The sequence below is a fragment of the Mongoliimonas terrestris genome, from assembly GCF_001927285.1.
Classification (GTDB): domain Bacteria; phylum Pseudomonadota; class Alphaproteobacteria; order Rhizobiales; family Pleomorphomonadaceae; genus Chthonobacter; species Chthonobacter terrestris.
Window position 1 is genome coordinate 285,636 of record NZ_MSIG01000002.1, and the last position, 112,395, is coordinate 398,030.

Here is a 112,395-nt window from a genome sequence, read left to right on the forward strand (position 1 = left end):
CCGCCCGCGACGCCCATGGCGGTCTGCGCTGCGCCGGCCAGGAAGCCGCCGCCGCCCATGCCGCCACCCATGCCCGGCCGCATGCTCTGCATGCCGCCGCCCATCGTGCCCATCCCGGCGCGCGCGCCCGTCGTCGGCACCCGGCCGGACATGGCGCCGCCCGCCGCCCGCGGCGCCGGCGGCCGCGCGCCCCAAAGGCCGCCGAAGCCGCCGCGGCTCTCCGGCTCCGGCGCGGAGGACGCCTCCAGCTCCTCGATGCGCCGCTGCGCCTCCATCAGCGCCTGCTCCTGCATGACGATCGTCTGGGCCATGTAGTAGGGCGCGCCCGGCTGGGCGGAGATCCGGTCGTGGATGAAACGCTCGGCTTCCGGGTCGCGCGGCGGCGCCTGCCGCTCCACCGCTTCCAGCTTGCCGAACAGATCACGGATGACGGAACGCTCGTCCTGGTTCATGCCTTGGCCTCCTAGACGGGACGCGTCAGGACGGCGCCCCGGGTAACGGACGGCGTCGCTGCACCGTCCTTTCCATCATCTACGAAGGAGCCGGCCGTCATCATCCCGTCGCATCCGGGAAATCACGGATCCGCCGCCGGTGCCCTCCCCCCGATGCCTCCTCTTGACGCATCGAGGTCCGAGGCATAGGGTCACCTCATGCCTAGCCCCTCGATGCATGCCGACGACGCCGCAAGGCGGGAGCCGAAGTCCGCGCCCGACCTGTCCAGCCGCGCCTATTGGAACGGCACCATCAAGATGAGCCTTTCCAAGTTCTTCATCCTCAGGGTGCTGCACGACCGTCCCATGCACGGCTACGACATCGCCCGCACGGTGGAGCGCACCACGAACGGCTGCTGCTCGCCGTCGGAGGGCACCATCTACCCGGTGCTCCGCGAGTTCGAGGAAGGCGGCTATGTCACCTTCGCGGCCGAGGTCGTCGCCGGCCGCGAACGCAAGGTCTACACCCTCACCGAGAAGGGCAGGGACGCGCTTCGGGTCGCCATCGACGCCTGGATGGAGATCACCGACGCGCTCGTCGCCGCCGACCGGGTGATCCCCCGCCCCGACGGCGCGGCCTCCTGCTGCGACTGACTCGCCTTCGCCCCGACCGCCCCCGCTCCTGCCCGTCTCGACGCCCGCCCCTTCCGGAGGATCCTGGTGCCCCACCCCTCGGCCGACCCTTGCGCGGCGCCCATCCTCCTTCGACACGGGTCGCTCGCCGACCGGAGCGGCGCCCTCCCCGCGGCGCGCCGTCCATGATGGCCGCGCTCCGCCAAGGCCCCCTGCCGCCCGCCGCCCTGGTGGCCATTCTCGGCACCACCCAGGTGATCGGCTACGGCACGCTCTACTACGCCTTCGCCATCCTGGCGGAGGACATCGCGGCGAGCTTCGCCTGGCCGGTGTCGTGGATCTACGGCGCCTTCTCCGTGGCGCTGCTCGTCGGCGGCTTCGCGGCGCCGCCGGTCGGCCGGGCGCTCGACCGCCACGGCGCGCCGGCCGTGATGACGGTCGGGTCGGCGGCGGCGGCGCTCGCCCTGGCGGCCACGGCCTTCGCGCCCTCCCCGCTCCTCTTTGCGGCCGGCCTGATCCTGGTCGAGGTCGCCGCCACCCTCATCCTCTACGACGCTGCCTTCACGGCGCTCGTCCAGGCGTGCGGCACGGGCGCGCGCAGCCGCATCACCCACCTCACCCTGATCGCCGGCTTCGCCTCCACGCTGTTCTGGCCGCTCACGTCCTTTCTCCACACGGAGGCCGACTGGCGGACGGTGCTTCTCATCTTCGCCGGCCTGAACCTCTTCGTCGCCCTGCCGCTGCACGCCCTGATGGCCGTCGCCGGCCGCCGGTCCGCCATCGAGCAGCCTACCGCCTCGGCCGCCCCGGCCCTCCCGCGCGACCCGCCCATGCCCCCGGCGATCGCCAAGCGCGTCTTTCTCCTCGTCACCGTCGGCTTCGCGCTCTCCGGCTTCCTCCTCTCGGCCCTCCTCGCCCAAATGGTGCCTGCGCTCACCGCCCTCGGGCTCGGCACCTCGGCGCTCGTCGTCTCCACCCTGTTCGGCCCGGCGCAGGTGCTCGTGCGCTTCGTCAACATGGTGTTCGGCGTCCGCCGCCATCCCCTGGCGGTGACGCTGTTCGGCATGAGCATGCTTCCGGCCGCCGTGCTCATCCTCGCCGCCTCGGCCCCGGCCGTCGCCGGCGCTGCGGTGTTCGCCATCCTCCTCGGCTTCGGATCCGGCCTGAAGAGCATCGTGCAGGGCACCCTCCCCCTCGCCCTTTTCGGCGGCGCGTCCTACGGGGCGCGGCTCGGCCGCATGGCGCTGGTGCGCCAGTTCCTCGCCGCCGCGGCGCCCTTCCTGTTCGCCTGGCACCTGGAGGTGCAGGGTCCGACGCCCGCCCTCCTCACCCTGGCGCTCGTCGGCCTCCTCGGCGTCGCCGCCTTCCTGGAGATCGCCCGCATCCGCCGGGCCCTCCACGCCGCTCCGGCGGCGCTTACCGCAGAACCCCATGCCTGAAGGAGCCCTCGCCATGCGCGGCACCGACCTTCCCGACCACGACGTCTTCCCCGCCCTCGACGCGCGCTTCCTCGCCCCCGTCGACCCGGATCTCTACGCCCCCGCCGACGGCGCCCGCCATCCGCCGCGCATCCTCCTCCTCTACGGGAGCCTGCGCGAGCGCTCCTACAGCCGCCTCCTCGCCTACGAGGCCGCCCGCCTTCTGGAGCGCTTCGGCTGCGAGACCCGCATCTACGACCCCACGGGCCTGCCGCTGCCGGACGGCGCCCCCGCCGACCACCCGAAGGTGGCGGAACTTCGGGCGCTCAGCGAATGGTCCGAGGGCCAAGTCTGGGTCAGCCCGGAGCGGCACGGCGCCATCACGGGCATCATGAAGGCGCAGATCGACTGGATCCCGCTCGCCATCGGCGCCATCCGCCCCACCCAGGGCCGCACCCTCGCGGTCTGCCAGGTCTCCGGCGGCTCCCAGTCGTTCAACGCGGTGAACACCCTTCGCCTGCTCGGCCGCTGGATGCGCATGGTCACCGTCCCCAACCAGTCGTCCGTGCCGAAGGCGTTCCAGGAGTTCGACGAGGCCGGCCGCATGAAGCCCGGTCCGCTCTACGAGCGCGTGGTCGACGTGATGGAGGAACTGGTGAAGTTCACCTACCTCGTCCGCGACCGCTCCGACCGCCTCACCAGCCGCTACAGCGAGCGGCGCGAGGCCGGCCTCAAGGCGGAAAGCATCGCCACCACCCTCGCCGCCAAGGCGGTCGCGAACGACTGATACCGAGCGGGTGCCAGCCGGTCCGCCATCCGTCGAAGCCTTCTCCGATCAGGTTGCATCACCGGATCGATGAGAGAATGCTCCACCCTCTCGAATCGGAAGCGGTCGGAGGACCGCCGGGCCAGGCGCGCCGGGGAGACGGGATATGGCGGAGGAACGGAACGGCCCGGCCGGCGGGATCGTCAAGGCGGCCGCGCTCACCGCCCTCGCCATGGTGGCCTTCGCGGCCAACTCCCTCCTCGCCCGCGCAGCCCTCGTGGACGGCGCCATCGACCCGTGGCGCTACACGGTCGTCCGGCTCGTCTCCGGCGCGCTCATGCTTCTCGCCCTCCTCGCCTGGCGCGACCGGCGCGCCGCCGCCGCCCGCGCGGGCGGCTGGCTCTCTGGCCTCGCGCTCTTCGTCTACGCCGTCGCCTTCTCGGTCGCCTACATCCGGATCGGCGCGGCGCTCGGCGCCGTCGTGCTCTTCGCCGTGGTCCAGATCAGCATGGTGACCTGGGGCATGGTCCAGCGGCAGGGCCCGACCCTCCGCGAGGCGGCGGGCCTTGCCGTCGCCTTCGCGGCCTTCGTCTACCTGGTCTCCCCCGGCCTTGCCGCGCCCGATCCGGTCGGCACGGCGCTCATGGCCGCCTCCGGGATCGCCTGGGCGGCCTATTCGCTCCGGGCGCGGGGCGTTGCCGATCCGCTCGGCGCGACGGCCGGCAACTTCTGGCGCGCCGCCCTCCTCGGCCTGCCGCTCCTCGCCGCCTCCGGCGCGTCCGCCATGACGGCGACGGGCTTCGCCCTCGCCGTCGTCTCCGGCGCCATCACCTCCGGCGTCGGCTATGCGGTGTGGTACGCGGCCCTCCCCCATCTCACCCCCACCAAGGCGGCCGTGGTCCAGCTCACCGTTCCGGTGATCGCCGCCTTCGGCGCGGTGACGCTTCTCGACGAACCGCTCACCGTCCGCCTCGTGTTGGCGACCACGGCCATTCTCGCCGGCGTCGCGCTCACCATTTCGGCACCCGCCCGGCCGACCCCGGTCAAGGATCGCCCGTCCACGCGATCGTGATGGGCGCCCGGCGGCCGGGTCTGGCATTTTTCCTGAGGACGAGCGCGGGCGCCGGCGGTGTAACGGACCGCCCAACGCCGCGAACACCGTGGGGGAGCGCGACGGTGCGGAACGAAGACGCGTTGGCCACCCTGATGCGGCAGGCCCTTGAGGGCGACAAGGCCGCCTATCGGGATTTTCTCGCCCGTGCGGCGGTGGACATCCGCGCGATGGCCCGGCGCCGCCTGCCGGCCTCCGCGCAGGCGGACCTGGAGGATGTGGTGCAGGAAACCCTGCTGGCGATCCACGCCAAGCGTCACACGTGGCGGCCGGACCGGCCGATCGGTCCATGGCTCGCCGCCATCGCCCGCTACAAGGCGATCGACGCCATCCGCCGCCGCGGCGCCCGCCCGGCGGAGGATATCGCCGACTACGAGCACCTCATCGCCGCGCCCGAGGTCGAGACCGTGTCGGCGCACGACGTCCAGACCGTGCTCGACGCCCTGCCGCCGGGCCAGCGCTCGGTGGTGAGCGCCATCACCTTGGAAGGCCGGTCCATTCGCGAGACGGCGACCGGGTTCGGGATGAGCGAAGTCGCCGTTCGGGTGGCGCTCCATCGGGGCCTTGCCGCCATCCGCAGCCGCATGGGACGCACCACATGAACACCGACGACCTGATCGCCAGCCTTGCCGACGACGCCGCGCCGGCCCTGCCTCGCCCCGCTCGCCTGCTCGGCCTCGCGCTCGTGGCGGCGGTCGCGGCGACCGCGGTGGTCTTTGCCCTTCTCCTCGGCTCCGTGCGCGCGGAGGTGACCAACCTCAACGGCGATGCGCGCCTGGCGCTGAAGTTTGCCGTCACCCTCGCCCTGGTCGGGTCCGCCTTCGTGCTCCTGGCGACCCTCGCTCATCCGGAGCGTCCCCGCCCGCGTGCGTTTGCGATTCTCGGCGTTCCGCTCGCGCTTCTTCTCGGCGGCGTCCTGTTGGAAGTCGCGGCTCTTCCCGCCGCCGAAATCGGGCCGGCCCTCGTCGGGTCCAACAGCCTCGCCTGCCTCGTCTATGTGCCGCTGCTCGGCGCACTCCCGCTCGCGGTCCTCCTGACGGCCCTTCGCCGCGCGGCGCCGACGCGGCCGGCCCTTGCAGGTCTAGCTGCCGGCCTTCTCGCGGGTGGCATCGCGGCCACCGCCTATGGCACCTACTGCCCGGACGACAGCCCCCTCTTCGTCGCCACCTGGTACGGCCTCTCCGTCGGCCTGCTCGCGCTCGCCGGCGCCGCCGCCGGACAGCGGATCCTGCGCTGGTAGCTCCCCGCCCGCGCGCACCTCTCCGCACACGCGGCGATCACGCGCTTGTGCCCGTAACGGCCGCCGCGCATCCGCCGAATGACGGAGGACCCGTCCGACAGGACGGGCCGCTCCCCTTCGATGAGCCCGGAGAGATCCTTCATGACCACCCGCCGCGCCCTTCTCGCCGCCGCCGTTGCGGCCGTCGCCCTCCTCGGCGTCGCCCGTCCCGGCCCCGCCCTCGCCGAGACCGCGACGCCCTTCACCACCGCCGCCTTCGACGCCGCCAAGGCCGAGGGCAAGTCCATCCTGGTGGAGATCAGCGCCCCCTGGTGCCCCACCTGCAAGGCGCAGAAGCCCATCCTGGCCGACATCAAGGGCAGGCCGGACTTCGGCCCGCTCGTCATCATGGAAGTGGACTTCGACAGCCAGAAGGACGTGGTGCGCGCCCTCGGCGCCCAGATGCAGAGCACGCTGATCGCCTTCAAGGGCACCACGGAAACGGGCCGATCCGTCGGCGACACCGATCCGGCCTCCATCGAAGCCCTCGCCCGCTCCGCGCTCTGAGGTTCGCCCGTCATGATCGGCTTCGCCTTCCTCGCCGGCGTCCTCTCCATCCTGTCGCCCTGCGTGCTGCCGGTGCTGCCGATCGTGCTCGGGGCGGCGGTGTCTGAGCACCGCCTCGGCCCGGTGGCGCTTGCCACCGGCCTTGCGCTCTCCTTCACGGCGATCGGCCTCTTCGTCGCCACTGTGGGCTTCGCCATCGGGCTCGACGCCGGGGTGTTCCGCACCGTCTCGGCCATCCTCTTGATCGGCCTCGGCCTCGCGCTCCTGGTGCCGGCCGCGCAGGTGCGCCTCGCCGCCGCCGCCGGCCCCATGGGCGACTGGACGGAGCGCCACCTCGGCGGCTTCTCCACCAGCGGCCTCGGCGGCCAGTTCGGCGTCGGTCTGCTGCTCGGCGCGGTGTGGAGCCCGTGCGTCGGCCCGACGCTCGGCGCCGCGTCCATCATGGCCGCGCGGGGGGAGAACCTCTGGGCGGTGGCCGCCACCATGCTGGTGTTCGGCATCGGCGCCGGCCTGCCGCTCGTCGGCCTCGGCTACCTGTCGCGCGAGCGGCTGATGCGGCTTCGCGGCCGCATGCTCTCGGCCGGGTCGGGCGCCAAGTCCATCCTCGGCGCGCTCCTCCTCGTCGCCGGCGCCCTCATCCTCTCCGGATGGGACAAGCGCCTGGAGACCATCCTGGTGGATATGAGCCCGGAGTGGCTGACCCGCCTTACCACCAGCTTCTGAGCCAAACAGCTCCGGCCGCCGCCCTTTCATGAAAGCGCGGCCGGAGACCCTGCCCCCTCACGCCGCCTTCAGCCTGCCGCGCACCAGGTCCGTCACCACGCCCTTCATCCGATAGACGAGGGCGACCGGCAGCGGGTCGGCCCGGCGGCAGAAGGCGAGCTTGCGTACATATCCGTGCACCGTCCAGGTGGACCAGGTGTTCACGGCGAAATAGGCCACGTCGCCCGGATTGAGGGTCCGGCTCGTTCCGGCCTCGTCGGTCACCGTCACCGAGCCTTCCAGGATCAGCACCGTCTCCTCCCAGCCGAAATGCCAGCGGAAGGCGCCGTCCGTGCAGTCCCACACGCAGGTGGACGCCGCGCCGTCGAGGCTGCGCGACTGCACGCCGCTGCGGGCGAACGGGGCGCCCGCCACCACGTGCGCCGGGTTGATCGGCGCCGGCTGCAGGTCGATGGCCTCGAGCGCGCTCGCCACCACCGGTTCCGTCTCCGTCCGCCGCGCCATCAGGGCGCCGGCCAGCAGTCCGATCAGGATCTTCACGCGCTTTCCTCCACCCGCGTCACACCAGTGCGCGCAACCCTAGGGACAGGGCCGTCAGGAAGACGTGAAGCCGATGCGGACAATTCAAACCATCGGCCAATTCGCTCAGAGCCCGTGGTCGACGAGGAAGGTGGTGAGGGCGTGCGTCACCGCGATCGGCCGCTCCAGGCTGGCGAGATGCCCGCACACCGGCATCACCGCCAGCCGCGCGCCGGGGATCTGGTCCACCATCTCCTCGGCCATCTCGCGCGGTGTGATCGCATCCCCGTCGCCGACGATCACCAGCGTCGGGCAGGCGATCCGCGGCAGCCCGCCACGTGCGTCCGGACGGCCCATGATGGCCCGCTGCTGCCGCGCGAAGACCTCCGCCCCGGTTTCCTCGGCCATCGCCCGGACGGTTTCGGTCAGGGCCGCGTCCTCCAGCCGGCTTGGATGGAGCAGCATCGGGATCTGCAGGTCCGGGATCTCGGCGAACCGCCCGGCCTCCGCGATGGCGATCTGCCGGGTCCGCCGCTCGCTCGCCTCCGGCGTGTCGGCGCGGGCGCTCGTGTCCATCAGCACCAGGCCGCGCACCCGCTCCGGGGCCGCGCGCATCACCGAGAGCGCCACGTAGCCGCCCATGGAAAGTCCCGCCAGCACAAATCGCTCCGGCGCCATCGCCAGAAGTGTCGCGGCGATGTCATCGATCGTCTCCGCCTCTCGATGATTCGCCACCAGGACGGGTCTTTCGCCTTCCATGGCCTTGATCTGGTGGTCGAAGAGCGTTCCGGTACAGTTGAGGCCGGGTACGAAGATCACCGGATCAGCCATGTGACACACTCCGAATCTGTTCAGCCGGTTCACCAGACGGGTGAGAAGTCGGACGAAAACGCATGAAAACCGGCGGAAACGATTGACATCACCCGGTTCGTCCCTATTTTCAGGGTCCGATTGAAGATACGCAACTTCATGCGTGAGCCATCACGTTTTCTGAACGCGCGGCTGTTACCGATCGAACCCGATACCCCTTCGACACCGTCACGGTTGGAACGCACCTACAACATGTCATTTTCCGAACTCGGCCTTAGCGACAAGGTTCTGGCCGCCGTCGAGGCGGCTGGCTACACGACGCCTACCCCGATCCAGGCCGAGGCCATCCCCCACGCCGTCTCCGGACGTGACGTCATCGGCATCGCCCAGACGGGCACCGGCAAGACGGCGTCCTTCGTGCTGCCCATGATGACGCTCCTTGAAAAGGGGCGCGCCCGGGCGCGCATGCCGCGGACGCTCATCCTGGAGCCGACGCGCGAGCTCGCCGCCCAGGTGGAGGAGAACTTCGTCAAGTACGGGGTGAACCAGAAGCTGACCGTGGCGCTCCTCATCGGCGGCGTCTCCTTCGACGAGCAGGATCGCAAGCTCGACCGCGGCGTCGACGTGCTGATCGCCACCCCGGGCCGCCTGCTCGACCACTTCGAGCGCGGCAAGCTGCTCCTCAACGGCGTCGAGATCCTCGTCATCGACGAGGCGGACCGCATGCTCGACATGGGGTTCATTCCGGACATCGAGCGCATCCTGAAGCTCATCACCAAGAAGCATCAGACGCTCTTCTTCTCCGCCACGATGCCGCCGGAGATCCAGCGGCTGACGGAGAGCTTCCTCACCAATCCCGTCCGCATCGAGGTCGCCAAGCCGGCCACCACGGCCAAGACGGTGGCCCAGCGTCTGATCGCGTCCGGCTACGAGGCGCACGAGAAGCGCCAGGTGCTGCGCGACCTGATCGCCGACGCCAAGGACCTGAAGAACGCCATCGTCTTCTGCAATCGCAAGAAGGACGTGGCGGTGCTGTTCCGCAGCCTGGAGAAGCACGGCTTCAACGTCGGCGCCCTCCATGGCGACATGGACCAGCGGGCCCGCATGGCGACCCTCGACGCCTTCAAGAAGGGCACGCTCACCCTTCTGGTCGCCTCCGACGTCGCCGCCCGCGGCCTCGACATTCCGGACGTCAGCCACGTCTACAACTTCGACGTCCCGATCCACGCGGAGGACTATGTCCACCGCATCGGCCGCACCGGCCGGGCCGGACGTTCCGGCACCGCCATCACCCTGGTGACGCCGGACGACATCAAGTACCTCTCCGCCATCGAGAAGCTCACCGGCGACGACGTGGAGTGGATCGGCGAGAAGGTCCAGGCCGACCCGGACTCGCGCCGCCGTCGGCGGGCCGCCTCCGCGTCGCCGTCCCGCGGGGACCGTTCCGAGCGGGGTGATCGTCCCGAGCGCAGCAATCGATCCGACCGCCCTGACCGGAGCGACGACGCCCGTCCGAGCGCCCGCGTCAGCCGCAGCCGGCCCGACCGTCCGCGTGCGGCCGAGGACGGCGCCGAGCGCGCCCCCCGCGCCGCCGCCGAGGACCGTCCCGAGCGGGCACCGCGCGTGCGCGCCGAGCGGACCGAGCGTCCGGAGGCTCCGGTCGAGCGTGAAGCCGCGCCCGTCGAGGCCCGTGCCCCGCGCGAGCCCCGGCGCGATGCGGCGCCTCGCCCGGCCGATCCGCGCCCGCCCCGTCGGGAGGAGCGTCCCGCGCCCCCGCGCGGCGGCGATCGGAACGGCCGACCGCGCCGCGATCACGACGACGGCCCGACCGTCATCGGCCTCGGCGACCACGTTCCGGCCTTCCTGCTGCGTCCGGTGCGGACGGTCAAGCAGGCAAGCTGACGCGTTTTTTATGCGCACTGTCGCGGCTTGATTGCAGCTTATGTTCGTAGATCGGCGGGGTTTCAGACCCCGCCGTTTCATTTTGGGGCAGTGGCCACGTCCCCAGATAGATGCCGCCGGCAGTCTTCACCAGTAAGCTGCAGTTTTGCGCAAATCCGGATCCGGATTAACCACGTATTCACATAGCTGAACTAACATCTATGACGAACACGGGCATCGCGGGGCGAGAATGTCGCAGCGGGAAGAATTCCAGCGGACCATCGGCTACGGAGAGGCTGCCATCGGCCAGCTCCGGCGGAACGAGATTCCGGCCTACCCGCGCAACTACGAGCTCTGGTACACCTATTGTGCCGGGTTCAATCATGCCCTCAACAAGGCGGTGAACGACATCCTCCGCGCGCGGGGTCATATCAACACCGACGAAGTGCATGAGATATACAGCCAGTTCCTGGCCCCGTCGCGGCTCGGCGATCGGATCGAGGAGGTCGGCAGCCGGCTGTCCGACGAGATCAACGAGGTCGTGGGCGCCGTCGAACAGACCATTTCGGCCAACGCGCGTTATTGCGAGAGCCTGAGCGAGTCCACCTCCGAGCTCCTGTCGACCACCGATCAGAAGCGCGTCCTCTCCATCGTCCAGAACCTGATCACCTCCACCCGCTCGTCGGAGGCCACCAACCGCCTCCTGGAGGCGCAGCTCGCCGACAGCCGCAAGCAGATCGCCGACCTGCAGGAAAGCCTGGACGCCATCCGGTTCGAGAGCCTGACCGACGAGCTGACCACGCTCGCCAACCGCAAGCACTTCGACCAGTCGATCGAGCGCGCCGTCGCCAACTCGCGCGACAGCGACGAGACCTTCTCGCTGCTGATCACCGACATCGACCATTTCAAGACCTTCAACGACACCTACGGCCACCAGACCGGCGACCAGGTGCTGCGTCTCGTCGGCCTTGCCGTGAAGCAGAACGTGAAGGGCCAGGATATCGCCTGCCGCTACGGCGGCGAGGAGTTCGCCATCATCCTGCCGCGCACCGGTCTCGACCACGCGCGCACCGTGGCGGACCACATCCGCATCGCCGTCATGTCGAAGGAACTGGTCAAGCGCTCGACGGGCGAGAACCTCGGCTACATCACCATTTCGATCGGCGTCTCCACCTGGAAACCCTCCGACACCGTCGCCTCGGTGATCGAGCGCGCCGACGCGTCGCTCTATCTCGCCAAGCGCAACGGCCGCAACCGGGTCTGCACCGAGCGCGACCTCGCCGTCATGGAGCGGCGGAAGGAGACCGGGCGCGGCGCGGCCTGACCGTCCCGCCCGCCTTTTTCTTCACCGCCCCGCGCCGCGCCGCCGCGAACGCACCCTCGGCAAACGCCGCGAAGGTCTCAGGCTCGTCATAGAGCCGCTCCGGCGCCCGCCAATAGCTGGTGATCGTGCGCGCGCCGTCCTTGGTCCCGTAGCTGAACGGCGCCGATCCCTCCGCCTCGAAGTCCGCCCGGTTGCCGTCGTCCACCTTGAGATAGAGCGTGTCGTCCGCCACGAGCGCCACCATCAGGCCGTCGCGGAAGAGGCCGTGCCCGCCGAACATACGCTTGCGCGTCACGCCGCCGACAGGTCCGAACAGCTCGTCGAGCAGATCCAGGAAGCTGCCGTCCGCCATCGCCATGCCCCTCCGTCGTAAGGTGCGCACCAGCCGGACGGCGCCGCGCCGAGGCCGGCCCGCGGGCGCCCCCCGCCCACTCTCCCTCGACCTACCGGGCCGCGTCGAGCCCCATCTGCCAGAAGGCCGCCTCCAGGCGCGAAGCCTGGGCGAAGAGATCCGCCAGCCGCTCGAACCGTGTCGCCGGCAGGTCCTCACCCGCCAGCCGGTCAAGCGTCGCCACCGCCCCCTCCGCCACCACCCGATAGGCCTCGCCCGCATACTCGGCGATCCAGAAGGCATAAGGGTTGGCCGGATCGAGCGTCCCCGGCAGCGCCGCCAGCCGCTCGGCGATCACGCTGTAACCGATCACGCATGGGCTCAGCGCCACGTGGAGGTCCAAGAGGTCGCCGGTGAGACCCGCGTCGATCACGAACCGCGTATAGGCGGTCGTCGGAATGTCCTCCGGCGTCGCCGCCATGGCCTCCCGCGTCAGCCCCCAGCCGGCGCAGGTGCGTACATGCAGATCCATCTCAAGTTCAAGAATGGCCTTCAACCCATTGAGCCCATACTGCATCTCGTCCAGCGAGCGGCTCTTGAACACCGCCAGCGCATAGGCTCGTGCGAACTGGATGAGGAAGAGATAGTCCTGCACCAGATAATGCCGAAACGCCCCCTCGGGCAGCGTCCCCGCCGCCAGCTGCTCCACGAACGCATGGTGCGTATACGCCCGCCACGGCTCCGGCCGCGCCGCGACGAGACGGGAGAGCAGGGTGGACTGGGTCATGAGGTCTCCGGGGTTGCGATGGGGTCAGCCCGACCGGGCATAGCAACGCCAGCCGCTAAAGCGCAAGGACCGCGCCGCCGCCGGCGCCCGCTCCAGAATGGCGACTCCATCCCCACCCCCGCGCCATCGTCATGGTCCGCTTCCGGCGAACCATCCACGCATTCACGCCGTCCGCCGTCGATCCTCCCCGCCCGCCCAAAGCGTGGGTGGTCCGCCTTCGCGGACCATGACGATGGAGGGGTTCAGGCACACTGACCGCTGCTGGGGATGGTGATGGTGATGGTGATGGTGATGGTCTCCGGTGCGAGCCAAGACAAAAGCCGGGGTTCGAACCGCACCGGCTCCGAGGAAGGCACAACCTCCCCCACCCCCGCGTGACCGTCATGGTCCGCTTCAGGCGGACCATCCACGCATTCACCCCGTCCGCCGTCGATCCTCCACGCCCGCCCAAAGCGTGGGTGGTCCGCCTGCGCGGACGATGACGATGGGGGCACACCCCGTCACCCGCCAGCGCCCCCGCCATAAGCCCCTCACCCCGCCGACATCTCCGCCGCCACGAGGCTCACGCTTTCGCCGCAGCCGCAGGCGCTCACCTGGTTGGGGTTCAGGAACGTGAATCCGGTCTTCAGCGTCGTCCGCTCGAAGTCCATCTGGGTGCCGAGCAGAAACAGCACCGCCTTCGGATCCACGAACACCGTCACGCCATGGGCGTCCACCCGCTCGTCGCCGGGGCGGGTGTCGGTGGCCAGTTCCATGGTGTAGCTCATGCCGGCGCAGCCGCCGTTCTTGACGCCGACGCGCACGCCGAGCGCCGGGGTATCGGCGTTGTCCAGAATTTCGCGGACGCGATCGGCGGCCGCTTCCGTCACCGTCATCACGTCCAGCTTGCGTCTTGCGGTAGCCATGCTCGGGTCTCCTGAAACACATCCGGTTCAAGGCCGGACGGATCTTATCCCAAGAAGGATCAATAGAAATTCAAGGCGACCTGCGCCTCTTCGCTCATCCGGTCGGGCGTCCACGGCGGATCGAACACCATGGTCACCGCCACCCCGCTGACGCCGTTCACCGTGGCGACCGCATTCTCCACCCAGCCCGGCATCTCGCCGGCGACCGGACAGGCCGGTGCCGTCAGCGTCATGTCGATCTTCACGAACCGGTCATCGTCGATGTCGATCCGGTAGACGAGCCCGAGTTCGTAGATGTCCGCCGGGATCTCCGGGTCGTACACCGTCTTCAGCGCCGCGATGATGTCGTCCGTCAGACGGTCGATCTCCTCGGGCGGGATGGCCGCGCCGGCCCCGGTGGCGGGCTTGTTGGGCCCCGCCTCGTCCGTGGTCGCCTCGGCGGCTTTCATGCTGGTCGCTGCCATGTCGTCCATCGTGGTCTCTCACCCGAACAGAGTTTCGGCCTTCCGCAGCGCTTCCACCAGTTTATCCACCTCGCCCACGGTGTTGTACAGCCCGAAGGATGCTCGACAGGTGGAGGTGACGCCGTAGCGTTGCAAGAGCGGCATGGCGCAATGGGTTCCGGCCCGGACGGCGACGCCCGAACGGTCGATGATCGTCGCCACGTCGTGGGCGTGGGCGCCCTTCATTTCGAAGGCCACGATGGCGCCCTTCTCCTTCGTGGTCCCGAAGATGCGGATGGAGTTCATGGCGCCGAGCTGCTCCATCGCGTAGTCGCGTAGGCGATTCTCGTGCGCCAGGATGGCCTCCCGGCCGATCCCCTCCATGTAGCGGAGCGCCGCCCCGAGCCCGATCGCCTGCACGATCGGCGGCGTGCCCGCCTCGAAGCGGTGCGGCGGCTCGTTGTAGGTGACGAAGTCCTCCGTCACGTCGCGGATCATCTCGCCGCCGCCCATGAAGGGCGGCATGGCCTCCAGCAGCGCCTTCTTGCCGTAGAGCACGCCGATGCCGGTCGGCCCGTAGACCTTGTGGCCGGTGAGGACGAAGAAGTCCGCGTCCAGCGCCTGCACGTCCACCGGCAGGTGCACCGCGCTCTGGCTGCCGTCCACCATCACCACCGCGCCCGCCGCATGGGCGATGCGCGCCACCTCGGCGATCGGCACCACCGTGCCGGTCACGTTCGACATGTGGGTGATGGCCACCACCTTGGTGCGCGGCGTGACGAGCTTCTCGAACGCCTCCAGGTCGAACGTGCCGTCCTCCAGCACCGGCGCCCACTTGATGACGACGCCGTTGCGTTCCCGGTGGAAGTTCCACGGCACGATGTTGGAGTGGTGCTCCAGGATGGAGAGGATCACCTCGTCGCCGGGCTTCAGGTTCGCCCCGCCCCAGCTCGCCGCCACCAGGTTGATGGCCTCCGTGGACGAGCGGGTGAAGATGATCTGGTCCACCGACGGCGCGTTCAGGAAGCCGCGCACGATCTCCCGCGCCTCCTCATAGGCCTCGGTGGCGGCGTTCGACAGATAGTGCAGGCCCCGGTGCACGTTGGCGTATTCCGACGTGTAGGCCTTCATCATCCGGTCCAGCACCGCCTGCGGCTTCTGCGCCGAGGCGCCGTTGTCGAGGTAGACGAGCGGCTTGCCATAGACCGTGGTGGCGAGAATCGGAAAATCGCGCCGGATCGCCTCGACGTCATAGGGAGCGGCTAGAGGGGCGTGCATGGATCGGTCTCGCCTTCTTGTGTTCGTCGAAAGGGGTCCGCGTCCGGCGGATGCGCCGTCACCCCCCTCTCCCTCTCTCCCCCTGAAGGGGGGAGAGGGCATGTTGCGGGTGTCGATGAGGTGGTGCGATCCGGCCAGCCGGCTCACGACCGAACCACCATCAGGCCCTCTCTCCCCTTGAGGGAGAGAGTGGGAGAGAGGGGTGAACCACCGACGTCAACCAGCACACCACCCAACTCCACCGCCTCTCACCCCACCCGTTTCCCCAGCCACGCCTCGATGCGGTGGATCAGCATCTCGCGCACCGCCTCGTTGTGCACCTCGTCGATCGCCTCGCCGAGATAGGCGATGATCAGAAGCTTCTCCGCCTCCGTCTTCGAGATGCCGCGCGCCAGCATGTAGAACAGGAGGTCGTCGTCGAGCGCGCCGCAGGTGGCGCCGTGGCCGCACTGCACGTCGTCGGCGAAGATCTCCAGCTCCGGCTTGGCGTAGGCCTCGGCGCCGTCCGACAGGAGCAGCGAGGCCGTCATCATGCGGGCGTCGGTCTTCTGGGCGTGGGCCGGCACGTTGATGCGGCCCTGGAACACGCTCTTCGCCTCGTCGTCGACGACGGCCTTGTACAGCTCGCGGCTCTCGCAGCCCTCCGCGTCGTGGGTCACCACCAGCGTGGTGTCCGCATGGCGGCGGCCGGAGAGCAGCGTCGCGCCCCGGAAGGCGCCGGTCGCGGCCGCGCCGGTGAAGCGGGCGAACACCTGGGCGCGGGCGAGCCCGGCGCCGAGGGCGGCGTTGAAGGTCTCGAACCGGGCGTTGGCGCCGATCGACACGGTCAGCGTCGTCAGGCTCACCGCCTCGAACGGCTCCAGCTGCAGGCGGATGTGGTCCACCGCGGCGCCGTCGCCCACCACCATCATGGTGACGATGTTGCTCTGGTGCGCCGCCGCCGATGTCGACTCCACGGTCTCGATCACCGTCGCCGTCGCGCCCGCGCCCACCATCACCAGGTTGCGCACGGCGGTGGCGGCGGCGGTCTCACCGTCGGTCACGTGGGCGATCTCGATCGGCCGCTCCAGCCGCACGCCGTCGGCGATGGTCACCACCACGCCGTCGCTCATGAAGGCGGTGTTGACCGCCAGCGCCACGTTGTCGGCCGCTTCGGCGATCGGCTCCAGCGCCGCCAGCACGGCCGCGTCCGCATGGGTCAGCGCGTCGGCAAGGCTGCGGACACTGACGCCCGGCTCAAGCCCGGCGAGGTCGGAGAGATCCGCCAGCACCCGGCCGTTCGCCACCACGATGCGGCGGGCGCCGTCGCCCGGCACCGCCGGCGGCAGCGCCTGGACTCTGCCGTGGTCCGGCGCGCCGGCCGGGGCCGCGATGGTGCGCAGGTTGGCCCGAAGGTCAGTGTACTTCCAGGCCTCCACCCGCCGGTGCGGAAGGCCAACCTTCTCGAACGCCGCGAAGGCTCCGTCGCGAAGGCTCGCGACGGCGGGGGCGCCCGGCAGGGACGCCTTCTCGGCCGGGTAGCGCTTCAGCAGCGTCTCCTCGGCGGGGGTGCGCAGAACGGTGGTGGTGCCCATGGGGTCGCTCGTCTCCATGCTCACGCCGCGTCCTGCACGAAGCCGGCGTAGCCGTTCTTCTCCAGCTCCAGCGCCAGCTCCTTGCCGCCCGAGGCGACGATACGGCCGTCGGAGAGCACGTGCACGAAGTCCGGCACGATATAGTTGAGGAGCCGCTGGTAGTGGGTGATCACCACGAAACTGCGCTCCGGCGAGCGCAGCGCGTTCACGCCGTCCGACACCACCTTCAGCGCGTCGATGTCGAGGCCGGAATCCGTCTCGTCCAGGATGGCGATGGACGGCTGCAGGAGCGCCATCTGCATCACCTCGTTGCGCTTCTTCTCGCCGCCGGAGAAGCCAACGTTGACCGGCCGCTTCAGCATCTCGGTGGAGATGTTGAGCTTGGCCGACGTCTCCTTGATCACGCGCATGAAGTCCGGCGTGGAGATCTCGCCCTCGCCCCGGGCCTTGCGGTGCGCATTGAGCGCGGCGCGCAGGAAGGTCATGGAGGCAACGCCCGGGATCTCGATCGGGTACTGGAAGGCCAGGAACAGGCCCGCCGTGGCGCGCTCGTTCGGCTCCATCTCCAGGATGTTCACGCCGTTGAGAAGCACCTCGCCCTCGGTCACCTCGTAGTCGTCCTTGCCGGCGAGGATGTAGGAGAGCGTCGACTTGCCGGCCCCGTTCGGGCCCATGATGGCGTGGATCTCGCCCGCGTTCACCGTCAGGTCGAGGCCCTTCAGGATCTCGCGGTCGCCGATGCGCGCGTGCAGGTTCTTGATCTGGAGCATCTGTCTACCTTTTCGTTCCGGTGGCCTCGACGCCGCTGCGGAGGCCCGTTGTTGCACTGAAACTGAAATCCGTCCCCTCGGGGGAAGGTGGCGGCGAAGCCGCCGGAAGGGGTCGTGTTGCCCGGCACCGGGAGCGCCGTCCTGAAACGGCGCACCCGATCTTCTCCCTCAAAGGGAGAGCGCCGGCCGAACCGCCGTCACCCCACGCTGCCTTCCAGGCTGATGCCGATCAGCTTCTGCGTCTCGACCATGAACTCCATCGGCAGCTGCTGCAGCACGTCCCGCACGAAGCCGTTGACGATGAGGGCGATCGCCTCCTCCTCGTCGAGGCCGCGCGACAGGCAGTAGAACATCTGGTCGTCGGAGATCTTCGACGTGGTCGCCTCGTGCTCCACCACCGCCGACGACGTCTTGGTCTCGATGTAGGGCACCGTGTGCGCGCCGCACTGGTTGCCGATCAGGAGCGAGTCGCAGTTGGTGAAGTTGCGCGCGCCGGTCGCCTTGCGGCCGATCTGCACGAGGCCGCGGTAGGTGTTGTCCGACTTGCCGGCCGCGATGCCCTTGGAGATGATCTTCGACGTGGTGTTCTTGCCGAGGTGGATCATCTTCGTGCCCGAATCCACCTGCTGCTTCCCGTTGGAGATGGCGATCGAGTAGAACTCGCCGCGGGAATTGTCGCCGCGCAGGATGCAGCTCGGGTACTTCCAGGTGATGGCCGAGCCGGTCTCCACCTGGGTCCAGGAGATCTTGGAGTTGCGGCCGCGGCAGTCGCCGCGCTTCGTCACGAAGTTGTAGATGCCGCCCTTGCCCTCCGCATCGCCCGGATACCAGTTCTGGACAGTGGAGTACTTGATCTCCGCGTCGTCGAGCGCGACGAGCTCCACCACCGCGGCGTGCAGCTGGTTCTCGTCCCGGCTCGGGGCGGTGCAGCCCTCCAGATAGGAAACGTAGCTGCCCTCGTCGGCGATGATCAGCGTGCGCTCGAACTGGCCTGTGTTCTTCTCGTTGATCCGGAAATAGGTCGACAGCTCCATCGGGCAGCGCACGCCCTTCGGGATGTAGACGAACGACCCGTCGGAGAAGACGGCGCTGTTCAACGTCGCATAATAGTTGTCCGTGGTCGGCACCACCGAGCCCAAGTACTTCCTCACCAGCTCCGGGTGCTCGCGCACCGCCTCGGAAATGGCGCAGAAGATGACCCCGTGCTTGGCCAGTTCCTTCTTGAACGTGGTCACCACGGACACGCTGTCGAACACCGCGTCCACCGCCACGCGCGGCTTGTCGGCCCCCTCGACGCCGGCGAGCAGCTCCTGCTCGCGCAGCGGAATGCCGAGCTTCTCGTAGGTGCGCAGCAGCTCCGGGTCGACCTCGTCCAGGCTCTTCGGCCCGGCGGTCTTCTTCGGCGCGGAATAATAGTGCAGGTCCTGGAAATCGATCGGCGGATAGTCCACCCGCGCCCAGGTCGGCTCCGTCATGGTCTGCCAGCGGCGGAACGCCTCCAGGCGCCACGAGGTCAGCCAGTCCGGCTCGTTCTTCTTGGCGGAGATGTAGCGGACGATATCCTCGTTGAGGCCCTTCGGCGCCAGTTCGGACTCGATCTCGGTGAAGAAGCCGTACTTGTACTTGTCGACGTCGATCGCCGACACCTGTTCGATGGTTTCCTGCACTGCGGGCATTGGGTCACTCCATCCGGCGCGGTTTCAAGGACCGTGGGATTTCACTGTCATATAGGCGGTCAAGCGGCTCTCGACCCCCTTCGTTTCGTCAGGTCTGCGTGGACCTTTTTGAACACCTCGGCGAACCTTGCGACGTCCGCGTCGGTCGTCGCCGGCCCGATGCTGATACGCAGGGCGCACCGCGCGAGATCGGTCGGCACCCCCATGGCGAGGAGCACGGCGCTCGCCGCCACCTTGCCGCTGGAGCAGGCCGAACCGGACGAGAGCGCCACGCCCGCAAGGTCGAAGGCGATCAGCGCCGTCTCCGCCGAAAGGCCCGGCACCGCGACCGCGAGGGTGTTCGGCAGCCTGGCCGCGCCCGCCCCGAAGACCACCGCCTCCGGCGCGGTGTCGAGCACCGCCGCCTCGATGCGGTCGCGTCGTTCGGCGACCGCCGCCATCGCCTTCAGATCGTGCGCCGCCTCCGTCGCCGCAACCCCGAAGCCCTCGATCCCCCACGTGTTTTCGGTTCCGGCGCGGGCTTGGCCCTCCTGGCCGCCCCCGGTCAGGAGCGGCGGTACCGCCACCAGATCGTTCGCCCGCACGATGGCGCCGATGCCCTGCGGCCCGCCGATCTTGTGGGCCGACAGCGTCAGCACGTCCGCCCCGAGCGCCCCCGCGTCCACCGGGATCCGCCCCACCGCCTGCACCGCGTCCGTGTGCAGCATGGCGCCGTGCCCGTGGGCGATCCGCGCCGCCTCGGCGACCGGCTGGATCACGCCGGTCTCGTTGTTGGCGAGCATCAGCGAGACGAGCGCCCGCCGCCCATCCGCCGCCAACGCCGCAAGCCGCCCGTCGAGCGCGCCGAGATCGACCACGCCGTCGCGGTCCACCGGCACGGTCTCCACGGCGTCCGCCGGGAACCGTCCCCCGCGCGCCACCGCCGGGTGCTCCACCGCCGACACCAGCAGCCGATCGAACGCCAGCGGCCTGCCCCCGTGGAACCACTGCGGCGATAGCACCGTCACGGCGCTCTCCGTGCCGCCCGACGTGAAGGTGACGCCGCGCGGGTTGGCCCCGACGAGCGCCGCCACCGACCGGCGCGCGGCCTCCACCGCGGCGCGCGCCCGGCGCCCCTCCTCGTGCACCGAGGAGGCATTGCCGGTGCGGCCGAGGCTGTCCGACAGGCGCGCCACGACGCTCGCCCGCATGGGCGCGCCGGCGTTCCAGTCCAGATAGACCCGATCCGTCATCCCGTGTCCCGGCCGCCCGGCGGCCTGTTGTCGTGTTCACCACCCGCCGCGAACGCCCCGAGCCATTCTCCCGAAGCGATTTTCCCGAAGCGATTTTTCTTGACGCCGGACCGTCGGACGGTCCAGTGCATTCGCCAGACTGAGTGGGTGCCGACGCGCTGCAGTTTCGAATTGTTCTAAAGAGGTTTTAAAGCCGGCCCGGTCCTGCGTCAAGGACGCGGGTACGCGTTTGCCCTTAACAGTGGACAATTCGAGAGCCGCCGCGGCCGATCGGCCCCTTCCCCCCAGGTTGAGAAGAGAGTCCGAAGAGACCGATGCCAGAAGTCATCTTCAACGGCCCGGCCGGCCGCATCGAAGGCCGCTTCCAGCCGGCCAAGGGGCGCAACGCCCCCATCGCCATGATCCTGCACCCGCACCCGCAGTTCGGCGGGACCATGAACAACCAGGTCGCCTACCGGTTGTTCTACATGTTCAAGGAGCGCGGCTTCGCGGTGCTGCGCTTCAACTTCCGCGGCGTCGGTCGCAGCCAGGGCGCCTTCGACCACGGCGCCGGCGAACTCTCCGACGCCGCCTCCGCGCTCGACTGGGTGCAGACCGTCCATCCGGACGCCCGCTCCTGCTGGGTGGCCGGCTTCTCCTTCGGCGCCTGGATCGGCATGCAACTCCTGATGCGCCGCCCCGAGATCGAGGGCTTCATCTCCATCGCGCCCCCGGCCAACCTGCACGACTTCTCCTTCCTTGCCCCCTGCCCGTCGTCCGGCCTCATCGTCCACGGCGACGTGGACAAGGTGGTGCCCACCAAGGACGTGCAGACCCTGGTGGACAAGCTGAAGATGCAGAAGGGCATCATCATCGAGCAGCGCACCATCGAGGGCGCCAACCACTTCTTCGACCAGAAGGTGGACGAGCTCATCGGCACCTGCGGCGACTACCTCGACCGCCGCCTCGCCATGGCCGAAGCCGGCTGAAGCCGCGAGGCTGGCTGAAGAGCGCAGGGTCGCCTTGATGACGGCGGCCCCGGCCGGGGAGGCCGCCGCGCGTGTTCGCTCCCCCTCCTCCCTCTCCCCCGATCGTCACCCCGGCGAAAGCCGGGGCCCAACCGTCCGCCGCATCACCCGCACCGGCGCAGACGCCGCACCGTCGGCTGGATCCCGGCGTCCGCCGGGATGACGGCCTGAAGGACAAGCGTCGCCGCACCCTCCGCCGGCGATCCTTGGCCGAGCCCTCAGCCGGCCCTCCCCGACCGACCACCCGCCACCCATCCCCCCAACCTCCCCGATCGTCATGGTCCGGTTCATCCGGACCACCCACGCATTCCCGCTTCCCCTCACCCCGCCACCACGCCCCCCACCGTCGCCACCGGCACCCCCGTCGTCCCCGGATAGCTCCCCGGCAACCCCCTCAAGCAACGCACCGCCAGATACCCGAAGGCCTGCGCCTCCACGAAGTCCCCCGCCATCCCCACGCTGTCCGCGGTCGCCACCGCCGCCCCCGTCCTCGCCGCGAGCATCGTCATCAGCGTCGCGTTCCGCGCCCCGCCCCCGGCCACCACCACGGACCGCACCGGCTCCGCCGCCGCCGCCAGCCCCGCCGCCACCGTGGCGGCCGTCACTGCCGTCAGTGTCGCAACACGGTCGGCGAAGGAAAGCGCCGCCAGCTCCGCCTCCGCCAGCCCGTGAAACGCCATCCTGTCCAGTGACTTCGGCGGCGCCGCCGCGAAGAACGGATGCGCGAGAAACATTCCAACGATCGCTTCATTCACAACGCCCTCGGCGGCGATGCTGCCACCCTGGTCGAACCGGGCGCCGGTCTCCCGTCCCACGCAGTCGTCGATCAGCGCGTTGCCCGGCCCGGTGTCGAACGCCAGCATCTCGCCCGCCCCGTCGATCAGCGTCACATTCGCGACGCCCCCCACGTTAAGGATGGCCGCCGGCCGGCCGAGCCCCGCGCGCTCCGCCAACGCCCGGTGGTAGACCGGCACCAGCGGCGCCCCCTGCCCGCCCGCCGCCACGTCGGCCGCGCGGAAGTCGTACACCACCGGCAGCCCCGAGGCCGCCGCGAGGGCCGGCCCGTCGCCGATCTGCACCGTCAGCCGGCGCTCCGGCGCGTGGAACACCGTCTGGCCGTGGAAGCCGATCACCGCCGGCGCGATCCCCTCGGCGGCCGCGACCGCCACGAGGTTGGCCACCGCCGCGGCATGCGCTGCTGTCACGATCCGCTCGGCCTCCCCCACCCGGCCCGGCCGGTCGTCCCGCCGCGCGATCGTCGCCCCATCCTGCAGCGCCGCCCGCAGCACTGCCCGTTCCGCGTCCGTGTAGGCGCGGAACAGCGTCGGCCCGAAATCCTCCACCGTCTCCCCGTCGGTTAGGATCAGCGCGGCGTCCACACCGTCGAGCGACGTTCCGCTCATCAGGCCGAGCGCCCAGCGGCTTGCGGCGTCTCTCATCGGCGGATCCTTAAGTGCGTGTCACGGCGGCGATTGTCTGCTAGAGACCTGCGGCGATCGCCCGAGGCTGGGCGGATCATCCTTAAGGAAAGGTATCATGGGCGGCTTCAAGTCGGACTTTCTCCGCGTGCTCGACGAGCGCGGCTTCATCCACCAGATCTCGGACCCGGCGGGTCTCGACGAGAAGTGCCTGAAGGGTCCGATCACCGCCTATGTGGGCTATGACGCCACCGCCACGAGCCTCCACATCGGCAACCTGATCAGCGTCACCATGCTGCACTGGCTGCAGGAGACCGGCCATCGGCCGATCACGCTCATGGGCGGCGGCACCTCGCTCGTCGGCGATCCGTCCTTCCGCGACGACCAGCGCAAGCTGCTGACCCCGGCGCAGATCGACGAGAACATCGCCGGCATCAAGAAGATCTTCGGCCGCATCCTGCGCTACGGCGACGGTGCGACCGACGCCCTGATGGTCAACAACGCCGACTGGCTGACCAAGCTCAACTACCTGGAGTTCCTCCGCGACGTCGGCCGCCACTTCTCCGTCAACCGCATGCTCGCCTTCGACAGCGTCAAGCTCCGGCTCGACCGGGAGCAGTCGCTGTCCTTCCTGGAATTCAACTACATGGTCCTCCAGGGCTACGATTTCACGGTGCTCAACAAGGACTTCGACTGCATCCTGCAGATGGGCGGCTCCGACCAGTGGGGCAACATCGTCAACGGCATCGACCTCGGCCACCGGCTCGGCAACGAGCAGCTGTTCGCCCTGACGACGCCGCTCCTCACCACGTCGTCCGGCGCCAAGATGGGCAAGTCGGCGAACGGCGCGGTGTGGCTGAACGGCGACCTCTTCAGCCCCTACGACTTCTGGCAGTACTGGCGGAACACCGAGGACGCCGACGTCGTCCGCTTCCTGAAGATCTTCACCCGCCTGCCGCTGGATGAGATCGCCCGGCTCGGCGCCCTCGGCGGGTCGGAGATCAACGAGGCCAAGAAGGTGCTCGCAACGGAAGCGACCGCCGTCGTCCACGGCCGCGAGGCGGCCGAGGCCGCCGCCGAGACCGCCCGCCGCACCTTCGAGGAAGGTGCTCTCCCGGCCAGCCTGCCGACCGTGGAGATCCCCGCCGGCGAACTCGACGCCGGGGTCGGCGTGCTCGCCGCCTTCGTCAAGGCCGGCCTTGCCGCCTCCAACGGCGAGGCGCGCCGCGCCGCGGAGGGCGGCGGCCTCAAGGTCAACGACGAGACCCTGACGGACGTGAAGCGCACCCTCACCACCGGCGACGTCAACGACGCCGGCGTTATCAAGCTGTCGCTCGGCAAGAAGAAGCACATCCTCCTGAAGCCGGTCTGACCGGCCCGGACCAGAGCCGACCGGGCCGCCGGCGACACGCCGTCGGCGCTCCGGTCAGGGCGCCGTGTAGCCTGCCGCCCGCACCACCAGCCGGAAGGCGGCGGGGTCCTCGGTGAACATCAGGCCGGCCGGCTTCTCGGAGTTCTGCGGCAGATAGTCGACCGTGGTGGAGGCTTCCTCCACCACGGTTTCCCCGTCCCGCAACTCCCCCACCACGTCCACCGCGGCCGCCGGCGACTGGCCGTCGTTCAGCACCAGCACCTGCACGTGGTGGCCGGCCTTCGCCGGGAGGGTCGACACCACCCGCACCGAAAGGTCCGGCGGGGCGCCGGAGCCGGTCAGCCCGTCGTGCGCCAGATAGCCGATCACGCCGGCCAGGATGGCCGCGCCCAGCGCCGCCACGGCCCACTCCACGGGCGACGTGCCCGTCACCACGCGCTCGGCCCCCTCCTCCCGCCGCCCCGCATTCTCGTTGTCGTCGTTTCCAGCGCTCATAGGATCAGCCTCGCGGCGGCGGCGCCGATGGCGCCCGGAAAGGAGAGGACGAGAGCGGTGGAGAGGATCTCCTCCAGAGACACCCCGTCGGTGCGGCCGAACGTCCACAGGATGGCGAGCGAGACGAGGAAGACGAGCGCGTAGCCCGCCACCGTGTAGCGGGCGAACACGCTGAGGAAGCCCTCCCCCGGCGCCGGCCGCTCGGTGCCGCCGAACTCGAAGCCGTAGACGAAGCCGTGCATCAGCGCGATGGAGAAGCCCGCCAGCATCAGCTCCTGGGTGGCGCTCAGCCGGTAGGCGATCAGCACCACCTCCTCCGTCGGGGCGACGCTGAACGACAGGAAGAGCGCGCCCACCACCATCAGGAAGAGCTCGCCGCCATAGGTCGGCTCCGGCTGGCGCCGCGCGTCCTTGCCGCCGCCCAACTGGTTCTGCGCCAGCATGGCGCCGATCGAGGCCGGCACGATCTGCACGGCCACCTTGCCGATCAGCTCCCGCAGCCCCATGCCGGGCTCCAGTTCGCCCAGGAAGCCGAGCACCGCCACCACCGTCACGGCCGCGACCGCGATCGCCACCAGCGCGTCCGCGATGTCGTCGGAGAGCGCCGCGGTCTTGCGGAAGCCCTCGAACCGGGAAAGGCGCACCAGGAGCGGCACGGTCACCGCCAACAGGAGCGCCATCCGCAGCGGCTCCATCACGAAGCCGAACTGCCACATCTCCATCGTCATCAGGATGGGGAGCGCGAAGATCAGCGCCCCGCCGAACGCCCGTCCCAGCCCGACGAGGAAGGTCCGCGTCTTCGGCTGCTGCACGGTCAGTTCGCCGACGCGGTTCGCCGCATCCATCGCAGAGGCGCGCATCACCGCCTTCATGAACCACTTCCCCCCGGCAACGGCGCGGCCCGCCCCACGCTGCCGGCACCTGCCTCCCGGAACGCAACGGAGGCTTTGCCGGTTTCCAGCATCAGACCTGCCAATGGTCATGAGGGCCGTGAAGCCGGCGGCACGGCGATGGGTCGTTATCGACACGAGGCTTGGAACAACTCTGCTTCTGCCCGGTTCGGCTGAGGCGACAGCTTTACAACATCGAAAAGCCCAGCCGGGAGCGACCACGTGGCAAAAGTGCTGATTACAGGTGGACAGGGTTTTATCGGCCGGTATCTAGCCCAGGAGCTTCTTGAACACGGTTACGAGGTTCGCGTGCTCGACAGCCTCGTCGAGCAGGTCCACGGCCCCGCCGCTGCGAGCGCGCCGGACAGCGTGGACTTCATCGAAGGCGACGTCCGCGACAAGGACACCGTCCGCCGCGCGCTGAAGGACGTCTCCGGCGTCATCCACCTCGCCGCCGAGGTGGGCGTCGGACAGTCCATGTACGAGATCGAGCGCTACGTCTCCGGCAACGACGTCGGGACCGCCGTCCTCCTGGAAGCCCTGATCGAGCAGCCGGTCGGCAAGATCGTCGTCGCCTCCTCCATGAGCGTCTACGGCGAAGGCCGCTACGCCACGCCGGACGGCGGCCTCGTCGACCGGGCGCGGCGCAGCCCGTCGCGGGTCAAGGCCGGCCTCTTCGACCTCGTCACCGACACCGACCAGCCGCTCCTGCCGGTCCCGACCGACGAGATGAAGCCGGTCGACCTCGCCTCCATCTACGCGCTCACCAAGTACGCCCAGGAGCGCATGGTGCTGATCTTCGGCGAGGCCTACGGCGTCGACGCCGTGGCGCTCCGCCTCTTCAACGTGTTCGGCGCCGGCCAGGCGCTCTCCAACCCCTACACCGGGGTCCTCGCCAACTTCGCCTCGCGCCTGATGAACGGCCAGCCGCCGATGATCTTCGAGGACGGCGAGCAGCGCCGCGACTTCGTCCACGTCAAGGACGTCGCCCGCGCCTTCCGCCTCGCCTACGAGCAGCCGCGCGCCGCCGGCCACGTGATCAACGTCGGCTCCGGCCGCGCCTACCGGGTGGCCTATGTGGCGTCGCTCGTCGCGGAGGCCCTCGGCGTGCCGCACCTGAAGCCCGACATCCTGATGAAGGCGCGCACCGGCGACATCCGCAACTGCTTCGCCGACATCGCCAAGGCCCGCGACCTCCTCGGTTTCGAGCCGCGCTACGCCCTGGAGGACTCGCTCGGCGAGTTCGCCGCCTGGGTCAAGGCCGAGGAGGCCAAGGATCGCGGCGCCGAGATGCGCTCGCAGCTCGAAGCGCGGGGCCTCGTGTCATGACGGCGGCGCCCGGCTCGAGCGGCCCGGTGGCCGTCGTCGGGGGAGCGGGGTTCATCGGCTCCAACCTGGCGGACTCCTATCTCTCCGAGGGCCACACGGTGATCGTGGCCGACAATCTCAGCCGGCCCGGCGTCGGCCGCAACCTCGCCTGGCTGCAGGCCCGGCACGGCGAGCGCCTGCGCTTCACCGACGTGGACGTGCGCGACGCCGCGGCGCTTGCCGCCGTGCTCCGGCCGGCACGGGCGGTCTTCCACCTCGCCGCACAGGTGGCGGTGACGACGAGCCTCGACGATCCCCGCTCCGACTTCGACGTCAACGCCGCCGGCACGCTCAACGTGCTGGAGGCAGTGCGCGCGGCGGGCGGCCGGGCGCCGGTGATCTTCGCTTCCACCAACAAGGTCTACGGCGGCCTCCACGACGTCGCCATGGAGAGCGACGGCGAGCGCCACCGCCCGTCGGACCCGACGCTCGCCGCCCGTGGCCTGCCGGAGACCCGCGGTCTCGACTTCCATACGCCCTACGGCTGCTCCAAGGGCGTCGCCGACCAGTACGTGCTCGACTACGCCCGCTCCTTCGGCCTGAAAACCGCCGTCCTTCGCATGAGCTGCATCTACGGGCCGCGCCAGTTCGGCACCGAGGACCAGGGCTGGGTCGCGCACTTCCTCATCAAGGCCCTCGCCGGCGAACCCATCACGGTGTTCGGCGACGGCCGCCAGGTGCGCGACGTGCTGCACGTGGCCGACGCGGTCGCCGCCTACCGCCGCCTCCTGGAGCGGATCGACGAGGTCTCCGGCACCGCCTTCAACCTCGGCGGCGGCCCGCGGAACGCGGTCAGCCTCCGCGACGTGCTCGCCGAGATCCGCGCCCTCACCGGCCGCGAGGTGCCGCTCGCCTACGAGACCTGGCGGACCGGCGACCAGCTCTGGTTCGTCGCCGACACCGGCCTTCTGGAGCGCACCATCGGCTGGACCCAGACGATCGGCTGGCGCGACGGGCTCGCCGATCTCGCCCGCTGGCTGGCCGAAAGCGGCACGGCCGCCGCCCCCGCGGGCCGGCCGGATCCGGCGCCCGCGTTTCGGAGACTGATGGCATGAAGGTCGCCCTGGTCAATCCCGCCTGGAGCTACGAAGGCAGCATCTACTTCGGCTGCCGCCACCCGCACCTGCCCCTGGAACTCGGCTACGCCAAGGCCCTCCTGGAGAAGGCCGGCCATCAGGTGCTGATGGTCGACGGCCAGCTCCAGGGCGCCGACAACGGCGCGCTCGCCGACGAGGTGGCGGCCTTCGGGCCCGCCATGACGGTGGTGACCACCGCGCCCACCTATCTCTTCTGGCGCTGCGCCCAGCCCGAGCTCCGCGTGCCAGCCGACTTCCTCGGCCGTCTCGCCGGGCGCGGCGGGCGCACCGTGGCGGTCGGGCCGCACGGCTCGTCCACCCCGGCACCGACCCTCCGCAAGCTCGGCGTCGACGTGGTCGTGCGCGGCGAGTGCGAGGAGATCGTCGCGGCCCTCGCCGACGCGCCCGACTGGACCGCAGTCCCGTCCACCGCGCACCTCCGCGACGGCCACCTGGTCACCGTCGGCCCTGTCCACGCCAGCCACTTCACCGACCATCCGCCGCTCGTCTGGCCGGAAGCCTGGATCCGCGCCCACCAGCACCACCACCACCGCTTCGACGCGGTGCAGACCGGCTTCGGCGCCGAGGTGGAGGCCTCGCGCGGCTGCCCCTACACCTGCACCTTCTGCGCCAAGATCGACTTCCGCGACAAGTACCGCCGCCGCGACGTGGACCTGGTGCTCGCCGAGATCGACGGGCTGATCGCAAAGGGCGTCGGCTACGTCTATTTCGTCGACGAGATCTTCCTGCCGCAGAAGCCGCTCCTGGAAGGGCTCGTGGAGCGCAAGCTGGAGTTCGGCATCCAGACCCGCATCGACCTCTGGAAGCCCGACCTCCTGGAGCTCCTCGGCCGCGCCGGCTGCGTCTCCATCGAGGCCGGCGTGGAAAGCCTCACCGTGGAGGGCCGCGAGCTCCTCGCCAAGCGCTGCCGCCTCACCACCGAGGAGCTCGCCGACCTCCTCATCGAGGCCCGCCGCCACGTGCCCTTCGTCCAGGCCAACCTCATCGGCATGGAGGCCGACGAGGCCGAGATGGTGGCCGCCTGGCGCAAGCGCCTGATCGACGCCGGCGTCTGGGCCAACGAGCCGGTGCCGCTCTACCCCTACCCGTCGTCGCCCACCTACCGCCAGCTCTGGGGCGAGCCGGACGACGAGGCCTGGGAGCGGGCGCACGCCCACTACCTCAAGGCCTTCGCGGCCTTCAGCGACATCCAGGAGGAGCGGCCCCTGCCGCTGCCGGAGTTGGAGGGCGCATGCTGTCCGGGTCACTGAGCGAACCCTCGGCCGCCGCGCCGCGCCGGGTGATGATGACCGTCGACGCGGTCGGCGGCGTCTGGCGCTACGCGGTCGACGCCGCCCGCGGCCTCAACGCCCGCGGCATCTCCGTGGTGCTGGTCGGCCTCGGCCCGGCCCCCACCGCCGGCCAGCGTGGCGAGGCCGAGGCGCTGGCGGACACGCGCCTCGTCTGGCTCGACCAGCCGCTCGACTGGATGGTGCAGACCGAGACCGCCCTCGACCGCCTCGGCGACGCGCTGTCGGCCCTTGCCCGCGATCACGCCGCCGACGTGGTGCACCTCAACGTGCCGTCCCAGGCGGCCGGCCTTTCGGTCGACGTGCCGATCGTCGCCGTCAGCCACTCCTGCGTCGCCACCTGGTGGCGCGCCGTTCGCGGCGGCGACCTGCCGCGCGGCTGGGCCTGGCAGAAGGCCCGCACCGGCGCCGGGCTTCACGCCGCCGACGCCGTGCTCGCCCCGTCGCGCAGCCACGCCGACGCCGTGGAGGCCGTCTACGGCCCCGTCCCCACCCTCACCGTCGTGCCGAACGCCGTCGTGCCCGTCCCCGGGGCGGCGCCCGCCGAGCGCGACCCGGTGGTGTTCGCCGCCGGTCGCTGGTGGGACGAGGGCAAGAACGGCCGCACCCTCGACGCCGCCGCCGCCATGACCCGCTGGCCGGTCCACATGGCCGGCAGCCTGGACGGCCCCAACGGCGAGGACATCGCCCTTGCCCACGCGGTCGCCCTCGGCGAGCAACCCGGCGCCGCCGTGCGTGCCGCCGTGCGCCGCGCCGCCGTGGTGGCGAGCCCGTCGCTCTACGAGCCGTTCGGCCTCTCGGTGCTGGAAGCCGCGCTCGAAGGCGCCGCCCTCGTCCTCTCCGACATCCAAACCTACCGGGAGATCTGGGACGGCGCCGCCCTCTTCGCCACCCGCGACGACCCCGCCGCCTTCGCGGTTGCGCTCAACCGGCTCGCCGACGATCCGGCCCTTCGCGCCCTCCTCGGCGCCCGCGCCCGGTCGATCGCCCTCCGCTACCTGCCCGACCGTCAGGCCGACACCCTCGCCGCCCTCTACGGCGGCCTCGCCGCGCGCCGATCCGCGCCGCCGACCCCCGCGTCGAAAGCCCATCCGGCCGACGCCCCCTCAGTGAACGACCGTCTCGCGCTTGCCGCGGAGTGACCATGAATTTCGTCTTCTACACCCACTCCCTCGTCTCCGACTGGAACCACGGCAACGCCCATTTCGTGCGCGGCGTGATCTCCGATCTCGTCGCCCGCGGCCACCAGGTGATCGCCCTGGAGCCGGAGGACGGCTGGAGCCGCCAGAACCTCATGGCCGACCAGGGCGAGGCCGCCGTCGCCGCCTTCTACCGCGACTTCCCCGACCTCCTCTCCGTCTCCTACGGCCCCGACTTCGACCACGAGGCCGTGCTCGGGGACGCCGACGTGGTGGTGGTCCACGAGTGGACCGACCCCGCCCTCGTCGCCCGCGTCGGCCGGGCGCGCGCGGCAGGCGGCGCCTTCACCCTCCTCTTCCACGACACCCACCACCGGGCCGTCTCGGCGGCGGGCGACATCGCCGGCATGGACCTTGAGCACTACGACGCCGTCCTCGCCTTCGGCGAGACGCTGCGCGAGCGCTACCTGAAGGCCGGCTGGGGCCGCGCCGTCCACGTCTGGCACGAGGCCGCCGACACCCGCCGCTTCAAGCCGCAGACCGAGATGGAGCGTGACGGCGATCTCGTCTGGATCGGCAACTGGGGTGACGACGAGCGCACCGCCGAGATCCACGGCTTCCTCATCGAACCGGTCCGCCGGCTCGGCCTCAAGGCCACCGTGCGCGGCGTCCGCTACCCCGACGCCGCTCTCGCCACCTTGAAGGACGCCGGCATCGCCTACGGCGGCTGGCTCCCCAACGCCCGGGTGCCGGCGGTGTTCGCGCGCCATTCCGTCACCGTGCACATCCCCCGCCGCCCCTACGTGGAGAGCCTGCCCGGCATCCCGACCATCCGCATGTTCGAGGCGCTCGCCTGCGGCATCCCCCTCGTCTCCGCCCCCTGGGACGACGCGGAGGGCCTGTTCCGGCCGGGCGACGACTTCCTCTTCGCCCGGACCGGCGACGAGATGGCCGACCGCCTCCGCGACGTCCTCCACGACAACGACCTCGCCGCCCACCTCGCCACCTGCGGGCTGGAGCGCATCGAGAGCCGCCACACCTGCCGCCACCGGGTGGACGAGCTTCTCGCCGTGCTCGCCACCTGCGGCCCCGACCGCGTGCGGTCCCTGACCACGGCCAAGGAGGCCGCCTGAATGCCAGCGCCCATCACCGTCGCCTTCTACGGCTCCAGCCTCGTGTCGTCCTACTGGAACGGGGCGGCCACCTACTATCGCGGGCTGATCCGGGCGCTCGCCAGCCGCGGCTATGACGTCACCTTCTTTGAGCCGGACGTCTACGACCGGCAGCAGAACCGCGACATCGACCCGCCCGACTGGTGCAAGGTCGTGGTCTATGACGGCACCGAGGCGGCCATGCGCGCGGCCGCCGCCAAGGCCGGCGCCTTCGACGTGGTGGTGAAGGCCTCCGGCGTCGGCTTCCTGGACGACGCCCTCCTCGACGCGGTCATCGCCGCCGCGTCGCCCACCGCCGTCCGCCTCTTCTGGGACGTGGACGCCCCCGCGACCCTCGCCGAGGTCAACGCCGCCGAGGGGCACCCGCTGAAGGCCGCCCTCCGCCACCTCGACATGGTGATGACCTACGGCGGCGGCGATCCGGTGGTCGACGCCTACACGGCCATCGGCGCCCGCGCCTGTATCCCGATCTACAACGCCCTCGACCCGGCCACCCACCATCCTGTGCCGCCCGAGCCGCGCTTCAAGGCCGACCTCACCTTCCTCGGCAACCGCCTGCCGGACCGGGAGGCCCGCGTGGAGGCCTTCTTCCTAAAGCCGGCCGAGAGCCTCTGGCGCCAGACCTTCCTCCTCGGCGGCGCCGGCTGGGGCGACCGCAGCCTGCCGCCGAACGTGAAGTGGATCGGCCACGTGGCGACCGCCGACCACAACGCCCTCAACGTCAGCGCCAAGGCCGTGCTCAACATCAACCGGGATTCCATGGCCGCCACCGGCTTCTCGCCGCCGACCCGCGTGTTCGAGGCCGCCGGCGCCGGCGCCTGCCTGATCACCGACCACTGGACCGGCATCGAGATGTTCCTCGCCCCCGGCGAGGAGGTGCTCGTCGCCCGCGACGGCCAGGAGGTCGCCGAGATCGTCGCCGGCCTGACGCCGGAGCGCTCCCGCGCCATCGGCGAAGCGGCCCTTGCCCGCGTGCTCGCCGCCCACACCTACGACCGCCGCGCCGAGACGGTCGACCGGATCCTCCGCGACCGGCTCGCCGCCAAGCGGTCCGGAGTGGCCGCATGACGGAGCGACCCCTCGACATCGTGGTGCTGGGGCTGTCGCTCTCCTCCTCCTGGGGCAACGGGCACGCCACCACCTACCGGGCGCTCCTGAAGGGCCTCGACCGGCTCGGCCACCGGGTGCTCTTCCTGGAGCGGGACGTGCCCTGGTACCGGGAGCACCGCGACCTCCCCGACCCCGCCTTCTGCCGCCTCGCCTTCTATGACGCCGTCGCCGATCTTGCCGCCGTCCACGGCGAGGCGATCCGCCGAGCCGACGCGGTGATCGTCGGCTCCTACGTGCCGGACGGCATCGCGGTCATCGACCAGGTGCGCCAGATCGCCGAGGGGCCGGTCGGCTTCTACGACATCGACACGCCCGTCACGCTCGCCGCCCTGGAGCGGGGGGAGGACGGCTATATCGCCCGCCGGCAGATCCCGGACCTCGACGTCTACTTCTCCTTCACCGGCGGCCCCACCCTCCGCCGCCTTGAGAGCGTCTTCGGCGCCCGCCGCGCGGAAGCCCTCTACTGCTCGGCGGAAGAGACCCAGTACCGGCCGACCGGCGAGCCCATCCGGTGGGACCTCGGCTACCTCGGCACCTACAGCGCGGACCGCCAGCCGACGCTGGAGCGCCTGCTGATCGAGCCGGCCCGGCGCCTGCCGCATCTGCGCTTCGTCGTCGCCGGCCCGCAGTATCCGGCCGATATCCGCTGGCCCGCCAACGTGGAGCGGATCGACCATCTCGGCCCCGCCGACCACCCGTCCTTCTACAGCCGCCAGCGCTGGACCCTCAACGTCACCCGCGCCGACATGATCGCCGCCGGCTGGTCGCCGAGCGTGCGCCTGTTCGAGGCCGGCGCTTGCGGCACGCCCCTCGTCAGTGACGCCTGGCCCGGCCTCACCGAGCTCCTGCCCGACGGAGAGGCCATCGTCATCGCCCGCTCCACCGACGACGTGGTCGCGCTCCTCGGCACCCCGGACGAGGCCCGCCGCCGCCGCATCGCCGAGGCCGGCCGCGCCCGCGTCCTTGCCGGCCACACCGGCACCGCCCGGGCGGAGGCCTTCGCCGCCGTCCTCTCCGACCTCCGCGGCCCGGCCGCCGCCCCCGCCCCGTCGGCGCGCAGCCGCGCCTTCTGTTGAAAACCAAGCCGGACAAGAACAACCGACCGCCGCCCGCGTTCACCAGAACCGCCCGTCAGCCGCGGTGGCCACTGATCAGAGAGGGAACGATGACCGTTCATTCCGCCAAGGACACTGCCGGACCCACCGCCCTCGTCGCCGGGGGCGCAGGCTTCCTCGGTTCGCACCTCTGCGAGGCGCTCGTCCGCAAGGGCTGGCGCGTGATCGCCCTCGACAACCTGCAGACCGGCTCCGCCTCCAACCTGGCGCGCCTCGCCCGGGAGCCCCGCTTCTCCTTCATCGAGCACGACGTCTGCGATCCGCTGCCGTCCGACGTCATGGCCGACCGGGTGTTCAACCTCGCCTGCGCGGCCTCGCCGCCGCGCTACCAGGCAGACCCGATCCACACCATGATGACCAGCGTCAACGGCACCCGCCACCTCCTCGACGTGGCGGCGCGGAGCGGCGGCGTCTTCGTCCAGGCCTCAACCAGCGAGGTCTACGGCGACCCGGAGCAGCACCCCCAGCGCGAGGACTACTGGGGCAACGTCAACACCACCGGCCCGCGCGCCTGCTACGACGAGGGCAAGCGCGCCGCCGAGGCCCTCTGCTTCGACTATCTGCGCCTCGGCCGCGCCGACGTGCGCGTCGCCCGCATCTTCAACACCTACGGCCCGCGCATGCAGCCGGACGACGGCCGCATCGTCAGCAACCTGATCTGCCAGGCCCTCTCCGGCCAGCCGCTCACCATCTACGGCACCGGCGAGCAGACCCGCAGCTTCTGCTACGTGTCCGACATGGTGGAAGGCCTCTGGCGCCTCTCCGACGTCGCCGACAACCCGGGCGGCCCGGTCAACCTCGGCAATCCGGGCGAGTTCACCATCAACGCCCTCGCCGCCATGGTGACCGCCATGACCCGCGCCGGCTCCACCGTCGTGCACCAGCCCCTGCCCGTCGACGACCCGCGCCGCCGCCGCCCGGACATCGGCCGCGCTGAGGCCCTCCTTGGCTGGACGCCCAAGGTGCAGCTCGCCAAGGGCCTGCCGCCGACCATCGCCTGGTTCGACAAGCTCCTCGCCCCCGCCAACCCCGCGCCCGCCGCCCTTCCGCCCAAGCGCCCCCGCGCCGGCCGCCTCCCCGCCCTCGCCGTCGCCCCCGCCGCCAAGGCGTGAGCGCCTCCCACGGAGAGCAGCGACCACCTCCCACGGAGAATCCGGAAAGCCGCCGAAGCCCTTGGGGCTCAGGCGGCTTTCGCCGTTTCACCCGCCGCCCTCACCCCAGCTCGAAGATCTTCCGGAAAATCCCCGGTGCGATGATGGAGAGCGGGTTCACGGTGAGGTTCGGGTCGTGGATCGGCCCGTTCAGCCGGAAGGTCACGCCGAAGAGCCCGGCCCGGCCACCCGCGAACAGGGTCTGGCCGAGGATGGGGATGCGGCCGATCAGGCTGTCGAGTTCGCCCGCCGGCAGGTAGGAGCCGGCGAGCCGCAGCGTGTCGCGCCGGAAGTCCACGTCGCCTTGCAGCGTCAGGCCGGCCGTGTCGGCCCGCACGATGCCGTCGGCGATGACGAGCCGGCCGGCGCCAAGTTCCAGATCGAGCAGCAGCCGCTCGATCTCCGCCGTCGAAAACCCCGCCGTCGGCCCCTGCGTCGCCGCGGTGGAGAGCCTTGCGAGCGCCGGCTCCTCCACGATCCGCCAGCGGCTGCCGTCAACCCGCGCGCGCACCACGCCGGCCCGGTCGATGGTACCGGCCACCCGCGCCCGGCCGCCGAACACGCGCGGATAGAGGTCGAGGAAACGCAGGAGCCGCCCCACCTCGCCGGCCTCGATCTGGATCTGCCGCACCGCCCCCGCCGGCGTCACCGTCGCCGAGGCGGTGCCGCCGCCCGCCGTCTGGGCGGCGAACGACATCGCCGTCGTCACTCCGCCCTCGATGCGGCTTGCGATGTTGACGCCCGCCAGCTCCTCTTCGCCGAAGCCCAGCACCGTGCCGACGCCGATGTCGAGTTCGATGGACTTGCCCACCGGCCCGCCGTCGTCCTCCGCCGCCTTCATCTGGCGGGTGATCAGCCCGCGCGCGTCGAAGCGCGAGCCGGTGATCTTCGCCGCGATGAACTCGCCCTTGCGCGAAAGACTGACGGCCAGCCGGTCGCTCCGCGCCAGCCGCACCACCGGCAGGTCGCCGGAGACGAGGCCGCCCGCCTTGTCCAGCACCAGCGCGCCCTCGATGCGCGCGTCGCCCATCTCGATCGCGATGTCGTCGATCCGCGTCCGGCCCTCGGTCTCGCGAATGATGAAGCGCGCGGTGCCCGGCACGCCCTTGGCCTTGCGAAAGCCGACCGGCGCGAAGCTGATGTCGGCGCGGGCGAGGTCCACCGTGGCGCGCTTGACCGTGGTGCCGTCGGCCAGCGCCTCGTCCATCAGGGACACGGTCACCGGCCCGCGCACCGCCCGGCCGAGGTCGATGCCGAGCGTCCGCCGCTCCTTGTCGCCGAGCACCAGCTTCACCGCCGACGAGCCGCCTCCGCCGCCGGCGAGCGGCCGCACGATGTCCACCTCCGCCGCCACTCCATCCACCTTGGCGGTGCCGGAGACCGTCGCCGCGCCCTCCGCGATGGCGATGGTGATGGCGCCGTCGCTGATCGCCCGGCCCTCGATCGGCACCTTGGAGGCGAGCCCTTCGAGCACGATCTCGCCGCCGTAGGTCACGAGGTCCGCCGGCACGTCCTTCACCAGCGGCAGGTCCACCCGGATGCGCGCCCGCGCCTGGCCGGAGACGTCCCCCGGCCCCGCCGGCAGGTCCACCCCGTCGGAGAGCGGCAGCACCTCCCAGAGCGCCACCGCCGCCGCCGCGTCGCCCGCAAGGTCGATGGATATCTCCCCGTCCGGCGGGTCCTTGGCGACCGTCGGGATGGCGAAGGTCGCGCCCGCGATGGCGAGCGTGCGGCCGTCGCCGATGTCGACGACGCCGCGCTCCATCGCCACCTCGAACCGGTCGTCCACCAGCCGCCCGGTGCCGAACGCCTGGCGGATCACCGGCCCGCCGTCGTCGAGCGGGCGGAACGCCAGGTCCTCGAACCGGAACGACACCGCCGCCGAGGCCGCGTCGCCGGTCGCATGGTCGATGCTGTCGTCGGAGACCGCCAGATCCACGGTCGCGTCCCGGATGGTGCCGGCGATCACGTGCTCGTGCACCCAGTTGCGCGCCTCGTGCACCACCACCGGCGGCCAGATGGTCTTCAGCGTGTCCACCGACATGGACGGGAACACGCCCGAGAGCGCGCCGAAGAGATGCCCGTCGCTCTCCGTCAGCCGCATGGCGGCGGCGAACGTGGTGCCCTCGCCCTCGGCCCGGAAGGTGTCCACCACGAAGGTGCGGTCGGCCGGATCGTAGCTGCCCTCCAGGAGCCCCAGCGCCCGGTCGCGCGTGGTCTCCCGGTCCTTGGCCACCACGTTGAAGCGGAACGGCCAGGCCGTCGCGTCCGGCGGCGGCATGCCCACCACGCCGCTGATCACCGCGTGGGCGCTCGGCAGCACGATCGGCGAGGGATCCACCACCACCGACCGGTCCTCCGGCCGCCAGCGCACCGCAAGCCGGCTGCGGTCGAGCACCAGCGCCCCGGTCGCCTCGCCGGCCCGGATCGGCCCGACGGTGAGTTCGCCCTCTCCTTCCACGATCCGCCCGGTCGCCGAGAAGCCGATCCGCCCCTTGAAGGCCGCCGGACCGGTCGGCCCGCCCGCCGCCGCCACGTCCCCAGGCTCCACTTCACCGCCCCCCGGCAGGGCCGTGGCCGCCAGCGCGGCCGGATCCGCCGCCGCGGCTGCTGCCGCCGGCGCGACCGGAGCCGCCGCCATGGCGCCGAGATCGCGGAGGTCGAAGCCCTCCGTCTCCAGGTGCACCAGGCGCACGGTGTCGCCCTCCCCCGGCCCCACCGTCGCCGAAACCGTCCACGGCCCGTTGACGCCCGCCCCGGCGAGGCGCGCGGTCAGCCGGTCGTCCGCCAGCCGCTCCGCCGTCACCGCCGCCTCGTCGAGCACCGTCGCCCGTCGGCCGTCGTCGGTGCGCCGGCGCAGCGTCAGCGCACCCACGTCGAGCGAGGACAGCCGGGCCGCCCGCAACCCCTCGTCCAGGGACGCGACCAGATCCGGCAGCGTCGGCATCGGACCGCCGGCCGCCGCCGTCTCGATGAACACATGGTCGGAAGTCACGTGGGTGATGTGCCGTTCCAGCCCGAGGAGCGTGCCCCAGGAGGTGAGGAATTCCAGCGTGTCGAGCGATCCGTTCGCGTCGGGCCGGTCGATCACCACGTCGCGCAGGTGCACCACCGGGCGGAAGTCCTCGCCGAGCCCGAGCCCGACCACGCCCACCGACACGCGCACGTCGTCGCCGGCGGCGGCCGCCATGGCGGCGGCGATCCGGTCGGTGCCGATCTCGGTGAAGAGCGGACCGGAGAGGAGCCGGCCGACCAGCGCCGTCGCGCCGACCACCAAAAGGAGCGCGGCGACGAGCACGATCCGCCAGCGTTTCCGACGCGGCAGGAGGGTCCGGCGGTCGGTGCGGGCGGCGGGCATCGGTCCCGTGTCACGTGGCGTCGCTTCGTCCGTCACCCTCACCTCTGAATGCCGCTGTCCGCGTTTCCGGCGACCACCGTCTCCCCGCCGCGCCGCTTCGGTCCCAGGCGAACGCCGCCGCGCGGCCGCTCGATCCCGTCGGTCCCCTTGCCGCCGGTCCGACCGTCGGCCCCCGCGGCCGTTGCGCCCGTCCGACCGGATCCAGCCGGAACCTTGTTGCGTAAACCGCCCGCCCGATGCCAGATGCGCATCCAGCCAGAACCCCGACGATCTTCCGTCTCGAATCACCCATCCATGCGCGAGGACCGCGATGACCGTGACGCTTTCCGAAGGCAGCCCCGCACCGGACTTCTCCCTGCCCGTCGACGGCGGCGGGACGATCACCCTCTCGGCCCTGAAAGGCAAGCCGGCGGTGGTCTATTTCTATCCGAAAGACGATACGTCGGGCTGCACCAAGGAGGCGATCGGTTTTTCGTGCCTCATGCCCGACTTCGAGAAGGCCGGCGTCACGGTGATCGGCATCTCGCCGGATTCGGTGAAGAGCCACGAGAAGTTCCGCGCCAAGCACGACCTCGCCATCACGCTCGCCGCCGACGAGGAGCGCGCCGCCATCGAGGCGTTCGGCGTCTGGGTGGAGAAGTCCATGTACGGCAAGGCCTACATGGGCGTCGACCGCTCCACCTTCCTGATCGCCCCCGACGGCACCATCGCCAAGGTCTGGCGCAAGGTGAAGGTGCCCGGCCACGCCGAAGAGGTCCTGAAGGCCGCCCAAGCGCTCGCCTGACCGCGCTCGCCTGCCCCCGCTCGCCTGAGCCGCCCTGGCCTGACCAGCCCCGCCCCAGCGCCCACGCCCGCAGGCGAAAATCCCGAGCGCGGCTCACCCTCCGCGCTCACCCCACCATGAGACCGCCATGACCGATCGCTCCCTGGTGCCGCTCCTCTCCGAGACCGAAGGCGCCGATCTCGACGCCGCCGCCCTCGGCGACACCCTCTACGAGCGGTCGCGATCCATCGTGGCGACGCCCGACCTCGCCCTCAAGGTCTCGATCGCCTACCGCACCGCGCGCGATTGGTTCGGCCGCCGCCTCGCCCGCGGCTCGGCCCGCGTCGCCGGCCCGATGCCGTCCCGCCCCGGCCGGCCGGACCGGCCCCTGCTCGTCGCCCCCCGCGACATGCCGCGCCGGTCGCGCGGCGGCGCCGGGTCCGGCAAGGTCGCTCTCGTGCACAGCCTCGCCCACATCGAGCTCAACGCGGTCGACCTCACCTGGGACCTCATCGGCCGCTTCATCGACGAGCCGATGCCCCGCTCCTTCTTCGACGACTGGGTCCAGGTCGGCCTGGAAGAGGCCAAGCACTTCGCCCTCCTCGACCGCCGCCTGAAGGAACTCGACGCCGCCTACGGCGACCTCCCCGCTCACGACGGCCTCTGGCAGGCGGCCGAGGCCACCGGCCACGACCTCACCGCCCGCCTCGCCGTCATCCCGCTGGTGCTGGAGGCGCGTGGCCTCGACGTGACGCCCACCATGGGCGAAAAGGTGCGCCAGACCGGCGACCACGCCACCGCCGCCATCCTGGACGTGATCTACCGCGACGAGCGCCGCCACGTGGCCTTCGGCGCCAAGTGGTTCCGCTTCCTCTGCGACCGCCAGCGCCGCGCCCCCGAGCCCGCCTTCCACGACCTCGTGCGCGCCTGCTTCCGCGGCGCCCTGAAGCCCCCCTTCAACGACCGCGCCCGCTCCGAAGCCGGCCTCACCCCCGGCTTCTACAAGCCCCTCGCAAGTCTTATCGGATGATGACCGGCTCTCAGGTCACGGCGATACGGGCGCATAAACCTTCATTAACCCTAAGGCTTTCTAATCACTCCGATGCCCCATGCCCGGGACACGCCTGTCGGAGACGCATACCCATGGCGAAACAGCGCGCCCATGATCGCTATCGCGCCCAGCCCGCTGTCCGGCGCATCGTCGTCGTCAAGGGCGACGACGCGCACTCCTATACGATCCGACCGTGGCTCGCGGCGCTCTTCTCCGGGTTCGGCATTCTCATCGCTCTCGGCTTCATCGGCTCCACCGCCTATCTGGCGTTTCGCGACAACCTGATCAGCGCGTCCGTGTCCCGCAACGCCGACCTGCAGCAGGCCTACGAGGACCGGATCGCCAGCCTGCGGTCCGAGATCGACAAGATCGCCAGCCGCCAGCTCCTGGAGCAGGTGGCCTATGACGACAAGGTGGAGCGCCTCCTGTCGGCCCAGCGCGCGCTCGACGACCGCCAGCGTGCCGTCTCCGGTCTGATCGAGCAGGCGCGCTCGTCCGGCCTCCTCGCCGGCGCCGACGCCAAGGGCGACCAGCGCGCCGACCTCGGTGCGCCCGCCGACGGTGCCGCCGCCTATGCGCCGGATCCGGCGGAGGCCATAGACCGCAGCTTCGCCGCCCTCACCGGCACGCCGGACGGCGACGGCGGGGAGCGTGACACCCGGCCCGACCTGAAGCGCATGGCCGAGGACCTCGCCCGCATGAACGCCGAGCAGACCTCCGCCGTGGTGGCCATCCGCACCGCCGCTCTCGCCCGGGCCGACAAGGTGGAGCGCATCGTCAAGAAGCTCGGCGTCACCCTGAAGCCGCCCGCCGATGCGCCGCGCGCGGCGTCCGACGCGGATGCCGTCGGCGGCCCCTATATCCCGATCAACGGCCCGGAAGCCCTCGCCGCCGCCATGGAGGACGCCGCCGCCGCCTTCGGCCGCCTGCAGCACCTCAAGTCGGCGGTGGACCTCCTGCCGGTGGTGGAGCCCCTCGCCGGCGCGGCCGTCACGTCGAACTTCGGCTCGCGGTCCGATCCCTTCCTCGGCTCGTCGGCCTTCCACGCCGGCATCGACTTCCGCGCCCCAACCGGCCGCCCGGTGACGGCCACCGCCGCCGGCCGGGTGATCAACGCCGGCCGCAACGGCGGCTACGGCAATCTCATCGAGATCGACCACGGCAAGGGCCTCACCACCCGCTACGCCCACCTCTCCCGCATCGACGTGAAGGTCGGCGAGAGGGTCGCGCGCGGGCAGGTGGTCGGCCGGGTCGGCTCCACCGGCCGGTCCACCGGTCCGCATCTCCACTACGAGACCCGCGTCGACGGCACCGCCGTGAACCCTCTCGCCTACCTGAAGGCCGGGCGGGAAATCCGGTCACTGCTCAACTGAAGGTAAGACTGGCACACAATCTCCGATTGTTTCCACATCTAATTATTCTCTTCACGTATCTTCTCTATCGTCATTTTTAACATTTCATGCCTAGAAGGGAGTCGTCGCGTTCCCACTCGGGGGTCTGCCCAGCATGCTCCTCAACACCGCAGCCGAAACCAACCCGTCGGCCGCCGTCATCTGCCCGCTCGCGGCGGCAGTCGGCGGGGCTTCGGCCGTTGAGGGCGCGATCGGCCGCATGGCCGGCGCGGTGCAGGGTACGGATCTCGACGCGCGCGCCATCATGGGCGCCCTGGAAAGCCTGCCCGAGGGGGTGTCGGTCTACGGCGCCGACCGGCGCCTCGTGGTCGCGAACCTCGCCTTCAGTCGGCTCCACGGCTTGCCCGACGTGGCCTTGACGCCCGGCTCCGACCACGCGGATGTGCTTTCGGCCATCGCCGCCGCGCGTCTCTTCAAGCCGGATCACGCCGCCATCTGCCGCAATGCCCGCGCCGCCGTCGTCGCCACCGGCGCGCCGATGACCTACATGCTCACCACGCAAGCCGGCCGCCTCGTTCACGTGACCGAGCACCCCCTGCCGTCCGGCGGGTGGATTTCCATCCACACCCCGTTCGGCGGCGAGCCGGCCGTCGGCGCCTTCGACCGGCAGCAGGCCACCGACCGGGTGACCGGCCTTCTCGGCGAGGCGGCCTTCGCGTCGCTGCTCGACGAGGCGGCCCGCCACTGCGCCGCCGGCCGCGCCCAGTTCGCCCTCTTGTCGATCGGGATCGACGACCTCGGTGCGCTCAACGACATCCACGGCCGCGCCATCGGCGACCAGGTGCTCCGGGCCGTCCGCGACCGTGTGCGCGCGCTCCTGCCGCCCGGCGCGCCCATCGGCCGGCCAGCCGGCGGCCTGTTCGGCGCCGTGGTCTGGCTCGGCGCGGATCCGGAGCGGGTGCTCGCCACGCTGGGGGCGCTCGGCGCCGACCTCGCCCGCCCATTCCGCCTGGAGACAACCGAAATGTCGGTGCCGACCCATGTGGGCCTCGCACTCGCGCCGAGCCACGGCACCGTGGGCGACGACCTCTGGCGCCGGGCGGAGATCGCCCGCCATGCCGCCCGCCGCCAGAAGGCGAGCGAACCGCTGGTGTTCGAGGGCGCGCTCGAGGCCGAGGCCGTCAACCGCGTCACCCTGGAGCGGGAGCTGCGGGCCGCCCTGGAGGCGGGCGCCTTCAGCCTCGTCTTCCAGCCCATCGTGAACCTCAACTCCGGCGTGATCTCCGCCGCCGAGGCGCTGCTGCGCTGGCACCACCCGCGCCTCGGCCCGATCCGGCCGGACGTGGCGATTGCCGTTGCCGAGGAGACCGGCCTCATCCGTCCGCTCGGCGAGTGGGTGCTCTCGGAGGCCTGCCACACCGCCGTTCACTGGCCCGAAAGCGTGACGCTCGGTGTCAACATCTCGGCGCTCCAGCTCGACTGTCCGCACTTCGTCGACATGGTGCTCGGCACCTTGAAGGCGACCGGCATGCCGGCGCGCCGGCTGATGCTGGAGGTGACCGAGACCGTGCTCCTCGACCGGCGCCACGACGCCGCCATGAGGACCCTCTCCGCGGCCGGCGTCCGGTTCGCCCTCGACGATTTCGGCGTCGGCTACGCGTCCTTCCAGTATCTGATCGCCTACCGGTTCGATCAGATCAAGATCGACCGCAGCTTCATCGCCGACCTGCCGCGCAATCCGGATTGCCAGGCCGTGGTGCGCGCCGTCATCGCGGTCGGCGCCGCCCTCGGCAAGGAGGTGGTGGTGGAGGGCGTCGAGACGGAGACCGAGCGCCAGATGCTGGCCGACTGGGGGCATCTCCTCGGCCAGGGCTATCTGTTCGCGCCGGGCCTTTCCGGCGACGAGATCCAGCAGTTCGCCCGCCTCACCTTCGCGGTGGAGGACGCCAAGCGCCTCGTCGCCGTCGCAAGCCGCGGCTTTCCCTGGGCCACGTCTTGAGGCGGGAAACCGGCCCGCGCCGGTATGCCGGACGGATCCCGCGCACCGGCTGCTGACACGGGTCGACCGCGCCCGTGGCAGACTGCCCGGCGCCAACCCGCCCGCACCGGAGAGCGCCCCCATGTCAGACCCGGATCCCGCCCGCCGCCCGAACGTCCCCATCGCCGTCGACGACGTCCCCTGGACCCAGTCGAGCCACAGCGGCCGCTACGGCGCCCGCTGGAAACACCTTTCCCGCGCGACGATCGGCGACGCCTACCGCATCGGCGTCGTCGTCGAGGAACTGCCGCCCGGCAAGCAGACCTGCCCCGCCCACTGGCACACCCGCGAGGAGGAGCACGTCCTCGTCCTCACCGGCGCGCTCACCGTGCGGATCGGCCCGGCCCGTCACGTCATGAAGGCCGGCGACTACGTGGCCTTCCCGGCCAACGTGCCGGACGAGCACTGCCTCTTCAACCACACCGAGGAGACGGTCCGCTACGTGCTCGTCGGCAACCAGGACGACGCCGACGTCTGCCTCTACCCGGACAGCAACAAGGTCAACGTTGCCGCCCTCGGCGAGATCTACGACCGCGGCGCCCGCAAGGCCTACTACGACGGCGAGGAGTGATCGCCCGGGTCCTGAACGACGAAGGGGCGGACCGCCGGCCCGCCCCTTCCTGTCAGTCATCCCGACCGCCAGGGTTCAATCCACATCCTTGATGTCGATCGGCTGCTTGCCGAACGCCCGCTGGGCGAGCGTCGATTCCATGAAGCTGTCCAGGTCGCCGTTCAGCACGCTCGCCGGATCGGTGCTCTCGTGGCCGGTGCGCAGGTCCTTCACCAGCTGGTAGGGCTGCAGCACGTAGGAGCGGATCTGGTGGCCCCAGCCGATGTCGGTTTTGCCGGCGGCGTCGGCCATCGCCTTCTCCTCGCGCTTCTTCAGCTCCACCTCGTAGAGGCGGGCGCGCAGCATCTGCCAGGCGGTCGCCCGGTTCTTGTGCTGCGAGCGCTCCGACTGGCAGGCGACCGCGATCCCGGTCGCGATGTGCGTGATGCGCACCGCGGAGTCCGTGGTGTTCACGTGCTGGCCGCCGGAGCCGGAGGCGCGGAAGGTGTCGATGCGCACGTCGGCCTCGCTGACGTCCACCTCGATCTTGTCGTCCACCACCGGGTAGACCCACACCGACGAGAAGGACGTGTGCCGCCGCGCCTGGCTGTCGAACGGCGAGATGCGCACCAGGCGGTGCACGCCCGACTCGGTCTTCAGCCAGCCATAGGCGTTGTGGCCCTTCACCTGGATGGTGGCGCTCTTGATGCCGGCCTCTTCGCCGTCGTGGTGCTCCAGGAGCTCCACCTTGAAGCCGCGCTTCTCCGCCCAGCGGGTATACATGCGCAGGAGCATGTTCGCCCAGTCCTGGCTCTCGGTGCCGCCCGCGCCGGCGTTCACCTCCAGATAGGCGTCGTTGCCGTCGGCCTCGCCGGAGAGCATGGATTCGATCTGCTGGCGCACGACCTCGTCCTTGAGGCCCTTCAGCGTCGTCTCCGCGTCGGCGACGACCGTCTGGTCGTCCTCCATCTCGCCGAGCTCGATCAGCTCCACGCTGTCCTTCAGGTCGCGTTCCAGCTGCAGGTAGCCGTTGATGCGGCTCTCAAGGTCGGTGCGCTCGCGCATGATCTTCTGCGCGCGCTCCGGGTCGTTCCAGAGGGTCGGATCCTCGACGAAGCCGTTCAGCTCGGCCATGCGCTGCTGGGAGGCATCCCAGTCAAAGATGCCTCCTCAGCAGGGCCATACCCTGCTCGATCTCGTCGACGATGGCCTCGATCTCGGCACGCATGGGCGTGATCCTTCGATAGCGGAGGTTGGATTGGAGCGCCGGACCGGACGTCGAACCCGGCCGCGCCGCCGCGCAAGTCCCGCGCGGCGGGCGGACCATAGGGACGAAGGCCAGCGATGTAAACGCCCGATGACAGCCCGCCGCCAGGCATCCCCCCGCCCCCCGCCGGGACCGCCGCCACCGCCACCGCCACCGCCGCCACCAACCTCGTCATGGTCCGCGAAGGCGGACCACCCACGCATTTCGCGACGAGGCTGAACGACCACCCGTCAGCTCTGGGTAATGCGTGGGTGGTCCGGCTGAACCGGACCATGACGATCGCGAGGGTTCGAAGCGCGCACCGCTCCACCGAGCACCAAGCGCGGGTTCGAGCGCGCGTACCGCTCCGCCGGAAACCGCGCTAGGGTCCGAGAGCTTTCACCGCTCCCCCGGAAACCGCGCGAAGGTTCCAGCGCGCACCGCTCCCGCGGAAACCGCGCGCGGACGATGGCGCGAGGTTGGTGGCCACCAGCCTCGCCACCCCCTCACCCAGCGCTCAATAGAGCCCGCCCGTCCCGGTCACCGCCGCCCGGTCCGCCTCCGGGTTCACCGTTGTCGGCCCGGTGTAGGCTTGGCTGTCGTACCCGATGATGTTGTAGTTGTCGGCCGGGCCGGTGCCGGGCTTGAAGGCCTCGATGATGGTGCCGTCGCCGCCGCCGGAGCGCATGCCGGTCTTGCGGTCGATCGGGATCAACGCCATGCCCTCCGGCACGCGGAACTCCACCGGCGGCTCGCCGGCGAGCGCCAGCTGCATGAAGTCGCGGAACACCGGCGAGGCCATCTGGCCGCCCGTGGAGCCCTGCCCCATCGGCCGCGGATTGTCGTAGCCAAGGAAGACGCCGACGGCGAGGTCCGGCGTGAAGCCCACGAACCAGGCGTCCTTCTCGTCGTTCGTGGTGCCGGTCTTGCCGGCGATCGGCCGGTTCAGAACCTTCACGGCGGTGGCGGTGCCGCGCTGGACCACGCCCTCCATCATGGAGGTGATCTGGTAAGCGGTCATCGGGTCCAGCACCTGCTCGCGCTCGTCCACCAGTTCCGGCTCGTCCTGGCCGCGCCAGTCCTCCGCCGAACAGGCGTCGCAGATGCGCTGGTCGTGCTTGTAGACGGTGCGGCCGAAGCGATCCTGCACGCGGTCGATCAGCGTCGGCTGCACCCGCCGGCCGCCGTTGGCGATCATCGAATAGGCGTTGACCATGCGCAGCACCGTCGTCTCGCCCGCCCCGAGCGAGAAGGAGAGCAGCGGCTTCATGTCGTCATAGACGCCGAACCGCTTGGCATACTCGGCCACCAGCGGCATGCCCATGTCCTGGGAGAGCCGCACGGTCATCAGGTTGCGCGAGCGCTCGATGCCGGTGCGCAAGGTCGAAGGCCCGCCGAAGCCGCCGCCGTAGTTGGACGGCCGCCACATCTCAAGGCCCGGTCCCTGGTCCACCTCGATCGGCCCGTCCATCACCACCGAGGCGGGGGTGTAGCCGTTGTCGAGGGCCGCCGAGTAGACGAAGGGCTTGAACGCCGATCCGGGCTGCCGCATCGCCTGGGTGGCCCGGTTGAACTCGCTTTGCGCGTAGGAGAAGCCGCCCACCATCGCCCGCACGCGACCGGTCAGCGGGTCCATGGCCACCAGCGCGCCGGAGATCTCCGGCACCTGCCGCAGCCGGTAGACGTCGCCGTTGGTGCCGGGCGCCACCTTCTCCACATAGACCACGTCGCCGGGCGTCAGCACGTCGCTCACCGCCGTCGGCTTGGCGCCGCGCTTCGGCCCGGTGGCCCAGCGCGCCCAGGTCATCTCGGAAAGCGGCAGCGTGGCGCGCTCGCGCTCGGTCACCACCTTGCCCGTGGGGGTCTTGGCCGGCTGCAGGCCGATGATCGCCTCCGAGGCCCCGGCGGAGAGCACCACCGCCAGCCGCCACTCCGGAAGGTCCCAGAGCGCCGGCACGTCGGCGAGCGCCGCGCCCCAGTCGCCGGACGGCTCGATGGTCTTCACCGGGCCGCGCCAGCCGCGCTCCATGTCGAACTTCATCAGGCCCTTGTGGAGGGCGGCGCGGGCTTGCTGCTGCATCTCCGGGTCGAGCGTGGTGCGCACCGAAAGGCCGCCTTCGTAGAGGCCCTTCTCGCCGTACATGGACATGAGGTTGCGGCGCACCTCCTCCACGAAATAGTCGGCGGCGAAGACGCTGGCGCCCCGGTTGCGGTTCACCACCTTGATCGGCTCGGCCTTGGCGGCTTCCCCCTCCTCCCGGCTCACGTAGCCGTTGGCCACGATCTGGTCGAGCACCCAGTTGCGGCGCTCCAGGGCGCGGTCGCCGAAGCGGAAGGGGTTGTAGTTGTTCGGCGCCTTCGGCAGCGCCGCCAGATAGGCCACCTCGGCCAGCGTCAGCTCGGCCACCGACTTGTCGAAATAGGTGAGCGAGGCGGCGGCGACGCCATAGGCGCCGAGCCCGAGATAGATCTCGTTGAGATAGAGCTCCAGGATCTGGTCCTTGGAGAAGGCCTGCTCGATGCGCAGCGCCAAGAGCGCCTCCTTCACCTTGCGCTCGATCGACTGCTCGTTGGTGAGGAGGAAGTTCTTGGCCACTTGCTGGGTGATGGTGGACGCGCCGACCGGCCGGCGGCCGCTCATCACCAGGTCCACGTTGCGCACCACGGCGGAGCCGATCGACACCATGTCGATGCCCGGATGGCTGTAGAAGTCCTTGTCCTCGGCGGAGAGGAAGGCGTACTTCACGTTTTCCGGAATGAGCTGGATCGGCAGGAACAGCCGCTTCTCCCGCGCATATTCGGCGACGAGCTGCCCGTCCGAGGCGTGCAGGCGCGTCATCACCGGCGGCTCGTACTTTTTCAGCTGCGTGTAGTCGGGCAGGTCCTCGTTCATCGCGGCGAGGTAGAGCGCAACGCCGCCGGCGACGATCAGCACCATGAATGCGCCGATCGCGAACAGCCAGCCGAAGAACCGAACGAAGATCATACTGCCTCTGAACTCTGTTTTTGCGCGGTGCGGGCGCGCCGGTCGGGCGCTGTCCTGCTGCCGGCGCGTACGCCCCGATACCCGCCGGCCGGTCCGCTCCGGCCGCGGGTCCGAGGACCCCGTCCGGGCGGCCGGCGCGGGCCAGCCTTCTCAACGGTAGAGACTCGTCCCGGTTTATGGCGAACGTGGGACCGGTCCGTTGCGGGATTACCACAAGCCGACCGCGCAATCATCCGAAACCCTTGGACAATGGCCCGTTGTTCACTGCCCCGCCGCGGCGATCTTCGGCTGGAGGAAGCGCAGCATGGCGGCGCTCACCGCGTCCGCGACCTTGCCGCGCCAATCGTTGTTGGTCAGCAGCTGCTCGTCTTCCTCGTTGGAGAGATAGCCGATCTCCAGGAGCACGGACGGCACGTCCGGCGCCCTCAGCACCCAGAAACCGGCCGAGCGGTGCGGGTTGCGGATCATCCGGGTGGTGTTGGAGAGTTCGCCGACGAGCGTGTTGGCGAAGGAGGCGGAGAAGGTCTGCGTCTCCCTCCGCGTGAGGTCGATCAGGATGTCGGAGACCTCGCCGGCCTCGGCGGGCTCCAGTTCCAGCCCCGCCACCGCGTCGGCGGCGTTCTCCTTGTCGGCGAGCGCGGCGGCCGCCCGGTCGGAGGCGCGCTCCGAAAGGGTATAGACGGTGGCGCCGCGCACATGGTCCTCCCGCACGCTGTCGGCGTGGATCGAGACGAAGAGGTCGGCCGCGGCTTCGCGGGCGATCCGCACCCGGTCGCCGAGCGGGATGAAGGTGTCGTCGGTGCGCGTCATCGACACGTCCACCTTACCGGTCGCCTCCAGGCGCCGCTTCAGATCCTCCGCGAAGGCGAGGACCACGTCCTTCTCCTTGATGCCGCTCGACGCGATGGTGCCGGCGTCGACACCCCCGTGGCCGGGGTCGAGCATGATTAGCGGCCGTTCGCGCCCGCTGTCGGCCCGCAGCCGGTCGCCCTTGGTCACGCCCACCGTGTTGGAGGCCTCCCGGGTCAGCGCGGTCTTCTGGAGGGCGGACTGGAAGTCCTCCGGCGTGCTGCGCACCAGGTCCACCACCAGCCGGGCGGCCGCCCCTTCCGCGCCCTTCAGCACGAAGGCGCCGTCGATCGTCACCGGCCCGGTGGCGTCGATCACGAGGCGCGACCGGCCCCGCGCGAAGAGGCCGTAGCGCCAGCCCGTGACGAGGCCGCGGCCGGTGAGGCCCGCGTCGTCCGGCAGGCGGAAGGTCACCTCCGGCAGGTCCACCACCACCCGGTAGGGATCGCCGAGCGTAAAGGCGCTGATCTCCACGGGGCCGGAGAGGTCGAGCACGAAGCGCGTGCGCTCCCCGTCGCCGACCACGCGGGCGTCGGAAGCCACCGGCAGCAACACGCCCCCCGCCGACACCGGCGGCGCGACCGCCGGGTCCGACGGCAGTTCGGCGCGGGCAAGGGTCGCGCCGGCCAGAATCAGCACGGCAGCAAGGACGGCGCGGCGAAGGCGATGCGTGGCGGCCAGCTTCAAGAGCGAACTTCCCTGAACGGTCGTCATCCCTAATCCGGTAGCGCCCGCATGTTAATGCCTTCTTAACGATCTCGGCATGAATGGCGGGCGCCCCTCGGGCGGGCGGGCGCCGGTGATCCGGACCGGGGCGGTCGACGAGACCTCCGATGTGAAGGTTTGGCGCCCGCGCGGGGCGTTACAGACTTGCATTGCACGCCATCGATCCTTAGAACAAGGATCAGGAGCCCGAATCCTCGCCTCGGTCATTCTGAGTGCGGCCAATAGAAGACCTTCTTACCACTCTCGGGCAATCCGCTCTCGGGGTGGTGTTCGGGGTCTTCGAAGAACGGGGCTCGCGATGAAGCGCGGACGCCGGTCGGCATTCTGAAGCGAACCCGACCCCACCGTCACGGCAGGTCGACCGTCCCTCACGGTCCTGTCCCGGTGGAGACAAGGCCGTGCTCACGTTCCAACGACGGTGGCGAAACGACGGCGGCTCCGCCCGCGCGGCCCTTCATGGGACCGGCGGACCGCACACCATTTCGTTCCGCCCGCGACGGGCGGCGACTGCAGACCTCGGGAACGAGCCGGACGTGGCGAACACAAGGCCGACGACAGCGACCAGACAGCCGGGTGCGTGGCATGCATCCGGTGCGGCGTTGGAGTCGGCTCGCCGGGCTTCGTTCCAATCCCCCTCACGCAACACCCCTATCGACGGCCCTGCGCGGACCGCCCTGCCCCTATGGCGGCAGGATGGCGGACCGGCGCGGCCGGGAGTACGACCGCAATGCCCAACAAGATGCTTATCGATGCCACCCACCCGGAGGAAACACGGGTAGTCGTGGTCCGTGGCAGCCGGGTCGAGGAATTCGACTTCGAGTCCGCCACCAAGAAGCAACTGAGAGGTAATATCTATCTGGCCAAGGTCACCCGCGTGGAGCCGTCGCTCCAGGCGGCCTTCGTGGAGTATGGCGGCAACCGCCATGGCTTCCTGGCCTTCTCGGAAATCCACCCCGACTACTACCAGATCCCCGTCGCCGACCGGCAGGCGCTGATCGAGGCGGAGGAGCGCGAGGAGCGCGAGGAGGCCGAGCGGCGCTCCCGGTCGCGGCGCGAGCGGGCTCCGGCCCGGGCCATGGCCGAGGCGAGCGAGCCCGGCGCCAGCGTCAGCGAGGCGTCCGAGGAAGGTAGCGACAACGTCGGCTACAATGGCGGCTACACCGGCGACGAAGGTGGCGACAACGGCCGTTACAATGGCGGCTACAACGGCGACAGTAGCGGCGATCATGGCGACGATTTCCACGGCGCCGACGCGCCGCGCTCCGGCGCCGCCACCTCCGAGGACGACGAGGACCACGTGGAGTCCGTCGGCGCCGAGGATGCCCTGGAGGAGGTGCCCGAGCGGCGTAAGCCCCGGATGCGCCAGTATAAAATCCAGGAGGTGATCAAGCGCCGCCAGGTCCTGCTCGTCCAGGTCGTCAAGGAGGAGCGCGGCACCAAGGGCGCGGCGCTCACCACCTACCTGTCGCTCGCCGGCCGCTATTCCGTGTTGATGCCCAATTCCGGCCGTGGCGGCGGCATCAGCCGCAAGATCACCAACGTCACCGACCGCAAGCGCCTCAAGGAGATCGCCTACGATCTCGAGGTTCCGGAAGGAATGGGCGTCATTCTGCGTACCGCCGGCGCGTCGAGGACCAAGGCGGAGATCAAGCGCGACTTCGAATACCTGCTTCGTCTTTGGGAGAACGTGCGAGAACTGACGCTGCGGTCCGCCGCGCCGACCCTCGTCTACGAGGAGGGCTCGCTGGTCAAGCGGTCCATCCGCGACCTCTATAACAAGGACATCGACGAGGTTCTCGTTTCCGGCGAAGAAAGCTATCGGGAAGCGAAAGACTTCATGCGCATGCTCATGCCGAGCCATGCCAAGAACGTCCAGCCCTACCGTGATCTGGTGCCGATCTTCGCGCGCTTCGGCGTCGAACCGCAGCTCGATGCCATGTTCTCGCCGCAGGTGACCTTGCGGTCTGGCGGCTACATCGTCATCAACCAGACCGAAGCCTTGGTTTCCATCGACGTGAACTCGGGTCGCTCGACCCGCGAGCACAACATCGAGGACACTGCGCTCGCCACCAACATGGAAGCCGCCGAGGAGGTCGCCCGCCAGCTCCGCCTCCGCGACCTCGCCGGCCTGATCGTCATCGACTTCATCGATATGGAGGAGTCGAAGAACAACAAGTCGGTCGAGCGCAAGCTCAAGGAATGCCTGAAGAACGACCGCGCCCGCATCCAGGTCGGCCGGATCTCGCACTTCGGCCTGATGGAGATGAGCCGCCAGCGCATCCGCACCGGCGTCCTGGAAGGCTCCACCGAGGTGTGCCCGCACTGCCTCGGCGCGGGCATCGTCCGGTCGACGGAATCCGTTGCGCTTCATGTGCTTAGGGCGCTCGAGGACCAGCTCCTGAAGGGCGTCACCCACCACCTGACGGTCCGCACCCGGACCGCCGTGGCGCTCTACATCCTCAACCAGAAGCGCCGCCACCTCGCCGACCTGGAGGCCCGCTTCGGCCTCAACGTCAGCATCGCGGCGGACGAGCACCTGGGCAACCAGCACTTCGCGCTCGAGCGCGGCGAGATCATCCTCAACCCGCTGCCGCCCCCGCCGCCGACCACCCTCACCCCGGAAAGCGTCCAGCCCTACGACGACGAGGACCTCGACATCGTCGAGGAAACCGACGACGAGGCCGAGGAGGAGACCGTGGAGGCCCGCGAGGAGCGTCCGCGCGCCGACCGCGGCGCCGAGCGGACCGAGGACGACCAGGGCGGCCGCCGCAAGCGCCGCCGCCGGCGCCGCCGGCGTCCCGGCGGTCCCGAAGGCACCGGCGATGACGCCGTCGCCGCCCGCGCCGATGGCGAGTCCGACGAGGACGAGGGCGACGAGGAGCAGGAAATCGGCGCCGCCGAGGACACCGAGGCGGCCGTCACCACGGCCGAGGGCGAGACCGCCGAGGGCGGCGACGACGCCGCGGGCGACGGCAAGCGTCGGTCGCGCCGACGGGGCCGCCGCGGTGGTCGCCGCCGGAACGGCACGGGCGCCGAGGGCGAGGCCGCCGATGGCGTCATGAGCGCCGCCGAGGGCGAGGCCATCCTGACCGAAACCGTCGACGCTGCGCTCGGCGAGGACGACCGGACTGAGCCCACCGCCGCCGAAAGCGGGTACGGGAGCCCCGAAACCGGCCATTCTGCGCCGGAAGGCGGCTATGCGGCCGCCGCCGGTGGCGAGGACAGCGGAACCGACCTCCACGCCATCCTGCCGTCCGCGGCGGAAGTGCTGGAGAGCGCGTCCGAGGACGCGGACGACGAGACGTCCGAAGAACCGGCCTATCAGGCGGCCGACGAAGCGCCGGCCGAGCGGTCGGAGCCGCTGTCGGTTGCCGAGCGGATGTCGCAGGTGCCGGCCGCCTCTCCGGTCGAGGAGGCGGTCGAAGCGGTTTCCGACCAGGACGCGGACGGCGACATGCCGGTGACGGAGACCGACTCAAGCCCCAACGGCACCAACGGCCACGAACCGGTGGAGCCCGCCGCCGCGGCGGAACCCGCCCCGGCTCCTGTCCGTCGTCCCATGCCCGAGCCGGAGGACGACCGTCCGAAGCGCTCCGGCTGGTGGCAGCGCCGCAGCTTCTTCTGACCCTGTGGGCGGCGAACACGCCGCCCGCGACAAACCAACACCGAAGGCCGGCGGGGCTCCAGGGCTCCGCCGGCCTTCGTTTTTCGGCCGAACGGCTCCCACCGTGCACCGCTCTCCGCCTTCGCACGGCGAGTCCGAAAACTGATAGAGCAATTTGAATACGATGCCTTTTCCCCGGCTGCTCATTCGCTTTGCGAGGAGCAACCATCCGGCCCATTTCTCCGGCGATGGGACCGGTCCGCCCCCGCTGGCAAACGCCTGATCCCGAAGGCCGCCTCACTTCCCTAGAGCGCTTTCCGACCTGACGGAATCGTCAGGTCGAGAAGAAATCGCTCCAGATTCGATTTGCTGGAGCATTCTCTCATCGATCAAGTCATGCAACTTGATCGGAGAATGCTCTAGCGCAGCCAGCGCTCCAGGCGGTCGCAGGCCTCCACCATCGCGTCCGTCCGGCCGGCGAAGGAGAAGCGGATGTAGGCGTGGCCCCGGTCCGTGTCGAAGTCCGGCCCCGGCGTGGCCGCAACGCCCGCCTCGGTCAGCATGCGACGGGCGAAGTCCACGCTGTCGTTGGAGAAACGGCGCACGCTGGCGTAAAAGTAAAAGGCACCGTCCACCGGCAGGTGGTCGTCGAAGCCGAATGCCGGCAGGCGTTCCAGCAGCAAGGCCCGATTGGCCGCATAGACCGCCTTCACGGCCTCCAGTTCCTCGCCCGCCTCGAAGGCGGCGAGCGCGGCGTGCTGGGCAATCTCGGACGGGGAGATGAAGAGGTTCTGGGCGATCCGCTCCACCGGCCGCACGAGCGTCTCCGGCAGCACCATCCAGCCGATCCGCCAGCCGGTCATGCAGTAGTATTTGGAGAAGGAATTCACCACCACCACGTCGTCGCCGTGCGCGAGCGCCGTGGTCTCGCCGCCGGCATAGACGAGCCCGTGGTAGATCTCGTCCATGACGAGACTGATCCGCCGCTCCCGGCAGGCGACCATCAGGGCCTCCACGCCCTCGGCCGTCATCATGGTGCCGGACGGGTTGGCCGGCGAGGCGACGATCAGCCCCTTCAAGGGCCCGCCAGCCGCCGCCGCGTCGAGAAGGGCCGGCGTCACCTGCCAGCGATCCTCGGCCGTGGTCGGGATCTCGACGACCTCCAGGCCGAGAGCGAGCAGGATGTTGCGGTAGGCAGGATAGCCCGGCGTCGGCAGGCCGACCCGATCACCCACGTCGAAGAGCGCCAGGAAGGCGAGGTTGAAGGCACCGCTGGAGCCCTGCGTCACCGCCACCCGGTCCGCCGGCACCGCGATGCCGTAGCGGTCCTGGTAGTGGCGGGCGATGCGCGCCCGGAGCGCCGGCAGACCCAGCGCCTCCGTGTAGCCGACCCGGCCGCGCGCGAGCGCCGTCTCGGCCGCGAGGCGGACGGCGGCCGGCACCGGCGCGCCCGGCTCCCCCACCTCCATGTGGATGATGGATCGGCCCTCGCGCTCCAGCCGGTTCGCGGCCGACATGACGTCCATGGCGAGGAAGGGCGCGACATTGCTGCGGCGGGACGGTTGCATCAGGCCTCCTTGGCGGCGCGTCCGGCCGAAAAGGCACCGGACCGCCGGTCGAAACTTCGCCGAATTCGCGCTCCATCAGCCGGGAGCCGTTCCGTTTGACCCGATCCCGGCCGGGACCTACCTTCTGGCGTTCGGATCGAACGGTTCGATCCTCGCTATCAGGTGGGGACGAGGCTGACCAGACCCGCGGACCCGGCCCTTCGACCGGGGCGGGCCGGCGGTACCGGGTGGAGAGATCATGAGACGCATGCGCCTGACATCCCTCGCCGTGATCGCCGCGACCGCCGGCGCCATGGTGCTGACCTCCCTGGCGCCCGCCTTCGCGCAAGGGCGACGGGTGTCGCTGATCCGGGACGCGGAAGCGGAGGCGCTGATCGCCGACTACGCCCGCCCGATCCTCAAGGCCGCCGGGCTCGGCGGGGCGACGGTGGAGATCAAGATCGTCAACGACCCGTCGTTCAACGCCTTCGTGGCCGACAGCCGGCATATCTTCATCAACGCCGGCACTCTGATGCAGTCGGAGACGCCGAACGAGTTGATCGGCGTCATCGCCCACGAGACCGGGCATCTCGCCGGCAACCACCTGGCGCGGTTGCGCGAAGCGATCCGCAAGGCACAGATCCTGTCGGCGATCGGCATGATCGGCGGCGCGGCGGCGGCCGTCGGCGGCAGCAGTTCGGGCGTGCCGGGCGCCGGCCGGGCCGGTGCCGCGGCGGCGGTGGGCGGCGCGCAGATGGGCCAGCGCAGCCTCCTCGCCTATCAGCGCACGGAGGAGAGCGCCGCCGACCGGGCCGCCCTCACCTACCTGGAGAAGACCGGCCAATCGGCCCGGGGCATGCTCGACGTGTTCGAGCGGCTGGCCGATCAGCAGCTCTTCTCGGCCATGTTCAGCGATCCTTATGCGCTGAGCCACCCGCTCGCCGCCGAGCGGCTGTCGCAGGTGCGCACGGTCGCCGAGCAGAGCCGCCACTTCGGCAAGGCGGACGACCCGTCGCTTGTGGCGCGGCACGCACTCGTCAGGGCGAAGTTCGTCGCCTTCACCGGGGACGCCAACAAGACCGCCCGCGCCTACCCGCCGAACGACACCTCGCTTGCCGCCCAGTATGCCCGCGCGGTGGTGGCCTGGCGCTACGGGGATCCTCGCTCCGCGGTCCGGGCGGTGGACGCCCTCATCGAGCAGGTGCCGTCCAACGCTTTCTTCCAGGAGCTGAAGGGCCAGATTCTTCTGGAAAGCGGGCAGCCCCGGCAGGCCATCGAGCCGCTCCGCCGCGCGGTGAAGCTTGCCCCGAAGGCCGGCCTGATCCGGGTCATGCTGGGGCATGCGCTGGTGGCGAGCGGCGAGGACGGCGTGCTGAAGGAGGCGATCGAGCACCTGACCAAGGGGCTCGGCGACGACCCGGACAACGGCATCGGCTACCGGCAGCTGGCCATCGCCCATGCGCGCACCGGCAACATCGCCCTTGCGGATCTCGCCACCGCGCAAGGCGCGTTCGCCGGCGGCGACATCAAGGCCGCCAAGCAGTATGCCCAGAGGGCTCAAGCGAAGTTGAAGCGCGGCAGCCCGGCGTGGCTTCGCGCGGACGACATCGTCACGTACAATCCGCCCCGCTCGTGATTTGCTGCCGCACCGGAGTGTTCCCCTTGTCGATGTTTCGCCTCCTGCCGTCGCTCGCCGTCGCCGGCTTTCTGATGACCGCGGCGCCTGCCCCCGCGGCCGAGCCGATGACCGCCGAAGAGAAGGCCGCGATCGAGACCATCGTGCGGGACTATCTCCTCGCCAATCCGGAGGTCATCCAGGAGGCGCTGGTCTCGCTGGAGCAGAAGCGCCAGCAGGCCGAGCAGGAGGCGCGCACCGCCGCCGTCTCGTCCATGGAGGACCTGATCTACAATTCGTCGCGGCAGGTGGTGCTCGGCGATCCGAACGCACCGATCGCGCTTGTGGAGTTCTTCGACTACAACTGCGGCTACTGCAAGCGCGCCCTCGACGACACCCTCGCCCTTCTGGACGAGAAGGATGTGAAGATCATCCTGAAGGAATTCCCCATCCTGGGACCCGGCTCGGTGGAGGCCGCGCGCGTGGCGGTGGCGGTGAACCTCGCCGCGCCCGACCGTTACCTCGACTTCCACAAGGCGCTCCTCACCGGGCGCGGGCAGGCGGACGAGAAGCGCGCCTTCACGGTGATCGAGGAACTCGGCATGGACGCCGACGCCATTCGCGCCAAGATGGGCGATCCGGAGGTGGCCAACACCCTGGAGGAGGTCTACACGGTCGCCAACCGCCTCGGCCTTTCCGGAACGCCGACCTATGTGATCGGCAACGAGGTGGTGTTCGGCGCGGTGGGCGTCGACGACCTGAAGACCAAGATCATCGCCATGCGCGAGTGCGGCAAGGCCGTCTGCTGACCGCCCGGGCGGGGCATGACCGGTCGCGCAGGTCGGCCCCCGTGCGACACTGGTGCGACAACACGGCTGCCATGCCCTTTTTTTCCCAGGGCCGAATGCCTATAAGGGGGCGGAACGTGCCGGGGCATCCCTTTCGGCGCGATTCCAGTACGGCTTGTCGGAATCCCCCTTGGCACGCGACGTCCTCGTCCTCAACGGACCCAATCTCAACCTGCTCGGTACCCGCGAGCCCGGCGTCTATGGCGCCGCGACTCTGGCCGACGTTGAGCTGGCGTGCCGGGAGAAGGCCGGGAGCCTCGGCCTTGCCATGGAGTTCCGCCAGTCCAATCACGAGGGTGACCTCGTGGACTGGATCCACGAGGCCGGGCGCCGTAAGGCCGGCGTCGTGATCAATCCGGGCGCCTACACCCACACGTCCATCGCGCTCCATGACGCGATCAAGGGCACCGGCGTTCCGCTTATCGAAGTCCACCTGTCCAACGTCCATGCGCGGGAAAGCTTCCGGCACCACTCCTTCGTCTCGCCTGTGGCGAGCGGGGTGATCGTCGGCCTCGGCCCCAGAGGCTACCTGCTCGCGCTCGACGCCATCGCCGCGATCCTCGCCGACTGATCCCGGCCGGAGTCCTGACTGTCCCATGGTTACGAAATCCATCGACTACGACCTGATCCGCAAGCTCGCCGCCATCCTGGACGAGACCGACCTGACCGAGATCGAGGTCGAGCAGGACAAGCTGCGTGTCCGCGTCGCCCGCGCCCCCGCCGTGCAGTCCTACGCGCCAGCAAGTTCGGCGCCTGCCCCGGCGGTCGCCACCGTGGCGGTTCCGCTGCCGGCCGGCGGCGGCATTCCCGACCCGGCGACCCATCCGGGCGCCGTGACCTCCCCCATGGTGGGCACCTGCTATCTCGCGGCCGAACCGGGGGCCCGGTCCTTCGTGGAGGTCGGCGACGTGGTCCGGCAGGGCCAGACCGTCCTGATCGTCGAGGCGATGAAGCACATGAACCAGATCGCCGCGCCGCGGGCCGGCAAGGTCACCGCCATCTTCGTCGACAACGGCCAGCCAGTGGAATTTGGCGAACCCCTCCTCATCATCGAATGAGCGTGCGGCGCCCGATGTTCAACAAGATCCTCATCGCCAACCGTGGCGAGATCGCGCTCCGGGTGCTCCGCGCCTGCAAGGAGCTCGGCATCGAGACGGTCGCGGTCCATTCCACCGCGGACGCCAACGCCATGCACGTGCGTCTTGCCGACGAGTCCGTGTGCATCGGGCCGCCGCCGGCGCGCGACAGCTATCTCAACATTCCCTCGCTGCTTGCCGCCTGCGAGATCACGGGCGCCGATGCGGTGCACCCGGGCTACGGCTTCCTCAGCGAAAACGCGCGCTTCGCCGACATCCTGTCCGCGCACAACATCACCTTCATTGGCCCGACCGCGGAACACATCCGCATCATGGGCGACAAGATCGAGGCGAAGGCGACGGCCAAGCGGCTCGGCATCCCGGTGGTGCCGGGCTCCGACGGGGCCGTCACCACCGATGAGGACGCCCACCGCATCGCCGCCGACATCGGCTATCCGGTGCTCGTGAAGGCAGCCGCCGGCGGCGGCGGGCGCGGCATGCGCGTCGCCCTCAACGAGGAGGAGATGTCGATGGCGCTCTCCTCCGCCCGCTCGGAGGCCAAGAACGCCTTCGGCGACGACAGCGTCTATATCGAGAAGTACCTGCTGAAGCCGCGTCACATCGAGGTGCAGGTGCTGGGCGACGGCCAGGGCAACGCCATCCACCTCGGCGAGCGCGACTGCTCGCTGCAGCGGCGCCACCAGAAGGTCTGGGAAGAGGCGCTGTCGCCGGCGCTCAACCAGGAGAGCCGCGACAAGATCGGCAAGATCGTTGCCGACGCCATGGCCGAACTGAACTACGCCGGTGTGGGGACGATCGAATTCCTCTACGAGGACGGCGAGTTCTATTTCATCGAGATGAACACCCGCCTGCAGGTGGAGCATCCGGTGACCGAGATGATCACCGGCATCGACCTCGTCAACGAGCAGATCAAGGTGGCCTCCGGCGCCGCGCTGCAGATCCGCCAGTCGGACGTGACCTTCAACGGCCACGCCATCGAGTGCCGGATCAACGCGGAGAACCCGGCCACCTTCGCGCCCTCCCCCGGCAAGATCAGCTACTGGCATCCGCCGGGCGGGCTCGGGGTCCGGGTCGATTCGGGCGTCTACCAGGGCTACAACATCCCCCCGCACTACGACAGCCTGATCGGCAAGCTGATCGTGCACGGCCGCACCCGGGTCGAATGCATGATGCGGCTGCGCCGCTGCCTGGACGAGTTCGTGGTGGACGGCATCCAGTCCACCATCCCGCTGTTCCGGCACCTGGTGGACAACCAGGACATCGCCAACGGCATGTACGACATCCACTGGCTGGAGAAGTGGCTGGCGACGGAGCCGTTCGAAGCTTGAGGATCGCGCCGACGGGTGCGATTCTCCCGATCGGTTGACGTTTGGTTCGCACCTCCTGCGGTAGGCTTCCCGCCCTGCCGCAGGATCACCCCATGCACCGCCTCTCCGTGCTCATCCCGTCCGACGAGGCCGTGTTCGTGGACGGCCTTGCCGACGCCTACCGGGACCTCGGTCATCTGGTGGCGACCGGCCGGGACCGGCTGTTCGACAACGGTGCCCGGTTCGACCTGGTCCACCTGCAATGGCCGGAGGAGTTCAGCGGCTGGTTTCCGCCGAAGCCGGACGACACCGCGCGCGTTCTCGACCGGCTCGCCCTCCTCGGCCGGCGGGCGCGGGTGATCGGCGAGATGCACGATCTGGTGCCCAACATCGACGGCGCCAATCCCGCCTATCGGCCGCTCGTCACCGGCTTCTACGCGGCCTGCGAGACCGTGGGGCACTGCTCGGAACACTCGCGGCGGAGCACGCTCGCGCTCTATCCGGAGCTTTCTTCGCTGCGGCATCGGGTGCACCCGCCCTTCAGCTACCGGAACTCCTTCGTGCCGACGCGCGTGCCGCCGCCGCCGGCCGGGCGTCCGCTTCGCGTGGGTTTCTTCGGCTCCATCCGGGAGGTGGCGGAGTTCCGCCTGCTGGTCGCCGCTTTTAAGCGTTTCCGCCGCGACGGGGCTGAGCTCCACGTCATGGGCCGGCTCGCCACCTCCAACCGGCTCGGCCGGGCGCTCCTGCGCCGCTGGGCGCGGTGGGGCGGCGGGGTGACGCTGCACGAGGGCCACTTCAGCGACGACGCGTTGACCGACTTCATCGACGACCTCGACGTCGTGCTCATCCCGCGCCGGCCGCCGCACAACAATTCCGGCGTCTTCTATCTCGCCATGCAGCGCGGCAAGATGGTGGTGGCGCCGCGCTACGGCATCTACGAGGAGTTTCTCGCCGGCACGGACAACCCGCTCTATGCCCCCGGCGACGCGCGTTCGGCCGCCGAGGCGCTCGCCACCGCGGCCGCACACCAGCCGCGGGAGGTCGGGCGCGCGAACCGCGCGCAGGCGGCCGGCTGGACCTTCGCGCGCATTCTGGAGGCCTACGGCATCCACGCCGCCCATCGCCAGAGCGGGACAGGTGGCTGACGTCGCTGGCGTTTCCGTGTCATAACCGGATCATGCCCTTGTCGGTCGCCCTGGCCGGCAGCGTGTCAAGTCGAGGCTTCAGGATGACCGGGCGGGACGATCTGTCGTTTGCCATCACCCCGGAGGTGCTGCTGAAGGCCTATGCCTGCGGTATCTTCCCGATGGCGGAAAGCGCCGACGATCCGACCCTCTTCTGGGTGGAGCCGGATTGGCGCGGCGTGCTGCCGCTCGACGGCTTCCATCTGCCGAAGCGGCTCGCCCGCACCGTCCGCCAGGACCTCTTCGAGATCCGGATCGACACCAGCTTCAACGGCGTGATCGACGGCTGTGCCGCACCGGCACCGGGCCGCACGAAGACCTGGATTAACCGCCGCATCCGCGCTCTCTACGGCGACCTCTTCCGCCTCGGCCACTGCCACACGGTGGAAGCCTGGCAGGACGGCGAACTGGTGGGCGGGCTCTACGGGGTGTCGCTCGGCGCCGCCTTCTTCGGCGAAAGCATGTTCTCCTTCTGCACCGATGCCTCCAAGGTCGCCCTGGTGCACCTGGTCGCGCGTCTGCGCGCCGGCGGCTACACCCTGCTCGACACCCAGTTCGTCACCGAACACCTCACCCGATTCGGCGCCACCGAAATCGCACGCGAGGTCTACAGCCGCGAGCTGGAGACCGCCGTCCAGGCCACCGCCGACTTCCTCGCTCTGCCGAGGAGCCTCTCTGGCGCCGACGCGCTGGCGTGGATCGCGGAGGGCTGACGGGCCATAAGAAGGGAAACCGGGTGCGGTGGAGAACGGCACCGGCCCACGCGATCCCCCTCCCTACCCCCCATCGTCATGGTCCGGTTCAGCCGGACCATCCACGCATCTCCCCGACAACCGGAAAAGCGTGGGCGGTTCGCCTTCGCGGACCATGACGATGATGGCAGGCATCAGCGCGACGAGCGCGCACTTCGCTTCGACCCAAGGCGTCACCCCGGCGAACGCCGGGGCCCAACCGTCTGAGGCAACACCCGCGACGGTGCCGAAGCCCATGCGGTCGGTTGGATCCCGGCTTTCGCCGGGATGACGGTCAGGTTCGGATGGGCCTTCTCCCACGAGGACAATAGGCGGCGATCACGCGCCACGGTCTTCCACCTTGCCGCATCCCGCCGAAGCTCTGTCAACTCCCCTCAGTCCAGGATTTCGCCCGGCGGGATCGCCTCGCCGTCTTCGGGGATGTCGAGCTCCGGCTCGCCGATCGCGGACGCGGGGATCGGGGGCTTGGGACGGGGGACGGGGAGGCCGTCGATCATCTCCAGCGGCGTCGGGTTGGCCTCGGCGGCGCTCACCTGGTCGGGGCTCGACGGCGGGCGGATGTCGCTGTCCTGGCGGCAGTCGTTGAGCCAGATGTCGTAGACCGGGTGTTCCACGGCGTTGAGGCCGGGGCTCGCGGCGAACATCCAGCCGGAGAAGATCCGCTTGATCTCGTCGTTGAGGGTGATCTCGTCCACCTCCACGAAGGCGTCCGTCTGCGCCGCCTCGGTGGGCGGGCGGGTGTAGCAGACGCGCGGGGTCACGCGGAGCGCGCCGAACTGCACCGTCTCGTCCACGTAGACATCGAAGGTGATGATGCGCCCGGTGATCTTGTCGAGCCCGGTGAACACCGCGACGGGGTTGGCCATCTTGTCGGCGAAGGCGGGACTCGCGGCGAGCGGTGCGCCGAGCGCCAGGAGGCCGAGGCAGGTACGCATGAAGGTCATCGACAGGCAGCCCGTGGCGTCTCACGTCCAAGCGCGGACCGGTTCCGGCGGAACCGCCCGATGCGCTCGCGACGAAGGTTCGTCCGCCGGGTCCGTAGCATCCGGCCGGCGGCTTGAAAAGCTGAAGTCGTCGACGAATGCGGCACTTCGACGACCATGGCCGCCGCGGCCGCCATGGGGCGGGTCCGGCGGCCACGCCACGGGTCAGGCGAGCCGGCGGAAGGCGTCCAGGATGAGGTCGAACACCTTCGGCGAATCGAGCTTGGTGATCCAGGTGGCGTTCGGCCGGCGGTCGGTCACCTTCCAGCGGTCCACCACCGTCTGGCCGAAGCAGAGGCCTGGCGTCGTTTCCACCTCCACGTTGAGGTGCAGGCCCTCGAAGAGCTCGGGCGCGAGGATCCAGGCGACCGTCATCGGGTCGTGCAGCGGCCCGCCTTCGGTGCCGTACTTTTCCGTGTCGAAGCGCTCGTAGAAGCTGAGAAGCCCCTCGAAGGCGACGCCGACCTTGCTGTCGAGCGCCCGCATCACGTCGAGCCACGGGCGGGTGATCTGCGCCTGATGGGTGGCGTCGAGGGAGAGCACGACGATCTCCGCGCCGGAGCGGAAAACCCGAGCGGCCGCATGCGGATCGACGAAGATGTTGAACTCGGCGGTCGGCGTGATGTTGCCGCCCTCGATCGAGGCGCCGCCCATCAGCACGATGCGCTCCAGCCGCTGCGCGAGGCGCGGCTCCTTGGCAAGCGCGAGGGCGATGTTGGTGAGCGGCCCGAGGGGCACCAGGGTGACGGTCTTCGGCGGCCGGCTCATCACGGCCTCGACGATCCAGTCGGGGGCGAACTCCGGGCGCACGGGGGTTACAGGGTCCGGAAAGTCCCAGCCGTCGAGGCCGGTCGCGCCGTGCACGTGTTCGGCGGTGACGAGCGGCACCACCAGCGGCGCCGCGGCACCGGCGAACACGGGAACGTCCGTCCGGCCGGCAAGCTCCAGGAGCCTCAGGCAGTTGGGCACGGTGAGGTGGAGCGGCACGTTGCCGGCGACCGCCGTCAGCCCGAGCACCTCCACCGCGTCGGGCCGGCCGAGCGCCAGCATGATGGCGACCGCGTCGTCCTGGCCGGGATCCGTGTCGATGATGAGGGAGCGGGGAGCCATGACGGATCTTTCAGCGGCGCCCGACAGCCGAAGCGCTCCGAGCGGTGTGGGAGGAGGACGCGAAAACGGGACGGCGAACCGTCCCGTCGGATTGAAGCAGGGTGATCAGGCGCGGCGGCAAGGGCCAGGCCGCGCTTCGCTGGCCCGTCAGCTGCCGGGCGTCCAGGCGTCGTAGTCGCCGGTGACGCGGGGCCGGGCCTCTGGCGTGAGGATTGATCCGTGCGGACGATAGGCCCCCGCCGTGCCCGTCATGTTCGGCACGTGCGGCTGTTCCCAGGCGTGGGCCACGTAGGCCTCCTTCGGCGGCGGCACGTCGGTGCGGTGGTGCATCCAGCCATGCCAGCCCGGCGGGATGGACGACGCCTCGGCCTCGCCGTTGTAGATGACCCAGCGGCGCTTTCCGCCCCGCTCCTGGTAGTAGATGTTGCCGAACTGGTCCTCGCCCACGCGCTCACCCTTGCGCCAGGTGAAGAAGCGGGTGCCGACGGTCTGGCCGTTCCACCAGGTGAAGATCTCGAGAAGCGTGGTCTTGATTGACATGGGGTTCGCTCGTCCGGACTCGGCGGGACTATGGCGAGGGGTCGGGCCGATGTCCAGCGAAACCGTCGCAACGCAGCAGAGCCGAAAACCGGCGGCTTGCCCCACCCGGCCGGCACCGGCGGCGGGGTCGTCCGAGGCCCGGCGACCGCCACGCGCGGCGGGTCGTCAGGACTGGCGGGGGCGGGCGAAGCCGTCGGTGCGCACGTCGCGCCGGTTGCGCTGCGGCGGTGTGGCGGGGGCGTCGACCGCCGTCGCCAGCACCCACTTGCGCGGCTTTGCCGGCACGGATTCCAACTCGAGCGGGACGTCGACCTCCGCCTTGGCGGCGCGGACGGAGCGGACCTGGTTCAGCGCCTTCGCCCGCGCCTGCTGGGCGGCGATCTTGGCCTGGACGCCCTCGATCTCGAAGTGCGTGCCGTCGGCGGAGAGCTCGAACCGGCGGCCGTCGGTGGTGATGTGGCGGACCCGTTCGGCAAGGAGCGCCGGCGCCACCGGCTTCACCAGCACCATGTGCACCCCGGCCTTCATGGCCCGCTCCACGGTGGCGCGGGTGGCGTGGGCGGTGACCACGATCACCGGCGTGAAGCAGAGGGGCTGCATGTGCCGGTCGCGGATGGTGCGCAGGAACTGGCTGCCGGACAGCGGCCGGCGCATCCAGTCGGTGAGGATCAGGTTGGGCGGCTCGTGCAGCATGGCGTCGAGCGCCTTCTGCGGCGTGTCGAACACCTGGATCCGCCGCGGCCGCAGGTGCGCCAGCATGGACCGCAGGAGCCCCTGCATGGGCTTGGACTCGTCGATGATGACCACATCGAGAGCGTCGAGATCGAGCCCGAAGGCGGAATGGTGGGTCATGCACGCCTCGCATGGGAAACGAGCCTGCCCGGCCAGGTAGGCATGGATGCGTCGATCGGAACGGAACGGCCCCGACGCGGGTTGCCTCACACCTGTTGCGCGCAATCAACGGCTCGGGCCGATCCTTCAGGACACTAGGCCCGGGACCCTAAGCAGGCTTGAACGAGCCGGGTCGGATTCGCCTAAAATGCGGCGGATCGGCCCGACACGGGCGTTGATTCCGCCTCTCACCCCAATATCTAGTATGTGATGTGCCGCCGAGCCCCTAGAGCTTGACGCGATCAAGAGACTCGCCTTAGGCTTTCTTCATTCCAGGCGGGCCTGGCCGGTCCGAGCGACCGTCGCCGCCCGGTTTGCGCGCCGCGAATCGGTTCGGCGGCAAAACAACACCGGTCAAGGGTTCGATGCGGGTTCGACCCATCCGATCGCCGGCGTCCCAAACGGGCGTGGATAAGGTGACGGACTTGGGGAAAAGGCACCGGAGCCTGGAAACGAGTCTTTAACGAGACTCGGTGTGCAGTCTAGATGTAGCGGCTCGTGACGCTCCTGTGACACCATATGCGGTGGCTGACGCCCCACATGAGGCGAATGTCCAGGGCCTTGCGGGAATGGCGGACAACCTGTCTTTAACGATCGGGGGCTGGCGGGCTCGCCCGGGTCAGGGTCGCCGTCGGTCAATGATGCGAAGTACCAAGGGACATTCGACGATGCGGATCGAGCGGCGTTTCACCAAGGATGGTCAGTCCCCCTACGCGGAGATCGAATTCCGGTCCGCGACCAGCGAGATCCGCAATCCGGACGGCTCGGTGGTGTTCCGGGCGGCCGACATCCAGGTCCCGGCCCAGTTCAGCCAGGTCGCGTCCGACATCCTGGCCCAGAAGTACTTCCGCAAGGCGGGCGTGCCGGCGGTCTTGAAGAGCGTGGAGGAGAACGACGTTCCGTCTTTCCTCTGGCGCAAGGAGGCCGACGCCAAGGCCCTCGCCAAGATGCCGGAGGCGGCGCGCTTCGGCGGCGAGAGCGACGCCCGGCAGGTGTTCGACCGGCTGGCCGGCACCTGGACCTACTGGGGCTGGAAGGGCGGCTATTTCGACGACGAGGCGGCCGCGTCCGCCTTCTATGACGAGATCCGCTACATGCTGGCCACCCAGAAGGTGGCGCCGAATTCGCCGCAGTGGTTCAACACCGGCCTGCACTGGGCCTACGGCATCGATGGTCCGTCCCAGGGCCACTACTACGTCGACCCGAAGTCCGGCGAACTCGTGCGCTCGGCCTCGGCCTACGAGCATCCGCAGCCGCACGCCTGCTTCATCCAGTCGGTCGAGGACGATCTCGTCAACGACAACGGCATCATGGATCTCTGGGTGCGCGAGGCGCGCCTCTTCAAGTACGGCTCCGGTACCGGCTCCAACTTCTCCAAGCTGCGCGGCGAGGGCGAGAAGCTCTCCGGCGGCGGCAAGTCGTCGGGCCTCATGTCCTTCCTGAAGATCGGCGACCGGGCGGCTGGCGCCATCAAGTCGGGCGGCACCACGCGCCGCGCGGCCAAGATGGTGGTGGTCGACATCGACCATCCGGACATCGAGCAGTACATCAACTGGAAGGTGAAGGAGGAGCAGAAGGTCGCCGCCCTCGTCACCGGCTCCAAGGTCTGCTCCAAGCACCTGACCGCCATCATGCAGGCGATCGCCGCGGCGGCGGACCTCCCCGTGGAGGACCGGCTGGACCCGGCGAAGAACCTCGGCCTCAAGCGCGAGGTGCGCGCCGCCAAGAAGGCCATGGTGCCGGAGAACTACATCCGTCGGGTGATCCAGTTCGCCCGCCAGGGCTACACCTCCATCGAATTCCCGGTGTTCGACACCGACTGGGATTCGGAGGCCTACCTCACCGTCTCGGGCCAGAACTCCAACAACTCCGTGCGCGTCACCGACGACTTCCTGCGCGCGGTGGAGACCGACGGCTCCTGGAACCTGACCGCCCGCAAGGACGGCCGGACCGTGAAGACCCTGAAGTCCCGCGACCTCTGGGAGCAGATCGGCCACGCCGCCTGGGCTTCGGCCGACCCGGGCATCCAGTACCACACCACCATCAACGACTGGCACACCTGCCCGGCCTCCGGCGAGATCCGCGCGTCCAATCCGTGCTCGGAATACATGTTCCTGGACGACACGGCCTGCAATCTCGCCTCGCTGAACCTGCTGCAGTTCGTGCGCGCAGACCGCTCGTTCGACATCGACGCGTTCGAGCACGGCTGCCGGCTGTGGACCGTGGTGCTGGAAATCTCCGTCCTGATGGCGCAGTTCCCGTCCAAGGAGATCGCGCGCCTCTCCTACGAGTTCCGCACCCTCGGCCTCGGCTACGCCAACATCGGCGGCCTTCTGATGTCGTCGGGCATTCCCTATGATAGCGCGGAAGGCCGGGCCATCTGCGGCGCCATCACGGCCATCATGACCGGCGTCTCCTACGCCACTTCCGCCGAGATGGCCAAGGAACTCGGGCCCTTCCCGGGCTATGCGGCGAACGCCGATCCGATGCTCCGGGTGATCCGCAACCACCGCCGGGCGGCGCACGGCCTGAAGGATGGCTACGAGAAGCTGCACACGCCGCCGGTGCCGCTCGACCACGGCGCCGTCCGCGACAAGCGCCTCGTCGATGCCGCCAAGGCGGCGTGGGACCGCGCGCTCTCGCTCGGCGAGGCGCACGGCTATCGCAACGCGCAGGTCTCGGTGATCGCCCCGACGGGCACCATCGGCCTCGTCATGGACTGCGACACCACTGGCATCGAGCCCGACTTCGCGCTCGTGAAGTTCAAGAAGCTGGCCGGCGGCGGCTACTTCAAGATCATCAACCGCGCCGTGCCGGAGGCGCTGCGCGCTCTCGGCTACGCGGAGAGCCAGATCGCCGAGATCGAGGCCTACGCGGTCGGCCACGGCTCCATCGCCCAGGCGCCGCACGTCCACCCGGGCGCGCTCCGCACCAAGGGCCTTTCCGACACGGCCATCGAGAAGCTGGCGGGCGCGGTGAAGTCTGCGTTCGACATCAAGTTCGTGTTCAACCGCTGGACCCTCGGCGACGCGGAGATGAAGGCGCTCGGCGTCACCGACGCCCAGATGGCCGACCCGTCCTTCGACCTCCTCACCCACCTCGGCTATTCCAAGGCCGAGATCGAGGCGGCCAACACCCACGTGTGCGGGGCGATGACCCTGGAAGGCGCGCCCTTCCTGAAGACCGAGCACTACGCGGTGTTCGACTGCGCCAACCCGTGCGGGCGCACCGGCAAGCGCTACCTGTCGGTGAAGAGCCACATCCACATGATGGCCGCGGCGCAGCCCTTCATCTCGGGCGCCATCTCCAAGACCATCAACATGCCGAACGACGCCACGGTGGACGACTGCAAGGAGGCCTACATGCTCTCCTGGCGGCTCGCCCTCAAGGCGAACGCCCTCTACCGCGACGGCTCCAAGCTCTCCCAGCCGCTCAACAGCCAGCTCCTGGCCGATGACGACGAGGACGCTGAGGACGCCGTGGAGGCGATCGTCGCCGAGAAGGCGATTGCCGCCCGCGCCGCCGCTGCCGCCGAGCGCATCGTGGAGCGGATCGTGGAGCGCCACGTCCGTGCCCGCGAGAAGATGCCCGACCGGCGCAAGGGCTACACCCAGAAGGCGATCGTCGGCGGCCACAAGGTCTACATCCGCACCGGCGAGTACAACGACGGGCGGCTCGGCGAGATCTTCATCGACATGCACAAGGAAGGCGCCGCCTTCCGGGCCATGATGAACAACTTCGCCATCGCCATCTCGCTCGGCCTGCAATACGGCGTTCCGCTGGAGGAGTATGTGGAGGCCTTCACCTTCACGCGCTTCGAGCCGGCCGGCATGGTGCAGGGCAACGACGCCATCAAGAACGCCACGTCCATCCTGGACTACGTGTTCCGCGAGCTCGCCGTCAGCTACCTCGGCCGGCACGACCTCGCCCACGTGGTGCCGCAGGACGCCGGCAACACCGGCCTCGGTGGCGGCGTGCGCGAGGAGAAGGCGGCGGAAGGCATCGTCAGCCACGGCCTCGTCCGCGGCCGGCCGACCCAGCTGAAGGTGTTCACCGGCACGCCCGACCCGAAGGGTGCCGCCGCCCCCGGCGCCACCGCGACGGCCAGTGCCACCGGCGGCGCCGTCTTCGCGGCCGCCCGCAGCGGCAGCGCCGTCACTGCCTTCGCCGCCGGCGGTGCCGCCACCGCCTTCAAGCGCGACCTCGACGCCGACCCAGCCACGACCGCCACGGTCACCGTCGGCGTCGCCCAGGCCGCCCCGCAGAAGGACTACGCCACCAAGATCCAGGAAGCCCGCATGAAGGGCTACGAGGGCGAAGCCTGCTCGGAATGCGGAAACTTCACCATGGTCCGCAATGGCACATGCCTGAAGTGCGACACGTGCGGCGGCACCAGCGGGTGCAGCTGAGAGGGTTGAGGGAGGGATCCATCAGCCTAGCCTAGCCGACAAATAAACCGGGCGCCTTTGTGCGCCCGGAACGGCATATGGGAACATAACGAAAACAATGTTTTAGCCGCGGCGGATCCGCTACGACGCGTTCGTCCACACGGAGCGGGATGGTGGATCGGCCGCCGTTAAGCGGCGCTTAAACATAGTTTGAAACGGTTTCGGATGCCGCGTCCATCGCGGTTTGCAGGACCGTGCGGGGGCGCGCGGGGCCGGAGCGAAAGGATCGTCGACCATGACCTACACGCCGACCTTCGAGCCGGGCGAATATCGGTGCCCGACCACCCACTACCGGATCGAGATCGACGGTCGGAAGATCCTCTACGCCTATATCCGCAAGAATGCCTGCACGGCGTTCAAGATGATGATCAACCGAGACCTTCACCCCGCCTATGTGGCGAACGCGGCGCTCGGGCGGGAGCCGAAGGATCGCTACAACATCAACGGCAACATGCGCTACTTCGCCGTGACGCCGAAGGCGCTGGCGGCCGATCCCGTCTACGACGCCTCGGTCTTCGTGCACCGGGATCCGGTCGCCCGGTTCGTGTCCGTCTACACCAACAAGTTCATCGACGTCTCCGGCGCCGACGACATCCGCCGCAACTACGAAGCCCTGACCGGCCTTTCCTTCGAGCAGGCGACCTTCGACGACTTCATGCGCTATGCCGGCAACGACTTTGCCAAGCTCGACTGTCACCTGTGGCCGCAGAAGGCGCATCTCTGGCCGATGGTCTACACGGCGCCGGTCGCGATCGGCGATCTGGAGGCCGGCATGGCCGCCCTCATCGGCCCGGAGGCGGCGCATACCTGGTTCGGACGCAAGATCAACGCCTCCCGCACCGGCGAGGGACCGTCCGACAGGATTCTCACCGACGTCCCGGCCGCCGATCTCCGCCGGCTGCAGGCGGAGGGGGCCGTCATCACGGCGGAGGCTTTCGTGACCGACGCGGTGCGGGCGTTCGTGGCGGAGAAGTATGCGTCGGACTACGCCATGCTGGCCGCCTGCCGGGCGGACCTGCGCACGGCCGCCTGATCCTCCCGGATCAACGGATGGACGGATCAGCCGGTCCAGCGCGCGCCGTCGAACACCAGTTGGGCCAGGTGGCCGGACGCGTAGCGCGGATCCCCGGTGATCTCGACGCCGGCCCAGACCGGAACGGTCAGCGGGTGGGCAAGGCTCGGCAACTCCACGTCGGCGGTGACGAGACCGGCAAGCGGGCCGACATATTCGTCCACCTGCCAAAGGAGATCGCCCACGGTCACGTCGTGACGGATCTTCTCGATGGGCGGCCCCACCGCGAACTCAGCGATCATTGCCTCCGCGTCCTCGGCGGTCACCGGCAGCACGTATTCGCTCCGACTGACGCCCACTCTCCGGCCCTTAAGCGTCAGGGAATGCTCGCCGTTACAGGATCGGAGTCGCACCTTCCCAGCCGAGAAGGCGGCGATCAGGTAGTCGCTGAGGTGGTGCGCGCGGATCACCCGGCTCCGCCAGGTATCCGCCGATACGAGAAACTTGCGCTCGACTTCCGTGGCCATTCCGCTGTCGTCCCGAGACGGCGTGGACGCGTCTGCCCACTGACGTCATAGCGGTCGCAGGCCGTGGAGGGAAGAGCCCGCCATCCGTGGACCCCTCCTCCGGAGCCGAACGCTGCAGCGCCGCATCGGGATCCACGGGCCGGAACGCGCTGTGGCCGCAGGCCCGCCCGACAGGACGCCGACCGACTGACCATGCCGAGATCGCCTGTGCCGCCCTCTCAGGAACGGTGCGATCAGCGGCAGTCGGCCGTCTCTTTGATACCGAGCAGCGCGGTCAGGCCCTGCGGTTCCGCCACCAGGTCGGCAAGGGTGACGCGGTCGAGGACACCGAAGAAGGCCTCCATGGCAGCCGCCAAGGCCGGTCTCAGGCGGCACTCAGGCGCGATCGGGCAGGTGTTTCGATCTTCGGCGAAGCATTCCGCCACCGGCTCGTGCTCGGTCGCCCGCAGCACTGCACCGATGGAGATGTGATCCGGACGGCGCGCCAGCGAGACGCCGCCGCTGCGGCCCCGGTGGGTCTCGACGAAGCCGAACCGCGCGAGCGTCTGGGCGATCTTCGCCAGGTGGTGCTCGGATATGGAGTAGGCAGCCGCCACGGACGACACGGGCACCGGGTCCTCCGGATGGAGGGCGCAGTACATCAGCATGCGGACGGCATAGTTCGAGTGCAAGGTGAGGCGCATGGAACCTGATCGCCTCCGGTCTGCCCACGGTCGAACAGACCCTACCGGGCCGGACCCCGGTTTCGAAATCGGGACTAGCCCGATCCGGATGGATACAGACACCCCTGTCGCGGACACCGGACGCACGGGAAGGCCCTTGAATTCACCCGGGCGACAGGCGATGCTCGCTATATCCAAAGGGATATAGCCACGCATCCGACCAGGAGATCCCATGCACAGCTCGTTCCGAAGCTCCCTCATGCCGTTGACGGTCGCGTTCGCCGCCTTCGTGACCATCGCCGCGTCGCCAGTCGCCGTTGGGGCCGAAAAGGTCACGGTCTTCGCCGCCGCAAGCCTGAAGACCGCTCTCGACGAGATCGCCGTCACCTACAAGGCGGACACGGGCAACACGGCGGTCGTCTCCTACGCGGCCAGTCCCGCCCTCGCCAAGCAGATCGAGCAAGGGGCTCCGGCGGACATTTTCATCTCCGCCGACCAGGACTGGATGTCCTACGTGGCCGAGCGGAGCCTCATCAAGCCGGAAACCCGCACCGACCTTCTGGGCAACGCCATCGTGATCGTCGCCCCGAAGGACGAACCGGTCAGCCTCACGGTGGAGAAGGGGTTCGACCTGAAGGGCGCCCTCGGCGGCGGTCGGCTGGCGATCGGGGCCGTGGATACCGTTCCGGCCGGCAAGTACGCCAAGTCCGCCCTGGCGTTCCTCGGCGTATGGGACACCGTCGCCGGGTCTCTCGCCGAGGCGGAGAATGTGCGCGCCGCCCTCCAGTTCGTCGCCCGTGGCGAGACACCGCTCGGCATCGTCTACCGGACCGACGCGGCCGCGGAGACAAGCGTCACGATCGTCGGCACCTTCCCGGCGGAGAGCCACACGCCGATCGTCTATCCGATGGCGGTGACGAGCGCGGCGACGTCTGCCGCGGCCGAAGACTTCGCCCGCTATCTGACCGGGACAGCGGCAGCCGCGATCTTTCAGAAGGCGGGATTCACGGTGCTGACCACTGCCGGTAAGTCTTGACGCGGGTCCACGCACGGACGGTGCGGCGCCTGCCGCACTGCAATTAACGCTCTCGCGCATGCGAGATGTACATCGGGGTTGCAATCCATTAACGGAGGTGTGTTGGAAGTCTGAGGGAAAGAAACGGCCGGGATGTCGAGGACGATGAGCGCTGGAGAATTCGATCCTCGGAACACCGGTCGGTCGCACGCCACGAAGGGCGTCCTGATCACCGGGATTGCCCAGGCTTGGCGCCTCGGCCTCGGCTTTCTCTCCGGTATCGTTCTCGCCCGCCTGCTGACGCCGTCGGACTTCGGCCTCCTCGGCATGGTGGCACCGGCCGTTGCCCTGGTGGCGATGGTTCAGGATCTCGGGATCGGCCAGGCCGTGGTGCAGCGCCCCACGGTGACGCGCGCCCAGATCAGCGCCCTCTTCTTCGTCACCCTGTCGGCCAGCTTCGTTCTGGCGGGCTCCCTTGCGCTCGCGGCGCCGCTGTTGGCCGACTTCTACGGCGATCAGCGCATCGTGGAGATCACGATCGCCTTCGCGGGTCTTCTGGTCCTGTGGACCCTGCAGGCGCAGCCGGCCGCCATCCTGGCGCGGCGCATGCAGTTCATGACCATCTCGATCATCGACATCACGGCGGCGACTGTCGGCTTCGCGGTCGCCGCGTGGGTCGCCTATGTCTACGAGACCTATTGGGCGCTCTACGTCCACATGCTGGTGATCGCGCTCATCAACGTCAGCGGCATCTGGATCGCGTCGCGCTGGTTCCCGTCCAGGCCGTCCTTCGAGGGCGCCTTCAAGGAGATCATGGGGCTCGGTGCCGGCATCTCGGGCAGCGCCATCCTGATCTACCTCTCGCAGAACGTGGACAAGATCCTGATCGGCAAGCTGCACGGTCAGGAGGTCCTCGGTCTCTACGACCGGGCCTACAAGCTTCTCCTCCTGCCGCTCAACCAGGTGAACGCGCCGCTCGGCCGGGTGATCGTGCCGCTCCTCTCCCGCCTCATCAGCAACGGCGAGCGCTACCGGAACGCCTACCTGGAAGTCGTCACGCTGATGCTGACGGTGACCCAGCCGGGCATCCTCCTGGTGGTGATTTTCGCCGAGGACCTGTTCCGTGTCCTCCTCGGCCCGCAGTGGGTCGCGGCGGCGCCGATCTTCCAGTGGCTCGGCCTCTGCGCCCTCCATCAGGTGATGACTGCCACCATGGGCTGGCTGCTGTTCAGCCAGGGCCGGGGCGGCGACCTCTTCAAGATGGGTGTCCTGGAGAGCACCGTGGCGGTGGCGTCCATCCTGGCCGGTCTCTACTGGGGCGCGATCGGCGTCGCCATGGCGTTCTTCATCGGCGACTATCTGGTCCGCCTGCCGGGCGCCTGGCTGCTGGTCGGCCGCATCGGCCCGATCCGCACGCGGGATTTCGTGCGCGCCGCCCTCCCCCACATGGGCGCGACGCTCGCCGCCGCGGCGATCCTGCTCGTCGCTCAGCAGAGCCTCCACACCACCGTCGGCGTGGTGGAGTTCCTCGGGCTCCTCTTCCTCAGCTACCTGGTCTACATGCCGGTGCTGATGATCTCCCGGACCAAGCGGCAGATCTTCGAGAAGAACCTCCAGACCGCCCTGTCGGCGGTCCGGCGCGTCCTCCACCGCACGGCGTGACGCCGACCGCCTCTCAGCAGGCGGTGACGTTCACCGCGAGGCCGCCGAGGCTCGTCTCCTTGTACTTCGACTGCATGTCGAGGCCGGTCTGGCGCATGGTCTCGATCACCGTGTCGAGCGAGACGATGTGCTCGCCGTCGCCGTGAAGGGCGAGAGATGCGGCGTTGATCGCCTTGATTGCGCCGAAGGCGTTGCGCTCGATGCAAGGGATCTGCACCAGCCCGCCCACCGGGTCGCAGGTCATGCCGAGATGGTGCTCGATGGCGATCTCGGCGGCGTTCTCCACTTGCGCGTTGGTGCCGCCGAGCGCGGCGCAGAGGCCGGCCGCCGCCATGGCCGCTGCCGAGCCCACCTCCCCCTGGCAACCGACTTCGGCGCCCGAGATGGAGGCGTTACGCTTGATGAGGCCGCCGATGGCCGCGGCGGCGAGGAAGAATGTGCGGATGCCGTCCCGGTCGGCGTCCGGGCAGAAGTCACGGTAGTAGCGAAGCACCGCCGGCACCACGCCGGCCGCGCCGTTGGTCGGCGCGGTCACCACTCGGCCGCCGGCGGCATTCTCCTCGTTCACCGCGATGGCGAAGACGGAGACGTAGTCCATGGCGGCGTGCGGCGGCCGATCGTTGGTGGCGCGACGGTCCTGCAGCCGCTCGAAGATGCGCTTTGCCCGCCGACGCACCTTCAGGCCGCCGGCAAGTTCGCCCTCCTGCGCAAGGCCGCGCTCGATGCAGGCGAACATGGTGTCCGCCACCCGGTCGATGTCGGCGATCACCGCCTCGCGCGGGCGGCGCGCCGCCTCGTTCTCCAGGGTCAGCGCCGCGATGCTGAGCCCTGCGGCTTCCGCGACGGAGAGTAGTTCGTCCGCCACCCGGTAGGGGTGCGGCACCTGGACGAGGCCGCCCTCCCCCGCCTCGTCGCCGTCGCGCACCACGAAGCCGCCGCCGACGGAGAACCAGACCTCAGAGGCCACCACCCGGCCGGCGCCGTCGAGCGCCTGGAACCGCATGGCGTTCGGGTGCCGGTCGAACACCTGGTTGCAATCGAACACCACGTCCCGGTCGGGATCGAAGCCGATCGTGCGGCCGTCCGCGATCGTCAGCCGTGCCTCGCCGCGGATGGTCGCCAGGCGCGTCTCCGCCTCGTCCGGGTCCAGGCTGTCCGGCCGCAGACCGGCGAGGCCGAGGATCATGGCCTTGTCGGTGGCGTGCCCCTTGCCGGTCCAGGCGAGCGAGCCGAAGGCCGTGGCCGTCAATCGCTCGACGGTGTCGAGTTGGTCTTTGAGCCCCGCGACGAAGCTGTTCGCGGCCCGCATCGGGCCGATGGTGTGCGAGGACGAGGGGCCGATGCCGATCTTGAAGAGGTCGCTGAAGGCGACCGGCGCCTCGCCGGCGGGCATCAGCAGGGAAGCGGGTTGAAAAGGCTGGGCGACAGCATTCATCGACAGGACGTCTCCAACAGTGAAAGACCGGCGCGCCTTCGCGCCCGGTCCTGGCCTGCCCCATCTGTCCCTTGCGCCTGAGGCCGTTAGCCCTTCGGCGGAGCGCCCCGAGGGGCGCCCAACTCTCCAGATTTGATGCACGCCGCGCGGTCCGTTTGCCTCAGAGTTTCCGGGGCGGTTGCTCCTTGGGCGCCGGCTCGGACGGCCGGTCTCTCCCGCGCGACGCAGGTCGGACGACTATGCTGGGCGGGCCGTCGGCGGGCAAGTCCCGTCCGCGACCGACCGACCGACGGAACCCGACACCGGCCGACCACCCGATCACGAAATCGCCAACCGCGCTCCGGTTCCGCCAAAGCCTGATCCGAGGCGGAGAAGCGGCCGTAGTGAGAGGCAGATGCAACGCAGGCGACAGCCAGGCGTCGCGCGTGGTTCGGAATGGGAGAGACGTGCGGATGGAGCGGGGGAGCCATCGAGCCGACGAAACCGTGGTGGTCTGGTTCCGGGATGACTTGCGCCTCGCCGACAATCCCGCCGTTTCCGCTGCCGCCGCCGAGCGACGGCCCATGGTGGCCGTCTATGTGCTGGACGAAACGGCGGGGCGGCGCGGGCCCGGTGGCGCCTTCCGGTGGTGGCTCCACCACAGCCTCGCGGCGCTCCAGGCCTCGCTTCAGGCGGCGGGCGTGCCGCTCGTGTTCGGCCGCGGCCCTGTAGCAGCCGCGCTGCCTAAACTCCTTGCGGCCGTCGGTGCCGTGTCGGTCCACTGGAACCGGCGGTACGACGGCCCCGGGCGCGACACGGACACCCGCCTCAAGGCGGCGCTTCGCGAGCGGGGCGTCGCGGTTGAAAGCCACAACGGCACGCTCTTGGTCGAGCCCTGGACCGTCAAGCCCCGCTCCGGCGATCATTTCAAGGTCTTCACGCCGTTCTGGAAGGCCTGCCGTCCGGTGCTGGACGAGCGGCCGCCGCCGCTGCCGCCGGCCCGCCTGACGCCGGGGCCGCAGGATCTCCCGGTCGGCGTCCCGCTCGGCGACCTCGCCCTCCTGCCGACCGCGCCCGACTGGGCCGGCGGCCTTCGCGAGACCTGGACACCCGGCGAGGCCGGCGCCCATGCGCGGCTGACGCGGTTTCTCGACCATGGCCTTGCCCGCTACGCCGCGCACCGGGACGAGCCGGCCGCCGACGCCGTCTCCATGCTGTCGCCGCACCTTCGGCACGGGGAGATCAGCGTCGGCACGGTGCTGGCCGCGGCCCGCATGCGCGAGGACGAGGGACGCGCCCGTGCGGCGAACGTCACGAAATTCGTGACCGAGCTCGGCTGGCGGGAATTCTCCTACCACCTCCTGTTCCACTTCCCGGCGCTTGCCGAGCGCAACTATCAGAGCCGGTTCAACGCCTTCGCCTGGCGCGAGGACAGCGCGGCCGATCTGCGGGCCTGGCAGCGCGGGCGCACCGGCTACCCGATCGTCGATGCGGGCATGCGCCAGCTGTGGGCCACCGGCTTCATGCACAACCGCGTGCGGATGATCGTGGCGAGCTTCCTGATCAAGCACCTGCTGGTGGACTGGCGCGCCGGCGAGGATTGGTTCTGGGACACCCTGGTGGACTCCGATCCCGCCAGCAACGCCAGCGGCTGGCAGTGGGTCGCCGGATCCGGCGCAGACGCCGCGCCCTTCTTCCGCGTCTTCAACCCGGTCCTGCAGGGCGAGAAGTTCGACCCGGACGGCGCCTACGTGCGACGCTGGGTGCCGGAACTTGCCGACCTCCCCCGGCAGGTGATCCACCGCCCCTGGACTGCCGAGGGCCGGCACCGGCAGACCTATCCCGACCCGATCGTCGACCACGCGACGGCGCGCGATCGCGCGCTCGCCACTTTCGGACGGGTCAAGACAGCGGCATAAAGCACCAGGCCAACGATAAAAATCGACACCATCGCTTCACCAGGGAACATCTTCATGCGTATCGCCGTGATCGGCTCCGGGATTTCCGGAAATGCCTGCGCCTTCGCCTTGTCGGCAACCCATGATGTGATTCTCTACGAAAAGCGCGATCGCACCGGCGGCCATTCCGCCACCGTCGATATCGACTACGACGGGACCCGGATGGCGGTCGACACCGGCTTCATCGTCTACAACGAGCTGAACTACCCCAACCTCGTCGCCCTCTTCCGTCATCTGGAGGTGGAGACGGAGGCGAGCGACATGAGCTTCGGCGTCTCCATCGACAACGGGCGTCTGGAGTGGGCCGGCACCTCCCTTGGCACCATCTTCGCCCAGAAACGCAACCTCGCCAGCCCGCAATTCCTCTGGATGCTGCGGGAGATCGTCCGGTTCAACCGCTGCTGCGCCGCCGACCTGGAGAACGGCCGGATGGCCGGCCTGTCGCTTGGCGCCTACCTGCAACGGGCCCGGTTCGGCCGGGCCTTCATCCGCGACTATCTCGTGCCCATGGGCGCAGCGATCTGGTCTACCCCGGACGCCGAACTGCTGGACTTCCCGGCGGCGAGTTTCGCGCGCTTCTTCATCAACCATCGGCTGATCAACCTCGACCGGCCGATCTGGCGCACCGTTCGCGGCGGCAGCCGCACCTATGTGTCGAAGCTGCTCGCCCCGCTTCTCGCCGCCGGCCGCGTCCGCCTCGGCGATCCCGTCGTGTCGGTCGCGCGCACGGCCGATCACGTGGAGGTACGCACCGCCTCGGGCGAGGTGGATCGCTTCGACCAGGTGGTGTTCGCCGCCCACACGGACCAGACCCTCGCCATGCTGGCGGAGCCGACCGCGGAGGAGCGCGCGCTGCTTTCCGACGTGCGCTATCTGCCGAACCAGGTCTATCTTCACAGGGATCTCGCCCTCATGCCGCGGCGGCGGGCCGTCTGGTCGTCGTGGAACTATCTCAGAAGCGAAGGGCGCGACGCGAAGGGGCCGGTGGCGGTGTCCTACTGGATGAACAAGCTGCAGAACCTGGACCCGACCAAGCCCGTGTTCGTGACGCTGAACCCCGACGTTCCGCCGGACGATCGGCTGGTGTTCGGCAGGTTCGAATACGATCATCCCCAGTTCGACGCGGCGGCGATCGCGGCGCAGCGGCGCCTTCCCGCCCTGCAGGGGGACAACCGCACCTGGTTCTGCGGCGCCTGGACGGGATACGGCTTCCACGAGGACGGCCTCAGTTCGGGGCTCGCCGTCGCGGAGGCCCTCGGCGGGGTCGTGCCCTGGCGCGCCGCAAAGCCCGAGACCGTGCCGGCCCTCCTGGAGGCGGCGGAATGACCCGTCTTTCGGTTCCGACCCGACTCGACGCCAACGGTGCACCGCCGGACCAACCGGCCGTTCTCTACCGCGGGACGGTGATGCACGCGCGCCTGAAGCCGCTCGGCCACCGGTTCGAATACGCGGTCGCCAACCTGCTGGTCGATCTCGACCGGCTCGACGACGCCGACCGGCTGTCGCCGCTCTTCTCGATCGGGCGCTTCAACCTTTTCGGGTTCCACGAGTCGGACCACGGCCCGCGGGACGGCAGCCCGCTGCGGCCCTATGTGGACGGGTTGCTGGCCGCCGACGGCATCCTGCGGCCTGACCGGGTGCTGCTTCTTTGCTATCCGCGCGTGCTCAGCTTCGTGTTCAACCCCATATCCGTCTACTTCTGCCTCGACCGGGACGGGCGGACCACGGCGCTCGTCTACGAGGTGCGCAACACCTTCGGCGAGGCACACACCTATGTGGCGGCGGTGGAGCCGGGCGATCTCAGCCCCGCCGGCATCCGACAGGCACGGAACAAGCGCTTCTACGTCTCGCCCTTCATGCCAATGGAGCAGCGCTACCATTTCCGTGTGCTGCCGCCCGGCGACGGGGTGCGCCTGCGCATCCTGGAAACGGATCGGGACGGACCCACGCTTTCGGCAACCTTCGTCGGGGAGCGTCGCGCCCTCACCACGCGCGCGCTCGTCGGCACCTTCCTCGCCATGCCGTTTCATACGCTGAAGGTGGTGGCCGGCATTCATCTGGAAGCCGTCCGCCTGTGGCTGAAGGGTGCCCCCTATTTCAGCCGTGGCGTTCCGCCACCGCCGGTCAGCTACCGCGACGACGGCGAGCCGGCCGGGCGGGAGCGCACGCCCGAACAGGCCGCAGCCTGACCCGCCTTGGCCGAACCCGTTGGCGGCCCTTTCCGGCCGCCGCCCCCGTTGTCATGATGGATGCCAGCCGGCGCCTCTCCTCTTGATCCGCCTCGGTGGATCGGATCAGGCCGACCCGCCCGCCGCTGTTGAACCGATGGACAGTGACGATGACCAGTCCGAGTGCCTACCACCCGATCGAGCTGACCGCTTCCAACGAGGCCAGCGTGTTGACCGACCTGCCCGCCCTGGTGCGGCGGAGCCTCTACATGGTCCGCGCGCTGCGCTACGGCGCCCTCACCGTGACCCTGCCGGACGGACGCACGGTCCGCGTGGCGGGACGCGAGCCCGGACCGGACGCGCACCTCGTCATCCACGACTACCGCTTCATCCGCCGTGTCATTACATCCGCCGACATGGGCGTAGCAGAGAGCTACATGGCGGGCGAATGGTCGAGCCCGGACGTCACCGCCTTTCTCGAGCTGTTCTGCCACAACCACCATGTCTTCGAGGACAATCTCGCCCACAGCCCGGCCGTTCGCCTCTTCCTGAAGCTGCGGCACTGGCTCAACGAGAACACGCCGAAGCGCGCCAAGAAGAACATCTCCGCGCACTACGACCTCGGCAACAGCTTCTACGCCAAGTGGCTCGACCAGACGATGACCTATTCGTCCGGCCTGTTTCCGTCCGGTGACGAGGACTTGCCGGCAGCGCAGAACGAGAAGTATCGTCATCTCGCCCGGACCACCGGCATGGAGACCGGCCATGACGTGCTGGAGATCGGCTGCGGCTGGGGCGGGTTCGCCGAATTCGCCGCCAAGGAGATCGGCTGCAAAGTCGTCGGGCTCACGATCTCGCGCGAACAGTATGATTTCGCCCGCGAGCGCATGTTCAAGGCCGGTCTCGCCGACAAGGTGGACATCCGCTTCCAGGACTATCGGGAGGAGGCCGGCTGCTACGACCGGATCGCCTCGATCGAAATGTTCGAGGCCGTCGGCGAGAAGTACTGGCCGACCTACTTCCAGACCTTGCGCGACCGACTGAAGCCTGGCGGCGCGGCCGGCCTGCAGGTGATCACCATCCAGGACCGCTTCTTCGAGAAATATCGGGCGACGCCCGACTTCATCCAGCGCTACGTCTTCCCCGGCGGCATGCTCCCCTGCCCCGCCGCCCTCGACCGCGTTTCCCGCCAGGAGGGCCTCTCGAAGACGAGCGAGACCGTGTTCGGGCGCGACTACGCCCGCACCCTATCGCTCTGGCGCGACCGGTTCTGGGCCTCCTGGCCGAGCCTGGAGCCGCTCGGCTTCGATGCCCGCTTCAAGCGGCTTTGGGAATACTACCTACACTATTGCGAGGCCGGCTTCCGGTCCGGCACCATCGACGTTCGCCAGATCGTCTACGCCCGCGGCGCCTGAGCGCCGGGCCCGGGGGCGCGCGACGGCGCTCCCCCGCGGCAGGCCGATGCCCGTCAGCCGCCCACGTGGGTGGGCTTCGGGCCCGGCAGCATGTCGAGGGTCAGGCCCGAATTCATGATGCCGACGAAGAGCGCGAACCCGACGACCGCGAGCGCGGTCGTCCAAAGCAGCTTGCGCCGCATCAGCGACTGGGCCGGCGCGCCGGGGTCCGAACCCGGCACGGTGACGCCTTCCTCCTGCTGCGAGCGCACGCCGAACGGCAGCACCACGAACAGCACCGTCCACCAGATCACGAAGAAGATGGCGATCGCGCTGCCGATGCCGATCCCGCCGATGGTCATGGTCAAGCCCCCCGCTTTGGCTGGAACGTGTTCTCCAACCCCGGAAACACCCGCGCCTTGACGTCGGCCGCATAGGCGGCGGCCGCTTCGCCGACGCTGGCGCCAAGGTTGGCATACCGCTTCACGTGGCGCGGGATGAACTCGTTGAAAAGACCCAGCATGTCCTCGGACACGAGAATCTGACCGTCGCACTCCGGCGAGGCACCGATCCCGATCACCGGGACGGGAGAGGCGGCGGTGATCTCGCGCGCCAGTGGCTCCAGCGTGCCTTCCAGCACGAAGGCGAAAGCGCCCGCCTCCGCCACGGCGGCGGCGTCCGCCCGCACCTTGCGGGCTTCGGCTTCGCTGCGGCCTTGGGTCTTGTAGCCGCCGAAGCTGTTGACGAGCTGCGGTGTCAGCCCCACGTGGGCAAGCACCGGGACGCCGCGCTCGGTGAGGAAGCTGATGGTTTCGGCCATCTCCTCGCCGCCCTCAAGCTTCACGCCCTGGGCGCCGGTCTCCGACAGGATGCGCGAAGCGGTGCGGAAGGCATCCTCCCGGCTCGCCTGGTAGGAGCCGAACGGCAGGTCGACGATGACGAGCGACCGGTTGGAACCGCGCACCACCGCGCCGCCGTGCGCGATCATCATCTCCACGGTGACCGGCAAGGTCGTCTCGAACCCGTAGACCACCATGCCGAGGCTGTCGCCGACCAGGAGGAAATCCACGTGCGGGTCGAGGAGCTGCGCCATGGGCGCCGTGTAGGCGGTGAGCGACACGATGGGCCGCACCCCCTTGAGGGCTCGGATATCGGCGACGCTCGTGCGCCGGGAGCGGACAGGTGCACTCATGGGTCTGTTCCTTCAGTCCGCCTGCCCTGACGGCAACGGCTGGGGCAGCGGAATGACGCGCTGGTCGAGGAGGCGCGTGCGGCCGATCCGGACGGCGAGAAGGACCACCACGGCCTCGCTGTCCGGCCGCGCCTCGTTGAGGGTGGCGGCGTCGCGGATCTCCACCAGATCCGGGTCGGCCAGCGGCTCGCGCGTCAGCATCGTCTCCAGGTGGGTGCGCAGGCGAACGAAGTCGCGCTGGCCCTTGGCGACGCGCTGCTCCGCCTCGGCGAGCACGCGCGACAGCACCGGCGCGGCCGCGCGCTCCGCCTCGCCGAGATAGACATTCCGCGACGAGCAGGCGAGGCCGTCGCTCTCGCGCACGGTCGGCACGCCCACTACGTCCACCGGCATGGAGAGATCGGCGACCATCCGGCGGATCACGGCGAGCTGCTGGTAGTCCTTCTCGCCGAAATAGGCGCGGGTCGGCTGGGCGATGTTGAAGAGCTTGGCGACCACGGTGGCGACGCCGCGGAAATGGCCGGGCCGCCGCTCGCCTTCCAGGATCGAGCCCAGATGGTGGAGGTCGACGGCGGTCTCCAGCGGCTGCGGGTACATCTCCTCCACAGACGGGGCGAACAGGAAGTCCACGTCGCCGGCGCGCAGCATCGCCTGGTCGCGCTCCATGTCGCGCGGGTAGCGGGCGAAGTCCTCGGTGGGGGCGAACTGCAGCGGGTTCACGAAGATGGTCGTCACCACCACGTCGTTCGCCGCGCGGGCGCGGCGGACGAGTTCCAGGTGGCCGACGTGCAGGTAGCCCATGGTGGGCACCAGGCCGATGGTGCGGCCGGATCGGCGGTGCGGTTCGAGCCGACGGCGCACGTCGGCGATGGTGGACAGGACTTCCATCGGTGAGCGAAGCCTCCGATCCGTGGCGAACCTCAATGGGCCGTCTTCTACTGCGGGCGGGCTTCGAATGCCATCACCGAATGTGCAATCTGGTCACGCCGTGGGCAGATGCGGCCGCCGGCCGACCCAGGCCCCAAACGGGCGATCAGGCCTGCTCCAGCTCCACCAAGGTGCCGTTGAAGTCCTTCGGGTGGAGGAAGAGCACCGGCTTGCCGTGGGCGCCGATCTTCGGCTCACCGGTGCCGAGCACGCGGGCGCCGGTGGACTTCAGGTGGTCGCGGGCGGCCAGGATGTCGTCCACCTCGTAGCAGACGTGATGGATGCCGCCGGACGGGTTCTTCTCCAGGAAGGCCTTGATGGGCGAGGCCTCGCCGAGCGGCTCCAGAAGCTCGATCTTGGTGTTCGGCAGTTCGATGAAGACCACCGTCACGCCGTGGTCCGGCTCCGCCTGAGGCGGCAGCACGTTGGCGCCGAGCACCTGCCGATAGGTGGCCGCCGCGGCCTCCAGATCCGGCACCGCGATGGCCACATGGTTGAGCCGTCCGATCATCGTTTCGCCCTCCGTTCCTTGTTCAGGGCCGGAGGGCGTATGGCCGCTCCGGCGTCTCAGACCCGCAGCACGGTCACGTCGCAGATGGGCTTCTTGCCCCACCGCTCGTTGACGACCGACCGCACCGACCGGCGGATCGCCTCCGCCACCATCTCGTCGTCCCGCCGCCGCTGGCGGGGAATGGACTCAATCGTGCCCTCCACGACCCCGGCGATCACGTCCCGGAACGGTGTGTCCCGCTCGTCCACGTGCGGCAGGCCGAACAGGGAGACCGCGAAGTCACCCACCAGATCGCCCCGGTCGTCCATCACCACCGAGATGGCGACCGCGCCGGCGAAGGAGATCTTCCGCCGCTCCACAACGCCGGATACCTCCGGCGCGCGGATCAGCGACCCGTCCTTCACCTGGATGCCGACCGGCGTGTGCTCGATCACCGTCGGCTCGTCGCCGGGCAGAAGGCGCAGCATGGCACCGTTCTTCGTGATCACCACCTTCGGCACGCCCACGGACCGGGCCAGTTCCGCGTGCGCCGCAAGATGGACCGCCTCGCCGTGGACGGGAACAGCGACTTTGGGCTTGATCAGCCGGTAGAGCTCGGCCATTTCGTCGCGGCGCGGATGGCCGGACGTGTGCACCATGGCGTCCTTGTCGGTGACGATCTTGACGCCCTGGGTGACCAGCGCGTTCTGGATCGCCCCCACGGCCTTCTCGTTGCCCGGGATGGTGCGGGACGAGAAGATCACCGTGTCGCCGGCCGAGAAGGCCACGTTGCGGTGCTCGTCGAAGGCGATCTTGGAGAGCGCGGCCCGCGGTTCGCCCTGGCTGCCGGTGATCAGCGCCACCACCTTGTCCGGCGGCAGGTAGCCGTAGGCTTCCTCGTCGCGGAAGGGCGGCAGGCCGTCGAGCATGCCGAGTTCGGTCGCCACGTCCACCACGCGCCGGATCGCCCGGCCGAGAATCACCACGTCCCGATCGTTGGCCGCGGCCGCCTGGGCGACCGAGCGGATGCGCGCCACGTTGGAGGCGAAGATCGTCACCGCCACGCGCTTCGTGGCCTTGCCGATAACCTCCGCCATGCCCTTTGCGACGTCCGCCTCGGACGGGCTGCGGCCTTCGCGCGGCGCGTTGGTGCTGTCGCAGATCATGGCTTCGACGCCCTCGCGGGCGATCTCGCCGAAGCGCGTCATGTCGATCGGCTTGCCGACGCCCGGCTCCGGATCGATCTTCCAGTCGCCCGTGTGGAGCACGTTGCCGAACGGCGTGCGGAACAGCACCGCGTTCGGCTCCGGCAGCGAATGGGACACGGCGATCAGTTCGATGTCGAACGGTCCGATGGACCGCCGCTCGCCCTGCTGCAGCACCGTGGTGGGGATCTTCGGCGCGCCCGGCTCCATCTCCCGCTTGGCGGCGTGGAGAGCCGCCGCGAAAGGCGACATGAACACGGGCACCTCCAGCCGCGGCCAGAGGTCGTAGAGGGCGCCGTAGTGGTCCTCATGGGCGTGGGTGATCAGGATCCCGACCAGATCCTTGCGCACCTTCTCGACGAAGCGGATGTCCGGCAGGATCAAATCGACGCCCGGCAGGTCCGGTCCGGCGAACGAGACGCCGCAGTCCACCATCAGCCACTTGCGGGCGTCCTCCGGGCCGATGCCGTAGAGGGCGAGGTTCATCCCGATTTCGCCGACACCGCCGAGGGGAAGAAAGACGAAGTCCTCGATGCGGTCGGCCTTAGGTTTTCTCAATGCAGATACTCCTGCGGTCCGATGACCGCGTTCCGAACGACCATAGCCGCCGCGCCCGAAGAGGCGGCGGGTCATTCCTGGTGGGTGAGGTGGCAAGCGAAGGCCACCGTGGCAGATGGGCGGCTCCCGCCCCGTTGAGGCGACCCTAGCGGAATCGGACGGCCGGTTCCACAGGAAGCGGATCCGGAGCGGCGGTTGTGAGCCGTCACAGGGCAAACCGCCGGTCCGGTCAGGCCGAAACCCCGTCAACGTCCGCATCCGCGGACGCAAGCCGAGCCTCGACCGCCGCCACGACCGCGCGTCCGATCCGCTCGTGGGCGGCGGCGGGCGTTTCTTCATAACCCTCGAGGGTCAGCGGCCGGTGCACCCAGGGCACGTGGACGAAGAGCGCCGGAACGGTGGGGCGGCGCGCCGAAAGACCGAGGAGAACGCGGTAGTAGAGGTCGTTGCAGACATAGCCGCCCGCGTCGTCCGAGATCACGATGCCCGGCACGATCGGCGCCAGATCGTCGCGGAGCGCCGCAAGGTCGAAGCCGGTCTCCAGCGTCTCCGGCGCATCCTCGACCGCGTCGAGGCCGACGCGCCGGATCCCGGCGTTATCCGGTGCCGCACTGGTGCAGCGGTTGCGGCCGAACCGCTCCAGCCGGAGATACTGGGTGTCGCCCGCAAGGCCGAACATCAGGACGGCCGAAGGGTCGATCCGCTCGACCTCGGCGAGGAGCCGCGCGGCGGCCTGTTCGTACTCCACCGGCAGGAGGAGCGTGAAAACGCCCGCCGGTGGGGCGGCCGCGAGCCGCCGGACCAGGATATCCGCCGGATTGACGGCACTTCCGCCGAACGCCTCGAAACCGGTGACGAGCAGGGCCATCAGGTCGCTCCCAACGCCTCTGCGGGGCCGAAGAACACGTCGCCGGCGGAGATCACCTTCAGCGCGCCCGTGTCGAGCCGCAGGAGCAGGCGGCCGCTGTCGTCGAGCCCCTCGAACCGGCCGGTCAGCGTTTCAGCAGGCAGCCGCACGCGGATGGCCTCGCCGACGCCGCGCGCGCGGGCGAGCCACGCCTCGCGGATCGGCCCGAAGTCACCGCCCTGCCAGGCGGCGAGGCGGTGTGCCATCCGGAGGGCCAGCCGTTCAAACAGCACGAGCGGTTCCGTCGGGTGGCCGAGCGCGCGAAGATCCGTGGCCGCATAGCCGGCATCCAGCGGATGGTGGGCGCAGTTGATGCCGATGCCGATGGCGACCGCCCGCCCGGACGGGCCGGCGACGCCCTCGATCAGGATGCCGCACATCTTCGCCCCGTCGTGGAGCACGTCGTTCGGCCACTTGATCCGGAGCGGGCCGCGCGCGGGCGGCGGCAGCACGTCGGCGATCGCGTCGTGAACCGCGACCGCCACCACCAGCGGCAATTCGCCGAGCCGCGCGGCGGGCGCCGGATCGCGGAGGAGAAGCGTGGAGTAGAGGTTGCCGACCTCCGACGTCCACGGTCGGCCCTGCCGGCCGCGGCCAGAGACCTGCCGGCCGGCCACCACCCAGAGGCCGCCTGCCTCGCCGGCTTCCGCCTGCTCCAGGGCGACCGCGTTGGTGGAGCCCACCTCGTCGAGCAAAAGGGCGCGGAAACCCGGCGGCAAGGCCGGGCCCGCGCCCTTTGAGGTCATCGTGCCCATGGTGTCTAGAAGAGCGTGCGGGCCGCCGCCGCCGCGGCGCTGCCGAGCGGGCCGGACACCAGGACGAACAGGACCGTGAAGAGCCCTGCGCCCCACAGCACCGCGTTCAGCTCCACCGGCGTCTTTTCGAAGGCCGGGGCCGGCTCGTCGAAGTACATCACCTTGATGATGCGCAGGTAGTAGTAGGCACCCACCACGCTCGACAGGACGCCGATCACCGCCAGCGCCACCAGGCCCTGCTGGATGGCCGCCACGAAGACGAAGTACTTGGCGAAGAAGCCCGCGAAGGGCGGAATGCCGGCGAGCGAGAACATGATCATGGCGAGGAAGAAGGCCATGGTCTTGTTGGTGCTGGAGAGGCCGGCCAGCTCGTAGATGTCCTCGGTCATCACGCCGTTCCGCCGCATGGCGAGGATGCACGCGAACGCGCCGGCGGTCATCGCCACGTAGGTGGCCAGATAGATGAGCACGCCCTGAACGCCGGTCTCCGTGCCGGCGGCGAGGCCCACGAGGGCGTAGCCCATGTGGCCGATCGACGAATAGGCCATCAGGCGCTTGATGTTGCGCTGGCCGATGGCGGCGAACGAACCGAGGATCATCGAGGCGATCGCCATGAAGGAGACGATCTGCTGCCAATCGCTGGTGATCGGCGCGAACGCATCGATCACCACCCGGATGAAGATCGCCATGGCGGCGACCTTTGGGGCGGCCGCGAAGAAGGCCGTCACCGGCGTCGGCGCGCCCTCGTAGACGTCCGGCGTCCACATGTGGAAGGGCACGGCCGAGACCTTGAAGGCGATGCCGGCGAGGAGGAAGACGAGGCCGAAGACCAGACCGACCGACGACCCGCCGCTCGCCACGATGGACGCCGCGATGGCGCCGAACTCGGTGTGGCCGGTGAAGCCGTAGACCAGCGAGGCGCCATAGAGGAGCATGCCGGACGAGAGGGCGCCGAGTACGAAATACTTCAGGCCCGCCTCGGACGACCGGGCGTCGTCCCGGTGGATGGCGGCGACCACGTAGGAGGCGAGCGAGGTGAGTTCCAAGCCGAGATAGACCGCGATGAGGTCGTTGGCCGAGATCATCATCATCATGCCGAGGGTGGCGATGACGATGAGAACGGGGAACTCGAACCGCTCGAACCGCTCCTGCCGGACGAAGCCGACGGCCATCAGGATGGCGAGCGCCGAGCCGATCAGCGCCAGCACCTTCAGGAAGCGCGCGAAACCGTCGACAATGAAGGCACCCCCGAAGGTGGCCCCTTCGGCATCCATCGCGATCACCACCACCGCGACGCCGGCCAAGAGAATGACCGACAGGGTGGTGACGAAGCGGGTGGACGCCTCGCCCATGAAGACGCCGATCATCAGGAGCGCCATCGAGCCGACGGCGAGCATGATCTCAGGCAGGGCGAGCGAGAAGATGTGGGGTTCGACGACCATGGGTTTCCCGCCTCAGTGGACAAGCGCCGACGGGACCAGCGCCGCCGTCTGGGATGCCGCCTCGATGGCGGCCTGGTAGTTGCGGACGAGGGCCTCCACCGATGCCGCGCAGGCGTCGAGGATGGGCACGGGGTAGACGCCGAAATAGATCGTTAGCACCACGAGCGGCGCCAGGATGGCAATCTCCCGCCGGTCCACGTCCATGATGCCCTGCAGCGACACCTTGGTGAGTTGGCCCCACACCACCCGGCGGAACAGCCAGAGCGCGTAGGCGGCCGACAGGATCACGCCAGTGGTCGCGACGAAGGCCACCCAGGTGTTCACCTGGAAGGCGCCGAGGAGCGTCAGGAATTCTCCGACGAAGCCGGAGGTGCCGGGCAGGCCGACGTTCGCCATGGTGAAGACCAGGAAGGCGAAGGCATAGACCGGCATGCGGTTGACGAGTCCGCCGTAGGCGTCGATGTCGCGGGTGTGCATGCGGTCGTAGACGACGCCGACGCAGAGGAAGAGCGCGCCGGAGACGAAGCCGTGGGAGATCATCTGGAAGATGGCGCCCTGGATGCCCTGCACGTTCATCGTGAAGATGCCCATGGTCACGTAGCCCATGTGGGCGACCGACGAGTAGGCGATCAGTTTCTTGATGTCCTCCTGCATCAGGGCGACGAGCGACGTGTAGACGATCGCCACCGCCGAGAGCGTGAAGACGAGCGGCGCGAAGTCCGCCGACGCCAGCGGGAACATCGGCACGGAAAAGCGCAGGAAGCCGTAGCCGCCCATCTTCAGGAGGATGCCGGCGAGGATGACCGAGCCTGCGGTCGGCGCCTCCACGTGGGCGTCCGGCAGCCAGGTGTGCACCGGCCACATGGGCATCTTTACCGCGAAGGAGGCGAAGAAGGCGAGCCACAGCCACGTCTGCATGCCGGCCGGGAAGTCCGCCTCCAGGAGGCGGACGATGTCCGTGGTGCCCGCGTGCCAGTACATGGCCATCATGGCGAGCAGCATCAGCACGGAGCCGAGCAGCGTGTAGAGGAAGAACTTGTAGGAGGCGTAGACCCGGCGCTTGCCGCCCCAGACGCCGATGATGAGGAACATCGGAATGAGGCCGCCTTCGAAGAAGACGTAGAAGAGCACGATGTCGAGGGCGCAGAAGACGCCGATCATCAGCGTTTCCAGCACCAGGAAGGCGATCATGTACTCCTTCACCCGGTGCTCGACCGAGTGCCAGCTCGCCAGGATGCAGAAGGGCATCAGGAAGGTGGTGAGAAGGACGAACATCACCGAGATGCCGTCGACGCCCATCCGGTAGGAGAAGAAGCCTCCCATCCAGTCGATCTCCTCCACCAGTTGGAAGCCGGGGTTGGAGGTGTCGAAGGCGCCGAGGATGAAGAGCGAGAGGCCGAAGGTGACGCCGGTGGTGATCAGCGCCACCCGGCGGATGTTCATCACCGCGACCTCGTCCTGCGCCCTCACCAGAAGGATGAAAAGGACGCCGGCGAGCGGCAGGAAGGTGACGAGAGAGAGAAGCGGCAGTCCGCCCATCAGTTGATCCCCCCGGCGAACATGGCCCACGTGATGAGGGCGGCGACGCCGATCAGCATGGCGAAAGCGTAGTGGTAGACGTAGCCGGTCTGCAGCCGGACGACCCGGGCGGAGACGTCCTGCACCCGTGCGGCGACGCCGTTCGGGCCGAGGCCGTCGATCACCATGCCGTCTCCCGCCTTCCAGAAGAAGCGGCCGAGGGCCTTGGCCGAGCGCACGAACAGGAGGTCGTAGAGCTCGTCGAAGTACCACTTGTTGAGCAGGAACTGGTAGAGCGCGTCGTGCCGGGCGGCGAGCCGCTTGGGCTGCTCCGGATCGGCGATGTAGAACCAGTAGGCGATGCCGAGGCCGAAGAGCATGGCGAAGAAGGGCGACGCCTTCACCCAGGCCGGCACCTCGTGCATGTCGTGCAGGATGTGGTTCTCCGGCCCGTAGAGGAGCGCGCCCTTCCAGAACTCGCCCTGCGCCTCGCCGACGAACGCCTCGTAGAATACCATGCCGGCGAGCACCGCGCCGACGGAGAGCACGATCAGCGGGATCAGCATCACCCGCGGGCTCTCGTGGGCGTGCTCGAAGGTGTGGTGATCGGCGCGGGTCTGACCGAAAAAGGTCAGGAAAATCAAGCGCCAGGAGTAGAAGGACGTCATCGCCGCGGCGATCAGCGTCAGCATGAAGGCGTAGCCGGCGAAGCTGTTGTGTCCGGCGTAGGCGCTCTCGATGATGGCGTCCTTGGAGAGGAAGCCGGCGAAGCCGATGTGGGTGAGCGGGATGCCGACGCCGGTGATGGCGAGGGTGCCGATCAGCATCGTCCAGTAGGTCACCGGGATCTTCGAGCGCAGCCCGCCCATCTTCCGCATGTCCTGCTCGTGGTGCATGGCATGGATGACCGAGCCGGCGCCGAGGAAGAGCAGGGCCTTGAAGAAGGCGTGGGTGAACAGGTGGAAGACGCCCGCTCCGTAGGCACCGACGCCGAGGGCGACGAACATGTACCCCAATTGGGAGCACGTCGAGTAGGCGATGACGCGCTTTATGTCGTTCTGAACGAGCCCGACTGTAGCGGCGAAGAAGGCCGTTGTAGCGCCGATGAAGGTTACAAAGGTCAGCGTCCCGTGCGCGTGCTCGAAGAGCGGCGACAGGCGCGCCACCATGAACACGCCGGCGGTCACCATGGTGGCGGCATGGATCAGCGCCGACACCGGCGTCGGGCCCTCCATGGCGTCCGGCAGCCAGGTGTGCAGCAGGAACTGGGCCGACTTGCCCATGGCGCCGATGAAGAGCAGGAAGGTGATGATCTCCAGGGCATGCCACTCGGCGCCGAGGAAGATCATCGACTGCTCGGCCACCGCTTCGGTGTTGGCGAAGATGGCGTCGAAGCCGACCGAGCCGAACACGGCGAAGACGCCGAAGATGCCGAGGGCGAAGCCGAAGTCGCCGACGCGGTTTACCACGAAGGCCTTGATCGCCGCCGCCGAGGCCGAGGGCTTCTTGTACCAGAAGCCGATCAGGAGGTAGGAGGCGAGACCGACGCCCTCCCAGCCGAAGAACATTTGGACCAGGTTGTCCGACGTCACCAGCATCAGCATGGCGAAGGTGAAGAGCGACAGGTAGGCGAAGAAGCGAGGCCGGCCGGGATCCTCGCTCATGTAGCCGATCGAATAGGCGTGCACGAGCGACGACACGGTCGTCACCACGATCAGCATCATCACCGTCAGCGTGTCGATCCGGAACGACCAGTCGACCACCAGCGCGCCGGACGTCATCCAGGCGGCGACCGGCACCCGGAAGGTCTCGCCATCGCCGAAGCCGACCGTCAGGAAGGCCACCCAGGAGAGAAGGCAGGAGACGATCAGGAAGCCCGTGGTGACGAGTTCGGCGATGCGCGACCCGGGTGCGGCCGGCTCCGCCGCGTGGTGGTCGTCGTGGCCGTGGTCGTCGTGCGCCGCATGGGCGTGCGCGGCGTGGTCGTGGCCATGATCCCCGTGGCCGTGATCGTCGGGGCCGTGGTGCCCGTGGGCGCCGCCGACGGGGGCCGGGATGGTGGTCCGGGCGCCCCAGAGCGCGATCGCACCGGCGATCAGGAAGCCGACGAGCGGCAGGAAGACGATGAGGGAATACATCGGATCGGGTCTCCTCAGCCCTTCATCATGTTGATGTCTTCCACCGCGATCGTGCCGCGGTTGCGGAAGAAGACCACCAGGATGGCAAGGCCGATGGCGGCTTCGGCGGCGGCGACCGTCAGCACGAAGAGCGCGAAGATCTGGCCGACAAGGTCGTTGAGGTGGGCCGAGAAGGCCACCAGGTTGAGGTTGACCGCCAGGAGGATCAGCTCGACCGACATCAGGATGACGATGACGTTCTTCCGGTTGAGGAAGATGCCGAGGATCCCGAGCGTGAACAGGATCGCCGCGACCGAGAGGTAGTGGGAGAGACCGATGACCATGGGCGGTGCCTTGTGGTTGATCGTGTTCGGGCGGGGCGGATCAGAGCCCGCGGCCCGACTCGACCTTCTTGATTTCCATGGAGGTGGCGCGGGTGCGGGCGACCTGGACGTTGATGTCCTGGCGCTTCACGTTGGCCTTGTGGCGCAGCGTCAGCACGATGGCGCCAACCATCGCGACGAGCAGCACCATGGCGGCCGCCTGGAAGAAGTAGACGTAGCGGGTGTAGAGCAGCCGCCCGATCGCCTCGATGTTGGAGACCTCGTTCATGTCCGGAATGGGCGCCGCCGTGGCGCCGCCGACGTTCGGCGCGATCACCCAGGCACCGACCACGAACAGGAGCTCGGCGAGGAAAATGACGCCGATCAGCATGCCCACCGGCAGGTATTGCAGGAAGCCCTGGCGCAGCTCCGCGAAGTCCACGTCGAGCATCATCACGACGAAGAGGAAGAGCACCGCCACCGCGCCCACGTAGACCACGATGAGGATGAGGGCGAGGAATTCCGCCCCCGCCAGCATGAAGAGGCCCGCCGCGTTGACGAAGGCGAGGATCAGGAACAGCACGGAATGCACCGGGTTCCTGGCCGAGATCACCATCACGGCGGATGCGATCGTGATCGCGGCGAAGAGGTAGAAGAAGAAGGCTTCGATCATCGTCCCGTCCCGGCCCCCGTGGCGACGCCGGAGGGCATCCGCCTGGTGTTCGTCTTGTCTTCTCGTTCGAGGCGCCCAACCCGCATCGGCGGTGGTTCACCCCTCACCCTACCCTCTCCCACAAGGGGAGAGGGGGCGCCCGACCGTCGGGCGCCTCGCCTGTGACGCCGCAAGGCGCTCTCCCGAACTGCGCCGGGCCCCCTCTCCCCTTGTGGGAGAGGGTTGGGGAGAGGGGAAGGACCCGCGACCTCGGCCGCCCGTCCGCCCCCCTCCCCTCACCGATACGGCGCGTCTTCCCGCATGTTGCGGGCGATCTCGCGTTCCCAGCGGTCGCCGTTCGCGAGCAGGCGCTCCTTGTTGTAGTAGAGCTCCTCGCGCGTCTCGGTGGCGAACTCGAAGTTCGGCCCTTCCACGATGGCGTCCACCGGGCAGGCTTCCTGGCAGAAGCCGCAGTAGATGCACTTCACCATGTCGATGTCGTAACGCGTCGTGCGGCGGGTGCCGTCGTTGCGGCGCGGACCGGCCTCGATGGTGATGGCCTGGGCGGGGCAGACGGCCTCGCACAGCTTGCAGGCGATGCAGCGTTCCTCGCCGTTCGGATAGCGGCGGAGCGCGTGCTCGCCGCGAAAGCGCGGCGAGGTCGGGTTCTTCTCGAACGGGTAGTTGATGGTCGGCTTCGGCTTGAAGAAGTAGCGCATGGCCAGGAAGAACCCGGACACGAACTCCTTCAGGAGCAGAGAGCGCGCAACGGCGTCGATGGCCATCGGTTCGTCCTTGTGTTGTCCTTGCGGTCGCCGCATCGGGCGCCCGCGGTTCCGATTTTCATTCGGGATCTGCTTTCGCAGCTCCCTTCGTCCCTTGAGCCCGCGTTCCTCAGGGCCCGCCGGCGCCGATGCCGGACACCGACACGCCCAGCCACCAGCCGAGGCCGGCGAACACGAGGGCGTTCACCAGGAACACGCCCCGCATCACGAGGTCCATCCGCTTCGGGTCCGGCGGCGTTCCCATCCGGTCGATGGTGCGACGGACGAGAGCGGCGATGACCGCGAAATCCAGAATGCCGACCCCGAGACCGACGGCGGCGCCGATGACCCCGGAGAGCGGCAGGTCCATGTCAGCTCCCCGCCCAGCCGGTGAGCTGCAGCACGCCGGCCACGATCACGACCATCGCCAGCGAGATCGGCAGGAAGACCTTCCAGCCGAGCCGCATGAGCTGGTCGTAGCGGTAGCGGGGGACCATGGCCTTGGCCATAGCGATGAAGAAGAAGACGAGGCAGGTCTTCAGGGTGAACCAGATGACGCCCGGGATCCAGTTGAACGGCGGGATGTCCAGCGGCGGCAGCCAGCCGCCCATGAAGAGGATGGCGGTGAGTGCGCACATGGTGACGATCGCCACATACTCGCCGAGCATGAACATCATGTACGGGGTTGAGCCGTACTCCACCATGAAGCCCGCCACCAGCTCCGATTCCGCCTCGACCAGGTCGAAGGGCGGCCGGTTCGTCTCGGCGAGCGCCGAGATGAAGAAGATCACGAACATCGGGAAGAGCGGCAGCCAGTACCAGTTCAGGATCTCCAGGAAGGGCAGGCCGATCATGTCGGCAAGGCCTGTTTCCTGGCTCCGCACGATCTCGGTCATGTTGAGCGAGCCGGCGCAGAGGAGAACCGTGATGATGACGAAGCCGATCGACACCTCGTAGGAGACCATCTGCGCCGCCGAGCGGAGCGCCGACAGGAAGGGATACTTCGAGTTGGACGCCCACCCGCCGATGATGATGCCGTAGACCATCAGCGACGAGATGGCGAAGATGAAGAGGATGCCGATGTTGATGTCGGCCACCACCCAGCCGTCCGCCACGGGCACCACCGCCCAGGCGAGCAGCGCCAGGGTGCAGGTGACGAGCGGCGCGAGCAGGAAGAGGCTCTTCGACGCGCCGGATGGGATGACCGGCTCCTTGAGGACGAACTTGAGAAGGTCCGCGAACGACTGAAACAGGCCGAATGGCCCGACCACGTTGGGGCCGCGCCGGATCTGCACAGCCGCCCAGACCTTGCGGTCGGCGTAGAGCAGGTAGGCCACCAGCACCAGGAGCACCACCAGCAGAACGACGCTCTGCGCGGTGATGACGAGCACGGGCCAGAGGATGTCGGACCAGAAATTCATGGTGTTGTCGTCCTCACTCCGCCGCCGCGGCCTCGAGCGAACCCTTGGCGAGCGCCGAGCACTCGGCCATCACGGCCGAGGCGCGGGCGATCGGGTTCGTCAGGTAGAAGTCCTTTATGGTGGACGCGAAGGGCGTCCGGTCGAGCGCGCCGCCGATCGCCGCCAGTTTCGCCACGTCCTCCGGATCGGCCGGCTGGATGGTGTCGACGGCGGCCAGGTGCGGCGCTTCCGTATAAAGCTTGGCACGCAGTTGCGACAGGCTGTCGAACGGCAGGCGACGGCCGAGCACGTCGGAGAGCGCCCGGAGAATGGCCCAGTCCTCGCGCGCCTCGCCCGGCGGGAAGGTGGCGCGAGCGGTCATCTGCACGCGGCCTTCCGTGTTGACATAGGTGCCGGACTTCTCCGTGTAGGCGGCGCCCGGCAGGATCACGTCGGCCCGCTGGGCGCCCGCGTCGCCGTGGCTGCCGATGTAGACCACGAAGGCGTTGCCGAGGGCGGCCATGTCGATCTCGTCGGCACCGAGCAGGAAGACCACGTCGAGCGCGCCCTCCGCGGCCCCGGCGACGATTCCGGCCGTGTCGCGCCCGCCCGGACCCGGCACGAAGCCGACGTCGAGGGCCCCGACCCGGGCGGCGGCGGTGTGGAGCACGCCGAAGCCGTTCCAGCCGTCGGTGACCGCCCCGATCTCCACGGCGAGCTTGGCGGCGGCCGACAGGACGGCGAGTCCGTCCGGCCGGGCGATCGCCCCCTGCCCCACCAGCACCAGCGGCCGGCTGGCGCCGTTGAGCGCGTCCAGCGCATGGCCGTGCTGGCCGGCGAGTTCGGAGAGCGTCTCCGGACCGGCGCCGAGATAGGTGTACGGATAGGTGAGGTTCAGCGGCTCGCCGATGACGAAGATCGGCAGCTTGCCCATGCGCCAGCGCTTGCGGATGCGGGCGTTCAGCACCGCCGCCTCATGGCGCGGGTCGGAGCCGACGATCAGGATGGCGTCCGCCGCCTCGATCCCCTCGATGGTGGGGTTGAAGAGGTAGGTGGCGCGGCCGAGCGCCGGATCGAGCATGGTGCCGTCCTGGCGGGCGTCGAGGTGCGGCGAGCCGAGGCCGGCCATCAGCGCCTTGAGGGCGAAGAGTTCCTCCACCGAGGCGAGGTCGCCACCGAGCGCCGCGACGCGGTCCGCCGACGTTGCCGCCACCTTGGCCTTGATCGCCTGGAAGGCCTCGCCCCAGGAGGCCGGCTTCAGGCGCCCGCCGGTCTTCACATACGGGCGGTCGAGGCGCTGGGTCTTCAGGCCGTCCCAGATGAAGCGGGTCTTGTCCGAGATCCACTCCTCGTTCACCGCCTCGTTGAGGCGCGGCATGACGCGCATGACCTCGCGGCCGCGGGCGTCCACCCGGATGGCGGAGCCGACCGCGTCCATCACGTCGACCGACTCGGTCTTCGACAGCTCCCACGGCCGGGCCTGATAGGCATAGGGCTTGGAGGTGAGCGCGCCGACCGGGCAGAGGTCGATGACGTTGCCCTGGAGCTCGGACGACATCGCCTGCTCCAGATAGGTGGTGATCTCGGCGTCCTCGCCGCGGCCGATCAGGCCGAGGTCGGTGACGCCGGCAACCTCGGTGGTGAAGCGGACGCAGCGGGTGCAGTGGATGCACCGGGTCATGATCGTCTTGACCAGCGGGCCGATGTACTTGTCTTCCACCGCGCGTTTGTTCTCAGCGAAGCGGGACGAGTCCACGCCGTAGGCCATCGCCTGATCCTGCAGGTCGCACTCGCCGCCCTGGTCGCAGATCGGGCAATCGAGCGGATGGTTGATCAGCAGGAATTCCATGACGCCCTCGCGGGCCTTCTTCACCATCGGCGACTTGGTGAGCACCACGGGGGGCTCGCCGTTCGGGCCGGGGCGCAGGTCCTTGACCTGCATGGCGCAGGAGGCGGTGGGCTTCGGCGGGCCGCCCTTCACCTCCACGAGGCACATGCGGCAGTTGCCGGCGATGGACAGCCGTTCGTGGAAGCAGAAGCGCGGCACCTCGGCGCCGGCCTCTTCGCAGGCCTGCAGCAGGGTCGCTTCCGGAGCGACTTCGATTTCAACGCCGTCGACGATGAGCTTGGCCATCACTTCGCCTCTTGTGCCGCCTTGTAGGCCGCGATCATGTCCGTGACCGGGATGCCGTCGATGGTCATCCCGTCGAGCGCGGCGTCCTCGATGGAGGCGCCGGCGAGGTTCACTTGCGTCAGCCGGAGGCCGGAGAGGTTCGCGTCGCGCACCTTCAGCCCCGAGAGATTGCAGTCGTCCACCGTCCAGCCGGACATGTTCACGCCCTTGAAGCTGGCCCCGGCGAGATTCACGTCGTCAAAGCTCGTCCCGGATACGTTGACGTCGATGAAGATCGATCCGGAGAGATCGGCCTCGTTGACGTCCAACCGGTGCTTGGCCTTGACGATCTTCATCGGTTTCACTCCGCCGCCACCTTGTGGGCGCTCGCGTAGGACGCGATGCGCTGCTCGATCACCGGGCGGAAGTTCTTGATGAGGCCCTGGATCGGCCACGCGGCGGCGTCGCCGAGCGCGCAGATCGTGTGGCCTTCCACCTGCTTGGTGACCTGGAAGAGCATGTCGATCTCCTCCGGGCGGGCCTGACCCTTCACGAGGCGCTCCATCACGCGCCACATCCAGCCGGTGCCCTCGCGGCAGGGCGTGCACTGGCCGCAGCTCTCGTGCTTGTAGAAGTAGGAGAGCCGGGCGATTGCCTTGATGATGTCGGTGGACTTGTCCATGACGATCACCGCCGCGGTGCCGAGACCGGAGCCGAGGTTGCGCAGGCTGTCGAAGTCCATCGGCACGTCGATGATGTTCTCCGCCGTCACGCAGGGCACCGACGAGCCGCCGGGGATGACGGCGAGCAGGTTGTCCCAGCCGCCGCGGATGCCGCCGCAGTGCCTGTCGATCATCTCGCGGAAGGGCACGCCGAGCTCCTCCTCGAAGGTCGCCGGCTTGTTGACGTGGCCGGAGACGCAGAAGAGCTTGGTGCCGGTGTTGTTCGGCCGGCCGAGGCCGGCGAACCAGGCGCCGCCGCGACGCAGGATCGTCGGCGCGACGGCGATCGATTCCACGTTGTTCACCGTGGTCGGGCAGCCGTAGAGACCGACGTTCGCCGGGAAGGGCGGCTTCAGGCGCGGCTGGCCCTTCTTGCCCTCCAGGCTTTCGAGAAGCGCCGTCTCCTCGCCGCAGATGTAGGCGCCGGCGCCGTGGTGGACGTAGAGGTCGAAGTCCCAGCCGGAGCCGCAGGCGTTCGCCCCGAGGAGGCCGGCGTCATAGGCCTGGTCGATGGCCGCCTGCAGGTGCTCGCGCTCGCGGATGAACTCGCCGCGCACGTAGATGTAGCCGGCGTGGGCGCCCATGGCGAAGCCGGCGATCAGGCAGCCCTCCACCAGATGGTGCGGGTCGTGGCGCAGGATCTCCCGGTCCTTGCAGGTGCCGGGCTCCGACTCGTCGGCGTTGACGACGAGGTAGTGCGGCCGGCCGTCCGACTGCTTGGGCATGAAGGACCACTTCAGGCCGGTCGGGAAGCCGGCGCCGCCGCGGCCGCGCAGGCCCGACGCCTTCATCTCGTTGATGATCCAATCCCGGCCCTTGGCGAGGATGTCCTTCGTGCCGTCCCATTGGCCGCGTTTCAGCGCACCCTGCAGCCCCCAGTCGTGGCGGCCGTAGATGTTCGTGAAGATGCGGTCCTTGTCCTGCAGCATCGTTCGTGCTCCTCGCGACCCGAGATCAGATCCCCGTCAGCGAAATTTCATTCAAACCGGCTTGTCGCCGTCCTTGTCGGATGGGCGCCAGCCGGTGGCCAGCTTGGCGGACTGTTCGATCCACTTGTCGCGGACCGCCCGGCCCCGGAAGGCGCCGAGGTGCTGGTCCACCCACTTGAGGTTCATCTCGGTCCAGTCGGCGATCTGGTCGAAGTGCCAGACCCCCATGTCGTGCAGCATGGCCTCCAGCTTGGGACCGACGCCCCAGATCAGCTTGAGGTCGTCCGCCGCGCGGCCCTCGCGCGGACCGGCCAGCATGACCGGCTTGAAGTCGTCCGACACGTCCGCCTCGGCGGGGGCCGGAGCCGGTACAACCGGAGCAGGCGCCGGGGCTGCCGCCACGGGCGCCGGAGCCGGAGCCGGAGCGGCGGGCGCCGGAGCGGGCGCCACGGCCACCTCGGCCTCGTACATCCGGTACTTGCCGATTACCGACCCGTCGAAGAGAGACGGATCCGTCAGCGTCGTCTCGCCACCCTCGGCGGCGGCGTACTGGCGGCCGTTCTGCGGGCCCGGCGGCGGCGGGTTGCCACTGGCGAAGCCGTCGATGAGAGCGCCGAGGCTCTCCGGCGTCAGGTCTTCATAGGTGTCCTTGAAGATCTGCACCATCGGGGCATTCACGCAGGCGCCAAGGCATTCCACCTCCTCCCACGAGAAGGCGCCGTCGGCCGAGACCTCGAACGGGTGCGCGGCAATGCGGCTCTTGCAGACCTTGACCAGATCCTCGGCCCCGCGCAGCTGGCACGGCGTCGTCCCGCACACCTGGATGTGCGCCTTCCGGCCGACCGGCTGCAGCAGGAACATGGTGTAGAAGGTCGCGACCTCCAGCACCCGGATGAAGGCCATGCCGAGCTGTTCGGCGATCGATTCGATCGCCGGCTTGGTGACCCAACCCTCCTGCTCCTGCGCCCGCCAGAGCAGCGGGATCACCGCCGAGGCCTGCCGGCCCGGCGGATAGCGCCGGATCACCGTCTCGGCCCAGGCGGCGTTCTCGGCCGACCAGGCGAAGGACGGCGGCTGTTCATGGTGCAGACGACGAACGGCCATCAGCGGTCGACCTCTCCGAACACGATGTCCAGCGACCCGAGCACCGCCGACACGTCGGCGAGCTGGTGGCCGCGGCACAGGTAATCCATGGCCTGCAGATGCGCGAACCCGGGCGCGCGAATCTTGCAGCGGTAGGGCTTGTTGGAGCCGTCAGCGACCAGATAGACGCCGAACTCGCCCTTGGGGGCCTCGACGGCGGCATAGATGTCGCCCTCGGGCACGTGGAAGCCCTCGGTGTAGAGCTTGAAGTGATGGATGAGCGCCTCCATGGAGCGCTTCATCTCGGACCGCTTCGGCGGCGCCACCTTGCCGTCGGTGGAGACCACCGGGCCCTTTTCCACCCGCAGGCGCTCGATGCACTGCTTCATGATGCGCACCGACTGGCGCATCTCTTCCATGCGGATGTGGTAGCGGTCGTAGCAGTCGCCGTTCTTGCCGATCGGGATGTCGAAGTCGAGCTCCGCGTAGCACTCGTAGGGCTGGCTCTTGCGGAGATCCCAGGCGGCGCCCGAGCCGCGCACCATCACGCCCGAGAAGCCCCACGCCCAGCAGTCGTCCAGAGACACGACGCCGATGTCCACGTTGCGCTGCTTGAAGATGCGGTTCTCCGACAGGAGGTCGTCGAGGTCCTGCACGGTCTGCAGGAAGGGGTCGCACCAGTCCCAGATGTCCTCGATCAGCTGTGCCGGCAGGTCCTGATGGACGCCGCCCGGCCGGAAATAGGCCGCGTGCATGCGGCTGCCGGACGCGCGCTCATAGAAGACCATGAGCTTCTCGCGCTCCTCGAAGCCCCAGAGCGGCGGCGTCAGGGCGCCCACGTCCATCGCCTGGGTGGTGACGTTGAGGAGGTGCGACAGGATCCGGCCGATCTCCGCGTAGAGCACCCGAATTAGCTGGCCGCGGCGGGGAACTTCGATGCCCGCCAGCCGTTCGATCGCCAGACAGAAGGCATGTTCCTGGTTCATCGGCGCCACGTAGTCGAGGCGGTCGAAGTACGGAATGGCCTGCAGATAGGTCTTGACCTCGATCAGCTTCTCGGTGCCCCGGTGCAGGAGCCCGATGTGCGGATCGACCCGTTCGACAACCTCGCCATCGAGCTCGAGCACGAGGCGGAGAACCCCGTGCGCGGCCGGATGCTGCGGGCCGAAGTTGATGTTGAAGTTGCGGACTTCAGCTTCTGGCATGGGCTTCGCCTTCAGGCAGTAGGCAGTAGGCAGTAGGCAGTAGGATCATCGCCGCGGCTCCGTCGACTTCGACTGGACCGACCGGATCAACGATCGGAGCATGCGCCCGATCTGATCGGCGTTGTTCAACATGCGTTCCACTGTTTCCGTGCCCAGCAGGCCGACACGGCCTGCGAGAATGATGTGAGTTTCGAGTTCCTTCAGCGACCCCTGCGCGATCCTCAAATGATTGACGTAGCTGCCGGCGCTGTCGCGTCCGTAGCCCTCGGCGACGTTGGCGGGAACGGACGAGGAGGCACGACGGATCTGCGAAACGAGCCCGAACAGCTCGTCGCGGGGAAACAGCTTTGTCGCCTTGTGACAATCGACGGCCAAATCCATAGCTGCGTTCCAAACCTTCAGATCCCGGTAGGACTGGATGCTCTCGTCGCCGGACATCCCGCGGGTCCTACTGCCTACTGCCTATTCCCTACTGCCTCAGTTCGTCTTCGCCTTCTCATCCCCCGGCAGCACATATTCCGTCCCCTCCCAGGGGGACAGGAAGTCGAAGTTGCGGAATTCCTGGTTGAGGCGAACCGGTTCGTAGACCACGCGCTTCTGCTCGTCGTCGTAGCGGACCTCGACGAAGCCGGTGAGCGGGAAGTCCTTGCGGAGCGGGTAGCCGTCGAAGCCGTAGTCGGTGAGGATACGCCGGAGTTCCGGGTGATCGGAGAAGAGGATGCCGTAGAGGTCGTAGGCCTCGCGCTCGAACCAGTCGGCGCCGACGAAGACCGCGCAGGCGCTCGGCACCGGGGTCGTCTCGTCGGTCTGCACCTTGAGGCGGATGCGGGCGTTCAGCGTCGGCGACAGCAGGTGGTAGACCACGTCGAAGCGCTTCTCGCGGGCCGGATAGTCGACGCCGCAGATGTCCACGAAGCTGATGAAGGCGAGCTTCGGATCGTCGCGCAGGACCGTCAGCACCGCCACGATGTCGTCCGCCGCCACGTGGACGGTCAGATCGCCGAACGCGATCTCGTGCGCGAGCGACACGCCCGGCAGCGCCGCCTTCAGCGTTTCAGCGATTTCCTGCAAGGCTACGGTCATCGTCTCGATGCCTCGGTTCCCCGGCGCGGGCGCCGTCCCTGAAGTGTCTTGGTGCCGGACGGGCGGAACGCCGTCCGTCCGGATGGCGGGGGCGCCGGCGCGAGGAGCGCCGGTCGCCGCCCGTGGGTCAGCGTTCGATCGTGCCGGTGCGGCGGATCTTCTTCTGCAGGAGGAGGACGCCGTAGAGCAGCGCCTCCGCCGTCGGCGGGCAGCCGGGGACGTAGATGTCCACCGGGACCACGCGGTCGCAGCCGCGCACCACCGAGTAGCTGTAGTGGTAGTAGCCGCCGCCGTTGGCGCACGATCCCATGGAGATGACGTAGCGCGGCGCGGGCATCTGGTCGTAGACCTTGCGCAGCGCCGGCGCCATCTTGTTGGTGAGCGTGCCGGCGACGATCATCACGTCCGACTGGCGCGGCGAGGCGCGCGGCGCGAAGCCGAACCGCTCGGCGTCGTAGCGCGGCATGGACATCTGCATCATCTCGACCGCGCAGCAGGCGAGGCCGAACGTCATCCACATCAGCGAACCCGTGCGCGCCCAGGTGATCAGGTCGTCGGTCGCCGTGACGAGGAAGCCCTTGTCGGCGAGTTCGGCGTTGACCTCCTGGAAGAACGGGTCGTTTTCACCGGCCGGCCGGCCGGTGTTCGGATCGACAATACCCTTCGGAGCGGGGGCGACGAGCGGCTCTTGACCGATCAATCCCATTCCAAGGCTCCCTTCTTCCATTCATAGATGAAGCCGATGGTGAGCACGCCGAGAAACACCATCATCGACCAGAATCCGAACACCCCGACGTCGTTGAAGGCGACAGCCCAGGGGAACAGGAAGGCGACTTCCAGGTCGAAGATGATGAAGAGGATCGACACCAGATAGAACCGGACGTCGAACTTCATGCGTGCGTCATCGAACGCGTTGAAGCCGCATTCATAGGCCGAGAGTTTTTCGGGGTCCGGGCTCTTGAACGCCAGGATGAACGGCGAAACGAGCAGCGCGAGGCCTATGAAGAGCGATACCCCGAGGAAGATGATGATCGGAAGGTAGTCTCTCAAGAGCTCTTGCATGGCGACCCCATTCGTCGGACCGGACAGTCCATCGGGGGTCGCCACCGTCTCGCCCCATCTCCCGACCATCGTTCCGCCTGTCATCTAGCGGACGAAGGTAAAGGATCAACGGACGACGTGCGGCCCTCGCATCCCGACCGATGGACCATCAAAACATCATACGCATTGTGAGCATATGACACGGTGACGGCGGTCGGGACTCGTGCATTCCGGTCACGGAACCGAGGGCACGGTTAGCCCACCCGGCGCCCTTTCGCAAGTGCGTTCGGACCCGGAGCCGCTCATATTTAAAGTGCAGTCGCACAAGGCTTTTCGCCCGTCGCTACGCATTGTGTTTTTCAATCGATTAGGCGCGGCCATAAGCGTGCGAAAGCATGGGTTTGGGCGGGGCGGAGCGGCCCGTCGCGTGCGCTTGCCGCGCGACGGTGCTATGGCAGGACCGAACCCGTCCGGAGCGTCTTGCACTCATGTCACAGCCGATCGTCCGCCCGACCCTTGCCGACATTCGCGCCGCCGAGGCCGTGCTTCGCAGCCACGTGATGCGGACGCCCTTCCTGCCGGCGCCGCGGCTGTCCAGCCTCACCGGCGCGGACGTCAAGGTGAAGTACGAGAACCTGCAGGTGACCGCCGCTTTTAAGGAACGGGGCGCGCTGGTCAAGCTCTCCACCCTGTCCGATGCCGAGCGGGCGCGCGGGGTGATCGCCATGTCGGCGGGCAATCATGCGCAGGCGGTCGCCTACCACGCCACCCGGCTCGGCATCGCCTCCACGATCGTCATGCCGGTGACGACGCCGCACGTGAAGGTGGCGGCGACGGAGGCGTTCGGCGCCACCGTGGTGCTGGAGGGCGAGACGGTGGCCGAAGCCCAGGAGGCGGCGGAGCGGATCGCCGCCGAGCGCGGCCACGTGATGGTGCACCCGTTCGACGATCCGGACGTGATCCGCGGCCAGGGCACCATCGCGCTGGAGATGCTGGACGACGATCCGGGCCTCGACACGCTGGTGGTGCCGATCGGCGGCGGCGGGCTGATCTCCGGAATTGCGATTGCCGCCAAGGGTTTGAAGCCGGAGATCGAGATCGTCGGGGCGGAGACGCGGCTCTATCCGTCCATGTGGGCGGCGGTGCGCGGCGAGACCGCGGCTTGCGGCGGCGCGACCCTTGCCGAGGGCATCGCGGTGAAGAGCGCCGGCCGGCTGACGCTGCCGATCGTGCGCGACCTCGTTTCGACCATCGTGCTCGTGGACGAGACCCACCTGGAGCGGGCGGTGAACGCCTATGCGACGCTGCAGAAGACCATGGCCGAGGGCGCCGGGGCGGCGGGGCTGGCGGCCATGCTGGCGGAGCCGGACCTCTTCCGCGGCAAGCGGGTGGGCCTCGTTCTGTGCGGCGGCAACATCGACCCGCGCATTCTCGCCTCCATCATGATGCGGGAGTTGGCGCGGGAGGAGCGTATCATCGCAATAAGACTGGCGATTCCCGATCGGCCGGGGACGCTCGGCGACATCTCCACCCTGATCGGTGACTTCGGCGGCAACATCCTGGAGGTCTCGCACAAGCGGACGGTGCTGGACATTCCGGCCAAGGGCGCGACCCTGGACATCACGCTGGAGGCCCGGGATGCCGGGCATGCGGAGCGGATCTGCGAAGGGCTGCGGGCGCGCGGCTACGGGGTGGCGCGGCGCAATCCGGAGTGAGCGGGCGGGCGCGCGACGTTATCGACGGCGAAGTATTGTGAAGGCCCGGACGCCCACCTACATCAGGTCCAACAAAGGAGACCCACGATGAGCGACCCGCATTCGGTGCCCGTTTCAGGTTACAGGCCGGACGTGATGACCGATGTCGCGCTTTACGACGGCATTCGGACCAAGCGCGTGATGGCCTTCCTGTTCGATGCCGTGCTGATCGCGCTGTTGACCGTGGCGGCGAGCTTCGTCGTGCTGGTTCTCGGCGTCTTCACCCTAGGCCTCGGCTGGCTTCTCTTTCCGCTGCTCTGGCCCTTCCTCGCCCTCATCTACTGCGCCTTCACCCTCGGCGGCTCCACCTCGGCCACCCCGGGCATGCGCGCCTTCGGGCTGGAGATGCGGCAGTTGAACGGGCAGCGGATGACGCCGGTGCTGGCGGCCATCCACGCGGTGCTCTTCTACGCCTCGGTGTCGCTGCTGACGCCGTTCGTGGTGCTGTTCTCGCTGATTGCCGACCGCAAGCGCCTGCTGCACGACATCGTGCTCGGCACGGTTGTCATCAATAGGACCGGTCGCATTTGATCGCGCGGGAACGGTCGGTCACGTTCGACGGTTCCGTCTCGCCTCGCACGGGTTTCCGTGCGAGGATTGCCGATCGTTCCCTTTCGCACGACGCGACATGACGCATCATCCGACGGACGCGCCTCAGTTTTTTCTGACGGCACCCTCGCCCTGCCCCTATCTCGCCGGTCGGTTCGAGCGGAAGGTGTTTACGCATCTGGTGGGTGATCGCGCGCCGGCGCTGAACGACATCCTGAGCCAGGGCGGGTTCCGGCGGAGCCAGAACATCGCCTATCGGCCCGCCTGCGAGACCTGCCGGGCCTGCGTCTCCGTCCGCATCTGCGTCGACGGCTTCAGCCCGAACAAGTCTTTCCGCCGCACGATGAAGACGAACGAGGACGTGATCGGCGCGGAACTGCCGCCATCCCCCACGTCCGAGCAGTATTCGCTGTTCCGTCACTACCTGGACAGCCGTCACGCCGACGGCGGCATGGTCGACATGACCATGCTGGACTATGCCATGATGGTCGAAGACACGCATGTGGAGACCATGCTGGTGGAATACCGGCGGCGGGGACCGGACAGTTTTCTGACCGGCCGCGGCGCCGGCCCGCTGCTCGCCGTCGGCCTCACCGACGTACTCGCCGACGGGCTCTCCATGGTCTACTCCTTCTACGACCCCGAGGCGGCCTGGAGAGGGCTCGGTACCCTCATGATTCTGGACCATATTCGCCGGGCGAAGGCGCGCGGATTGCCTTACGTCTATCTCGGCTACTGGGTGAAGGGGTCGCCGAAGATGGACTACAAGATCCGCTTCAAGCCGCAGGAGCACCTGATGCCGCGGGGCTGGGAGCGGGTCGATTGAGGTCCGCTGAACAACCGTTGATTGCTGCGGCTGGTGGCGAAGGGGAGCATCCTGTCGCCCGATGTTGCGCCTTTGTCGCTGCTTGGTAGCGGTTTGTAGCGCCTTGTAGCCCTGCATTGGTGGCCGATGGAGCCGCATGTTGCTCTCCGGCGTGGCAAACGGTGCGGCGTGTGCCTGTGGTTGCCGCTTCGGCCCTGTGATCCGGCCGGCGGCTCGGGCGTAAGCGTGACATGAGTGCTCCCGCGACCGCCGCCCTCCCCCTCCCGCGCCTCCTCGCCTATGCGCTGCCGGCGCTGCCGCTGGCGGTGCTGACCCTGCCGTTCGCCATCGTGGTGCCCAACCACTATGCGGCCGTGCTCGGCCTCTCCCTCGCCCAGGTCGGGCAGGTGCTGCTGCTGGTGCGGCTGGTGGATGCCATCTCCGACCCGGTGGTGGGCATCCTCGCCGATCGGGTGCGGTTCGGATGGGGGCGGCGGCGGGGGTGGTTCGCGCTGTCGCTGCCGGTGACGGTGGCGGCGACCTGGCTGGTGTTCGTGCCGCCGGCGGACGCGGGCCTGCTCTGGCTGTTCGCGTTCGGCTCGCTGCTCTCGATCGGCATGACGCTCAGCCTCATTCCCTATTGGGCCTGGGGGGCGGAGCTGGCGACGACCTATGCGGAGCGCAACCGGATCAGCGCCGTCCGGGAGGCCGCGGTGGTGTTCGGCACCCTGATCGCCACCGCCACCCCGGCCGTGACCCAGGCGCTCGGCTGGGGCGGACCGGCGGAGGCGCTCCTGGTGCTGGCGCTGTTCGTCGCCATCCTCTTGCCGGTGACGGGGGCGCTGGCGCTCGCGGCGGTGCCGGAGCCGAAGGACTATTCGGCCGGCCGGCTTCAGCTGCGCGACGGCCTCCGGCACCTGTCGCGGAACAAGCCCTTCCTGGTGCTCCTCGCCGCCTATCTGCTGAACGGACTGGCGAACGGCCTGCCGGCGACCCTCTTCCTCTTTTTCGTCGGGCAGGTGCTGCAAGCGCCGGAACAGGCGGGGCTGGTGCTCTTCGTCTATTTCCTCTCCGGCGTCGCCGGCGTGCCGCTGTGGCTGGCGGTCGCCCGGCGGATCGGCAAGCACCGGGCCTGGTGCGTGGCGATGATCGGCGCTTCGGCGGTGTTCGCCCTGGTGCCGCTGCTCGGACCCGGCGACGTCGGGCTCTTCCTCGGCGTCTGCGTGCTCACCGGGATCGCCCTTGGCGCCGACCTGGTGCTGCCGGCCTCCATCCAGGCGGACGTGGTGGACGTGGACACCGCCGAAAGCGGGGAGCAGCGCACCGGCACCTATGTGGCAGCCTGGGGGCTCGCCACCAAGGCGGCGCTGGCGCTGGCCGTGGGGATCTCCTTCCCCATCCTCAACGCGGCCGGCTTCGACGCCACCGGCGAGACGACGACCGCCGCTGGCCTGCAGGCGCTCGCGCTTCTCTACGCGGCGGTGCCGGTGCTGATGAAGGCGGCGGCCATCTGGCTGATGTGGGGCTTTCCGCTCGATGCGGCCGGGCAGGCGGACCTTCGCCGCCGGATCGAGGCGGCGGCGCTCAGCGCCAACCGGTAGCCCGCTTCACGAGCGGGAAGTAGAGCCCGTAGGGCAGGATGCGCAGGAGCTTCAGGATGGTGGTGAAGCGGCGCGGGAAGGTGATCTCGAACGCAGACCGCTTCAGGCCCTTCACGATCCGCTCCGCCGCGACCTCCACGCTGATGAGGAAGGGCATGGGAAACGGATTGCTCTTCGTGGCCGGCGTGTCGACGAAGCCGGGGCTGACCACTTGCACCAGGATTCCAAGGCGGTCGAGGTCGAACTTCAAGCTTTCGCATAGATTAAAGAGCGCCGCCTTGGTGGCCCCGTAGGCGGCCGAGGTGGGCAGGCCGGTGTAGCCGGCCACCGACGACACCACGGCGATCTGGCCCGACCGGCGGGCCTTCATGGCGTCGATCAGCGGCACGAGGGCCGCCACCGTGCCGGTGAGGTTCACGTCGATGGACCGGCGGAACGGCTCCAGGGTGAGGTCCTCGCCGCGCACCGGAAGGTAGATGCCGGCGTTGAGGACGGCGAGCGCGATCGGCCCGTGCGCCGCCTCGATGTGGGCGACGGCGGCGGCAACCGCGTCGGCGTCGGCCATGTCGAGGGGTACGGGGATGATCTTGCCGGAGTGCTCCGCGGCAAGGCTGGCAAGCGCGTCCGCGCCCCGCGCCGACACCACGACCCGCCATCCCTCCCCCGCCAGCTTCGCCGCCACCACCCGCCCGATGCCGCTCGACGCCCCGGTGACCCATGCGATGCCGTCGGCGGGGGATTGGGGGCGCGGGGGCATGGGGAGGGTTCCTTTGGGGGGCTATGGGGGGGTGGGTGCTGTGGAGCTTACGGTGGAGGTGGGGGAGCGGTTCTGTGGGAGGTGGTCACGATCGCGTCGGGTGCGTGGGTGCGGGGGTCACTTGCCGGCGGGATCTGCAGGTTCGTTGATAGCGCCCCAACGTCATCCCGGCGAAAGTCGGGATCCAGCCGACGTGGGGGATTTGCCGACCGGCGCAGGGATGGACGGGACGGTTGGGCCCCGGCTTTCGCCGGGGTGACGGCTGGGGGGAAAGGGGGCGGCCGATTGGACGCGTCGCGATTGCCGGGGAAAAGGTGGTCGTGTTTGGCGCGACTTGGGCGTGCGTCTCCGCGCGCTGTCTGCTCGCGGCGCGCCGTGACGACGGAGAGGGTGGGGGTGCGGGGGTGCGGGGGTTGCTTGCCGGCGGGACTGCGGGTTTCGTTGATAGCGCCCCAACGTCATCCCGGCGAAAGCCGGGATCCAGCCGACGTGGGGGATTAGCCGACCGGCGCAGGGATGGACGGGACGGTTGGGCCCCGGCTTTCGCCGGGGTGACGGCTGGGGGGAAAGGTGGCGGATTGATTGGACGCGTCGCGCTCGCCGGGGAATGGGCAGTCGTGTTTGGCGCGACTTAGGCGTGCGTCTACGCGCGCTGTCCGCCTGGAGCGGACCATGACGGTGCTGGATGTCGTGATCAGCGGAAGCCCCGGCCGATCGACATGGCCCGCCTGCGCCGTCCTCCCTCCCCGTCAGACCCGGATGAAGGGGTTGAACAGGCGGCCGATGCGGCCGGTGAGGCGGAGGGGGGCGTCGGTGACGGCAAAGCCGATGCAGTCGCCTTCGTCGTCGGCGACGGGCTTGTGGTCGACGGTGGCGTCGTTGATGGAGATGTCGCCGACGCCGTAGGTGCCGAGGATGTCGGAGAAGCCGCCTTCGAGCACCAGCGTGGCCTCGTCGCCCTCGTGGGTGTGGGCCGGCATGGCGGTGCCGGCGCGGATCCAGAACAGGCTCGGCTTCAGGCCGTCGAACTCGCCGAGCTTGATCTCCTTCACGCCCGGCAGCACGGTGCGCCAGGCAAGGGTGTCGGCGTCGCCGCCGACGAAGCGGCGGATGGCGACCGGCAGGCGGCCGGCCCGGACGGGCCGGGGCGCAACCGGCGCCGGGGCGATATCGGCTCCGAAGATGGCGGCAAGACGCGCGTCGCGGCTGGAGACCGGCACGGGGGCGATCTCCTCGATGCCGCGGCCGGACAACGCCTCCAGGTCGGCGACGAAGCGGCGGTTCACCGGGGAGAGTTCCAGGTGCGCCTCGACCATGACGCTGAGCGGCGCCGGCAAGGCGCCGGCCGCGTAGCCGGCCAGAAGGGCGTTGATTTCCTGATCCAGATTCGGCGCCATGGAGGGCGTTGTCCTGTCGAAAACTGATGTCTGTGTCCGGCCGCTGGGGCGGCACTGTAATCGATGCTACGCGTGGTCGGCAATGTTGGATCACCAAGCGGTGATCGTCATTGGCAATCTCTTTCCAAGACGAAAAGGCTTTCCAATTTCCAGCGATTCGGCAGGTTTCCCGTGCTTGATCGGCCCGCCTCCGGCTTTTAGGGTCCGGTCCGACACCTTAGCCCCCTCAGCGCGCGCCGCCCCGGCGACCTCGACCGGCCCGCGCGCCCGGCCATCGCGCCCTCTGGAGACCCCATGTCCGGCAGCGTTCTCGACCTCATCGGCAACACACCCCTCATTCGCCTGAAGCGCGCTTCCGAGATGACCGGATGCGAGATCCTGGGCAAGGCCGAGTTTCTGAACCCCGGCCAGTCGGTCAAGGACCGCGCCGCGCTCTGGATCATCAAGGACGCGCTCGCCCGCAAGGCGATCGAGCCCGGCGGCATCGTGGTGGAGGGTACCGCCGGCAACACCGGGATCGGGCTGGCGCTGGTGGCGAGCGTCTACGGCCTGAAGACCGTGATCGTGATCCCGGAGACCCAGGCGCAGGAGAAGAAGGACGCCCTCCGCCTGATGGGGGCGGAGCTGGTGGAGGTGCCGGCCGTTCCCTACAAGAACCCGAACAACTACGTGAAGCTCTCCGGGCGGCTTGCCGAGCAGTTGGCCGCCACAGCCGAGCACGGCGCCGTGTGGGCCAACCAGTTCGACAATGTGGCGAACCGGCAGGCGCACATCGACACGACGGCGCGGGAGATCTTCGAGCAGACCGGCGGCGCCGTGGACGGCTTCGTCTGCGCCGTCGGGTCCGGCGGCACGCTCGCCGGCGTCGGCCTGGCGCTCAAGGCGCTGAAGCCGGGGGTGAAGATCGGCCTTGCGGATCCGCACGGGGCGGCGCTCTACAGCTACTACACCAGCGGCGAGCTGAAGGCGGAAGGCTCGTCCATCACCGAAGGCATCGGCCAGGGGCGGATCACCGCCAATCTGGAGGGCGCGCCGGTGGACTTCGCGACCCGCGTCTCCGACGAGGAAGCGGTGTCGATCGTGTTCGACCTCCTGGAGCACGAGGGGCTCTGCCTCGGCGGCTCGTCGGGCGTCAACGTGGCCGGTGCCATGGCGCTCGCCCGCGAGCTCGGCCCCGGCCACACCATCGTGACCATCCTCTGCGACTACGGCACCCGCTACGCCAGCAAGCTCTTCAACCCGGACTTCCTGCGCTCCAAGAACCTGCCCGTGCCGGCCTTCCTGGAGCGGGAGAGCCGGATCACGGTGCCCTACGAAACGGTGTGACCGGGGGCGCGAGGTGGACGCGAGCGTGCGAAGGGCCGCCCGGTGGGGCGGCCCTTCGCGTTTCGGCGAGGAACGAGCGGGGCGCGGGGGCGCCGGATGCTC

The 112,395-nt window shown here is 69.3% G+C and carries 99 protein-coding genes and 1 riboswitch (1 of these 100 cut by a window edge); of the genes, 46 read left to right on the plus strand and 53 right to left on the minus strand.

From position 1 onward, the window contains the following. Window positions 1-452: the 5' portion of a DUF2076 domain-containing protein gene (locus tag BUQ68_RS03720; RefSeq protein WP_075214588.1), read on the minus strand. 142 nt of this gene lie to the left of the window's left edge; 452 of the gene's 594 nt are visible here — the first part of the coding sequence; its start codon is at window positions 450-452; its stop codon lies beyond the left edge, outside the window. Between the two features lie 198 nt (window positions 453-650). Here BUQ68_RS03720 and BUQ68_RS03725 point away from each other — a divergent pair, with 198 nt between their 5' ends. The 8 genes from BUQ68_RS03725 (at window position 651) to BUQ68_RS03760 (ending at window position 6,868) form a co-directional block, all read left to right on the plus strand. Continuing rightward, the gene (locus BUQ68_RS03725) at window positions 651-1,085 is read left to right on the plus strand and encodes a PadR family transcriptional regulator (RefSeq protein WP_245293148.1); all 435 of its coding nucleotides are present in this window, start codon (window positions 651-653) and stop codon (window positions 1,083-1,085) included. A gap of 164 nt (window positions 1,086-1,249) precedes the next feature. Next, window positions 1,250-2,503, plus strand: coding sequence for an arsenite efflux MFS transporter ArsK (arsK, locus tag BUQ68_RS03730; protein ID WP_075214589.1), 1,254 nt, complete (start codon window positions 1,250-1,252; stop codon window positions 2,501-2,503). After that, the gene (gene arsH, locus BUQ68_RS03735; protein WP_245293149.1) at window positions 2,496-3,269 is read left to right on the plus strand and encodes an arsenical resistance protein ArsH; all 774 of its coding nucleotides are present in this window, start codon (window positions 2,496-2,498) and stop codon (window positions 3,267-3,269) included. The genes arsK and arsH overlap by 8 nt, the downstream gene beginning before the upstream one ends. Window positions 3,270-3,414: 145 nt before the next feature. Further along, window positions 3,415-4,320 (plus strand): DMT family transporter, encoded by a 906-nt coding sequence (locus BUQ68_RS03740; protein WP_075214591.1) that lies wholly within the window; start codon window positions 3,415-3,417, stop codon window positions 4,318-4,320. 104 nt (window positions 4,321-4,424) lie between these two features. Beyond that, the gene (locus BUQ68_RS03745; RefSeq protein ID WP_280949692.1) at window positions 4,425-4,961 is read left to right on the plus strand and encodes a sigma-70 family RNA polymerase sigma factor; all 537 of its coding nucleotides are present in this window, start codon (window positions 4,425-4,427) and stop codon (window positions 4,959-4,961) included. Beyond that, window positions 4,958-5,599: an NrsF family protein gene (locus BUQ68_RS03750; protein ID WP_075214592.1), complete on the plus strand. Its 642-nt coding sequence runs from the start codon at window positions 4,958-4,960 to the stop codon at window positions 5,597-5,599. The genes BUQ68_RS03745 and BUQ68_RS03750 overlap by 4 nt, the downstream gene beginning before the upstream one ends. 141 nt (window positions 5,600-5,740) lie before the next feature. Then, complete coding sequence (locus BUQ68_RS03755) at window positions 5,741-6,145, plus strand: thioredoxin family protein (protein WP_075214774.1); 405 nt, start codon at window positions 5,741-5,743, stop codon at window positions 6,143-6,145. A 12-nt stretch (window positions 6,146-6,157) separates the two neighbouring features. Then, entirely contained in the window at window positions 6,158-6,868 is a 711-nt protein-coding gene (locus BUQ68_RS03760; RefSeq protein ID WP_075214593.1) for a cytochrome c biogenesis CcdA family protein, read from the plus strand. A 57-nt stretch (window positions 6,869-6,925) separates the two neighbouring features. On the opposite strand, the gene BUQ68_RS03765 is transcribed toward BUQ68_RS03760, so the two are convergent. Further along, window positions 6,926-7,408 (minus strand): cupin domain-containing protein, encoded by a 483-nt coding sequence (locus BUQ68_RS03765; protein ID WP_245293150.1) that lies wholly within the window; start codon window positions 7,406-7,408, stop codon window positions 6,926-6,928. A 105-nt stretch (window positions 7,409-7,513) separates the two neighbouring features. Then, on the minus strand, window positions 7,514-8,218 hold the full coding sequence (locus tag BUQ68_RS03770) for an alpha/beta fold hydrolase (protein WP_075214594.1): 705 nt from the start codon (window positions 8,216-8,218) through the stop codon (window positions 7,514-7,516). Between the two features lie 231 nt (window positions 8,219-8,449). On the opposite strand from BUQ68_RS03770, the gene BUQ68_RS03775 reads away from it, so the two are divergent. Next, complete coding sequence (locus BUQ68_RS03775; protein ID WP_075214776.1) at window positions 8,450-10,099, plus strand: DEAD/DEAH box helicase; 1,650 nt, start codon at window positions 8,450-8,452, stop codon at window positions 10,097-10,099. A gap of 229 nt (window positions 10,100-10,328) precedes the next feature. Further along, the gene (locus BUQ68_RS03780) at window positions 10,329-11,402 is read left to right on the plus strand and encodes a GGDEF domain-containing protein (protein ID WP_075214595.1); all 1,074 of its coding nucleotides are present in this window, start codon (window positions 10,329-10,331) and stop codon (window positions 11,400-11,402) included. Here BUQ68_RS03780 and BUQ68_RS03785 read toward each other — a convergent pair. From BUQ68_RS03785 to BUQ68_RS03825, 9 genes are all read right to left on the minus strand, one after another. Further along, window positions 11,362-11,754 carry a TfoX/Sxy family protein gene (locus BUQ68_RS03785; RefSeq protein WP_095407276.1) on the minus strand — a complete coding sequence of 131 codons (393 nt, stop codon included), beginning with the start codon at window positions 11,752-11,754 and terminating at the stop codon, window positions 11,362-11,364. The two genes, BUQ68_RS03780 and BUQ68_RS03785, sit on opposite strands and share 41 nt — an antisense overlap. A 91-nt stretch (window positions 11,755-11,845) precedes the next feature. Then, complete coding sequence (locus BUQ68_RS03790; RefSeq protein WP_075214597.1) at window positions 11,846-12,520, minus strand: TenA family protein; 675 nt, start codon at window positions 12,518-12,520, stop codon at window positions 11,846-11,848. Between the two features lie 530 nt (window positions 12,521-13,050). Continuing rightward, complete coding sequence (gene sufA, locus BUQ68_RS03795; RefSeq protein WP_075214598.1) at window positions 13,051-13,425, minus strand: Fe-S cluster assembly scaffold SufA; 375 nt, start codon at window positions 13,423-13,425, stop codon at window positions 13,051-13,053. A 59-nt stretch (window positions 13,426-13,484) separates the two neighbouring features. After that, complete coding sequence (locus BUQ68_RS03800) at window positions 13,485-13,898, minus strand: SUF system Fe-S cluster assembly protein (protein WP_083656244.1); 414 nt, start codon at window positions 13,896-13,898, stop codon at window positions 13,485-13,487. Window positions 13,899-13,907: 9 nt separating this feature from the next. Then, on the minus strand, window positions 13,908-15,146 hold the full coding sequence (locus BUQ68_RS03805; protein ID WP_075214599.1) for a cysteine desulfurase: 1,239 nt from the start codon (window positions 15,144-15,146) through the stop codon (window positions 13,908-13,910). 248 nt (window positions 15,147-15,394) lie between these two features. Beyond that, window positions 15,395-16,738 carry a Fe-S cluster assembly protein SufD gene (sufD, locus tag BUQ68_RS03810; protein WP_245293152.1) on the minus strand — a complete coding sequence of 448 codons (1,344 nt, stop codon included), beginning with the start codon at window positions 16,736-16,738 and terminating at the stop codon, window positions 15,395-15,397. 2 nt (window positions 16,739-16,740) lie between these two features. After that, on the minus strand, window positions 16,741-17,490 hold the full coding sequence (gene sufC, locus BUQ68_RS03815; protein WP_075214600.1) for a Fe-S cluster assembly ATPase SufC: 750 nt from the start codon (window positions 17,488-17,490) through the stop codon (window positions 16,741-16,743). A 197-nt stretch (window positions 17,491-17,687) separates the two neighbouring features. Then, the gene (gene sufB / locus BUQ68_RS03820; RefSeq protein WP_075214601.1) at window positions 17,688-19,166 is read right to left on the minus strand and encodes a Fe-S cluster assembly protein SufB; all 1,479 of its coding nucleotides are present in this window, start codon (window positions 19,164-19,166) and stop codon (window positions 17,688-17,690) included. Window positions 19,167-19,225: 59 nt separating this feature from the next. Next, complete coding sequence (locus BUQ68_RS03825) at window positions 19,226-20,398, minus strand: cysteine desulfurase family protein (RefSeq protein WP_075214602.1); 1,173 nt, start codon at window positions 20,396-20,398, stop codon at window positions 19,226-19,228. A 314-nt stretch (window positions 20,399-20,712) separates the two neighbouring features. On the opposite strand from BUQ68_RS03825, the gene BUQ68_RS03830 reads away from it, so the two are divergent. Next, window positions 20,713-21,366, plus strand: a complete 654-nt coding sequence (locus BUQ68_RS03830) for an alpha/beta hydrolase (RefSeq protein ID WP_075214603.1) — start codon at window positions 20,713-20,715, stop codon at window positions 21,364-21,366. A 359-nt stretch (window positions 21,367-21,725) separates the two neighbouring features. On the opposite strand, the gene BUQ68_RS03835 is transcribed toward BUQ68_RS03830, so the two are convergent. Beyond that, the gene (locus BUQ68_RS03835; protein ID WP_075214604.1) at window positions 21,726-22,844 is read right to left on the minus strand and encodes an anhydro-N-acetylmuramic acid kinase; all 1,119 of its coding nucleotides are present in this window, start codon (window positions 22,842-22,844) and stop codon (window positions 21,726-21,728) included. A 97-nt stretch (window positions 22,845-22,941) separates the two neighbouring features. Here BUQ68_RS03835 and tyrS point away from each other — a divergent pair, with 97 nt between their 5' ends. Continuing rightward, window positions 22,942-24,195, plus strand: coding sequence for a tyrosine--tRNA ligase (gene tyrS, locus BUQ68_RS03840; protein WP_075214605.1), 1,254 nt, complete (start codon window positions 22,942-22,944; stop codon window positions 24,193-24,195). A 54-nt stretch (window positions 24,196-24,249) separates the two neighbouring features. On the opposite strand, the gene BUQ68_RS03845 is transcribed toward tyrS, so the two are convergent. Together BUQ68_RS03845 and BUQ68_RS03850 are read right to left on the minus strand one after the other, a co-directional pair. Continuing rightward, window positions 24,250-24,690: a hypothetical protein gene (locus tag BUQ68_RS03845; RefSeq protein WP_083656246.1), complete on the minus strand. Its 441-nt coding sequence runs from the start codon at window positions 24,688-24,690 to the stop codon at window positions 24,250-24,252. Next, complete coding sequence (locus tag BUQ68_RS03850) at window positions 24,687-25,550, minus strand: TIGR02587 family membrane protein (RefSeq protein ID WP_425349492.1); 864 nt, start codon at window positions 25,548-25,550, stop codon at window positions 24,687-24,689. The genes BUQ68_RS03845 and BUQ68_RS03850 overlap by 4 nt, the downstream gene beginning before the upstream one ends. 252 nt (window positions 25,551-25,802) lie before the next feature. Between BUQ68_RS03850 and BUQ68_RS03855 the strand changes: the two genes are divergently transcribed. From BUQ68_RS03855 to BUQ68_RS03890, 8 genes are all read left to right on the plus strand, one after another. Continuing rightward, window positions 25,803-26,909 carry an NAD-dependent epimerase/dehydratase family protein gene (locus tag BUQ68_RS03855; protein ID WP_075214606.1) on the plus strand — a complete coding sequence of 369 codons (1,107 nt, stop codon included), beginning with the start codon at window positions 25,803-25,805 and terminating at the stop codon, window positions 26,907-26,909. After that, window positions 26,906-28,003: an NAD-dependent epimerase/dehydratase family protein gene (locus tag BUQ68_RS03860; RefSeq protein WP_075214607.1), complete on the plus strand. Its 1,098-nt coding sequence runs from the start codon at window positions 26,906-26,908 to the stop codon at window positions 28,001-28,003. Before BUQ68_RS03855 ends, BUQ68_RS03860 begins: the two co-directional genes overlap by 4 nt. Further along, a complete protein-coding gene (locus BUQ68_RS03865) occupies window positions 28,000-29,295 on the plus strand; it encodes a TIGR04295 family B12-binding domain-containing radical SAM protein (RefSeq protein ID WP_075214608.1) in 1,296 nt (431 codons plus the stop codon). The genes BUQ68_RS03860 and BUQ68_RS03865 overlap by 4 nt, the downstream gene beginning before the upstream one ends. Next, on the plus strand, window positions 29,277-30,476 hold the full coding sequence (locus BUQ68_RS03870; protein WP_075214609.1) for a glycosyltransferase family 4 protein: 1,200 nt from the start codon (window positions 29,277-29,279) through the stop codon (window positions 30,474-30,476). Before BUQ68_RS03865 ends, BUQ68_RS03870 begins: the two co-directional genes overlap by 19 nt. 2 nt (window positions 30,477-30,478) lie before the next feature. Then, a complete protein-coding gene (locus tag BUQ68_RS03875) occupies window positions 30,479-31,606 on the plus strand; it encodes a CgeB family protein (RefSeq protein ID WP_075214610.1) in 1,128 nt (375 codons plus the stop codon). After that, the gene (locus BUQ68_RS03880) at window positions 31,607-32,713 is read left to right on the plus strand and encodes a CgeB family protein (protein ID WP_075214611.1); all 1,107 of its coding nucleotides are present in this window, start codon (window positions 31,607-31,609) and stop codon (window positions 32,711-32,713) included. After that, on the plus strand, window positions 32,710-33,831 hold the full coding sequence (locus tag BUQ68_RS03885) for a CgeB family protein (protein WP_075214612.1): 1,122 nt from the start codon (window positions 32,710-32,712) through the stop codon (window positions 33,829-33,831). The genes BUQ68_RS03880 and BUQ68_RS03885 overlap by 4 nt, the downstream gene beginning before the upstream one ends. A gap of 89 nt (window positions 33,832-33,920) precedes the next feature. Further along, window positions 33,921-34,982, plus strand: a complete 1,062-nt coding sequence (locus BUQ68_RS03890) for a UDP-glucuronic acid decarboxylase family protein (RefSeq protein WP_075214613.1) — start codon at window positions 33,921-33,923, stop codon at window positions 34,980-34,982. 100 nt (window positions 34,983-35,082) lie between these two features. Here the strand turns inward: BUQ68_RS03890 and BUQ68_RS03895 are convergent, their stop codons facing one another. Further along, a complete protein-coding gene (locus BUQ68_RS03895; protein WP_075214614.1) occupies window positions 35,083-38,379 on the minus strand; it encodes a hypothetical protein in 3,297 nt (1,098 codons plus the stop codon). Window positions 38,380-38,689: 310 nt separating this feature from the next. Between BUQ68_RS03895 and BUQ68_RS03900 the strand changes: the two genes are divergently transcribed. From BUQ68_RS03900 to BUQ68_RS03920, 5 genes are all read left to right on the plus strand, one after another. Then, entirely contained in the window at window positions 38,690-39,163 is a 474-nt protein-coding gene (locus BUQ68_RS03900) for a peroxiredoxin (protein ID WP_075214615.1), read from the plus strand. A 127-nt stretch (window positions 39,164-39,290) separates the two neighbouring features. Beyond that, on the plus strand, window positions 39,291-40,172 hold the full coding sequence (locus BUQ68_RS03905; protein ID WP_083656248.1) for a ferritin-like domain-containing protein: 882 nt from the start codon (window positions 39,291-39,293) through the stop codon (window positions 40,170-40,172). Window positions 40,173-40,285: 113 nt separating this feature from the next. Further along, complete coding sequence (locus BUQ68_RS03910; protein WP_075214616.1) at window positions 40,286-41,566, plus strand: M23 family metallopeptidase; 1,281 nt, start codon at window positions 40,286-40,288, stop codon at window positions 41,564-41,566. Window positions 41,567-41,699: 133 nt separating this feature from the next. Further along, window positions 41,700-43,544, plus strand: coding sequence for a putative bifunctional diguanylate cyclase/phosphodiesterase (locus BUQ68_RS03915; RefSeq protein ID WP_075214617.1), 1,845 nt, complete (start codon window positions 41,700-41,702; stop codon window positions 43,542-43,544). A gap of 121 nt (window positions 43,545-43,665) precedes the next feature. Further along, entirely contained in the window at window positions 43,666-44,154 is a 489-nt protein-coding gene (locus BUQ68_RS03920; RefSeq protein WP_075214618.1) for a cupin domain-containing protein, read from the plus strand. Between the two features lie 75 nt (window positions 44,155-44,229). On the opposite strand, the gene prfB is transcribed toward BUQ68_RS03920, so the two are convergent. The 3 genes from prfB to BUQ68_RS03935 all read right to left on the minus strand — a co-directional run bounded on the left by prfB (window position 44,230) and on the right by BUQ68_RS03935 (window position 49,928). Beyond that, window positions 44,230-45,361, minus strand: a protein-coding gene (gene prfB, locus BUQ68_RS03925; protein WP_139315146.1) for a peptide chain release factor 2 whose coding sequence is annotated in 2 segments (ribosomal slippage) — window positions 44,230-45,291 and window positions 45,293-45,361 — 1,131 coding nt in all. Because the reading frame shifts where the segments join, the coding sequence is not laid out codon by codon here. Window positions 45,362-45,896: 535 nt separating this feature from the next. Continuing rightward, the gene (locus tag BUQ68_RS03930; RefSeq protein WP_075214620.1) at window positions 45,897-48,365 is read right to left on the minus strand and encodes a penicillin-binding protein 1A; all 2,469 of its coding nucleotides are present in this window, start codon (window positions 48,363-48,365) and stop codon (window positions 45,897-45,899) included. Window positions 48,366-48,626: 261 nt separating this feature from the next. After that, window positions 48,627-49,928, minus strand: coding sequence for an N-acetylmuramoyl-L-alanine amidase (locus tag BUQ68_RS03935; RefSeq protein ID WP_083656251.1), 1,302 nt, complete (start codon window positions 49,926-49,928; stop codon window positions 48,627-48,629). Window positions 49,929-50,667: 739 nt separating this feature from the next. Here BUQ68_RS03935 and BUQ68_RS03940 point away from each other — a divergent pair. Continuing rightward, window positions 50,668-53,565 carry an Rne/Rng family ribonuclease gene (locus BUQ68_RS03940; protein WP_075214621.1) on the plus strand — a complete coding sequence of 966 codons (2,898 nt, stop codon included), beginning with the start codon at window positions 50,668-50,670 and terminating at the stop codon, window positions 53,563-53,565. Between the two features lie 398 nt (window positions 53,566-53,963). Here BUQ68_RS03940 and BUQ68_RS03945 read toward each other — a convergent pair whose 3' ends face one another. After that, window positions 53,964-55,112, minus strand: a complete 1,149-nt coding sequence (locus BUQ68_RS03945) for a pyridoxal phosphate-dependent aminotransferase (protein ID WP_075214622.1) — start codon at window positions 55,110-55,112, stop codon at window positions 53,964-53,966. A 247-nt stretch (window positions 55,113-55,359) separates the two neighbouring features. On the opposite strand from BUQ68_RS03945, the gene BUQ68_RS03950 reads away from it, so the two are divergent. From BUQ68_RS03950 to aat, 7 genes are all read left to right on the plus strand, one after another. Continuing rightward, complete coding sequence (locus BUQ68_RS03950) at window positions 55,360-56,727, plus strand: M48 family metalloprotease (RefSeq protein ID WP_175577726.1); 1,368 nt, start codon at window positions 55,360-55,362, stop codon at window positions 56,725-56,727. A gap of 32 nt (window positions 56,728-56,759) precedes the next feature. Beyond that, entirely contained in the window at window positions 56,760-57,515 is a 756-nt protein-coding gene (locus BUQ68_RS03955) for a DsbA family protein (protein WP_075214624.1), read from the plus strand. A 169-nt stretch (window positions 57,516-57,684) separates the two neighbouring features. Further along, window positions 57,685-58,125, plus strand: coding sequence for a type II 3-dehydroquinate dehydratase (gene aroQ, locus BUQ68_RS03960; RefSeq protein WP_075214625.1), 441 nt, complete (start codon window positions 57,685-57,687; stop codon window positions 58,123-58,125). A 25-nt stretch (window positions 58,126-58,150) separates the two neighbouring features. Continuing rightward, window positions 58,151-58,612, plus strand: coding sequence for an acetyl-CoA carboxylase biotin carboxyl carrier protein (gene accB, locus BUQ68_RS03965; RefSeq protein ID WP_075214626.1), 462 nt, complete (start codon window positions 58,151-58,153; stop codon window positions 58,610-58,612). Window positions 58,613-58,626: 14 nt separating this feature from the next. Further along, complete coding sequence (accC, locus tag BUQ68_RS03970) at window positions 58,627-59,979, plus strand: acetyl-CoA carboxylase biotin carboxylase subunit (protein WP_075214627.1); 1,353 nt, start codon at window positions 58,627-58,629, stop codon at window positions 59,977-59,979. A 92-nt stretch (window positions 59,980-60,071) separates the two neighbouring features. Next, window positions 60,072-61,103 (plus strand): glycosyltransferase, encoded by a 1,032-nt coding sequence (locus tag BUQ68_RS03975; RefSeq protein WP_075214628.1) that lies wholly within the window; start codon window positions 60,072-60,074, stop codon window positions 61,101-61,103. An 83-nt stretch (window positions 61,104-61,186) separates the two neighbouring features. Beyond that, the gene (gene aat / locus BUQ68_RS03980) at window positions 61,187-61,855 is read left to right on the plus strand and encodes a leucyl/phenylalanyl-tRNA--protein transferase (RefSeq protein ID WP_075214629.1); all 669 of its coding nucleotides are present in this window, start codon (window positions 61,187-61,189) and stop codon (window positions 61,853-61,855) included. Window positions 61,856-62,268: 413 nt separating this feature from the next. On the opposite strand, the gene BUQ68_RS03990 is transcribed toward aat, so the two are convergent. From BUQ68_RS03990 to BUQ68_RS04005, 4 genes are all read right to left on the minus strand, one after another. Beyond that, a complete protein-coding gene (locus tag BUQ68_RS03990; RefSeq protein ID WP_245293153.1) occupies window positions 62,269-62,829 on the minus strand; it encodes a DUF2155 domain-containing protein in 561 nt (186 codons plus the stop codon). Window positions 62,830-63,042: 213 nt separating this feature from the next. Continuing rightward, window positions 63,043-63,987, minus strand: coding sequence for a nucleoside hydrolase (locus BUQ68_RS03995; protein ID WP_075214631.1), 945 nt, complete (start codon window positions 63,985-63,987; stop codon window positions 63,043-63,045). Between the two features lie 147 nt (window positions 63,988-64,134). Further along, window positions 64,135-64,527 (minus strand): NADH:ubiquinone oxidoreductase subunit NDUFA12, encoded by a 393-nt coding sequence (locus tag BUQ68_RS04000; RefSeq protein ID WP_075214632.1) that lies wholly within the window; start codon window positions 64,525-64,527, stop codon window positions 64,135-64,137. A 165-nt stretch (window positions 64,528-64,692) separates the two neighbouring features. Continuing rightward, a complete protein-coding gene (locus BUQ68_RS04005; RefSeq protein WP_075214633.1) occupies window positions 64,693-65,379 on the minus strand; it encodes a response regulator in 687 nt (228 codons plus the stop codon). A gap of 707 nt (window positions 65,380-66,086) precedes the next feature. Here BUQ68_RS04005 and BUQ68_RS04010 point away from each other — a divergent pair. Both BUQ68_RS04010 and BUQ68_RS04015 read left to right on the plus strand, forming a co-directional pair. Then, entirely contained in the window at window positions 66,087-69,827 is a 3,741-nt protein-coding gene (locus BUQ68_RS04010) for a vitamin B12-dependent ribonucleotide reductase (RefSeq protein ID WP_083656254.1), read from the plus strand. A 274-nt stretch (window positions 69,828-70,101) separates the two neighbouring features. Next, window positions 70,102-70,899, plus strand: coding sequence for a sulfotransferase family 2 domain-containing protein (locus tag BUQ68_RS04015; RefSeq protein ID WP_075214635.1), 798 nt, complete (start codon window positions 70,102-70,104; stop codon window positions 70,897-70,899). 26 nt (window positions 70,900-70,925) lie between these two features. On the opposite strand, the gene BUQ68_RS04020 is transcribed toward BUQ68_RS04015, so the two are convergent. Both BUQ68_RS04020 and BUQ68_RS04025 read right to left on the minus strand, forming a co-directional pair. Further along, window positions 70,926-71,405 (minus strand): CYTH domain-containing protein, encoded by a 480-nt coding sequence (locus BUQ68_RS04020; RefSeq protein ID WP_075214636.1) that lies wholly within the window; start codon window positions 71,403-71,405, stop codon window positions 70,926-70,928. A 233-nt stretch (window positions 71,406-71,638) separates the two neighbouring features. Further along, a complete protein-coding gene (locus BUQ68_RS04025; RefSeq protein ID WP_075214637.1) occupies window positions 71,639-72,088 on the minus strand; it encodes an RrF2 family transcriptional regulator in 450 nt (149 codons plus the stop codon). Between the two features lie 211 nt (window positions 72,089-72,299). Here BUQ68_RS04025 and modA point away from each other — a divergent pair, with 211 nt between their 5' ends. Then, on the plus strand, window positions 72,300-73,103 hold the full coding sequence (modA, locus tag BUQ68_RS04030) for a molybdate ABC transporter substrate-binding protein (RefSeq protein ID WP_083656255.1): 804 nt from the start codon (window positions 72,300-72,302) through the stop codon (window positions 73,101-73,103). 144 nt (window positions 73,104-73,247) lie between these two features. Beyond that, complete coding sequence (locus tag BUQ68_RS04035) at window positions 73,248-74,744, plus strand: lipopolysaccharide biosynthesis protein (protein WP_075214638.1); 1,497 nt, start codon at window positions 73,248-73,250, stop codon at window positions 74,742-74,744. Between the two features lie 13 nt (window positions 74,745-74,757). On the opposite strand, the gene BUQ68_RS04040 is transcribed toward BUQ68_RS04035, so the two are convergent. Next, the gene (locus BUQ68_RS04040; RefSeq protein ID WP_075214784.1) at window positions 74,758-76,137 is read right to left on the minus strand and encodes an L-serine ammonia-lyase; all 1,380 of its coding nucleotides are present in this window, start codon (window positions 76,135-76,137) and stop codon (window positions 74,758-74,760) included. Window positions 76,138-76,316: 179 nt separating this feature from the next. After that, window positions 76,317-76,407: riboswitch (glycine riboswitch) on the minus strand. A 224-nt stretch (window positions 76,408-76,631) separates the two neighbouring features. Between BUQ68_RS04040 and BUQ68_RS04045 the strand changes: the two genes are divergently transcribed. The 4 genes from BUQ68_RS04045 to BUQ68_RS04060 all read left to right on the plus strand — a co-directional run bounded on the left by BUQ68_RS04045 (window position 76,632) and on the right by BUQ68_RS04060 (window position 81,699). Continuing rightward, window positions 76,632-78,077: a cryptochrome/photolyase family protein gene (locus BUQ68_RS04045; protein WP_075214639.1), complete on the plus strand. Its 1,446-nt coding sequence runs from the start codon at window positions 76,632-76,634 to the stop codon at window positions 78,075-78,077. A gap of 54 nt (window positions 78,078-78,131) precedes the next feature. Next, window positions 78,132-79,442 (plus strand): NAD(P)/FAD-dependent oxidoreductase, encoded by a 1,311-nt coding sequence (locus tag BUQ68_RS04050; protein WP_075214640.1) that lies wholly within the window; start codon window positions 78,132-78,134, stop codon window positions 79,440-79,442. Further along, window positions 79,439-80,305: a DUF1365 domain-containing protein gene (locus BUQ68_RS04055; protein WP_075214641.1), complete on the plus strand. Its 867-nt coding sequence runs from the start codon at window positions 79,439-79,441 to the stop codon at window positions 80,303-80,305. Before BUQ68_RS04050 ends, BUQ68_RS04055 begins: the two co-directional genes overlap by 4 nt. 149 nt (window positions 80,306-80,454) lie before the next feature. Next, window positions 80,455-81,699: an SAM-dependent methyltransferase gene (locus BUQ68_RS04060; RefSeq protein WP_075214642.1), complete on the plus strand. Its 1,245-nt coding sequence runs from the start codon at window positions 80,455-80,457 to the stop codon at window positions 81,697-81,699. Between the two features lie 53 nt (window positions 81,700-81,752). Here the strand turns inward: BUQ68_RS04060 and BUQ68_RS04065 are convergent, their stop codons facing one another. The 24 genes from BUQ68_RS04065 to BUQ68_RS04180 form a co-directional block, all read right to left on the minus strand. Continuing rightward, window positions 81,753-82,040 (minus strand): DUF1467 family protein, encoded by a 288-nt coding sequence (locus BUQ68_RS04065; protein ID WP_075214643.1) that lies wholly within the window; start codon window positions 82,038-82,040, stop codon window positions 81,753-81,755. Between the two features lie 2 nt (window positions 82,041-82,042). Further along, on the minus strand, window positions 82,043-82,870 hold the full coding sequence (gene panB, locus BUQ68_RS04070) for a 3-methyl-2-oxobutanoate hydroxymethyltransferase (RefSeq protein WP_075214644.1): 828 nt from the start codon (window positions 82,868-82,870) through the stop codon (window positions 82,043-82,045). A 12-nt stretch (window positions 82,871-82,882) separates the two neighbouring features. Next, window positions 82,883-83,758 carry a pantoate--beta-alanine ligase gene (panC, locus tag BUQ68_RS04075; RefSeq protein ID WP_075214645.1) on the minus strand — a complete coding sequence of 292 codons (876 nt, stop codon included), beginning with the start codon at window positions 83,756-83,758 and terminating at the stop codon, window positions 82,883-82,885. Window positions 83,759-83,903: 145 nt separating this feature from the next. Next, entirely contained in the window at window positions 83,904-84,308 is a 405-nt protein-coding gene (gene mce, locus BUQ68_RS04080) for a methylmalonyl-CoA epimerase (protein ID WP_075214646.1), read from the minus strand. Window positions 84,309-84,364: 56 nt separating this feature from the next. After that, window positions 84,365-85,978, minus strand: a complete 1,614-nt coding sequence (locus BUQ68_RS04085) for a ribonuclease J (protein WP_075214785.1) — start codon at window positions 85,976-85,978, stop codon at window positions 84,365-84,367. 301 nt (window positions 85,979-86,279) lie between these two features. Beyond that, window positions 86,280-86,918 carry a pyroglutamyl-peptidase I gene (locus BUQ68_RS04090; protein WP_075214647.1) on the minus strand — a complete coding sequence of 213 codons (639 nt, stop codon included), beginning with the start codon at window positions 86,916-86,918 and terminating at the stop codon, window positions 86,280-86,282. Further along, on the minus strand, window positions 86,918-87,703 hold the full coding sequence (locus BUQ68_RS04095) for a biotin--[acetyl-CoA-carboxylase] ligase (protein ID WP_075214786.1): 786 nt from the start codon (window positions 87,701-87,703) through the stop codon (window positions 86,918-86,920). The genes BUQ68_RS04090 and BUQ68_RS04095 overlap by 1 nt, the downstream gene beginning before the upstream one ends. Window positions 87,704-87,717: 14 nt before the next feature. Beyond that, complete coding sequence (nuoN, locus tag BUQ68_RS04100) at window positions 87,718-89,154, minus strand: NADH-quinone oxidoreductase subunit NuoN (protein ID WP_075214648.1); 1,437 nt, start codon at window positions 89,152-89,154, stop codon at window positions 87,718-87,720. A gap of 12 nt (window positions 89,155-89,166) precedes the next feature. After that, window positions 89,167-90,693 carry an NADH-quinone oxidoreductase subunit M gene (locus BUQ68_RS04105; RefSeq protein WP_075214649.1) on the minus strand — a complete coding sequence of 509 codons (1,527 nt, stop codon included), beginning with the start codon at window positions 90,691-90,693 and terminating at the stop codon, window positions 89,167-89,169. After that, a complete protein-coding gene (nuoL, locus tag BUQ68_RS04110; RefSeq protein WP_075214650.1) occupies window positions 90,693-92,810 on the minus strand; it encodes an NADH-quinone oxidoreductase subunit L in 2,118 nt (705 codons plus the stop codon). Before nuoL ends, BUQ68_RS04105 begins: the two co-directional genes overlap by 1 nt. A gap of 14 nt (window positions 92,811-92,824) precedes the next feature. After that, window positions 92,825-93,133: an NADH-quinone oxidoreductase subunit NuoK gene (gene nuoK / locus BUQ68_RS04115; protein WP_075214651.1), complete on the minus strand. Its 309-nt coding sequence runs from the start codon at window positions 93,131-93,133 to the stop codon at window positions 92,825-92,827. A gap of 40 nt (window positions 93,134-93,173) precedes the next feature. Beyond that, window positions 93,174-93,785, minus strand: coding sequence for an NADH-quinone oxidoreductase subunit J (locus BUQ68_RS04120; protein ID WP_075214652.1), 612 nt, complete (start codon window positions 93,783-93,785; stop codon window positions 93,174-93,176). Between the two features lie 275 nt (window positions 93,786-94,060). After that, on the minus strand, window positions 94,061-94,549 hold the full coding sequence (gene nuoI, locus BUQ68_RS04125; RefSeq protein ID WP_075214653.1) for an NADH-quinone oxidoreductase subunit NuoI: 489 nt from the start codon (window positions 94,547-94,549) through the stop codon (window positions 94,061-94,063). A 109-nt stretch (window positions 94,550-94,658) separates the two neighbouring features. After that, complete coding sequence (locus tag BUQ68_RS04130; protein WP_075214654.1) at window positions 94,659-94,898, minus strand: hypothetical protein; 240 nt, start codon at window positions 94,896-94,898, stop codon at window positions 94,659-94,661. A 1-nt stretch (window position 94,899) separates the two neighbouring features. Further along, window positions 94,900-95,949, minus strand: a complete 1,050-nt coding sequence (gene nuoH, locus BUQ68_RS04135; protein ID WP_075214655.1) for an NADH-quinone oxidoreductase subunit NuoH — start codon at window positions 95,947-95,949, stop codon at window positions 94,900-94,902. 13 nt (window positions 95,950-95,962) lie between these two features. Continuing rightward, on the minus strand, window positions 95,963-98,062 hold the full coding sequence (gene nuoG, locus BUQ68_RS04140) for an NADH-quinone oxidoreductase subunit NuoG (protein WP_075214656.1): 2,100 nt from the start codon (window positions 98,060-98,062) through the stop codon (window positions 95,963-95,965). After that, complete coding sequence (locus tag BUQ68_RS04145) at window positions 98,062-98,397, minus strand: pentapeptide repeat-containing protein (RefSeq protein ID WP_075214657.1); 336 nt, start codon at window positions 98,395-98,397, stop codon at window positions 98,062-98,064. Before BUQ68_RS04145 ends, nuoG begins: the two co-directional genes overlap by 1 nt. 5 nt (window positions 98,398-98,402) lie before the next feature. Next, entirely contained in the window at window positions 98,403-99,692 is a 1,290-nt protein-coding gene (nuoF, locus tag BUQ68_RS04150; RefSeq protein WP_075214658.1) for an NADH-quinone oxidoreductase subunit NuoF, read from the minus strand. 51 nt (window positions 99,693-99,743) lie between these two features. Then, window positions 99,744-100,796 carry an NADH-quinone oxidoreductase subunit NuoE gene (gene nuoE, locus BUQ68_RS04155; RefSeq protein WP_075214659.1) on the minus strand — a complete coding sequence of 351 codons (1,053 nt, stop codon included), beginning with the start codon at window positions 100,794-100,796 and terminating at the stop codon, window positions 99,744-99,746. Next, complete coding sequence (locus BUQ68_RS04160) at window positions 100,796-101,980, minus strand: NADH-quinone oxidoreductase subunit D (RefSeq protein WP_075214660.1); 1,185 nt, start codon at window positions 101,978-101,980, stop codon at window positions 100,796-100,798. The genes nuoE and BUQ68_RS04160 overlap by 1 nt, the downstream gene beginning before the upstream one ends. Window positions 101,981-102,025: 45 nt before the next feature. Continuing rightward, entirely contained in the window at window positions 102,026-102,418 is a 393-nt protein-coding gene (locus BUQ68_RS04165) for a four helix bundle protein (protein ID WP_075214661.1), read from the minus strand. A gap of 39 nt (window positions 102,419-102,457) precedes the next feature. After that, a complete protein-coding gene (locus BUQ68_RS04170) occupies window positions 102,458-103,063 on the minus strand; it encodes an NADH-quinone oxidoreductase subunit C (protein ID WP_075214662.1) in 606 nt (201 codons plus the stop codon). Window positions 103,064-103,190: 127 nt separating this feature from the next. Further along, a complete protein-coding gene (locus BUQ68_RS04175) occupies window positions 103,191-103,769 on the minus strand; it encodes a NuoB/complex I 20 kDa subunit family protein (protein ID WP_075214663.1) in 579 nt (192 codons plus the stop codon). Next, window positions 103,760-104,125: an NADH-quinone oxidoreductase subunit A gene (locus tag BUQ68_RS04180; RefSeq protein ID WP_075214664.1), complete on the minus strand. Its 366-nt coding sequence runs from the start codon at window positions 104,123-104,125 to the stop codon at window positions 103,760-103,762. Before BUQ68_RS04180 ends, BUQ68_RS04175 begins: the two co-directional genes overlap by 10 nt. 467 nt (window positions 104,126-104,592) lie before the next feature. On the opposite strand from BUQ68_RS04180, the gene BUQ68_RS04185 reads away from it, so the two are divergent. From BUQ68_RS04185 to BUQ68_RS04200, 4 genes are all read left to right on the plus strand, one after another. Further along, complete coding sequence (locus BUQ68_RS04185) at window positions 104,593-105,819, plus strand: threonine ammonia-lyase (RefSeq protein WP_075214665.1); 1,227 nt, start codon at window positions 104,593-104,595, stop codon at window positions 105,817-105,819. A gap of 87 nt (window positions 105,820-105,906) precedes the next feature. Then, entirely contained in the window at window positions 105,907-106,389 is a 483-nt protein-coding gene (locus tag BUQ68_RS04190; RefSeq protein ID WP_075214666.1) for an RDD family protein, read from the plus strand. Between the two features lie 97 nt (window positions 106,390-106,486). After that, the gene (locus BUQ68_RS04195; protein ID WP_075214667.1) at window positions 106,487-107,233 is read left to right on the plus strand and encodes an arginyltransferase; all 747 of its coding nucleotides are present in this window, start codon (window positions 106,487-106,489) and stop codon (window positions 107,231-107,233) included. Window positions 107,234-107,463: 230 nt separating this feature from the next. Further along, a complete protein-coding gene (locus tag BUQ68_RS04200) occupies window positions 107,464-108,813 on the plus strand; it encodes an MFS transporter (RefSeq protein ID WP_075214668.1) in 1,350 nt (449 codons plus the stop codon). On the opposite strand, the gene BUQ68_RS04205 is transcribed toward BUQ68_RS04200, so the two are convergent. After that, window positions 108,797-109,570, minus strand: a complete 774-nt coding sequence (locus BUQ68_RS04205; protein ID WP_075214669.1) for an SDR family NAD(P)-dependent oxidoreductase — start codon at window positions 109,568-109,570, stop codon at window positions 108,797-108,799. The genes BUQ68_RS04200 and BUQ68_RS04205 overlap by 17 nt on opposite strands. Window positions 109,571-110,319: 749 nt before the next feature. Continuing rightward, complete coding sequence (locus BUQ68_RS04210) at window positions 110,320-110,967, minus strand: ChrR family anti-sigma-E factor (protein WP_075214670.1); 648 nt, start codon at window positions 110,965-110,967, stop codon at window positions 110,320-110,322. Window positions 110,968-111,261: 294 nt separating this feature from the next. Between BUQ68_RS04210 and BUQ68_RS04215 the strand changes: the two genes are divergently transcribed. Further along, window positions 111,262-112,293 (plus strand): cysteine synthase A, encoded by a 1,032-nt coding sequence (locus BUQ68_RS04215; protein WP_075214671.1) that lies wholly within the window; start codon window positions 111,262-111,264, stop codon window positions 112,291-112,293. Window positions 112,294-112,395: the final 102 nt, after the last annotated feature.

Excerpts from the sequence above, each read along its gene's own strand:
- BUQ68_RS03725 (WP_245293148.1), top strand. The coding sequence starts at position 651 with ATGCCTAGCCCCTCGATGCATGCCGACGACGCCGCAAGGCGGGAGCCG.
- arsK (WP_075214589.1), top strand. The coding sequence starts at position 1,250 with ATGATGGCCGCGCTCCGCCAAGGCCCCCTGCCGCCCGCCGCCCTGGTG.
- arsH (WP_245293149.1), top strand. The coding sequence starts at position 2,496 with ATGCCTGAAGGAGCCCTCGCCATGCGCGGCACCGACCTTCCCGACCAC.
- BUQ68_RS03740 (WP_075214591.1), top strand. The coding sequence starts at position 3,415 with ATGGCGGAGGAACGGAACGGCCCGGCCGGCGGGATCGTCAAGGCGGCC.
- BUQ68_RS03750 (WP_075214592.1), top strand. The coding sequence starts at position 4,958 with ATGAACACCGACGACCTGATCGCCAGCCTTGCCGACGACGCCGCGCCG.
- BUQ68_RS03755 (WP_075214774.1), top strand. The coding sequence starts at position 5,741 with ATGACCACCCGCCGCGCCCTTCTCGCCGCCGCCGTTGCGGCCGTCGCC.
- BUQ68_RS03760 (WP_075214593.1), top strand. The coding sequence starts at position 6,158 with ATGATCGGCTTCGCCTTCCTCGCCGGCGTCCTCTCCATCCTGTCGCCC.
- BUQ68_RS03770 (WP_075214594.1), bottom strand. The coding sequence starts at position 8,218 with ATGGCTGATCCGGTGATCTTCGTACCCGGCCTCAACTGTACCGGAACG.
- BUQ68_RS03775 (WP_075214776.1), top strand. The coding sequence starts at position 8,450 with ATGTCATTTTCCGAACTCGGCCTTAGCGACAAGGTTCTGGCCGCCGTC.
- BUQ68_RS03780 (WP_075214595.1), top strand. The coding sequence starts at position 10,329 with ATGTCGCAGCGGGAAGAATTCCAGCGGACCATCGGCTACGGAGAGGCT.
- BUQ68_RS03785 (WP_095407276.1), bottom strand. The coding sequence starts at position 11,754 with ATGGCGGACGGCAGCTTCCTGGATCTGCTCGACGAGCTGTTCGGACCT.
- BUQ68_RS03790 (WP_075214597.1), bottom strand. The coding sequence starts at position 12,520 with ATGACCCAGTCCACCCTGCTCTCCCGTCTCGTCGCGGCGCGGCCGGAG.
- sufA (WP_075214598.1), bottom strand. The coding sequence starts at position 13,425 with ATGGCTACCGCAAGACGCAAGCTGGACGTGATGACGGTGACGGAAGCG.
- BUQ68_RS03800 (WP_083656244.1), bottom strand. The coding sequence starts at position 13,898 with ATGGACGACATGGCAGCGACCAGCATGAAAGCCGCCGAGGCGACCACG.
- BUQ68_RS03805 (WP_075214599.1), bottom strand. The coding sequence starts at position 15,146 with ATGCACGCCCCTCTAGCCGCTCCCTATGACGTCGAGGCGATCCGGCGC.
- sufD (WP_245293152.1), bottom strand. The coding sequence starts at position 16,738 with ATGGAGACGAGCGACCCCATGGGCACCACCACCGTTCTGCGCACCCCC.
- sufC (WP_075214600.1), bottom strand. The coding sequence starts at position 17,490 with ATGCTCCAGATCAAGAACCTGCACGCGCGCATCGGCGACCGCGAGATC.
- sufB (WP_075214601.1), bottom strand. The coding sequence starts at position 19,166 with ATGCCCGCAGTGCAGGAAACCATCGAACAGGTGTCGGCGATCGACGTC.
- BUQ68_RS03825 (WP_075214602.1), bottom strand. The coding sequence starts at position 20,398 with ATGACGGATCGGGTCTATCTGGACTGGAACGCCGGCGCGCCCATGCGG.
- BUQ68_RS03830 (WP_075214603.1), top strand. The coding sequence starts at position 20,713 with ATGCCAGAAGTCATCTTCAACGGCCCGGCCGGCCGCATCGAAGGCCGC.
- BUQ68_RS03835 (WP_075214604.1), bottom strand. The coding sequence starts at position 22,844 with ATGAGAGACGCCGCAAGCCGCTGGGCGCTCGGCCTGATGAGCGGAACG.
- tyrS (WP_075214605.1), top strand. The coding sequence starts at position 22,942 with ATGGGCGGCTTCAAGTCGGACTTTCTCCGCGTGCTCGACGAGCGCGGC.
- BUQ68_RS03845 (WP_083656246.1), bottom strand. The coding sequence starts at position 24,690 with ATGAGCGCTGGAAACGACGACAACGAGAATGCGGGGCGGCGGGAGGAG.
- BUQ68_RS03850 (WP_425349492.1), bottom strand. The coding sequence starts at position 25,550 with ATGCGCGCCTCTGCGATGGATGCGGCGAACCGCGTCGGCGAACTGACC.
- BUQ68_RS03860 (WP_075214607.1), top strand. The coding sequence starts at position 26,906 with ATGACGGCGGCGCCCGGCTCGAGCGGCCCGGTGGCCGTCGTCGGGGGA.
- BUQ68_RS03865 (WP_075214608.1), top strand. The coding sequence starts at position 28,000 with ATGAAGGTCGCCCTGGTCAATCCCGCCTGGAGCTACGAAGGCAGCATC.
- BUQ68_RS03870 (WP_075214609.1), top strand. The coding sequence starts at position 29,277 with ATGCTGTCCGGGTCACTGAGCGAACCCTCGGCCGCCGCGCCGCGCCGG.
- BUQ68_RS03875 (WP_075214610.1), top strand. The coding sequence starts at position 30,479 with ATGAATTTCGTCTTCTACACCCACTCCCTCGTCTCCGACTGGAACCAC.
- BUQ68_RS03880 (WP_075214611.1), top strand. The coding sequence starts at position 31,607 with ATGCCAGCGCCCATCACCGTCGCCTTCTACGGCTCCAGCCTCGTGTCG.
- BUQ68_RS03885 (WP_075214612.1), top strand. The coding sequence starts at position 32,710 with ATGACGGAGCGACCCCTCGACATCGTGGTGCTGGGGCTGTCGCTCTCC.
- BUQ68_RS03890 (WP_075214613.1), top strand. The coding sequence starts at position 33,921 with ATGACCGTTCATTCCGCCAAGGACACTGCCGGACCCACCGCCCTCGTC.
- BUQ68_RS03895 (WP_075214614.1), bottom strand. The coding sequence starts at position 38,379 with ATGCCCGCCGCCCGCACCGACCGCCGGACCCTCCTGCCGCGTCGGAAA.
- BUQ68_RS03900 (WP_075214615.1), top strand. The coding sequence starts at position 38,690 with ATGACCGTGACGCTTTCCGAAGGCAGCCCCGCACCGGACTTCTCCCTG.
- BUQ68_RS03905 (WP_083656248.1), top strand. The coding sequence starts at position 39,291 with ATGACCGATCGCTCCCTGGTGCCGCTCCTCTCCGAGACCGAAGGCGCC.
- BUQ68_RS03910 (WP_075214616.1), top strand. The coding sequence starts at position 40,286 with ATGGCGAAACAGCGCGCCCATGATCGCTATCGCGCCCAGCCCGCTGTC.
- BUQ68_RS03915 (WP_075214617.1), top strand. The coding sequence starts at position 41,700 with ATGCTCCTCAACACCGCAGCCGAAACCAACCCGTCGGCCGCCGTCATC.
- BUQ68_RS03920 (WP_075214618.1), top strand. The coding sequence starts at position 43,666 with ATGTCAGACCCGGATCCCGCCCGCCGCCCGAACGTCCCCATCGCCGTC.
- BUQ68_RS03930 (WP_075214620.1), bottom strand. The coding sequence starts at position 48,365 with ATGATCTTCGTTCGGTTCTTCGGCTGGCTGTTCGCGATCGGCGCATTC.
- BUQ68_RS03935 (WP_083656251.1), bottom strand. The coding sequence starts at position 49,928 with ATGACGACCGTTCAGGGAAGTTCGCTCTTGAAGCTGGCCGCCACGCAT.
- BUQ68_RS03940 (WP_075214621.1), top strand. The coding sequence starts at position 50,668 with ATGCCCAACAAGATGCTTATCGATGCCACCCACCCGGAGGAAACACGG.
- BUQ68_RS03945 (WP_075214622.1), bottom strand. The coding sequence starts at position 55,112 with ATGCAACCGTCCCGCCGCAGCAATGTCGCGCCCTTCCTCGCCATGGAC.
- BUQ68_RS03950 (WP_175577726.1), top strand. The coding sequence starts at position 55,360 with ATGCGCCTGACATCCCTCGCCGTGATCGCCGCGACCGCCGGCGCCATG.
- BUQ68_RS03955 (WP_075214624.1), top strand. The coding sequence starts at position 56,760 with ATGTTTCGCCTCCTGCCGTCGCTCGCCGTCGCCGGCTTTCTGATGACC.
- accB (WP_075214626.1), top strand. The coding sequence starts at position 58,151 with ATGGTTACGAAATCCATCGACTACGACCTGATCCGCAAGCTCGCCGCC.
- accC (WP_075214627.1), top strand. The coding sequence starts at position 58,627 with ATGTTCAACAAGATCCTCATCGCCAACCGTGGCGAGATCGCGCTCCGG.
- BUQ68_RS03975 (WP_075214628.1), top strand. The coding sequence starts at position 60,072 with ATGCACCGCCTCTCCGTGCTCATCCCGTCCGACGAGGCCGTGTTCGTG.
- aat (WP_075214629.1), top strand. The coding sequence starts at position 61,187 with ATGACCGGGCGGGACGATCTGTCGTTTGCCATCACCCCGGAGGTGCTG.
- BUQ68_RS03990 (WP_245293153.1), bottom strand. The coding sequence starts at position 62,829 with ATGCGTACCTGCCTCGGCCTCCTGGCGCTCGGCGCACCGCTCGCCGCG.
- BUQ68_RS03995 (WP_075214631.1), bottom strand. The coding sequence starts at position 63,987 with ATGGCTCCCCGCTCCCTCATCATCGACACGGATCCCGGCCAGGACGAC.
- BUQ68_RS04000 (WP_075214632.1), bottom strand. The coding sequence starts at position 64,527 with ATGTCAATCAAGACCACGCTTCTCGAGATCTTCACCTGGTGGAACGGC.
- BUQ68_RS04005 (WP_075214633.1), bottom strand. The coding sequence starts at position 65,379 with ATGACCCACCATTCCGCCTTCGGGCTCGATCTCGACGCTCTCGATGTG.
- BUQ68_RS04010 (WP_083656254.1), top strand. The coding sequence starts at position 66,087 with ATGCGGATCGAGCGGCGTTTCACCAAGGATGGTCAGTCCCCCTACGCG.
- BUQ68_RS04015 (WP_075214635.1), top strand. The coding sequence starts at position 70,102 with ATGACCTACACGCCGACCTTCGAGCCGGGCGAATATCGGTGCCCGACC.
- BUQ68_RS04020 (WP_075214636.1), bottom strand. The coding sequence starts at position 71,405 with ATGGCCACGGAAGTCGAGCGCAAGTTTCTCGTATCGGCGGATACCTGG.
- BUQ68_RS04025 (WP_075214637.1), bottom strand. The coding sequence starts at position 72,088 with ATGCGCCTCACCTTGCACTCGAACTATGCCGTCCGCATGCTGATGTAC.
- modA (WP_083656255.1), top strand. The coding sequence starts at position 72,300 with ATGCACAGCTCGTTCCGAAGCTCCCTCATGCCGTTGACGGTCGCGTTC.
- BUQ68_RS04035 (WP_075214638.1), top strand. The coding sequence starts at position 73,248 with ATGAGCGCTGGAGAATTCGATCCTCGGAACACCGGTCGGTCGCACGCC.
- BUQ68_RS04040 (WP_075214784.1), bottom strand. The coding sequence starts at position 76,137 with ATGCCCGCCGGCGAGGCGCCGGTCGCCTTCAGCGACCTCTTCAAGATC.
- BUQ68_RS04045 (WP_075214639.1), top strand. The coding sequence starts at position 76,632 with ATGGAGCGGGGGAGCCATCGAGCCGACGAAACCGTGGTGGTCTGGTTC.
- BUQ68_RS04050 (WP_075214640.1), top strand. The coding sequence starts at position 78,132 with ATGCGTATCGCCGTGATCGGCTCCGGGATTTCCGGAAATGCCTGCGCC.
- BUQ68_RS04055 (WP_075214641.1), top strand. The coding sequence starts at position 79,439 with ATGACCCGTCTTTCGGTTCCGACCCGACTCGACGCCAACGGTGCACCG.
- BUQ68_RS04060 (WP_075214642.1), top strand. The coding sequence starts at position 80,455 with ATGACCAGTCCGAGTGCCTACCACCCGATCGAGCTGACCGCTTCCAAC.
- BUQ68_RS04065 (WP_075214643.1), bottom strand. The coding sequence starts at position 82,040 with ATGACCATCGGCGGGATCGGCATCGGCAGCGCGATCGCCATCTTCTTC.
- panB (WP_075214644.1), bottom strand. The coding sequence starts at position 82,870 with ATGAGTGCACCTGTCCGCTCCCGGCGCACGAGCGTCGCCGATATCCGA.
- panC (WP_075214645.1), bottom strand. The coding sequence starts at position 83,758 with ATGGAAGTCCTGTCCACCATCGCCGACGTGCGCCGTCGGCTCGAACCG.
- mce (WP_075214646.1), bottom strand. The coding sequence starts at position 84,308 with ATGATCGGACGGCTCAACCATGTGGCCATCGCGGTGCCGGATCTGGAG.
- BUQ68_RS04085 (WP_075214785.1), bottom strand. The coding sequence starts at position 85,978 with ATGAACCTCGCCCTCTACGGCATCGGCCCGGAGGACGCCCGCAAGTGG.
- BUQ68_RS04090 (WP_075214647.1), bottom strand. The coding sequence starts at position 86,918 with ATGGCCCTGCTCGTCACCGGTTTCGAGGCGTTCGGCGGAAGTGCCGTC.
- BUQ68_RS04095 (WP_075214786.1), bottom strand. The coding sequence starts at position 87,703 with ATGACCTCAAAGGGCGCGGGCCCGGCCTTGCCGCCGGGTTTCCGCGCC.
- nuoN (WP_075214648.1), bottom strand. The coding sequence starts at position 89,154 with ATGGTCGTCGAACCCCACATCTTCTCGCTCGCCCTGCCTGAGATCATG.
- BUQ68_RS04105 (WP_075214649.1), bottom strand. The coding sequence starts at position 90,693 with ATGGGCGGACTGCCGCTTCTCTCTCTCGTCACCTTCCTGCCGCTCGCC.
- nuoL (WP_075214650.1), bottom strand. The coding sequence starts at position 92,810 with ATGTATTCCCTCATCGTCTTCCTGCCGCTCGTCGGCTTCCTGATCGCC.
- nuoK (WP_075214651.1), bottom strand. The coding sequence starts at position 93,133 with ATGGTCATCGGTCTCTCCCACTACCTCTCGGTCGCGGCGATCCTGTTC.
- BUQ68_RS04120 (WP_075214652.1), bottom strand. The coding sequence starts at position 93,785 with ATGATCGAAGCCTTCTTCTTCTACCTCTTCGCCGCGATCACGATCGCA.
- nuoI (WP_075214653.1), bottom strand. The coding sequence starts at position 94,549 with ATGGCCATCGACGCCGTTGCGCGCTCTCTGCTCCTGAAGGAGTTCGTG.
- BUQ68_RS04130 (WP_075214654.1), bottom strand. The coding sequence starts at position 94,898 with ATGGACCTGCCGCTCTCCGGGGTCATCGGCGCCGCCGTCGGTCTCGGG.
- nuoH (WP_075214655.1), bottom strand. The coding sequence starts at position 95,949 with ATGAATTTCTGGTCCGACATCCTCTGGCCCGTGCTCGTCATCACCGCG.
- nuoG (WP_075214656.1), bottom strand. The coding sequence starts at position 98,062 with ATGGCCAAGCTCATCGTCGACGGCGTTGAAATCGAAGTCGCTCCGGAA.
- BUQ68_RS04145 (WP_075214657.1), bottom strand. The coding sequence starts at position 98,397 with ATGAAGATCGTCAAGGCCAAGCACCGGTTGGACGTCAACGAGGCCGAT.
- nuoF (WP_075214658.1), bottom strand. The coding sequence starts at position 99,692 with ATGCTGCAGGACAAGGACCGCATCTTCACGAACATCTACGGCCGCCAC.
- nuoE (WP_075214659.1), bottom strand. The coding sequence starts at position 100,796 with ATGGCCGTTCGTCGTCTGCACCATGAACAGCCGCCGTCCTTCGCCTGG.
- BUQ68_RS04160 (WP_075214660.1), bottom strand. The coding sequence starts at position 101,980 with ATGCCAGAAGCTGAAGTCCGCAACTTCAACATCAACTTCGGCCCGCAG.
- BUQ68_RS04165 (WP_075214661.1), bottom strand. The coding sequence starts at position 102,418 with ATGTCCGGCGACGAGAGCATCCAGTCCTACCGGGATCTGAAGGTTTGG.
- BUQ68_RS04170 (WP_075214662.1), bottom strand. The coding sequence starts at position 103,063 with ATGACCGTAGCCTTGCAGGAAATCGCTGAAACGCTGAAGGCGGCGCTG.
- BUQ68_RS04175 (WP_075214663.1), bottom strand. The coding sequence starts at position 103,769 with ATGGGATTGATCGGTCAAGAGCCGCTCGTCGCCCCCGCTCCGAAGGGT.
- BUQ68_RS04180 (WP_075214664.1), bottom strand. The coding sequence starts at position 104,125 with ATGCAAGAGCTCTTGAGAGACTACCTTCCGATCATCATCTTCCTCGGG.
- BUQ68_RS04185 (WP_075214665.1), top strand. The coding sequence starts at position 104,593 with ATGTCACAGCCGATCGTCCGCCCGACCCTTGCCGACATTCGCGCCGCC.
- BUQ68_RS04190 (WP_075214666.1), top strand. The coding sequence starts at position 105,907 with ATGAGCGACCCGCATTCGGTGCCCGTTTCAGGTTACAGGCCGGACGTG.
- BUQ68_RS04195 (WP_075214667.1), top strand. The coding sequence starts at position 106,487 with ATGACGCATCATCCGACGGACGCGCCTCAGTTTTTTCTGACGGCACCC.
- BUQ68_RS04200 (WP_075214668.1), top strand. The coding sequence starts at position 107,464 with ATGAGTGCTCCCGCGACCGCCGCCCTCCCCCTCCCGCGCCTCCTCGCC.
- BUQ68_RS04205 (WP_075214669.1), bottom strand. The coding sequence starts at position 109,570 with ATGCCCCCGCGCCCCCAATCCCCCGCCGACGGCATCGCATGGGTCACC.
- BUQ68_RS04210 (WP_075214670.1), bottom strand. The coding sequence starts at position 110,967 with ATGGCGCCGAATCTGGATCAGGAAATCAACGCCCTTCTGGCCGGCTAC.
- BUQ68_RS04215 (WP_075214671.1), top strand. The coding sequence starts at position 111,262 with ATGTCCGGCAGCGTTCTCGACCTCATCGGCAACACACCCCTCATTCGC.